Source organism: Rhodococcus sp. SGAir0479, assembly GCF_005484805.1.
Taxonomy (GTDB): domain Bacteria; phylum Actinomycetota; class Actinomycetes; order Mycobacteriales; family Mycobacteriaceae; genus Prescottella.
This window is the reverse complement of sequence record NZ_CP039432.1, coordinates 455,855-569,590: the sequence shown is the minus strand read 5'-3', so window position 1 is coordinate 569,590 and position 113,736 is coordinate 455,855. Positions and strand designations below refer to the sequence as shown.

Below are 113,736 nucleotides of genomic sequence, written 5' to 3'. Positions count from 1 at the left end.
GATCACCCGAGCGTGACCACGTTCGCATCGACGTCGCAGCCTGCGGAGTCTGCGGGACCGATCACGGCTTCGTGAGCGGCGGATTTCCCGGAATGTCGTGGCCGCTCACCCCGGGCCACGAAATTGCCGGCACCATCGCCGAAGTCGGTCCCGGTGTCGACGCGTTCGCGGTCGGCGACCGGGTTGCCGTCGGTTGGTTCGGCGGTCACTGCAACCAGTGTGTGCCCTGCCGGCAGGGCATCTTCATCCACTGCGAGCGGATGCAGGTGCCCAGCTGGCAGTATCCGGGTGGGTACGCCGAGTCGGTGACGGTCCCCGCCAACGCGCTCGCCAGGATTCCGGAGGGACTCTCGTTCACCGAGGCCGGGCCGCTGAGTTGTGCCGGCGTCACCACCTTCGACGCGCTGCGCAAGACCCGCGCGCGGCCCGGTGACCGCGTCGCGGTCCTCGGCGTGGGCGGACTCGGCCACCTCGGCGTCCAGTTCGCCCGGGCAATGGGTTTCGAGACGATCGCGATCGCGCGCGGCGCGGCCAAGGCCGACGACGCACACCGCTTCGGCGCCGACCATTACATCGACTCCACGGCGGGTGACGTGGCAACCGCGTTGCAGGCACTCGGCGGGGCGAGGGTGGTCCTGGCGACCGCCGCGAACTCGAAAGCCATGGCCGACACGGTCGGTGGGCTGACACCGAGGGGTGAACTCGTGATCGTGGGGGTCACGTCCGATCCGCTGCCGATCAGCCCACAACAACTGATCATGCCCGGACTGAGCGTGACCGGGCACCCGTCGGGCACCGCCCGCGACGTCGAGGAGACGATGCACTTCGCCGTCCAGTCCGGGGTTCGGGCGCAGATCCAGGAACGACCCCTCAGCCAGGCTGCCGACGCCTACGCGGCGATGGACGAGGGCCGCGCGCGATACCGCATGGTGCTCACGATGTGAGTCCCCGCGCGTCTCGGCGGGCCGTGGCTGTGGAGGGACAGGCGGGATCAGCCGCGCACGGCCGCCATGAGCGTGTCGAGCGATTCGGCTGCGGGCAGTCCCAACGCACCACGCGCGACGGCCCGCGCGGATTCCGGAGACAACCGGTCCTCCACATTGAGGTCGAACTTCATGATGAGTTCGTCGTCGGAGAGCGGATTCGCCGGACCGCCGCGATTGTGATCCACCCGAGCCTCGTGCCACGCACCGTCTCTCGTGCGCACTCGCAGCACCGCCGGGAACTGGTGCGGGTAAATCTCGTCGCACCGATCGTCGCTGTGACTGGTGACGAGCCTTGCGAGCTCGAGCGTCCGCGGGTCCTTCGCTGATTCGTCGGTGAAATCGGCGTGCCCGACCCCGAGCCCCGACCCACCGAGAAAGGCGCGCGCCACGGTGAACGGTCCTGAGAACGCTGCGTGGTATCCCGACTCGGGCGCCGCCTTCGCGGCCGGCGGCTCGGCGATGGTGCGCAACACGGGTTTCGGCACGCCGAGTTCGATCTTCACGATCTCCGCGGGATCGAGACCATCGCGCAACAGCATGCGCGCCGCGTCGATCCCGGCATGGGTGAAGTGATTGCACGGGTAGGGCTTGAAGAAGATACCCGGAAGTTCCCAGTGCTCACCCAACCGGTCGAGTACCTTCGCGGTGTCCGCCCGGTCGCCGCAGAAGGCGTGCAGAAAGCCGAAGCGACCCTCGATGACGGTGGGTGGGCCGGTAAGACCGGCCCGGGCGAATTCCGCTGCGGTGACACCGGAATGCGCCGCCCATCCGCAGTGCGCACGCTTGACCGTGCCGCCGGTCCGGTTGGCCTCCAACAACCCTGCGCCGAAGCTCGCGGCGATGCCCATCGCGTCCGCGATTCCCTCGGCGTCCAGGCCGTACAGCATCGCCGCGGCGGCGGCGGAACCGACCGCGCCGCAGATGGAGGTGGCGTGTTGGCCACGTTCGAAGAACTCCGAGTTGCCGAGTTCCTCGTCGTAGCCGCCCATCCCGAGACGAACCGCGATTTCGATACCCACACCCGCTGCGTCCAGTACCGCGGCTCCGGAGGCTCCGGTCGCCTCACCCACCGCGAGCGCGGCCGGAACTACCGACGCGGACGGATGCAGCACGGACGGCAGATGGGTGTCGTCGGAGTCCATCGAATGGGCGAGCGTGCCGTTGACCAGCGCGGCGGTGGCTGCCGGGAAGCGCTCCCCGGTTCCGATACCGCTCGCCGCGGCCGCGCCTGCCCAGCCGCGCGCCACCTCGGTGACCGCGCGGGCCGACGGCTGGTTCTGCGCGGCGAGGGAGTTGCCGAGCACGTCCAGCACCCGGCGAGCGACGTCTGTGCGCAGTTCCCCGGGCAAACCGCCCGCTCGGGTGTCCGCCGCGAGTGCGGCCAGCCGGCCGACAACCGTGCCGTGCAGGTCGTGACGGCTTTCGGTCCCGGTCACGCCGCGACCACCGCAACCGGGCGAACCGGAGAGCCCGTGCCGCCGGTGATGCGCAGGGGCGCCATGACGAAGGTGAACTCGGTGAGCCCGCGAGCACTCGCGGGCTCGAGGTTCAGATGTTCGATGATGTGAATCCCGTTCTCCACCAGCAGGACTCGGTGCACGGGCAGGACGCTGTGCCCCTTCCCCGGCGGAATGTGCTCGAAGGCGGTGGTATCGGCACCCGCGGCCACGATGCCTGCAGCGGCCAACCACTGCCCCGCGGCGACATCCGGTCCGGGAACACCGTCCTCCTGCCCGAGGTAACGCGCGGCATCGTCGAAATGACGGGCCCACCCGGTGCGGACCAACACGACGTCTCCGCGTCGGGGCGTCACGCCCGCGGCGTCGGCGGCGTCCCGCAGGTCCTGCTCGGTGACGGCCTGACCGGCCTCGAGCGCGTCCACACCGCGGACCCGAGCCACGTCCAGCAGCAGACCGCGGCGAAGCATGAAGGGGATGGTCTCGGCGCCGAGCTGCGAGAACCGCCCGCCCCGCTGCGCCTGCTCGGCATCCACGTCGCCGTACAGCTTGCCCTCGTGGCTGACGTGCGAGAGCGCGTCCACGTGCGTCCCGACATGCCCGCCGGTCACGATGATCTCGTTGGACGCCGATCCACCGTCCGGGCGGACCATGTCGCCGTGCCGACGGATCAGCGTCATCCGGAACCCGGGATGGTTCGGCGAACACGGCATACCCGTCGTGTGGGGATGCCCGAGTTCGACGACGTCGACGTCGGTGTCCATCACGGCGTTCAACAGTGCGTCGGAACTCGCGGTGATCGCTTGTTCGGTCATGCTTCCACTCCTCGTGCTGCTACGGCCTGAGCCCGGTCGAGGACGACGCGAGCGTTCGCGACGACGGCCGGATCGATGAATCTCCCGTTCTCGTCGAGAACTGCAGATTCCCCCGCCGCCAGGGACGCGGACGCGTCGTCCACGATCCGCTGTGCCCGCTCCTGCTCCTCCGCCGACGGCGTATAGGCCTCGTTGACAATGTCGATCTGATCGGGATGTATGACGGAGCGCCCGAAGAACCCCTGGATCCGGCCGGCGTGCGAGCTCGCCGCCAGCCCCGCCGGGTCGTCGACGGCGGTCCACACGCTCTGGACCGGCGACGACAGTCCGGCCGCCCGCGCGGCTGCGACGATCCAGCCGCGCGCCCAGGCAAGCCCTTCGGGCGCGGTACGCAGGTCGGCCGCGAGATCCGCTTCCCCGAGCGCGATCCCGGTGACCCGCGAATGGCATCGCGCGATCTGCGGCGCTGCAAGGAGACCCGCGGCGGATTCGACGATCGCGTGCACCGGGCACCCGAGGCGGTCGGTCGTCGCCGCCACCGTCTCCGGACTCTCCGCCTTCGGCAGCCGGACGCCGGCGGGCGCGCAATCGGCGCCGGACAGCACGTCGATCTCTCGGGCGAGCCACTGCGACCCGATCGCGTTGAGCCGCAACCAGATGGTGCGACCTGCCGGGGCGGACTGCAGGGCGGCGACCGCATGCTCGAGGGCCCTCTCCTTGGCGTCCACCGGAACCGCGTCCTCGAGGTCGATGACCACGGCGTCGGCGGCACTCGCGATCGCCTTGGGGATGCGCTCCGCGCGGTGCCCGGGTACGTACAGCCAAGACCGGGGGCTCACTGCGACTCCCCCACGGGTGCGCCGGTGGGCCGGTAGCCCAAGACGCGAGAAACCCGTTGCGCCGCTTCGACGACAGCGCCCTCGTACTCGTCACAGGCCTCGTCGGTCATTCGGTAGCTCGGTCCACAGACCGAGATCGAACCGACCACCGTGCCGTCGGCCCCGAACACGGGGGCGGCAACCGATGCCGCACCTTCCTGCCGCTCGCCGGTCGATCGGCAGGTACCGCGTGCACGCGCCTCCTGTAGCGCCGCGCGCAACGCGACCGGGTCGATCATGGTGGCCGGGGTCAACCGTGACAGCGGCCGGGAGAGCACATCTTCCTGCTCCGCCTCGGAGAGGTGCGCCAAGATGATCCGGCCGGACGAACCGCTGTAGAGCTCGAAACGGCGTCCCAGCTCGACGGTCATTTTGATCTCCTGCGTGCTCTCGACCTGGTCGAGATAGACGCGGCCGCCCGGCAAGCGACCGGTCACGGTCGCAGTCTCGCCCGTCGTCCGTTGCAGATCGACCAGCGCCTCGCGGGCCGCGCGGCGCAACGGTGAGACGTCGAGGGCCCGGGCGCCGAGTGTGGCGGCGGCCGGACCGAGCAGATAGCGACGGGTGGAGGGCTCGTAGAGCAGGAGCCCGCACTCGACGAAGGTCGTGAGTATGCGGTGGGTGACCGCCTTGGAGATCCCGGTCGAGCGGGCGATCTCCGAGACGCCCAGCCCGCTCGAGCCGCGGCCGAATTCGAGCAGCACCTCCGCTGCCCGCGCTGCGGCCGTGGTGCCGCCACTGGAGGGCTCCATCGTGGCTCCGTTCCTCGGGTCGGTGGGTTCACGGGGTAGCGACGATCCGACGGATGCGCCGCGCTGACGGCACGGCGATCGAAACCCCGATCTGTTTGTACCGCCTAGCGGAACGATTGTCCAGCGCGAATCTCACATCGGCTTCCACACCCTGGGCACCCACCACCATCGCAGCACTTGTGCATCACCAATGCGGGGTGCATAGTGCACTGGATCACTTTTGCACCGTTTCGCCTAGCGGAACAGATGAGGAGGAAGCGTGACCGCTCCTGATTTCGATCTCGTCGTTGCCGGTGGGGGCGGTGGACTGGTTGCTGCACTGCACGCCGCCGAATCGGGTGCGAACGTTCTGGTCGTCGAGGCCGACGAGCACTTCCAGCGCGGAAACAACACCTCGATGTGCACGGCGATGATTCCCGCCGCCGGTACCCGCTGGCAGCACGCCGCCGGCGTGCAGGACAGCCCCGACCGATTCCTCGGCGACATCACCCGCAAGACCGGGGGCACCGCGGATCAGCGGGTTGCGCGGGCGCTGACCGACGTGAGTGCCGCGCTGGTCAGCTGGCTGGCCGACGTCCAGGGCCTCGACCTCGAACTGGTCACCGACTTCCGCTACCCGGGCCACACCGCCGACCGCTGCCACACCATCCCGGGTCGGCACGGTTCACGCCTGCTGCGCCACCTCGTCGAGCGCGTGCGCGCGAACCCTCGAATCGAGCTGATCGCACCGATGGCGTTGCGAGAGGTCGACACTGCCGACGGCCGCGTGACGGGCGTCGAGATCGCCACGCCGGACGGCCGTCGCGAACACCTCACGGCAGCGGCGGTCCTCCTGGCGACGAACGGGTTCGGCGGTGACCGCGACCTGGTGCACCGTCACATGCCCGAAATTGCCGACGCCCACTACCACGGCGGCCAGTACAGTCGGGGTGACGCGCTGCGCATCGGTCGGCAACTGGGCGCCGACGCCGGCTTCCTCGACGCCTACCAGGGTCACGCCGCACTCTCCTCCCGCAGTCAGACGCTCGTCGGGTGGGCCACCGTCGTGCACGGCGGCGTCATCGTCGACGGCTCCGGCCGACGCTTCGCCCCGGAAACCACCGGGTACTCCGAGTTCGCAGCCCTGCTCGCAGCCCGGCCCGGGAGCGCCGGCTGGATCGTCATCGACGAGCACATCGAGGAGCTGTGCTCCACCTTCGACGATTTCCGCACCGTGGCCGAGAGCGGGTCGTTGATCCGGGCGGCCACGGCCACGGCGCTGGCCGAACGCATCGGAGTGCCCGCGGCAGCCCTCGAGGACGAACTCACCGCCGCTCACCGCGCCGCGACCGGGACGGAACCGGACCGGCAGGGGCGCACCGACACTCGGCACCCGCTCACCGCGCCGTACACAGCGATCGCCGTCAAGCCGGCGTTGTTCCACACCCAGAGCGGCCTCGTCGTCGACGAACACGCACGCGTACTCGCCGGCGGAACACCCATCCCCGGCCTGTACGCGGCGGGCGGGGCGGCGGTCGGCATCTCCGGCCACGGCGCCGGCGGATACCTGGCCGGCAACGGCCTGCTCTCCGCGCTCGGGCTGGCGTTCCTCGCCGCGGCGCACGTAAGCAGCGCCGTCACCGCCTGACACCACATCTGTCCAGTTACACCCCTCAGGAGAAGAAATGACCACCTACCTGATCAAGAACGGCACCGTCGTCCGCACCGACGACGCGGCTCCCGCCGAGGGTGAGATCGCCGATATCCTCGTCGTCGACGGCAAGATCGCCGAGATCGGCGTCGACCTCGATGCCGAGGGCGCCGAAATCGTCGATGCGACGGACAAATTGGTGCTTCCCGGTGTGGTCGATGCACACCAGCACTGGGGAATCTACAACCCCCTGCCCGACGACACGCAGACCGAATCCCGCGCCAGTGCCCAGGGCGGCGTCACCACGGCGCTGACCTACATGCGCACCGGCCAGTACTACCTCAACAAGGGCGGCGCGTATGCCGACTTCTTCCCCGAGGTGCTGGACTCCTCCGCGGGCCGCAGCTACATCGACTACGCCTTCCACCTCGCCCCGATGTCCAACGAACACATCGGCGAGATTCCCGATCTGGCGTCGGAGCAGGGCGTCACCTCGTTCAAGATCTTCATGTTCTACGGCAGCCACGGGCTGCACGGGCGTTCGACCTCGCAGAGCGACTTCTTGATGATCCCGGAGGACGAGCGCTACGACATCGCGCACTTCGAGTTCGTGATGCGCGGGGTCCAGAGGGCCCGGGAACAGTTCCCCGAACTCGCACCGCACATCTCGCTGTCCCTGCACTGCGAGACCGCCGAGATCATGAGTGCCTACACCAAGATCGTCGAGCAGGAGGGCAAGCTCAGCGGGCTCGCCGCCTACAGCGCTTCCCGTCCCCAGCACTCCGAGGGCCTGGCCGTGACCATCGCGTCCTTCCTGGCCGACGAGACCGGTCTGCCGAACATCAATCTGCTGCACCTCAGCTCCGCCAAGGCGTTGAAGGCAGCGATGAAGATGGCCGACGCTTTCCCGCACGTGAACTTCCGCCGCGAGGTCACCATCGGGCACCTGCTCACCGACATCGACAACGCCAACGGACTCGGGGCCAAGGTGAATCCGCCGATTCGCCCGCGCGAGGACGTCGAGGCGCTGTGGGAGCACCTGCTCGCGGGCAACATCGACTGGGTCGTCTCCGACCACGCCTGCTGCAAGGACGAGGTGAAGTTCGGCGAGGACCGCGACGACGTCTTCGCCGCCAAGTCCGGCTTCGGCGGCACGGAGTACCTGCTGCCCGGCCTCATCAGCGAGGGTCGCAAGCGCGGCCTGTCGTTGCGTCGGATCGCCCAGCTCCTCGCTTCCAACCCGGCCGACCGCTACGGCCTGCCCGGCAAGGGTCGACTGGCCGAGGGCGCCGACGCCGACATCGCGATCGTGGATCCACACCGCACCTGGACAGTGCACGCCGCAGATTCCGAATCGACTCAGGAGTACACACCCTTCGAGGGGTTCGAGCTGACTGCCGCAGTGACCGACACCTTCGTGCGCGGAAACCGGGTGCTGGCCGACGGCGTGGTGACCGGCGAGCCCCTCGGCCGCTACCTCTCGCGCCCGTACTGATGGGCCGGCACATGACGGACGAAAAGCAACCCTCGGGACCGCTGCGCGGCATCAAGGTTCTCGACGCCTCCACCATCCTGGCCGGACCTCTCGCCGCCCAGATCCTGGGGGACTTCGGTGCCGAGGTCATCAAGATCGAGCATCCGTCGAAACCGGACGGGATGCGCGGGCATGGGTTGGACAAGAACGGAATTCCACTGTGGTGGAAGATGATCAGCCGTAACAAGCAGACCGTCACCGTGAACCTGAACGAGCCGGACGGACAGGCAATCTTCCGCGACCTCGCCACCGAAGCCGACGTCGTGGTCGAGAACTTCCGGCCGGGCACCTTCGAACGCTGGGGCCTTTCCTACAGGGAATTGTCCGCACGCAATCCGGGGCTGATCATGCTGCGGGTCACCGGCTTCGGACAGCAGGGCCCCTATGCGAAACGCCCCGCCTTCGGCACGCTGGTGGAATCGATGAGCGGCTTCGCCCATCTCACCGGTCAACCGGACGGCCCGCCGACGCTGCCCGCGTTCGGTCTCGCCGATTCGATCGCCGGAGTCGCCGGGTCGTCGGCGGTCGCGATGGCACTGTTCGAGAGGGAACGCAACGGCGGCATCGGCCAGGAGGTGGACCTCGATCTCCTGACGCCGATCATGACAGCGGTCGGACCTGGCGTGATCTACGCCGACCAGTTGGGTATCGACCAGAACCGCACGGGCAACCGGTCCCAGAACAACGCGCCGCGCAACCTCTATCGCACCAAGGACGACCACTGGGTCGCGGTCTCCACCAGTGCGCAGGCCATCGCCGAACGGGTGCTGCGCCTGGTGGGGCATCCCGAGGTGGTCGAGGAAGAGTGGTTCGCCACCGGCCGTACCCGCGCCGAGCATGCGGATCTGCTCGACGGGTACGTGGGGGGCTGGATCGCCGAACGCACCCGCGACGAGGTCGTCAGTTCTTTCGAAGAGGCCGGTGCGGCCGTGTCACCGGTCTACCGACCCAGCGACCTACTGGCAGATCCACAGGTCGTCGCCACCGACATGGTCACCACCGTCGACGACGACGAACTCGGACCCATGCGCATGCAGAACGTCATGTGGCGCATGACCCGCTCTCCCGGTGCGATCCGCCACACCGGTCGACCCGCCGGTGCCGACACCGACCGGGTCCTCACCCAACTCGGGCGCAGCCCCGAGGACATCGACGATCTGCGGGCCCGCGGCGTCATCTGACCCGCGACTGCGTCATTCGAGGAGTTCGCTATGAAATCGCGTTGGTGGACAATCGCCATCATCCTGGGCCTGGTGGTCGTGAACTACATCGATCGCAGTGCCATCTCGTTCGCAGCTACCGACCTGCGGGCCGAGTTCGGAATCACGCCAGGGCAGTACGGCTTCATCAGTTCCGCATTTTCGGTCGGCTACATGCTGTTCGCCCTCTTGTCGGGGCCGTTGGTCGACCGATACGGTTCCCGGCGCGTTCTCATCGTCGGCATGTTCATCTGGGCCGCGGCCACAGCACTGACCCCGTTTGCGGGCGGGTTCATGGGCCTCATCTTGTTGCGGATCCTCCTCGGCGCCGGTGAAGCGCCCTGCTTCCCCGCGGCTACTCGACTCGTCAGCCGCTGGTTGCCGGCCCAGGAACGGGGCAAGGCGCTGGCGCTCATCGGCGGCGTCGCGGTGTCCGGCAGCCTTCTGGTCGGTGGCCCCATCATCACTCAGTTGATTGCGTTCACGGGGTGGAAGGCCATGTTCGGGGTGCTGGCTGCGGCCGGGATCGTCTGGGTGGTGGCGGCCTATCCCGTCCTGAAGAACTCGCCCAGCGAGGCGAAATTCGTGTCCCGGGAGGAACTGGCCTACATCCGGGCAGGCCAGCTGGACGGAGAGGACAGCAGTCACGAGTCCAGCACCGACTGGGGTGCGATCCTGCGCAACCGCAATCTGTGGCTGGTCGGTCTCGGATACTTCTCGTGGGGCTTCATGTTCTGGGCGTTCATGTACTGGCTTCCGCAGTACCTCGAGCACGAGTTCGGTCTTTCCATCAAGGAGGTCGGCGGTTTCTCCGTGGCTCCGTGGGCGGCCGGTGTGGTGGGCGCGCTGCTCGGCGGAATCTTGGTGGATCGCGTCTACAAGCGCACCCAGAGCATCCGGTCGCGGTTCGTCATCATCGGTGTGGCATTGCTACTGGCGGGTGCCTCCATCGCGCCGATCCTGTTCTTCCGCGGCAATCTCACCGTTGCTCTGATCTGCATCTCTGCGGGCGTGGGCTTCGGCTTCATCACGGGTGGAATCTGGTGGGTGGCGTCGATCGACGCTGCCCCCAGCCAGCCCGGTACGGCCGCCGGCTTCGCAGACGCATGTTTTGCGCTCTCCGGCATCATCGCGCCTTCGGTGATGGGGTTCATCGTCAGCCGCACCGGCACCTACAACGGCGGCTTCCTCGTCATGACGGCCCTGTGCCTCGTCGGCGCGGTCGCGATGCTGTTCTTCACCAAGGAGCCGGAACGCGAACGAGCGCGGCCGGAGAGGCGCACGGCGAGCTTCGGCCCGACGTAAGCCGACCGCGTCTCTGATCGGCCGCTCGGAACCGGCGGGCCGGCACAAAAGTGCCGGCCCGCCGCGGCGTGTTCATGGGCCGTCACAGCACGCGCGGGATCAGCCGTTTGGTCCGCCGCATGTACCGCCGGTACTCGTCCCCCAACCCGTCGGCGAGGACGCGTTCCTCGTGTGGGATACGCACGACGTAGGCTGCGGCGAGCACGAGCACCGTCGCCGGTGCGAGCCAATTGGTGTACGCGACGGTGAAGCCCAGGGCACACACCAGCGCTCCGGTGTAGGACGGGTGCCGGATGTTCCGGTAGAGCCCGGTGTCGACGACGTGCTGCCCCGAGGTGGTCTGCACCCGGAAGGTGAACGCCGCACCCAGTTCGTGGACCGCCCGCAGGCGCAGCGCCTGGCCGGCCGCAGCGACGACGAGACCGACCCCGAAGTACCACCAGACGCCGGTGGTGATCACGGTGGCCGAGGACAGGATGCTCAGCGCCGGACCGCCCAGGTACACCGCCGCCAAGCCGAGCCCCACCGCAGCACCCGTCCAGCCGTCCTGGGACGCGCCCCCGCCCGGATGGGTACGGCCGATCCGCATCTCGGACACCAGCACGCTCAGAAAGGCCACGACGAGCACGACGGTCGCGACCGGGTCTGCCGCGAACAGCGGGAGCGCGGAACCGGAGTCGCTCACGACGGAACGGGAGCGGTCCCCACGCCGATCGCGATCACCGGGTGGTGTGCCGGGCCCAGGGAACGGAGGAGCGTCACGAGCGTGTCCTCGTCCACCGCGACACAGCCGGCGGTGGGCTGACCGTTGGTGACGTGCAGGAAGATCGCCGATCCGGCGGCCGGAGTGCGGGCCGTGTTGTAACCGATCACTGCGGCGTAGTCGTAGACCGCGCCCTCGGCGTACAGGTTCTCGCTCAGCCCGCCGGGGCTGGCGGGCCGGCGGACGTGGGTGTTGTAGGTGGGTGAGAGCGGGTTCGAATCCCACCAGTCCTGCTCGTCGGTCCGGAAGTACGGCAGCGCCGTGCCGGGATCGGGCAGCCGGCCGAAGGACTCGGTCACGGGGAAGACCCCCGCCGGCGTGCGGGCCGAGAACTCGTCGGTCGCGCCGATGCCCTGGGCACCGACCCGTGCCGCGGCGGGTGCGGTGATCGGCTGCCACCGGCCGTCGTCCCCGCGTTCCCACGCCGCGAGCGCGGCGACGGTGGACTCCGTGTTCGGGGCGTAGACCGTGATCACCTGGTCGGCGGCGCCCGAGAAGATCGACGCGTCGACGGCGGCGTCGGACCGCGGCGCGGCCACCAGCCCGAAGGCCACCGCCAGTAGGCACATCATCGAGTAGGACAATGCCCGTCGCCAACGGGCCGTACCGGTCTCCGTCATGCCCCGAGTGTGCCTGCCGGCGCCGTGGGACGTGGTCGGAACCGGCGAGGCCGTCTCGGACGGGACCGCCGCCGGGTCGTCAGCGCGAGATCACGCCGGCCTCCACGGCCGCGGCCCGGTACATCTGCGCCAGCGAATCGACGGTGTCGTGCGCGTTGAGTCCGCTCGGATTGGGCACCACCCATAACTCCGCGCCCTCGAAGTCCTCCGGCTGCCGACCCTTGACCGCCTTCCGGACGCCGAACGCGGCCCGGTAGGCGGTGATCCCGGCGACTGCGACGACCCGGGGACGCACGTCGGCGACCACGCGGCGCAGCCGCTCTCCGCCCGTGCGCAATTCGCCGTCGGTGAGTTCGTCGGCGCGCGCGGTGGCCCGGTGTGCGAGGTTGGTGATTCCCACACCCCGGGACACCAACAGCTCGCGGTCCTCGTCGGACATCCCGGCGGCCGGGTCGATCGGCCGGTCGATGATCCCCGCCCGGTACAGCGCCGGATAGAACCGATTGCCGGGGCGCGCGAAGTGGGCACCGGTGGCCGCGGTCCACAGTCCCGGATTGATACCGACGAACAACAGTCGGCAGCCGGGCTCGATCAGGTCCGGTACCTCCGCATCGCGGAACGCTTCGAGCTCGGCACGCGTGAATCCCATGCGGACAGCGAACCGTACTCGGCCGGGCGGGGCAAAACCGTCAGGTGCCCTCGTACGCCTCCCGGATCGCGTCGATGTCGAGCTTGCGCATCCCCAGCATCGCCTGCATAGCGCGCTGCGCACCGTCCGGATCGGGACCCCCGATGTAGGACGCGAGCTGCTCGGGAATGATCTGCCACGACACCCCCCACCGGTCCTTCAGCCAGCCGCACTGGCTCTCCTTCCCGCCGTCGGCGGTCAACCGGGACCAGTAGTGGTCGACCTCCGCCTGGTCCGCGCAGCTCACCTGGAACGACACCGCCTCGTCGAACGTGAATTCCGGCCCACCGTTGAGCGCGGTGAACCTCTGCCCGTTCAGCTCGAACTCGACGGTCAGCGCCAGACCTTCCGGGCGGTGCATCCCGGGACCGTATCGGGAGACCTCCAGGATCCGCGAGTTCTCGAACACCGAGACGTAGTACTCGGCGGCCTCCTCGCCCTCGGTGTCGAACCACAGGCACGGGGTGATCTTCTGCATGGTGATCGGATCCTTCCGGTCGTCGCTTCGCCGAAACGTGTGCTCTGTCGGGACAGACCGCCGCGGCGCGCAGAACTCATCGCGCCGGTCGGTTCCGAGGAGATGACGAAGCCCGACGATCGCCGGTTCCGCGTCCGACCGAGCGGTAGATTGAGGGCGCATCGACCCCGTGCTGCGAACGGGAGGGTGGTCGGCGTGTATCAGGTTCCCGATCTGACAGACCGATACGTCGTCGTCACCGGCGCCGACAGCGGCACCGGCAAGGAGGCGACTCGGCGGATGGCCGCCGCGGGTGCCCACGTCGTGATGGCCTGCCGGACCCCGAGCAAGGCTGAGGCGGCGTGCGCGGAACTGCTGCACGAGGATCCGGGCGCCCGACTCGAGATCCGGCGCATCGATCTCGCCGATCTCGGCTCGGTCCGGGAGTTCGCCGCGGGTTTCCTCGACGACGGCCGCCCGATCGACATTCTGGTCAACAACGCCGGCGTCATGTCCCCGCAGGAACGGTTCGAGACGGTCGACGGCTTCGAACTGCAGTTCGGCAGCAACTTTCTCGGCCCCTTCGCCCTGACCAACCTGCTGCTCCCGCTGCTGCTGGGTGCGCCCGCGCCCCGCGTGACCACGATGACCAGCGCAACGGCGCACTACGGCCGGATCAACTTCCGGGATCTGCAGTCGAGGCACCGCTACAGCCCGGCGATGAGTTACGCGCAGTCCAAGCTCGCGGGCATGCTGATGGCCCAGCACCTGGCGCGGGTCGCCGAGGAGTGCGACTGGACTCTACTGAGTACCTACGCGCACCCGGCTACACCCGGACCAACCTGCAGACTGCCGGCGCCAATCTGGGCCGCGACCGGCCCCGGCACGGCGTGTTCTCCGGTAGCGAGCGGACGGTTCTGCCCTCGCAGGACGCCCGGCACGGTGTGGAACCGCTGCTCTTCGCGGCGACCAGCCCCGAGGCCGTGCAGGGCGGCTACTACGGCCCCGGCGGGCGCATGGGGCTGGTGGGACCGACCCGGCGGTGCGAACGACCCCGCACCTCGCGCGGCGTCGACCTCGCGCCGTCGCTGTGGGCGGTGGCCGAAAAACTCACCGGCACAACCCTTCCGTACTGAGCAGTCACCACTCCGCCGGAGCCGTTCCCGCAAAACGCCCTGTTCGGGGACCGTTCCGGGCTATATTTCGGTCGCATAACGCCCCGCCGGCCGGTCCCGCCCCGCGAAAGGTCACCGATGAACCTCAACCTCGTCTCGCTTCTCCCCGCACTCATCGGGACGATCGGAAACCTGATCAACCTCGGGAGCACGTTCGAGTTCAGCTGAGCCGGTCAGGTCCCCTTGACGTTGAGGACCTGCCGCAGGCGGTGCCGGATCTCCACGAGACCGCGGGCGTCGTCCATCACGACGTCGATGTCCTTGTAGGCGTCGGGAATCTCGTCGATCCACTCCGCCCCGTGCCGGTACTCAATGCCCTGCATCCGCTCCGCGAGATCGGCGACGGTGAACCGCTTCCGGGCCTGGGTGCGGGAGAACCGCCGCCCGGCCCCGTGCGGTGCCGACGACAACCCCCGGACATCGCCCTTACCTCGGACCACGTACGACCGGGTTCCCATGGAGCCTGGAATGACGGCGTCGACGCCCTCGTGCGCATCCACCGCGCCCTTCCGGGTGAGCCACACGGTTTCGCCGTAGTGCTCCTCCTGCTCGGTGTAGTTGTGGTGACAGTTGATCCGCTCCGCCTCGACCACCGTCTCACCGATCCACTCCCCCAGCACGGCACTGAAGCGGTCCATCATCTCGGCCCGGTTCAACAGCGCGAATCGCTGCGCCCACCGCAGTTCCCGGATGTACGCCCAGAACTCCGGCGCTCCCTCCGTGAGGTAGGCGAGGTCGCGGTTGGGCAGCTCGATGTGCCACGTCCGGCACAGCTTCTGGGCCACGCCGATGTGCTTCTGCGCGATCTTGTTTCCCACGCCTCGACTGCCGGAGTGCAGGAACATCCACACCCGCTCACTCTCGTCGAGGCACAGTTCGATGAAGTGGTTGCCGCCACCCAACGAGCCCAGCTGCTCCCGCCACTTCGGGGAGTGCGAGAGGTCGACGCCGTCGCGTGCCGCCTGCTCCTCGAGTTCGGCGATCTTCGCCTCCGCGAACCACTGCCCGAGGGATGCGGTGAGGTTGTAGTTTCCCGGGGACAGCGGGATCGCGTCCTCGATCCGCAGCCGCAGTGCGTGCAACGTCCGACCGTCCGTTGCCGCACGGTCCAGGTCGGCAGCCGTGAACTGTGTTCGGGCGGCGATCATTCCGCACCCGATGTCGACGCCCACCGCCGCCGGGATCACCGCGCCGCGGGTGGGGATCACCGTGCCCACCGCGGACCCCTTGCCGGTGTGCGCGTCGGGCATCAGCGCGACGTGCGGGTACACGAACGGCATGGACGCGGTTTCGCGCGCCTGTGCGAGGGTGACGTCGTCGATGTGGCTGGCAAAGTTCACGAGGTGGTGATCGTGCGTGGTCGGGGTCATGTCCTTCTCCGGTCGGGCCGGCCCACAGCGCACGGGTCGGCCCCTGTGTTGTTGTCACCACAACGCTACGGCCATTGCGCCGCAACGCAACCGATTAAGCCCCGAGCAGCGCCCCGTCAACTGTTCGCTCACCTTTCCGGCCGCGACGGCGAGCCGGGTGTAGTTCAATGGAACGACGATGCCACGACCCGGAAGGCCGGTGGACCGCAGATGGACGCTACGAGTGTCGGTTACTGGACCGACGAGAACGGCGCGGCGGCGTTGGACCGTCACGCCCCCGAGGTCGCCGCGGCCCTCGATCGACTGGTGGCCACCGTGCCGCCGGTCGGCGGCACACCACCGGCCGCGTCGGTCCGCGGGCTGTGTGCGCGGACCCTGGCACTGCCGGCCCTGCCCGCGCCCCCGGACGTCGGGACCGCCGAACCCGTCGGTCCGGCGGTCGAGTTCGCCGAACAGTTCACCGTCGACGTGTCGATGATCGACGACGCCATGCGCGCACGGCTGCACACGGCGCTCGGGGACGGGACCGGCGCCTTCGTGCAGTCCCTGTACGTCGCCGACTGGGTGCCCCGCGTCCGCGCGGGTCTGGACGCCCTCTTCCCGGGCGACGGGCCGGACTGGCCGGTCCCCGACGCGTGGGACACCGACCACCCTCCGTGGCCCCTGATCCAGCGCACCCTCGTCGAGGTCGCACGGGTACGCGTACTCGATCCGGTCACCACGGAGGTGGTGCGCCTGTACCAGGCCCGCCAGCACAACTGCCGGCTGTGCAAGTCGCTGCGCAACCGCACCGCGATGCTGGCCGGCGGCGACGAGGCGCTCTACGGCGCGATCGACGACTTCCGGGCCGGTGACCTGTCCGCGCGCCACCGGGCGGCGCTCGCACTGACCGACGCGCTCGTCTGGCAGCCCGGGCACCTCGATCCGCAGATGATCGCCGAGGTTCGCGCGCACTTCTCCCCTGCCGAGGCCGTCGAGCTGGTGATCGACATGATGCGCAACGCGTGCAACAAGATTGCGGTTGCGACCGGAACGGATCAGGCGAACGTCACCGACGGGATCGAGGTCTACGACGTCGACGCGGACGGATCAGTGGAATTCGGACTCGCCGTGCCCCACTGACCCGCGCGGGTTCACGCGTACAGCCGGTCGACGAACGCGTTGACGTTGTCGCGGACCCGCTCGGTCTTCTCCTCCGGGCTCAGATCCTCGCGGTACCGGCTGCCGAGCGCGGGCTTCTTCTTGCCGCGCGCGTAGAGCGGGCAGGCGAGGTCGATGCACATGTAGATGCCCACCGAGTTGCCCGCCCGGCCGGACTCGCCGATCTTGTTGGCCGTCATGAGCGCGATACCGCCGCGGGTGTGCGTGGTGAGGCAGATCGCGCACATCTGCGACTTGGCGGAGCCGTTCGGCTCGAACCGCATGGCGATGCCGACCGGCCCGTCCTCCCGCGGGACCACCAGGTACCCCCGGCCGGGGAACGACGGATCGGTCCAGCCCAGGAAATCCAGGTCGTCCCACGGCCGATCGCCGAGGTCCCGCGGCGCGGGCAGCCGTTTGGCGTCGCCCTTCGAACAGTTGACGAACGACGCCCGCAGGTCGCGTTCGGTGATCGGGTCCACGGGACCGACTCCTTCGATCGTTCGGGCGGCTAATCACCGTCACGATACGACCGGGGCCCGGCCGCGGACAACCGGTTTTCCGCGGCCGGACCCGTCGATCAGGCCGCCTGCAGCAGCCCCCGACGGGACAGGATCGGACGCACGCCCTCCGCGAACCAGTACGCCTCCTCGATGTGCGGCTGGCCCGAGAGCACGAAGTGTTCGACACCCACCGCGGCGTACTCCTGGATCAGGGCGGCGACCTCCTCGTGGCTGCCGACGAGGGCGGTGCCGGCGCCGCCGCGGACCAGCCCGAAGCCCGCCCACAGCCCCCGATACACCTCGAGGTTGCGCAGGTCCGCGCTCAGCCCCAGCTGTCGCCGCTGCCCCTCGGACTCACTCTGTGCCAGCCGGGTGCGGGCCAGCTCGATCTGGGCGGGGCTGATCCGCCCGACGAGCTTGTCTGCCTCCGCCCACGCCTCCTCGGACGTGTCCCGCGCGATCACGTGGGCGCGGATACCGAAGCTGAGCGTGCGCCCGTGCGCAGCGGCGCGGCGACGGACGTCGTCGATCAGCGCACCCACCTTCGCCGGCGGCTCGGTCCAGGTCAGGTAGGTGTCGACGTGCTGCGCCGCAACGTCCAGTGCGGGCTCGCTCGCCCCACCGAAGAAGACCCCCGGCGCCGGAGTGGGCGTGGGGAACGCCGCCGCACCCTCGACCGTGTAGTACTTGCCCGCGTAGTCGTAGGGTGCCGATCCCCACGCCCCGCGCACGATGTCGAGGAACTCCCCCGTCCGCTCGTACCGCTCCTGCTTGGTGAGGAAGTCACCAAAGCGGCGCTGCTCCTCGGCGTCACCGCCGGTCACGATGTTGAGGAGCAACCGGCCGTTCGACAACTGTTGGAAGGCGGCAGCCTGTTGCGCGGCCAGCGTCGGGGTGATCAGCCCCGGGCGGAAGGCCACCAGGAACTTCAGCGTGCGGGTCTCCCGAATGAGGGCGGCGGTGGTGATCCACGCGTCCGGGCACCACGACCCGGTGGGCGTGAGCACCGCCTCGAAGCCGAGTTGTTCCGCGGTCTTCGCGACCAGCGTCAGGTAATCGAGCGACGCCGGCCGGAACTCCGACGCCCGACCCGACGCGTCCCGCGACTCGAGCGCACCGATCACCTCCCGGCCGTCACCGGACGTGGGCAGGTACCAGTGGAAGTGCAGGGTCATGCTGGAATCCCTTCGAGAACACCGAGATGAGCGAGAACACGCGTGCGCAGATCGACGACGCCGTCGTCGGCCCGCGAGCGTGGGCGGGGCGCCGTGACCGCCACGTCGTGCGCGATGTGGCCACCGTCGAGCACGAGGACCCGGTCGGCGAGCAGCACCGCCTCCTCGACGTCGTGGGTGACGAGGAGGACCGCGAAGCCGTGGCGACGCCACAACCGGATCAGCAGGTCGTACGCCGTTATTCGGGTCAGCGCGTCGAGCGCGCCGAACGGCTCGTCCAGCAGCAGCAGGTCCGGCTCACGAACCAGCGCCCGCGCCAACGACACGCGTTGCGCCTCACCACCGGACAGGGTGAGCGGCCACGCGTCCACCCGGTGCCCGAGATTGACCTCCGCGAGAGCGTCGACGGCGCGCTGCTTGCCGTTCTCGCCGGACAACCCCAGCGAGACGTTGCGGTGCACCCGCTTCCACGGCAACAGCCGCGGTTCCTGGAAGGCGACCGCCACGGAACCGTCGAGGTCGATCCGTCCGCCGTGACCGCGGTCGAGCCCGGCGATCGTCCGCAGCAACGTGGACTTGCCCGACCCGCTGCGCCCCACCAGCGCCACGATCTCACCGCGGCGCAGCGTCAGATCGATCCCGTCGAGCACGACGTCGGATCCGAAGACCCGGCGCACACCGCGGGCGATGACGACTTCGTCGCTCACATCCCCTGGTACGTCTTGCGCCATGTCAGCAGCCTTCCTTCCAGGGCCCGCACCACCGCGTCGGTCGCGAGACCGAGGAACGCGTAGACGAGCAGACCGAAGATGACGATGTCGATGCGGAAATAGATGCGGGCGTTGTTGATCAGGTATCCGAGGCCGGCGTCCGCGTTGATCTGTTCGGCGACGATGAGGGCCAGCCACGCGACGCCCAGGGACATCCGCAGTCCCGTCAGCGCCTGCGGCAGCGCGCCGGGCAGGATGACGTGGAACGCGAGCTGGACCTTGCCGAGTCCGAGCGTCTCTGCAGCCTCGATCAGCTTCCCGTCGATGCTCCTGATCCCCGCAAAGAGGTTGAGGTACAGCGGGAACATCACACCGAGCGCGACGAGGAACACCTTGGGCTGTTCGCCGATCCCGAACCAGATGATGAACAGTGGGATGAGCCCGAGGAACGGTACGGTCCGCAGCATCTGGATCGGCGGATCGATGGCGAGTTCCACGATGCGCGAGAAACCGGCCAGCACGCCGAGGACCACCGCGAGCGCGACACCGAGGACGACGCCGAGCGCGACCCGCTGCACGGAGACGGCCAGCGCATCCTGCAGGCTCCCGTCGGACCACAGTTCGGACGCCGCCGACGCGACCTGGGCCGGTGACGCCAGCGTCTTGTCGGACACCAGGCCCGCGCTGCTGACCACCTGCCACAACACCAGGAGCAGCAGCGGCGAGACGAGACGCAGCAGCGGCTTCCACGAGCGTTTCGTGCGCGCGGTCCGCGCCGGGGCGGCGCTCCCGGGCGCGCCGGCCGCCGACACTTCCTTCGTCAGGACGGCGGTCATTTCGTCCCCGCCTCGATCCGGTCGTTGAACCTGGCGTCGAACCAGTCGGCCGCCACCGGGGCCTGCTTCAGCAGTCCCCCGGCGGCGAACAGGTCGATCAGCTTCTGCTGCTTCGCGATGCGGTCGCCGTCGATGGGCACATAGTGCCCCTTGGACGTGTCGAAGGATGCCTGCGCGACGTCCTCGGGCAGCTTGGTCAGCTTCGCGAAGATCGGCACCCACGCCTCGGGGTGCGTGTCCGCCCACACCTGGGCGCGCGACAACCGTCCGAAGAAGTCGGCCAGGGCCGCCGACTTCGCCGGATCGGCCAGTGCGTCCGACGCGGCGGAGAAGTACGTCTGCCCGGTGGTGACCTCGCTGCCGTCGGCGATCACCTTGGCGCCGGCGGTGTTCTGCCCGATGGTCGAGTACGGATTCCAGACCGCCCACGCGTCGACCTGGCCGGCCGTGAACGCACTCAGGGCGTCCGCGGGACCGAGGAACTGGAACTGGAAGTCCGAGACGGGAAGCCCGGCCTGTTCGAGCAGTCCCAGCACCAGTCCGTGCGAGCTCGAACCCTGTGTCACCGCGATCCTCTTGCCCTTCAGATCGGCGATGGACGACGCCGTCGAGTTCGCGGGCACCAGGAGGAAGTCGTTGGCACCGGTCCGCGCCTGGACCGCGACGATACGCCCGGAATTGCCGTTGGCCTGGGCGAACACGGGCGGCACGTCGCCGGTGCTGCCGGCATCGATCTTGTTGGCGCCCAGTGCTTCCAGCAACGGCGGGCCGGCCTCGAACGTGGACCACTCGATCCGGTAGTCGAGGTCGTCGAGCGCGCCGGCCGCCTCCAACAGCGACTGGGTGCCCTTCACCTGGTCCCCGATGCGCAGCGTGACGCTGGCCTGCGGGTTGCCGGCGGTGTCGGACGGTTCCGACGCGCCGGAACTGCTGCAGGCACCGACCGTCAGCGCAGACACGGCTGTCAGGGCCGCGAGAACGAAACGTGTTCGCGTCGAACGACGCATGGAAAACCTCCGATACGGAAAAGGTCGAGACGAGCGCCCGAGCCGCCTGCGGTGGTGGGCGGTGAGCGGGCCCGCGCAGCGCGGGACGGTGGATCAGAACGGACGCGGACAGCGGGCACACCGGCAGCAGGCCTCGAGGGCATGCCGGGGCGCGTGGGTGTCGGCGACAGTGGTCATGCCGAGAATCCTCGGATCGGGGGGCGGTCCGGTCAACGGTCCACATCACCGGAGACTGGACGCCGCACCGCCGCACGCTGGGCGTTCAAGACTTCGAATCACCCGAGTTCGATACTGTGGGGCCCGTGGAAGAAGTCGCACCGAACGTGTTTCGCGCGAGCGGGACCGATGTGAACGTCGTGATCCTGCGGGACGGCGGCGCGTTGACGCTGATCGACGGCGGCTATCCCGGCGACGTCGCGGCCGTGGAGGACGCGATCCGTCGCCTCGGCCGGCGTCCTCAGGACGTGGAGGCGATGCTGCTCACCCACGCGCACATCGACCACATGGGTGCCGTCGTCGCGTTCCACGAGCAGTACGGAATCCCGGTGCTCACGGACCCCGTCGAAGTCGCGCACGCGCGCCGCGACTACCTCGAGCAGGCGACGGGCAGGGACTTCGTCCCGATGCTCCACAAGCACGGCGTGCTGCCCTGGCTGCTGCGCATCGCGCGCGCGGGTGCCACACGACAGCTGTCCGTCGAGGCGGGCGGCTTCGCCCCCGGCGAGGCGCTGGACCTGCCGGGCGCTCCGGTGCCGGTGGCCACGCACGGCCACACGTCCGGGCACACCGCCTTCCACCTGCCCGGACCCGGTGTCGTCGTCACGGGGGACGCGCTCGTCACCGCCCACCCGCTGTCGAAACTGCGCGGACCGCAATTACTTCCGCAAGTCTTCGACCACGGCGGGCACCACACGCTGACCGCGCTCGACCAGCTCGCGGCGCTGGATGCGGACACCGTCGTTCCCGGGCACGGCCCCGCGGTGTTCATGCCCGTGGCCGCGGCGGTCGATCAGGCGCGTCGACGCGCCCGCTGACGTCGTCCCGAGAGGCCGCGCGTTCGATCGCGGCCGCCGCGCGCTGGACCGCGTCGATCATCCGTCGATCCGTCGTGATCCGCTCCACGGGGCCGCAGATCGAGATCGCCGCCGGCTCCGGAATCCCCGCCGTGACGGGGGCGCCGACGCACCCCAGTGACGGCGCGGCGATCCCACGGTCGAACGCGATGCCGTGAGAGCGGGTCTGTTCGAGTTCGGTCCGGAGCGCGGCGCGTCCGCCGGGCACACCGTGATCGAGATGATCGAACATCGGGTCGTCGATCGCTTCGGGGCGCAGTCGCGACAGGAGCGCCTTGCCCACCGCGGAACGGTGGGCGGGATAGCGGCTGCCGATGCGGGACGGCACGTTCGCACCGAACGCCCCGGACAGCTTCTCCCAGTAGACGCTGTCGATCCCGTCGAGATAGGCCAGGTGGACGACGGCGCCGGTGGAGCGGTGCAACTCCTGCATGATCGGCAGGCAGAGACTGTGGAACCAGTGATCGCGAATTGCGCGGGACCCCAACTCGAAGAGACGCACGCCCAACTCGTAGCGGGTGTCGATCCGCTTCAGCCAGCGCATCGCGACCATCTTCTCGAGCAGGCGGTGCGCCGTCGATCGCGGAATTCCGGTGAGCCGGGCGGCCTGGCTGTTGGTGAGATAGCCGTTGTCGTCGACGGCCTCGAGAATCAGCTCGACCCTGTCGAGCATCGACGGCACCGACGTCTCATCGCTGTTCGTGGCCACGCCCGCGCCTCCATCAGGTTTACGACATGTGTCTCGACCCCGAAATATAGGCGGACCCTCGACGTCGGGATCGTCAGGTGGCAGCGAAGCGGTCCGCACGGCCGACGCGTCGTACCGTGATGCGGCAGATGCGACCGTCGGCGGTGCGCAGGCGGACGGTCGCGAGGGGGTGCCCACCGGGCGCGATCACGTACACGCGCGCCCCGTCCACCCGCAGTGGACACGCCATTCGGATGCGGGCGAGGAACCGCGCCGTCTCGGTTGCCACCGCCTCGGCCCCCGTGACCACCGCCGCGACGCCCTCCGGGATCAGCGCGGCGTCGGCATCGCGGACACAGTCCGGCGCGAGGAGCCGGATCATGGCGCGGGTGTCCCCGCTCCGGGCGGCCAGCATGAATGCGTCGACCACCGATGAGTCCACGCGGCCGGCCGGTTCCGAGTCGACGACGGAACCGTCCAGGCGCTGCCGCGCCCGACTGGCGTGCTTCTTCGCTCCGGCCACCGTGCCGTCCAGAACGAGGGCGATGCGGTCGAACGGCACCGCGAACAGGTCGTGCAGGACGTACGCCACCCGCTGGGACGGGGTGAGCTGGTCGAGCAGGACCATCAGCGCCCGCGAGACGTTCTCGGCGCGGATGACGGCTTCGTCGGCGGACAGTTGCTCCGCGGGAACAGCATCGGCCGTCAGGGACAACTCGCGGCGTCGCCGCCGGGCACGCAGTTCGTCCAGGCACACCCGCGCCGTGACGGTGGTCAACCATCCCACCGGGTTCTCCACGACGACATCGCCGCGCGCGGTCGCGGCGCGCAGCCACGCCGACTGGACCGCGTCTTCCGCGTCCTGCGCGGACCCCAGCATGCGATGAGCCACCGAGAGCAGTTGCGGCCGGGCGGCCTCGAAGTCCTCGACCGTGATCGTCATGTGTCACCTTTCCGAGCTCGCGAACGTCGGGACGGTCGGATCAACCCGTTCGCACTCGACTCGAGAAGGAGAGAACGACCATGAGCCTACAGACGGTGCAATTCCGCACGGCCGCCGCCGACGCCGCGCAGGTGCGGTCGCAGCTGGAGAAGGTGTTCGACGCGCTGAACGCAGCCACACCCCGCGGCGTGACCTACACCGCGTACGCGAGTACGTCCGAGCCGGAGTTCCTGCTGATTCTCGATCTGGCCGACGGCATCGAGAACCCCCTGCTCACGCTGCCGGACGCGACCCGGCTCCGGGAGCTCATCAGTGAGGTGGCAGGCGGCCCGGTGCCGCCGCGCCTCTGCACGGTGGTGGGGAGGTACGACGCGCGACGCTGAAGCCGGCAACCTCGGGTGGTCTGATCGCACGGCACGGAACGCGGCTCAGGCACGTGCCGTGGTCCCCGTGCGGTCCAGGCCGCGCGCGACGACGACGTCGAGGACGGTGGCTCCGACGACGAAGGCGAGGCTCGACAGGGCGAAGGGATTGCCCGGCGATCGCCGGACGGCGACGGTGAGAGCGGTGAGGTCCGTCACATCTCCGCCGACGCGGTTCCACACCCCACCGGAGGCGTCGGGCCGAGCGAGGATCGTCGCACCTGCCGCAACCTCCCGCGCACCGAAGCCGCGCACCAGCCATTGCCGGCCCTCGATTCCGAGTTTTCGCGTTATCTGCTGCGCAGCAAGGATTTCGGCGGCGCCGAGCGCGAGACTGAACAGGCCCAGGGAGACGCCCGCCTTCCGGTATTTCGCCGCTCCGTTGTCATTCACTGTGAGCTCCTTCGGTGGTTTCGGATGCCTCCGCATACCCGGTCGGGACGACCGTGAATCGCCCTCTCGTCCGACGCTTTTCGCGTAGGTCCGCCCGTATGTCGCATTTGCGAGACGATTGCGCGGGTCGCCGCTCGGGTAGACGAAACCCGTAAGGCTTTTTCGGACTACAGAATCGGAGGACGCGGTGACTGACACGTCGACGCTCATCATGCAGTTGCGCACGCTTCTCGAACTGACGAACACCGAGATCCAGGTGGCCGAGACCCGTCGCGCCCAGGCCCGCACCGAGGCCGTGGCGACCGAGCTCGCCGAGAACGCGGACAACGCACGTGGGCGCGCGGAAGCCATCGAGCGCTCACTACGTGACCTGGGAGGGCTGCCCGCGCTCGTCGGACCGCTGCTCGGCCGGGCGGCCGCAGCCGTCAAGGCGCTGACCGAACAGGCGCAGCCGTTCGAGGAGGCCCTGCTCGGCGACCTCGCCCTCGAACACCAGTTGCTCGACCGGTCGCGGTACCTCAGGGCGCTCGCGACCGCGGACAAGCAACGCGACGTCGTGCGATTGGCCGACCAGCTCATCACGGCACACGAGGCCACCGTCGAATGGCTGACGACCGTTCTGGCCGAGGAGGCACTCGGCGGCCCGGCCGCACTGCGCCGGACGCCGGCCCAGGCCGCCGCCGGGGCGGCAGTGCGGTGGATGAACAGTCCGGTGTCCTGGTCCACGAGGAGCATCGACCGGGCGATGGACGCCGCTCGCTCCACGGGTCCGCGGCTCAGCCGCCTGCTCAGCCGCGGCGCCCACGCCGGCGACGTGGCAGCCAAGACGATCGTCGCCAGCCGCGACGCGGCTCTCGAACGCGCCGAACAGGTCACGCGTGACGAGGGTGCCGACTCGGTCGCCGACGCCCTGCGCGGCGTCCGCGGGAACTCGGGCGTCCTGGAACCGGACGAGCTTCCTATCGCCGACTACGACGAGCTGAACGTCTCCCGTGCGGTAGCAGCGGTCAAGGAACTGACCGAGCCGGCCGACGTCCGGGCGATCGTGGCCTACGAGGAGGCGAACAAGAACCGACAGGGTGTCGTCTCCGCCGCTCAGGCCCGCCTGGCGACCATCGCGCAGGAAGTTGCGCTGCCGAGCGTCTGACCCGTGGGGGTCCGGGCCCCCGGCACCGACGCACCGCGTCCGTGCCGGGTGCCCGGCGCGCCCGGGTCAGACGCGGACGGCGTGTTCCATGCGCCGTTCCAGTTCGGGGACACCCCGCATCTGGCCGCAGGACCGGATCAGCCCTTCCAACGAATCTCGGAGCGCGACCATCTGCCACACCGACGCGTTTCGCGACAGTTCGATGCTCTCGAATTCGCGACGGTAGTTCTCCACGAAGAACTGCGCCTTCTCCGCGACGGCGGCGGACTCGACTCTCGCCGCCGCGACGATGGCTTCCGCCGCACGCAGCGCTTCGTCCTCCTGCTCGCGAATCAGCGTCTCTGCCTGCTGCCGCTTGCGTTCCAGTTCCGACTGCAGGACGGCGTCCATGTGCTCACGCCGGAACTTCACCTCGGCATCGACTTCGTCCCGCACCTGTGCTGCCTCGGCCGCTATCCGACGCGCCTCTTCCCTGGCTTCGCCGACCAGCCGGGCTCCTACCGCTTCCGCCTCCTCGACCTTGCTGTTCGCTTTCGCCAGCTGGTCCGTAGCCGCCCTGACCAGCTCCCGCGATTCCTCGCTCGCCGCGGCGGCGATCTCGTCGGCAACCCTCTTCGCCTCGCGGACGACCGCTCGTGCCTCGTCCTCGGCCAGCGTGAGCATCTTCTGGATGCGCATACCCGGGGCCGACGTCGATCCTGCGGCCCGCTCGAGGGCACTCACTTCCTCGCTGAGCTGCGTGACGCGATTCTGCAGCGATTCGACCTGGTTCTCGCGCTCGCGGGACACGCGACATTCCCAATCGCGTTGGCGCAGGACGAGGGTCAGTTCGTGTTCGAGCTGGCGAATCCTCGACAGGTGGCCACTTTCCTGAGTTCTGATCTCCCGCAGATACTCGTCGACCTGCCGAGCCGAATATCCTCGGCGTTCTCTGTCGAAAAGTATTCCAGTGTCGGCAAACTCGCCGCCCATCCTCATCTCGTCCAGCTCCCAGTCACCCGATACTCCGAACATTTCGCGCGATCGATGAAATCGTGGCGCGCAGCCACGGTGCGTGTTCGGGCCGAAACGATTCGGCTCGCTTTCGATCGGAAATCCTGGACCGTCGTGCCGGCGGGATACGAGGGACTGCCCCCGCAGGTGGCGCCGGGGCCAGGCCGAGGAGCGCCGGCGAACGAACCACGACACAACTCTTCGAAACGGAAAAAGGTCCACGGCGGCACTCGCCGCGCACCGCCACGAAAAGTAGTGCCCCGGCGGACCGATTGTCGTGCCGCAGCAGGGTGAAGGACGGGGTGAATCGAGGGATCCGCCGCCATCTCGCCAGACAGCAATTTCACCCTCCTGTCGTCTCCGCCGCACGCCGTCGTTGAAAATTGCAGGACGATGCTTGACCACGGGCGATGCGGGGTGTACGACGATCGACGGCCACACCGTGACCGGAGGGTCCCGCCACCGCGGGTCGAGGGTGAAGTCGCCGTCGGCCGCGTCCGCGCCCGTCGGCGCAATTCACCCCATCCGTTCACCACGCCGCGAGGCGACATCCGGCGGCACAAGCCACTACTTTTCATCGGGGGAACGCCGGATCCGAACGCTCCGCACCCCGTCGGCCGACGGGTCCGGCTTCCCTGCGCCTGCGAGAAGGCACCTGCCGGCCGGCGAACAGCTGTCCGAATCGGTCAAGTAACCAACCGATCGACCCGTTTTCGACGGCGGACGCCATACTCGCCGAGTGAGTCCACGACCGCGACCCGGGGAACTCGTACGACGAGTTCCGATCGTCCTCCTCGCAACCACGACGTCCGTCTGCATGATCGCCGCGTTCTCGGCCGCTGCCGAGGGCCGTCGAGCCCTGGCGCTCGCCGCGGGGATCGGGGTGCTGCTCGCACTGGTGGTCGGCGCCCTGCAGGTTGCGTCGCGCGGGCGCGCGGCCGAGCACGAGCAGACGACAGAGAGGGAGTTCGAACATGGGTGAGCGGCATGGATAATCGGCACCGCCAGCCAGTACGCCGTCCGGGGCCGCAGGCTCCGCAGCCACGCAACGCCGCCTTCTGGGTGTTGATCGCGGTCGGTGTGCTCGCCGCCGCAGCGCTGTACACGGCCACCACCTACCGTGCTCAGCACGTGGAGCACGACTACGTCTCGCGCTACGTGCCCGCCGCGAACCTCACGGCACCGGCGGCGCCACCGTCGGCGGCAGTCGTGACGCCTTCGAAGACAGCCGGGGCGCCCTCGAAGGCGACCCCTTCCCGGGTGGCACAGCGTCCCGAGCCCTCCGGGCCGCGCGACCAGTAGCACCCCCGCCGCACAGGCGCGTGTTTCGTCCGGATGGGTCAGTGGGTAGTAGCGGTTCGGCCGGAGCTCAAGTCCGCGGACGCTCTTCGGCAAGGTGCCACTGCTTCACAGAACCCGAGGCAGTGGCACCGCCCTGTCACGAGGCCTGTGACGTGGGTTACCCCAGTCGGAACACCGCTGCTCAGTGCCTCTTCTCGTGCCCGACCCGCCCCTTTTCTGCCGACCGACGGGTCCGGAGGGCGTACGTTGGAGGTTTGCAGCCGTATTTCGGTTGTACAACGACCGGCGGACCAGGGATCCGCCACACACGCAGTTGAGCCCCGTCCAGTCCAGATCAGGCAGTTGTTTCGTCCTGTGGGCTCAGCTTCCAACCCGGGAACGACGAAAGCTACACAGTTCTCGGCGTACGGAAGGAGCGCCTTCTTGAGCGCATCGATCCCGCACACCGATCACGAACAGTTCGCCGACGCGGCCAACGCCATGATTCTCCTCACCGAACGGCCCACGCACGTGGTGGTCGTCGATCAACTCCGGGCCGTCCGCTCCGACTACGCTCTCGGCAGGCACATGCTCGCCACGTACTGCGCGCCCGGCTGGCCCGGCGAATCCTGGCTCGTGCAGTTCCGCACGGGTAAGTCTCGGGGCCAGGAAGAACGAACCCTCGCCGAGTCGTGCCATTTCTGGCTCGTCGACGCGTTCGACGCGACCGTCGCCCAGTTGGAGAGCGCGGAGCGCGGCGATGCTCCGTGTTCGACCAGCGCGTAACCGGGCGCCCGGCCGGCGCAGGCACGGGGCGACGCCCGTGAGGACTCGCGTGGGGCACGCGATGGGAGAATGACACGCGTGCCGATGCCCTCACCTCTTCCGGTCCGAAATGGCGTCGGACCGACGCGACTGCGCGTCCCGACGTCCGGCCCGTGGGCGACGATCGCCGAGTACGTCGTCGGGCGGTTCAGCCACCTGGATGCCGACGACCTCCACCGCCGGTTCGACGCCGGCGAGATCGTGGGCATCGACGGCAGTCCGATCGGCCGCGGCACCGCCCTGGGCGCACACCAGTTCGTCTGGTACTACCGGGACCTGCCGGTGGAGGAACCGGTGCCGTTCCGCGAGGAAATCCTGCACGTCGACGACGACCTCGTCGTGATCGACAAGCCGCACTTTCTGCCCACCACTCCCGGCGGGCGCTACCTGCGCGAGTCCGCGCTGGTCCGGCTGCGAACCCGCCTCGGCAACCCGGACCTGACGCCGATCCACCGCCTCGACCGGGCCACGGCGGGCCTGGTGATGTTCTCGGCCCGGCCGGCGTCGCGTGGCGCCTACCAGTCACTGTTCGAGAAGCGCCGCGTCACCAAGGTCTACGAGGCGGTCTCGGCGCTCCCGCCCGGGTGGGATCCCGACGCGCCGACCCTGGGTGGTCACTCGCTTCCCGTGTTGTACCGCAACCACATCGAGGCACGACGAGGTGAGTTGCGGGTGGTCGTCGACGACTCGCGCGCACCCAATTCCGAAACGCTGATCGAGGTGCACGGGACCGGGGTGAGCGCCGCCGGACGCGCCGTGCTGCACACGATGCTGCGTCCCCACACCGGTCGAATGCACCAGTTGCGGGTGCATCTGGCAGCGCTCGGGATCGGCATCCTCGGCGACACCTGGTATCCCGACCTGCTTCCCGAAGCGCTCGACGACCATTCCCTCCCCCTCCAACTGTTGGCGCGCGAACTCGAATTCACCGATCCGCTGTCCGGCGCGCCGCGGCGGTTCGTCACGAGTCGGACTTTGAGCGAAGCGCCCGCCCCGGAGCGGTGAAGGTCCGCCGGACGCGGCGGCCTCGCCGGACAGAGACACATACCGGTCACCCCGATCACGATTGATTCCGATCGTCCGGTTGGTTACTGTCGTGAGGTCGCTCGACCGTCGAATCTTTCGAGCGGCGCCTGTACCTGCGGGGGGATACAGGGGGTGGGGCGCCACGTCCAACTGACTGCGCGCCTCGATACGTCAGGACGCATCCGGGAGCCATGTCCTCCGGGGTGGGTCGACCAATGTCCACGACTCCCAACGAGGTGAGTACATACATGTCTTGCAAAGCATTCCGCGTCGGTTCCGCTGCGGCTGTCATCAGTGCCGCGGCGCTCGTCGCGCCGGCACTCGCCGGGGCTGCTCCGACCGGTTCTCTCGGCTCGAGCGACGCTTCCGGCGGGTTCACCTGCGCCGCGCTCTCGACCGAGGCGACGCCCGACGGCTGGGGCATCCCGTTCGACGACGAACGTGATCAGGTCGCGTACTACAGCGAGGACTCGGTCCTCGACGAGGACGGGTCGCTGCGGCTGGAGGTCGACGGTCCCGAGGACCGCTCCGTGAGCTACCACGCGGCCGGCGGGATCAAGCTGTCCGACGCGATCGCGCACGAGATCGGGTTCTCGGAGCGGGCAGCGCAGCCCACCGCCTCCTTCCAGCTGCGTCTCACCGGCACCACCGACAACGAGCGCTTCCCGGACAGCGGTTTCACGACCCTCGTGTGGGTGCCGGGCGCCGGAGCGGCCGACACCGAGGACGGTGGCACGCACGCCGACCTGCAGGACGGCCAGTGGTGGAGCACCTCCAACATCGCCGGCGCCCACGACCGCGCGCCCGTCCCGCTCGCCGACATCGCGGCGGCTAACCCCGACGCCGTCGTCGACCATTACGGAGTCAGCGTCGGAACGGGTTCGGCTCAGGCCTCCACACTCGTCGATCAGGTGAAGTTCAACGGCTGCACGACGAACTTCGCCAAGAACGATGCGGCGCCGACGGGCTCGCTCGGTTCGCTCGGTTCGCTCGACATCCTCGGCTCACTCAACGGCGATTCGTCGGGCTCCTGACGCAGTAGCGTGCAAGCCCGTCCCGTTCGGCTCTCGCCGGGCGGGACGGGCTGTGTCACACCGCCTCTCGCATCACACCGAAGTGGCGTGCCTTCCCGGAGAGCTCGGGCATCTCGCGCACCGGCGACCAGGTCCGCAGCCCGTCCGTGCTGTCGGAGTAGAGGTATCTTCCCTCGGTGTAGGCGTCGAGGTAGATCCGCCAGGCACCGTTCGGCAGCTCGACCACGGCGGGGCCCTCCCGAAAGGCGCCCCAATCTCCCGGCGGGACGAAGGCGTAGGGCCCCGACACCGACGACGCGACGGCATGTTCGACGACCTTCGTCGTCTCGTTCTTGGTGAACGCATGATAGGTCGAGCCGACCTTGACCACGGTGGTGTCGATGTGGTCGGCTCCGAGGCCGGCGATCGGAACAGGCAGACTCCACGACCGGAGCGACGGGTCCAGCGCCGTCATCACGTATGGCACGAATCCCCCACCGGTCGACATCGACAGGATGACGTGGACACGATTGCCGTCGACGAACCATTCGGGCGCCCAAGCTTTCGTGGTGAACGGCGACAGCGACGGCCCGTCGGCGGACCCGGCCGATCCGGACGAGCCCGGCGGGCTCGCCGACCCCGTGCCGTCTCCCGTCCCCGGCAGCAGGGCGCAGCAGAACGGGACCGGATAGTTCCCCATCGGCGTCCAGTTGACGCGGTCACTGCTGCGTGCGAAGCCGATACTTGCCCCGGTACCCGTCGTGTACGTGATGTAGTACAGCCCATCCGAATTCCGGAAGATGCTCGGGTCACGCACCAGCCCCGACGGCGGCCGGTACGCCGACGGTTGAATCAGTTGGAAAGCGGCGCCGTCTCCCGATTCGTAGACGTCCATGTCGCGTTCGCTGGTGTTGCTGAACGCCACCAGCGTGTAGCGCCACCCCGACGGCGCTGCCGCAGCGCTTCCCGAGGCCGCGGCCACCAGGCCCACGACACAGGACATCACTATCGATACGGCGGCGAAGCCTCGCTTGGCGTGCGTCACCTGTGCAGCATTCATGACGACAGGCGCGCTACGCGCAGTTTCGGTCCCAGGGGAAGCAGATCGTTACCGAGGCATCTGGACGCCGAACCGGCGAGCACCAGCACATACCGGGTATCTACGACATCCGTTCCACCGCAGTCTGTTCCGCGATACGCTGACTCCACAGCCGGGTCGGGACAGGTTCCACGTCGGAGGTTCACGTCGTGCGCTGTGTAGATGTCAATTTGAAGCGCTTTCGCCACCTACCAGGTTGCCATGTGCGGTGATCCAAACAATCTTGCCGCAGACATATTTCGCAGGTCTGACAGGCAGCCCCTCAGCATCGATTACATATGGGGTTCAGGTCGCCTCTTCGGAACCGCCTGCTAGCGTCCAGGCGTCCAATGATCGACGAATGAGGGGGACATGAACACACGCACCATCCGCCGCGGACTCACTGTGGCCGCGTTCGGGGCAGCAACAGTACTCGCAATGCCTGGGACAGCTTTTGCGGTAGAAGCTCCCGAAGTGCAGATCCAAACTGGCGTGAACACGGCGACGTTCACCATCACCGCACCGACCGGATCGGTTTCGTGCGTTGGGCCGTGGATTCACACGAAGGCAGACGCGGACAACATCCTTAAAAGCCCGACGCTCGATGTGGCTAACAACCCGCGGAACTTCTTCGTCGGGGCCCCCGTGTCCCCGGTCGGCGGCGGCGGGTCCGGATCAACCAACCGGAATCCCGACGGCTCAGAAAACTATGTGTTCCCCGCGAACGGTGACACCGCTACCGCGAAGATCCCCTACATCGCCGATGGAACGTACGTCGCCGGGGCACTCTGCCTCACCTCCGAGGAAGGGCAGCTCGTCTACGCACTGACCCAGGCACCGTTCACCATCGGCAACCCGGCGCCCGCAACCGGCGGCTGGAGAGGAAATTTCGGCTCGCTGTCGTTCGGGTCGTAGACAAAGGGTCGCCGACGGCGACCTGGCACAAGCCGTGACATCGGAATTAGACCCCGGGCCGCGGGCGTACCCCACTTGCGTTGACCTTGAAACCAAAGGCCCCCGTACCCTCATCCGGCGCGGGGGCCTTTCGGCATCTCAATGGCTGCTCTCATACCGCTAAGACCGTTCCACGCCGGCCCAGCAGATCATCGCAACTCAGCCCAGACTCAACGAACGACTTCGTCCATGACGGGATCGTGGACTCCCCAGCGTTCGGAAACCACAGGTCCTTGGTACCGCATTTCGTGAGAACCTTTGTCGCGGTTTCGACATCCTTCTCGGTGATCACGCGAGATCCTTCCTCGCCGCAGTGAGTCGAACCCATGCTGCCACGCGACGCCGAACCGACGACGAAGTCTGGAGCATCGGGGATGACTTCGCCTCGAGGAACTCAATGACAATCTCGGCGATCAACTTCTCCAGCTACGCGAGCAAAGTCCGCCAGCCGCCCCGACTGGGCCGGCTGTGACGTCGTGACCGCTCAACGCGCTCGGGCACGGCTCCGCGATCGGTCACCCTCAACACCTACAGCCACCTGTGGCCGGACGCGAACGACAGAACCCGCAGGGCTGCGGACGAGATATTCCGAGCCTCTGCGGGTTCGACCGCGGACAGAGAGCCGAAAAGAACACTCTGACCTGGTCTACTACACGTTAAAGCGGAACTCCACGACATCCCCGTCCTGCATGATGTAGTCCTTGCCTTCCATGCGCACCTTGCCGGCGGCCTTGGCGGCGTTCATGGAACCGGCCTCGACGAGGTCGTCGAAGGAGACGATCTCGGCCTTGATGAAGCCGCGCTCGAAGTCGGTGTGGATGACGCCGGCGGCCTGCGGGGCGGTGTCGCCCTTGTGGATGGTCCAGGCGCGCGCTTCCTTGGGGCCGGCCGTCAGGTAGGTCTGCAGGCCGAGGGTGTGGAAGCCGGTGCGGGCCAGCGCGTGCAGGCCCGGCTCGGACTGACCGATGGAGTCGAGCATCTCCTGGCGGTCCTCCTCGTCGAGCTCGAGGAGTTCCTGCTCCACCTTGGCGTCGAGGAACACCGCGTCGGCCGGCGCGACGGACGCGCGCAACTCGGCCACCTTCGCCTCGTCGGTGAGCACCGACTCGTCGGAATTGAAGACGTACAGGAACGGCTTGGTGGTGAGCAGGTGCAGCTCGCGCAGCAGCCCGAAGTCCAGCTTGTCCTTGGCGCTGAACAGGGTCTTGCCCTCGTCGAGCACTGCCTGCGCCTTGAGCGCCTCCTCGTGCAGCGGCTTGAGGTCCTTGTTCTTCTTCGCGTCCTTCTCGAGCCGCGGCAGCGCCTTCTCGAGGGTCTGCATGTCGGCGATCACGAGCTCGGTCTCGATGACCTCGATGTCGGACGCCGGATCGACGCGGCCGTCGACGTGCACCACGTCGTCGTCCGCGAACACGCGGACCACCTGGCAGATGGCGTCGGCCTCACGGATGTTGGCGAGGAACTTGTTGCCCAGACCCGCCCCCTCGGACGCGCCCTTGACGATGCCGGCGATGTCGACGAACGACACGGTCGCGGGCAGGATGCGCTCGGAACCGAAGATCTCGGCGAGCTTGTCCAGCCGCGGATCCGGCAGCTCGACCAGGCCGACGTTGGGCTCGATCGTGGCGAACGGATAGTTCGCCGCGAGCACGTCGTTCTTGGTCAGCGCGTTGAAAAGGGTCGACTTGCCGACGTTGGGAAGGCCGACGATTCCGAGGGTAAGGCTCACGGTATAGGGATTCTACGGCGTCACACCGCGGGTGCGGAGGTCGGCCGCATCTGCGCCCGACCCACCGCGTCCCGTCACCGGTAGTAGGTACTGCTGGAGCTGACGTCGTTCGCAGCGGCCACCAGGACGATGATCATGAAGATCACGTAGAGCACCAGCAGTCCGACGAAGAGCCACAGCGCGATCTTGCCGAGCGCCTTCACCCGCTCCGAGGCGTACTGCGCGCCCATGTAGTCGCCCATCGACCACTTGGGGAAGATCGAGTGCAGATGGTTGAACGCGGCGAACGCCAGCGGCCAGAAGAAGATGATCGTGGCCACGGCCCACCCGGCGTTCGACGGCGGCAGCGGCGCCTGTCCCCCGTACTGCGGCAGCGGGCCGGCCGGGTACTGCGGCGCATTCGCGTACGGCTGCGGCGCATACCCGGGCCCGGCGGCCCACGGCTCGTTCGGTGCACCCGTCGGCGCGGCGTTGAAGTTCGGATCGGTCATTCGGTCCCCCCATGTGGTCGACGGAAACAGTCGGCACAGAACGTAACCGAAACCGACGTGTCGGTCAGTTCCCGGGCTTCCGCGCGACGGTGACCGCCCAACCGGCGTCGTCGTGCCACGGGCGCAGATCCCAGGTCGAGAACCGGTGCTCGCGCACCAGCCCGACCGCGGCGAGATCGTCGTCGAACTGGTCGACCGTGTACTCGTAGTCGGTCGCGAATCCGGCCACGAGCAGGCCCCCGGGAACGAGGTGCGCCGCCAGCCGCGCCAGCACCTGCCGCTCGGAACCCCGCGCGACGAAGATCATCACGTTGCCGGCCGCGACCACCGCGTCGAACCGCTGCCCCGGTAGATCCAGCGTCGCGAGGTCGGCCTCGTGCACCGTGAGGTCGGGATGTTCGCGGGCCGCCGCCACCAGGACGGGATCGAGGTCGACGGCCGTGACCCGATGCCCGCGGCGGGCCAGTTCGCCGCCGAGCCGGCCGGTGCCGCACCCCGCGTCCAGCACCCGGGCGCCGCGCGGCAGCAGCGCGTCGACGGCCCGCGCCTCGCCGTGCAGATCGGTCCCCTCCGCTTCGAGACGCGCGAAGCGCGCGATGTAGTCGCGGGAGTCGGCCGCGGATCGTTCCTGCTGCCATCGGGTCTCGGTGTCGGCCATGCGTTCACGATAGGTGCAGACGACGAACGGGCCGGGCGGCCACCCTCAGGTGACCGCCCGGCCCGTCACACCGAGCGCGGAACTATCTGCGCGTCTTCTCCGACGGCTCGACCGGCATCGGATCGACCAACACCGGATCGCCCTGGACGATCTCGGCCAGCTCGGCGTCGATGTCGTCGCCGCTGGCTTCGGCCCGACGCTGCTCGTCGGCGCTGAAGGTGCGCAGCGCAACCTCCTTGATGAAGAAGATCGCGGCCAGGCTGAGCAGCGAGACGATGCCCGAGATCAGGAAGATCCGTGCGGTCGCGTCACCGTAGGCGCCGCGGACGATGTCCGCGATCGGGCCCGGCAGTTCCTTGAGGTTGGACAGACCGGCAGCCGATCCGCCCGCTTGGCTCATGTCCACCCCGGCCGCCGTCAGACCCTTGATCGTCAGGTCCGAGACGTGGCTCGAGAGGACCGCACCGAGGACGGAGACGCCGGCGGCGCCACCGAGCGAGCGGAAGAACGACACCACGGAGCTGGCCGAACCCAGATCGGACGGGCTGACGGTGTTCTGCACGGCCAGCACCAGGTTCTGCATCGTCAGACCCATACCGATGCCGAGGATGAACAGGAACACCCCGAGCACACCCATGTTGGTGGCGTGGTCGATGGTCGAGAGCAGGAAGAAGCCGACCGTCATCATGATCGCGCCGCCGAGGATGAAGCCCTTCCAGCGGCCGAACTTGGTGATCAGTGCGCCCGAGACCGCCGAGGACACCATCGATCCGATGACCATGGGCAGCGTCAGCAGTCCGGCCGCCGTCGGCGAGTAGCCGCGGGCGATCTGGAAGTACTGGCCCAGGAACACCGCGCCACCGAAGAGGGCGATGCCGACCGCGACGCTCGCGAGCGTCGCCAGTGCGGTGGTGCGGTCCTTGAACAGGCGCAGCGGGATGATCGGATCCTTGGCCTTGGTCTCGGTGAAGATCGCGAGCGCCAACAGCGCCACGCCGAGTGCGACGAGACCGAAGGAGACGCCCGACGCCCAGTCGAAGTTCTTGCCCGCCAGCGTCACCCAGATCAGCAGCGTGCTGACACCGGATGCGATGAACAGGGCGCCCATGTAGTCGATGCTCACGTTCTTGCGCACGACCGGAAGGTTGAGGGTGCGCTGGATGACGAACAGCGCGATCACCGCCAGCGGGACGCCGACGAAGAAGGTCCAGCGCCAGCCCAGCCAGCTGGTGTCGACGATGAGTCCGCCGATCAGCGGGCCCGCGACGGTGGCGATCGACATGACGCCGGCCATCGGGCCCTGGTAGCGGCCACGCTCACGCGGGCTGAACATCGTCGCGATGACGATGACGACCAGCGCCTGCAAACCACCGAGACCCAGGCCCTGGACGGCGCGAGCCCCGATGAGCATCGCGACCGACTGCGACAGGCCGGCGAGGACGGAACCGACCGTGAAGATCACCAACGCCAACTGGACGAGCAGCTTCTTGCTCACCAGGTCGGAGAACTTGCCCCAGATCGGGGTGGTCGCCGTCGAGGCCAGCAGTGTGGCCGTGACAACCCAGGTGTACTGGTCCTGCGTGCCGTGCAGATCGGTGATGATCGTGGGCAGCGCATTGGAGACGATCGTCGACGACAGGAACGCGACGAACATACCGAGTAGCAGACCCACGAGCGCCTGGATGCGCTGCGGATGGGTCATCGGCGCGTCCGTCGCCTGGTCAGGCTTCCCGGTGTCCCGGGTAACGGATGTGCTCATGCAGAAACCTCGCGAATTCTTCGAGTTGCCTCGAAAACAGTTGCGTAAAAAGGAAAGTGAAGTTGGCGCGTCAGAGCGCCGCGACCTTGGCCTGCGCCGACGACCGCAGCCGTGCCAGCCCGTCCACGAGCTGGCGCACCTCGTCGTCGGTCCAGTCCGAGATCGAATCGAGCAACCACTCCGTCTGCCGTGCGCGGTGGCGTCGCAGAGCCGCGGCTCCCTCGTCGGTCAACGCGGGCAGCGTGGCCCGGCGATCGGCGGGATCGGGAACCCGAGTGAGATAACCGAGTTCCTCCGCATGGGCGATGTGCCGACTCAACGTCGACGGAGTGATCCGCATGCGGTCGGCGAGCGCATTGCACCGTCCCCCAGCGGCAGTGGCCACGTACGACAGCAGCGCCCCGAGCGGCTCGGTGAGAATCTCCCCGTCCGACTCCCGGGCGAGCGTGGCCGAGACTTCACGACCGCGCCGAACGAGATCGCGCAGGTGATCGAGGAGCACCTCCGCGGTGTCCGGTGCGACCATGGAACCCTCCCGATTAGTTGAGTATTGCAACTTTAACTCAATTGGTTGCGCCACGCAACTATCGGTGTCCAGGTGTGTGCGCTCAGTTGGTCGAGTCCGCCAGCCGGCGCAGGAGCGTCGTCAACTGGCGCACGTCGGCCGGATCCCACCGCGACAGGCGCTCGTGCCAGTCCGCGATGGCCGCGGCCCGCTGCTCGGAGAGCTGGTCCCGGCCCGCGTCGGTGAGGGCGACCAGTCGCGCGCGGGCATCCTGCGGGTCGGGCAGGCGCTCGACCAGGCCCAGCCGGACGACCGCGTCGATCTGCCGGGTGAGCGTCGACTTCTCGACTCCCAGCTCGGCCAGGAGGGCCGACATGGGTACCGCGTCGTTGTCGCGGGTGAGGATCGCCAGCAGCGGGTAGCACGCCGGATCGAGCTTGGGGTGGATCGCGCGGGCCCGCTCGCGGGACTGGATCCGGCCGCGCCGCCACAGGTCGACCAGCTGAGCCTCGAGTTCGCCGACCGGATCCGTGCTCATCGTGGGGGTCGTCCCTTTCGCTTCGATCTACGCCGGTGACGACACCGACACGCAACGCCGACAGGGTACGACCCTCGCGAGCGCGGTATCTGCGCGGCCCGAGGGCGAGACAGAACGGCGGAGGACGCGGCTACTGCACGCGTCCTCCGCCGACCGGCCGGAAGCTTCTACTCCACAGCTTCTACTCCACAGCTTTTACCCCGCAGCTTTTACTCCACGATGGGGAAGATCGACTCGCCGTCCTCGGGGGCGCCGGAGATCTGACCGCGATCGACTCGGGAATCCTCGACGATCACGCCTTCGACGACGTCCGCCTGCTTGGCGTCACCCTCGGCACCGCCCGTCGTGTCGTCGTCCACGACCTCCTCGACGAGGTCCTCGGTCAGTTCCTCGTCCGGGGTGGCAGCGACCGGCGTCTCCGGCGGTTCCACCGGCTCGACGTCCGGTTCCTCCTGCTCGAGACGCTGGTCGAGTGACTCGCCTTCGCGCTCCTCGCGCTCGGTCGTTCCGAACTTGTCGGCGCCGCTCCACCCCTCGGGCGGGTCCACGACCTCGTCTCCGTCGTCGTTGCGTACTTCGTCGGGATCGAGCCCTTCGCTGGGGCTGAGGGTGTCGCCGGGACCGTCTTCGATGCTCATGTAGGGGACATACCCCAACCGCCGAGCCTGAAACCGCCGACCGCCGTTCGGTCCGGCAGCTCGACTCCCTGCGCTCAGGGGCAGGCCGGCTTGACCATCTGCAGAATGCGATCGGCCTGCTCGTCGGTGGGCTCGGTTCCGCCGTTGGCCGCGGTCTCCTTGACCTTGGCCACCTGCTCCTCGGCGCTCGCGCCCGAGTCGATGGCCGAGCACGTGTCCTTCACCACAGTCTCGATCGACTCGTCGTCGCGGTCGCTCGCGAGATTGGGATAGAAGGTCCGGAACGACGCGACGAACGTGGCCAACTTCGCGTTGTCCCACGCGCGGTCGAGACCCGACACCGCGCTCGAAGCGCTCTGTTGCAGTCCCGACACGACACTCGACGCCGAGGACTGCACCTCCTCCCCCGGCGACGGTTCCGTAGTCGATGTGACCGCGGAGCTGATCTTCTCCTTGGTCTCCTCCGACGTGCCACCGTCGTTGTTGCACGCGGCGAGCGCGACGACGAGGGCTGATGCGGCGACAATCGTTGCAGTCGTTCTCCCCTTATTTCTGCCCATGCGCGGGATCCTACGGACGCCGCGACGGCCGGATTGCCGCCTTTACCGGCTCGTGACCGGATCGATTGCTCCAGCCGTCCGCGCGAGAAATGCGTAGATTCATCCCAGACCGTCGTCTGCGAACCGGAAGGACCCGCGCCCTGTGAGCGTCAACAAGATCGTTCCGACCTCCCCACGCGCCCGACTGCGCGACCGCGGGGAAGTCATCGGCGCCGGCGGTCTCTGGCTCGCGAAGTGGTCGCTGTGCCTCGCCGCGATCGCGCTCGGTGCCGTCGTGGTCGGCTGGATCCTCGAAAAGCTCTGGGTGGTCGTGCTCCCGGTGCTGTTGGCGATCGTCGTCTCCACGGTGCTGTGGCCGCCCACCCGCGCGCTCACCAAGCGCGGTGTGCCCCCGGCCGGCGCGGCCTCGATCACCCTCTTCGTGGCACTCGCGCTGTTCGGCGGGGTGATCGCGCTCATCGTCCCGTCCGTCGTGGACCAGGCGCCGGAGTTGGCGAACAAGGCGACCGAGGGTATCCAACAGGTGCAGGACTGGCTCAAGGGCCCGCCGATCAACCTGCAGGACGACCAGATCGACACCGCGATCCACGCCCTCACCTCCAAGCTGCAGGAGAGCGGTACCGCGATCGCCTCCGGCGTCTTCAGCGGGGTCACCACCGCCGGCTCGATGATCGTCACGCTGGGCCTGGTGCTGGTGCTCGCGTTCTTCTTCATCAAGGACGGGCCGCGCTTCGTCCCGTGGATGCACGAGGTCGGCGGCGGTCGTGCCGGACGGCACCTCGAGGCAGTTCTGACCCGGATGTGGGAGACCCTCGGCGGCTTCATCCGCACCCAGGCACTCGTGAGCCTCATCGACGCCGTCTTCATCGGTGCGGGCCTGCTGATCCTGGGGGTCCCGCTCGCCCCGGTCCTGGCGATCATCACGTTCATCGGCGGCTTCGTGCCGATCGTCGGCGCGTTCGTCGCCGGCGCGCTGGCCGTCCTGGTGGCCCTGGTCGCAAACGGGCTCACCACCGCGCTGATCGTGCTGGCGATCATCATCGCGGTCCAGCAGATCGAGGGCAACGTGCTGCAGCCGGTGCTGCAGAGCAAGAGCATGAACCTGCACGCCGTCGTCGTGCTGCTCGCCGTCACCGCGGGCAGTTCCCTGTACGGCATCGTCGGCGCGTTCCTGGCCGTCCCCGTCGCCGCCGTGGCCGCGGTCGTCATCCGATACCTGGGCGAGCAGATCGACCACCGACTCGAACAGGACGCCGTGCTGGACGCTGCCGAGAGCGGCCATACGGGCATGGCCGCCGAGGGCGGCCCGGCCGACGGGCCCGCCACCAATTCGAGGGGGCCCGCGGCCGACCGCTAACCGGCGATCATCTCCAGCGTGGACCCGGTCCGGCCGCGTACCACGTGCAGCCGGCTCGGGATCCGCTGGCGCATCTCGTCGACGTGGCTGACGATCCCGACGACCCGGCCCCCCGCCCGCAGTTCGTCGAGGACACCCATCACGAGGTCCAGGGTGTCGGCGTCGAGCGTGCCGAAACCCTCGTCGATGAACATGGTGTCGAGCACCACCCCGCCCGACTCGGCCGCCACGACGTCGGCCAGGCCGAGCGCGAGTGCGAGCGACGCGAGGAACGACTCCCCACCGGACAGGGTCTTGGCCGAGCGGACCACGCCGGTGTAGTCGTCGCGAATGTCGAGGCCCAGCCCGCCGCGGCGTCCCCGCGCCCCGGCCTCGTCGGAGTGCACGAACTCGTAGCGTCCTGCGGACATGCGACGTAGCCGCACCGACGCCGAGACCGCGACCTCCTCGAGCCGCGACGCCAGCACGTACGACCGCAGCGACATCTTGCGGGAGTTCTGACCGCGCCCCTCCACGATGTCGGCCAGTCCGGCCAGCTCGTCGTGTTCGGCCAGCACCGGTCCGAGCCGCGCCATCGTCGCCTCGAGCTGCCCGGTGAGGCGCTCGATGTTGGTGCGGCGGGTGTCCGCCTCGGCCAGCGCGGTGGCCGCCGCCTCGACCGCCGACACGGCCTCCCGGGCCAGGGACTCGGCACCACTCGGGTCGACCGGTTCGATCCCGGCCACCGCTTCGACGTCCGGATCCGCCAGCACTGCCCGCGCACCGGCGATGCGCTCACGCGCCGCGGTGAGGGCGGCGTCGATCTCTTCGATGCGAGCGGCGGACCGCACCGCCTCGAGGGCCTCGGCGAGCGACGCGAACCCGGCATCGGCTGCGGCGGTCTGCGTGCGCTCGGCCAGTTCCCGCGCGGTCGCGGCCAGGGTCGCGGCCCGATCCCGGGCGTCGAGCAGCTCGAGAGCCCGGGTCGCAAGGGCGTCGAATCGTTCGCGGCGCGCGGGCACGCCCGGATCGTCCCCGGCCGCCTCCGCCATCCGCTCGCGCATGCGACGCACCTGTTCTTCGGCAGCGTCGATACGAGTCTCCAGCACCGCTCGCTCGTTACCGACGAGCCGCGACTGTTCTTCCAATTCGGCACCGCGAGCACGGACGTCGTCGACGGCCTGCGAGAGATCGGGGACACGAGCCGCCGCGGCTCGGGTCCGGTCCACCTCGGCCGACGCGGCCGTGTAAGCGTCGCGCAGCTCCGCGGGGTCCCCGTCACCGCCCCGCTGGACCAGAAGATCCACGGCCCGCTCGAGTTCGGTGACCCGCGCGGTCTCGGCGTCCAGGCGGGCGGCCGCCTTCTGTTCGGCAGTGCGTGCGGCGTCCTCGTCGGCCTTGGTGACCGACGACTCGCCCGCCCGCGCCGGCGCAGGGTGCTCGAGCGACCCGCACACCGCGCACTTCTCGCCGTCGAGCAGTCCGGCCGCCAGCTCGGCTGCCATCCCGGCGATGCGCCGCTCACGCAGGTCCAGCAGTAGCTCGCGGGCGTCCTGGTGCCGGCCTCGGGCCGACACCACCGCGCTTTGCTGCGCGTCCAGCGTCTTACGTGTGGTCCGCCACTCCTGCGCCGCCGCCGCAGCGTCGGCGGCCCGCGCGCATGCCTCCTCGGCGGCGGGCAGGCAGGCCTGCGCCTTCTCGGCTGCGCGCAGGGCCTCCTCGGCGTCGCGCACGGCCTGCGGCCACGCGGCGCGGGCCGTCTCCAGGTCCGCGGCCCGGGCCGACAGCTCCACGCCGCGCCGACGCATGTCCTCGACTTCGCGCGCCAGCGCATCCGTCGACGCGGCCTCGGCCACGAGGGCGTCGAGCCGGACGACCTCGGCCGTCCAGTCCCGCGCCCGCGCGCGGATCGCGTCCCGGTCCGCGTCGACCTGCGGCCACGACAGCGCCGCAACCAGGTCCGACGCCTCCGGCGAGGCCCGCAGATCCTCCGCCAGCGCCCCGGCCCGGTCGGTCGCCGACTCCGCCGCACGGGCCGCGGACGCCGCATCGGCGGCGGCGCCGCCGACCACATCGGCTCGGCGGGCCCGATCGGCCTCGGCGGCCAGGCGGTCACGTTCGGGTGCACCGGCCTCGAGCTGTTCCAGCTCGGCCAGCGCGCGCGCTCGCCGGACCTGCAGGTCCCGCCTGCGCTGCGCCTCGGCGGCCGCGGCCCGCGCCCGGGCCTCGACGTCACGCACGCGGGTGAGTTCCGTCGTCGCCGACTCCACCGTCTCGACGGCCTCGTCGAGGAGTCTGCGCGACCAGCTCAGCGGGTCCCCGTCCGTGCCCACCTCGATCCCGGCCGCCGTGGACACCCGGGCCAGGAGCAGATCCACCTGCTTGCGGTGGTCCTCGACCCGGGCCGCGCTGGCCCGCCGCCGCTCGACGAACCACTGCTCCACCGACTTGAAGCGCGTGGTGTCGAACAGTTTCTCGAGCAGCTTGCCGCGATCCTCGTTGTCGGCGCGCAGGAACTTGGCGAACTCTCCCTGCGGGAGCAGGACGACCTGGAAGAACTGGTCGGCGGTCATCCCGAGCAGCCGCTCCACCTCACGCGCGATGTCGGGGATGCGCGAGAGGTTCTCCCCAGTCCCGTCGAGCCACTCGAGCGTCGCCTTGGCGTTCTCGGTGAGCGTGCCCGTGCCACGTTTCTTGGGTCGCTGGTATTCGGGATTGCGGGTGATCCGCAGCGGCCGGCCGCCGATGGTCGCCCGCAGTGTCACCGTCGGCACCGATCCCGCGGGCGCGTGGTCGGACAGGAGTCGCTTGCCGTCCTTGCGGGCACCGGGCACGGTGCCGTAGAGCGCGAACGCGACCGCGTCGAGAATCGTGGTCTTGCCGGCCCCGGTCTGACCGTGCAGCAGGAACAGGCCGTCGGCGCCCAGTTCGTCGAAGTCGACGGTCACCGTCTGGGCGAACGGCCCGAACGACGTGACCTCGAGCGTGTGCAGCCTCATGCAGACGTCACCTCGGCGAGGCCGGCGGCCGCCACGGACTCGGCCGCCGTCGCGCTGCGCAGCGCGTCCTCGAGCAGTCGGATCTCTCCGGCACTCGCCTCGCTTCGGACGTCGGACAGAAAACTCTGCGCCACTTCCAGATCGGAACGACCGTGCACCCGCTCGCGGTAGCGCAGCTCCGGATTGCCCTCGGGTCGTTGCCATTCCATGTGGACGGCATGGGGGAACCGGCCCTGCAACGCGCGCATGGCGTCGACGGGACGCAGCGCATCGGTCAGGACGGCGGACACGTAGTGCTCCTCGGCGGCCGCGAACCCGGCGTCGTGCAGCAACTCGTCCAGCGTTCCGGTGAGCTGACTCAGGCCCCGCACCACGGGCAACTCGATGCGGTCGACTGCGGCGAGCCCGGCGGCGTCGAGGTCGATCAGCCACACGGCCTTGCGATGCGACCGCTCCCCGAACGAGTACGGCAGCGGCGACCCGCTGTACCGGACGTGTTCGGCCAGGGTCTGTGGGGAATGCAGGTGCCCGAGGGCCACGTAGTCGACGCCGTCGAACGACGACGCCGACACCGTCTCGACGCCGCCGACCGAGATCGAGCGTTCGGAGCCGGTGGCCTCACCGCCGACGACGAACGCGTGCGCCAGCAGCACCGACCGCAGGCCCGGAGCGGCCGCGCGGCGCGTGTCGAGGTCCGCACGGACCCGGGCCATCGCGACGTCGAGGATGTCGGCGTGCGAGCGCGCCTCGGGTGCACCGAGTTCGGCACGGGTGATCTCGGGTTCGAGGTACGGGATCCCGTAGAACGCGACGGGGCCGTGCGCGTCGTCCAGCACGATGGGCGCATCCAGTGCGCCCACCCGCGTCAACAGGTGGAGACCGCCGGCCGCCGCGAACGAGGCGCCGGCCCCGAGCCGCACCGGGGAATCGTGGTTGCCGGACGTGGCGACGATCACCGCACCGGCCGCGCGGATGGCCTCGAACCCTCTGTTGCACACCGCCACCGCGTCCGCGCTCGGAATGGAACGGTCGTACACGTCCCCCGGGACCACCACCACGTCGACCGACTGCTCGACGACCAGGGCCGCGATCGCGTCGAGCACCCGCGCCTGATCGGCCAGGAGGTCGACCCCGTGGAAGGTGCGACCGATGTGCCAGTCGGAGGTGTGGAGGATCCTCATGGCGACTGACGGTAGAGCACTCGACCGACAGCGCCGGAGCGGACATGTCGGTGCCGTCCGGCACAGTGGAGGCAGTGACCGGGACGTCCGCCGGCCGGACTCGGCACCCCACCCCGGGCAAGTCGGGCAGATCGGTCGATTCTCGGCGAATTCTCGGTCTCGGACGGTCCCGCCAACGAAGCAAGCCGACCGTCAGCGACTACTGTCGAGGTGTGTCCGCAACCCCACGTGCTCGTTCCGGGGTGCCGCTCGACCTCCGATCGGCCCTCCCCACCGTTCCCGGCATACCCGCTTGGGGGGCTGTCGCCGTCGCCGCTGGGTTGACCTTCGTCGGCTTCGCGTTCGCCGCCGCGTCGGGGAGCGAACTCACCTCCGTCTTCTCGGCGCTCTACTTCCTCGGGTGTCTGCTGGCGGTGCTCGCCGTGCGGCACCGTGGACTGTTCACCGCCGTCGTCCAACCGCCGCTGGTGCTGTTCGTCGCGGTGCCGATCGCTCAGCAGCTGCTGGCGGACAATCCCGGTACCGGCCTCAAGGACCTCGCCCTCAACGTGGCGTATCCGCTGGTCAATCGGTTTCCGTTGATGCTCGCGGCGACCGTCGTGGTGGCGTTGGTCGCGGGTGCGCGCGTGTTCCTGACGCAGCAGGGCCAGGCCGCTCCGACGCGGTCGCGGCCGCGCCGGTCCGACGCGCGCCCCACACGCACACCGGCGGCCGCCGAGCGGCGCGGACGCTCGGGACGGGCAGCGCAGTCGCGGGCGTCGCGGGCCACCCACGAGCAGGCCGAACCGGTGTCGACACACGCGCCCCGCGGGTACCGCGACTCGGCGCCGCGGGAGCCGATCCGTCACGACGCGCCGTATCGCGAGCCCGTCCGCCGGGAGCCGGTCCGCCGCGAACCGCCGCGCCGCGAGCCCGTGTACGGCGAACCCATCGCCCGCGACCGCCAGCCGATTCCGCGCGACCCCATCCCGGTGCGCACCCGCCCGCCGGCACCGGCCGCACCTTCCGCGGAGGTACCGCCGCACCCCGTCCCGCGCGTGCGCTACCGCGACCGCCGCGAGCCGCCCGTCGACCGGTAGGCCCGCCACCGACATCAGACCGACGAGAGCGCCCCGGAATCCGATACGGACTCCGGGGCGCTCTCGTCTGTTCGACCGTCAGGCGCGGGCGGCGCGCAGTTCCCTCGGCAGCGCGAAGACGAGCGTCTCGTTGGCGGTGGTCACCGACTGGACCTCCCCGAAACCGTGCTCGGCGAGCAGGTCGATCACCCCCCGCACCAGGATCTCGGGCACCGAGGCACCGGACGTGATGCCGACGGTCCGTACGCCCTCGAGCCACGCGACGTCGACCTCGCGGGCGTAGTCGACCAGGTGCGCGGCCCGCGCGCCGGCGCCCAGCGCGACCTCGACGAGCCGCACCGAGTTGGACGAGTTCCGCGAGCCCACCACGATCACCAGGTCGCACTCGGGCGCCATCGCCTTCACCGCCACCTGACGGTTCTGGGTGGCGTAGCAGATGTCGTCGCTCGGCGGATCCTCGAGCTGCGGGAACTTCTGCCGCAGCCGCTGGACGGTCTCCATGGTCTCGTCCACGGACAGCGTCGTCTGCGACAGCCAGACCACCTTCGCACCGTCCCGCACGGTGATGTGCTCGACGGCCTCCGGACCGTCCACCAGCTGGACGTGGTCGGGAGCCTCCCCTGCGGTGCCCTCGACCTCCTCGTGGCCCTCGTGCCCGATGAGCAGGATGTCGTAGTCGTCCCGCGCGAACCGCTTGGCCTCCTGATGGACCTTGGTCACGAGCGGGCAGGTGGCGTCGATCGTGTGCAGGTTCCGCTCGGCGGCCGCGGCGTGGACGGCCGGAGCGACACCGTGCGCCGAGAACACCAGCACCGAGCCGCCGGGCACCTCGTCGGTCTCGTCGACGAAGACCACCCCACGGTCGGCGAGGGTGTCGACGACGTGGCGGTTGTGCACGATCTCCTTGCGCACGTAGATCGGCGCACCGTGCTTCTCGAGCGCCTTCTCGACCGTCTCGACCGCACGATCGACGCCGGCGCAGTAGCCGCGCGGCTCGGCCAGGAGGACGCGCTTGCCGCCGCCGGACGCGTCGGTGCCGGCGGATCGGGCGATACCCAGATTGAGAGGAACTGCCGAAGACATGCCTCCAGCGTACGGGGCACGCCCGGAACTGCCCGCCGTGTGCACGCCACGGCGGGTGCCGCCGGGACTCGTCGGCTACCAAATAGCGCGATCGTCAGGCAGGCTGTTGGGCATGATCCGTCCCCCGTTCATCGCGCGTGTGGCCGCCGGAGTGGCGATCACGGCGTACGAAGAGGCGTTGAAACTGCCGTCCACCGCCGTGACGCTGCCGATGACGGCGATCAGTCAGGTCCTGCAGACGACGATGCGGGTCCAGCAGTCGGTGACGGCACTCGCCATCAAGGGTGACCAGGCCTTCTGTTTCCTGCATCGGTCCGAGGAGGAGCCGTCGTGGGCGGTGTTCGACGAGGACCGCGCCGACGGTGACGTGGACGTCGAGGCGCCGCGGGGGGACCCGGCCCCGGGCAGTGACCGTTCGGCGTCACCCGGCCGCTTCGCGCTGTACTCGATGACCCCCACCGAGGTCGCGGACGCGTCCGGTGACGGCACGCCCACCGATGCCGAGCCAGAGTCGACGGGGTCGGCGGGCTCGGCGGCCGGCGCGGCGCTCCCGCCGATCGCCGAGGAACTCGACTACCCGGCGCTGACGCTCGCGCAGCTGCGCACGCGACTGCCGTCGCTGTCGGTGGAGGACCTCACCGCGCTGCTCGAGTACGAGGAGCGCACGACGTCCCGGGCACCGTTCCGGACCATGCTCGCGAACCGCATCACCTCCGCCCGAGCCAAGTGACGTCCGCCCGCCCCGCTTCCAGCGGCCCGTCCCCCAGCACGCCCGAGCAGCCCTGGCCGGTGCGAACGGTCTCGGCCAAGGTCGCCCAGTGGATCGATCGCCTCGGGAGTGTGTGGGTCGAGGGGCAGATCACCCAGATCAACGCGCGGCCGGGGACGCGCACCGCGTTCCTGGTCCTGCGCGATCCGTCGGTCGACATGTCGCTGTCGGTGACGTGTTCGCCGCAGCTGCTCCGCGACGCACCGGTCCCGCTCACCGAGGGCAGCCGCGTCGTGATGTTCGGCAAGCTGTCGTTCTACACCGGTCGGGGCACGGTCTCGCTGCGGGTGACGGAGATCCGGGCCGTCGGGATCGGCGAGCTGCTGGCCCGCATCGAGCGGCTGCGCGCACTCCTCGCCGCCGAGGGGCTGTTCGATCCGCGCCTCAAGCGGCCGTTGCCGTTCCTGCCCCGCACCATCGGTTTGGTGACCGCCCGCGCGAGCGCCGCCGAGCGGGACGTACTCACGGTGGCGCAGCGGCGGTGGCCGGCCGTGCGTTTCGAGGTGCGTCACGCCACCGTCCAGGGCCCCACCGCCGTGCCGCAGCTCATCGCCGCGGTCGAGGAGTTGGACGCCCACCCCGGCGTCGACGTCATCATCCTGGCTCGCGGCGGCGGCAGCGTCGAGGATCTGCTGCCGTTCTCCGACGAGACGCTGTGCCGGGCGATCGTCGCCTGCACCACCCCCGTCGTCAGCGCGATCGGCCACGAACCCGACAGCCCCCTGAGCGATCACGTCGCGGACCTGCGGGCCGCCACCCCCACCGACGCCGCCAAGCGGGTGGTGCCCGACGCCGTCGCCGAACAGGCACTGGTCTCCGAGCTGCGCGGGCGCAGCGCCGCCGCGCTGCGGAACTGGGTGGAGCGCGAGGCCCACCGCCTCGATCAGCTGCGCAGCCGACCGGTGCTGGCGGACCCGCGGCAGGCGATCGACCGTCGAGCGGAGGAGGTGGCACGCCTGCGCGACGCCGCCCGCCGCGACGTCCACCGCGCGATCGCGTCCGAGTCGACCACCGTGGAACATCTGCGCGCGCGGCTGACGACGCTCGGGCCCGCCGCCACGCTCGCCCGCGGGTACGCCGTCGTGCAGAAGGTGCTCGGCGACACCGAGCCGGAGGTGCTGCGGTCCGTCGACGACGCACCGCCCGGCACACAGATACGGGTCAGGTTGGCCGACGGCGCGGTCCGCGCCGCCGTGATGGGAAGAGAGTCATGAGCAACGCAGATGTCGCCGAACTCGGATACGAGGCGGCGCGGGACGAACTGGTCGACGTGGTGAAGACCCTCGAGCAGGGTGGTCTGGACCTCGATGCGTCGCTCGCGCTGTGGGAGCGCGGCGAGGCCCTGGCGAAGCGCTGCGAGGAGCATCTCGCGGGCGCACGCCGCCGCGTCGAGCAGGCACTCGCCCACGCCGACGAGGACTCCGACTGACGGCCACATTCGTTTTCCGTCTCCACCCATCCGCTCGTCGTGTCACTCCGAATCCCTTCGGACGATGCGGCCGCAGCGCGCCGCCGGGACGGGAGGCGAGGACATGTGCAGGTACATGCCGGTGGACGCACCGAGAGGCCTCGGGTCATGAGCGGGCAGTCGGGCAACCACCCGCGCCCGGGCGGCGGGTCGGGGCGAGACGGTGTCGGGTTTCTGGAACTGTTCCTGGAGGCCAACCGGCTGGCCGAGCGGACCGCGCCCGGCCCCTCCGCGTCTCCTGCGTCGGCGTCTCCCGGTTCCGGGGTGGCGGAGCGCGACCCCGACCGGCGGCCGTCGTGACGGCGGAAGGCGCGGCGGCGTGAGGTCGGTGACCGGTCCCGTCCGGTCGGTGGTCGTGGTGGGAGCGGGCCTGGCCGGGCTCGCCGCGGCACTCCACCTCACCGGGGCCGGCAAACACGTCACCGTGCTCGAGCGGGAGTCGACGGTCGGTGGCCGGGTCGGCACGTACCCGGTCCGCGACGCCGCCGGGCGCCGGTTGTACGACATCGACAACGGTGCCAGCGTGCTCACCATGCCGACGCTGATCGCCGACGCCCTCGCCGCGGTCGGCGAGTCGTTCGACTCCACCGAACCTGCGCTCGCGCTGACGAAGCTCGCGCCGAGCTACCACGCCCGCTTTGCCGACGGCACCGCGCTCGACGTGTTCTCCGACCCGGCCGCGATGTCCGCGGAGATCGAAAGGGTGTGCGGCCCGGCCGAATCCCGCGGTTATCTCGCACTTCGGCGGTGGCTGGCGTCGATATTCGACACCGAGTTCGACCGGTTCATCGATTCCAATTTCGACTCCCCGCTCGATCTGGTGGCCACCCGTGCGGCCCGCGCCGACACGATGAAGCTGCTCCGGCTCGGCGGTTTCGGCCGCCTCGGCCCGCGGGTGGCGTCCTTCGTCGGCGACGACCGGCTGCGGCGGATCTTCACGTTCCAGGCGCTCTACGCCGGGATGTCGCCGGACAAGGCGCTCGGCGTGTACGGCGCCATCGCCCACATGGACACCTCGCTGGGGGTCTACTTCCCGACGGGCGGGATGTCCGCGATCGCCGCGGCGATGTCGGACGCCCTCACGCGCCACGGCGGGTCCGTACACACCGGTGCGGACGTCTCCGCCATCGACGTCGACGACGGGCGCGCCACCGGCGTCCGCACGGCGGACGGCCGGTACTTCCCGTGCGACGCAGTCGTCCTCACCGCCGATCTCCCGGTGGTGGACCGGCTGCTGGACCACGCCGGCGTCACTGCGAAGGGGCGCAAGCTGGGCTACTCGCGGGTGTCGCCGTCGGCCGTCGTGTTCCACGGCACGGTCCCCACCGCGGTCACGCAGGCGTGGCCGGCCCGGGCGCACCACACGATCGATTTCGGCGCCGAGTGGTCCGAGACGTTCGCCCGGATCACCGCACCCCGCGGGCGGGGCCGGCTGATGGCCGACCCGTCCCTGCTCGTCACCCGTCCGGCCGTCACCGACCCCGGCCTGCACGTGGTGCGCGACGGCGTACGCAGTGAACCGATCTCCGTCCTCGCGCCGTGTCCCAATCTCGTCAGCGCACCCCTGGACTGGGACCGGCTCGGCGTCCCGTACATGCGTGAGCTCCAGCAGGTGCTCGAGCAGCGGGGCTACCGGGAGTTGGCCGCGTCGATGGTGGTGGACCACCTCGACACCCCGAACACCTGGCGCGACAAAGGCATGCTCGCCGGCAGCCCGTTCTCGTCGGCGCACGTGTTCCGGCAGACCGGCCCGTTCCGACGCCCCAATCTGGTGCGCGGGCTCGCCAACGTCGTGCTGGCCGGCTCCGGGACCACCCCGGGCGTCGGGGTGCCGACGGTTCTCGTGTCGGGGCGGCTGGCCGCCGAACGCATCGTCGACCGCGACCTCGCGAGCTCCCGGCGTCCGGAGCCCACCCGAGAGGACGTGCGGCATGGGTGAACTCGACGGCATCGACCCGGCACTGCATCCCGCGTACCGGCTGTGCCGCGCACTCAACGCGGAGCACGGCAAGACGTACTTCCTCGCGACGCGGCTGCTCCCGGTCGCCAGACGTGCCGGCGTGCATGCGCTCTACGGCTTCGCGCGGATGGTCGACGACGTCGTCGACGTCGCCGCCGCCGACGACGACGACGGTCCGATCGGCAGCCGGCTGGACGCCCTCGAGGATCGTCTGCGCGCCGCGCTCGGCGGCGGCCCGACCGGGCACAGCGAGTCCGACCTGGTGCTCGCCGCCCTCGCCGACGCCACCGCGCGCTACGACATCCCGCACGAGTACTTCTACGCGTTCCTGCACTCCATGCGGATGGACGTGCCCGGTTCCCCGGTGTTCCGCTCGCGGTACCGGACGATGCCGGAGCTGGCGGAGTACATGTACGGCTCCGCGGCCGTGATCGGTCTGCAGATGCTTCCCATCCTCGGCACCACGTGTGCGATCGACGAGGCCGTCGGGCCCGCGTCGGCGCTCGGTGAGGCGTTCCAGCTGACCAACTTCATCCGCGACATGGGCGAGGATCTGGGCCGCGACCGGATCTATCTGCCGACGGACGAACTCGCGGCGTTCGGAGTGGACGAGGAACTGTTGCGGAACTGCCGCGCCACCGGCCGGGTCGATCCGCGGCTGCGGCGGGCCCTCGCCCATCTGATTGCGCACACCCGGGCGGTGTACCGCACTGCCGAGCCCGGCATCGACCTGCTCGACCCGGCCGTGCGGTCGGCGATGCGCACCGCCTCGGTGCTGTACGCCGACATTCTGCGCGAGGTCGAGGACAGCGACTACCGGGTGCTCGAGCGGCGAGCCCGCGTGTCGCGGCGGCGGCGCGTCGCGGTGGCGGCTCCGCGGCTCGCGACGGCCGGGTGGTCGTCACTGCGGGCTCGGCGCCACCCGGCGAGCCGGCCACCGCTGCCCGTCACCGACTGAACACCTCCACCCGCGACCGATCGGAGCGAGAAACGACATGGAACACGTAGTGCTGCTCGACGACGCGGGCCACGCCGTCGGAACGGAGCCGAAGGCGACCGTGCACACGCACGAGACCCCGCTGCACCTCGCGTTCTCGACGTACGTCTTCGACCCGTTCGGCAGGCTGCTGGTCACCCGGCGCGCGCTGCACAAGCCGACGTGGCCGGGCGTGTGGACCAACAGCTGCTGCGGGCACCCCGCGCCGGGCGAACCGCTGCATCTGGCGGTCCGGCGGCGGCTGCGGCAGGAACTCGGGATCGACGCGGCCGCGGTCGACGTCGTCCTCCCGGACTTCCGCTACCGCGCCACTATGGACACCGGGATCGTCGAGAACGAGATCTGTCCGGTCTTCCGGGTCCTCTACGACGGGCCGGAACCGGACCCGGATCCCGCCGAGGTGGACGGCACGGTGTGGGCCGAGTGGGAAGGCTTCGCGGGTAGCGTCGCGGCCGGCAGCCGCGCGGTGTCGCCGTGGTGCCGGGACCAGGTTCTGCGGCTGCGCGAACTCGGACCCGACCCCGGGAGCTGGCGGGTCGCACCGGCCACCGCGCTGCCGCCGGCGGGGCGGGGCGCCGGTCCCGAGCTCGGCACGCAGCGCTACTGAGCGGAGGCTGCGCTCATCGGAGGCCGTCCTGATCGGGGGCGTTGATCGAGTGCCGAACTCACCCTTGGCCGTTCACGGGTCTTGCCGTCGCCGGGGGGATGCCGATCTCGTCGATGCCGTGACCGCTGCAGGCAAGCTTGGTGGCACGGGCGTGCTCGATTCGGGACACGAGAAACCACCGGATGTCGCTGCGTAGGCGGCACCACCCGATCAGGTACCACTGCCCGTTCGTGGAGGCGAACAGCACCGGTTCGACGTCCCGGGTGGTCGTGTCGCCGTCACGCGCGGTGTAGCGGATACGCACCACCCGTTGCTCGGCCATCGCTTCCTCCAGCGCGGATTTGATCGCGCGCGGAGCGGGCGGTGCGTCGACCCAGACGCGACCGGCGAGCTCGTCGGCCTTCGCCCGGGTCGGTGGATCCAGTACGTCCATGATCTTCCGAACCCCCGCCAGGGCGAGATCGGCGTAGGGCGCGTCCGGCGCGGCAGAGACCGCGGCGAGCAGCGCCACTGCCTGCACCGGGGTCAGGCTGACCGGCGGCAGAGTGCCTCGGGCGACCAACCCGTAGCCACCGCCGGGGCCCGGGCGAGACCAGATCGGCGCGCCACTGTTCTCGAGTGCGGTGAGGTCTCGCTTGACCGTCCGCACGGACACGCCGAACTCTCGCGCCAGGCGCTCGGCAGTGCATCCACGCGGTCCACTGCGTCGCAACATCTCGGACAGCGCGTGCAGCCGCTCCGCCCTCTTCATGTCCCACCCCGCCTCATGTCCCACCGCGCCGGAAAATCATGCCGAAAATGGTGACATACCGTTGTCCGCGACGTGCGGGAGCATCGTGGTGTGACGAACAATGTGAGTAGCCCGACCATCCTCCTGATCGCCGGCCATTGGCTGGGGGCCTGGGCATGGGACGAGGTGCTGGAACACCTGACCGCTGCCGGCCACCAGGCCGTCCCGATGACACTTCCGGGCCTCGACGAGCGGGATCCCGAGCGGGCGTCCAGGACGCTCGACGACCAGGCGAGGGCGATCGAGCAAACCATGACCGAGGCCGGAGCTTCCGAGGACCGGCCGGTGGTCGTCGTGGCGCACAGCGGGGCCAACGCGCCGGTGAGCCTGGTACTCGATCGGCATCCCGAACTCGTCCGCCGCGTGGTGTGGGTCGACAGTGGGCCCGTGGCGCCCGGCAGTGCCTTCGCCCCGGACGCGCCCGAGGATCTGGTCGAATCTCCCCTACCGCCCTTCGACGCGCTCGGGCAGCAGGCCAGCCTCGAGGGCCTGAGCACCGAGGCTCTCGAGCGCTTTCGAGCCAGGGCTGTTCCGGAACCAGGGCCCGTGCTACGTCAGCAGGTCAAGCTCACCAACGATGCGCGTCGGGCGGTCCCGACCACCCTCGTGTGCTGTTCGATCCCGAGCGCACAGATAGTGGAGTTGGCCGACGCGGGTCATCCGATGTTCGCCGAGGTCTCGACACTCGAGCGTGTGGACCTCGTCGACCTGCCCACCGGGCACTGGCCCATGTGGAGCCGACCCGGCGATCTCGCACAGGTCCTCGCCGCGGCCGCGACCACCCCGGTGAACTGACCCTTCGGAGGCCGCCGGCGCCTGCCGGGTCAGCGTTGCAGCGGCTCGACGGCGCCGACGGCGGCCGCGAGCTTGGTGAACTCGTTCTGCGGCGCCGGCCCGGTGAGCAGGATGCGGGTGTCGCCGAAGTCGCTGACCCAGATGGCCTCGACGCCCTCGCCGCCGAAGACGTCCCACGTGCGGTTGCCCACCTGCTCGGTGCCCGTCGCGTAGCGAGGCTCGCCCGCCACGAACGGTACGAGCGTCTCCTCGGTGGCGTTGCTCTGCGTCAGCTGGATGTAGCGACCGGCCTCGGTGATGAAACCGATGTTGCTCGAGTCCCCGCCGCCGTCGCCGGTGACGATGCTGCGGCTGCCCGAGTTGGGCGTCCAGCCTTCCGGAATTTCCGGCTTGCGGATCGGGAACCCGAGCTCACGGGAGTCGTACTTGAAAGCTGCATCGGCGTCGAAGCTGGGGATCGGGCCGGCCTTGGGGCCGCCCGGACTGAACGAGCACTGGCTCGCGATCCCCGCGATGATCAGACACGCCACCACCAGCGGGATCAGCGACCACGCCATGTCTTGGCCGTTCTGGAGGATGCGGGGCTTCTTGTCGGGCACGTCGTCCAGTATTCCTGTTCCGCCGCGAGGGTGGCCCAGCAGCCCGGTCTTCGTGGGCGTTCTGAAAGAATCGGACTCGAGATTCGTCCACCGGATCGACGGTTCGACCGCACCGCGGTCGACCGCTCCCAGTGTCGGCCGTTACATCGCGCCGACCGTGACAGCAGCAGGAGGCACTGCCCATGACGGCCAGCACTTCATCGAGTCGCCGCGAGGCCCCGGACCGTAACCTCGCTCTCGAGCTGGTGCGAGTCACCGAGGCCGCCGCCATGGCTGCCGGCCGCTGGGTCGGGCGCGGTGACAAGGAGGGTGGCGACGGTGCCGCCGTCGACGCCATGCGCCACATGGTCAGCTCGGTCTCCATGCAGGGTGTCGTCGTCATCGGTGAGGGCGAGAAGGACGAGGCCCCGATGCTCTACAACGGCGAGGAGGTGGGCAACGGCGACGGCCCGCTGTGCGACGTCGCGGTCGACCCGATCGACGGCACGACGCTGATGAGCAAGGGCGCGCCGGGTTCGATCGCCGTGCTGGCGGTCGCCGAGCGCGGCGCGATGTTCGACCCGTCGGCGGTGTTCTACATGGACAAGATCGCCGTGGGCCCCGAGGCGGCCGACGTCATCGACCTGTCCGCCGGTGTCGCCGAGAACATCCGTCGGGTCGCGAAGGCCAAGAACCGCGCGGTCTCCGACACGACCGTGACGATCCTGGACCGTCCGCGCCACGCCGACATCATCCGCGAGATCCGCGAGACGGGTGCCCGTATCCGCCTGATCTCCGACGGCGACGTCGCCGGCGCGATCGCGACGGCCCGCCCCGAGTCCGGTGTCGACATGCTGCTGGGTATCGGCGGCACTCCTGAGGGCATCATCGCCGCGGCCGCTCTGCGGTGCATGGGCGGCGCGCTGCAGGGCAAGCTGGCGCCGAAGGACGAGGCCGAGCGCCAGAAGGCCCTCGACGCCGGCCACGACCTGGACCGCGTCCTGCGGACCGAGGAACTGGTCACCGGCGAGAACATCTTCTTCTGCGCCACCGGTGTCACCGACGGTGACCTGCTCAACGGCGTGCGCTACTACGGCGGCGGCGCGACGACGCAGTCGATCGTCATGCGCAGCAAGTCCGGCACCGTCCGCATGATCGAGGCGTACCACCGCCTCGAGAAGCTGCACGAGTTCTCGTCGATCAACTTCGACGGCGTCGAGGGCGCGCAGCCTCCGCTGCCCTGACAGGCGCTTCGTGCCTGTGCGCACTTCCGGTGGCTGCCGCTACCGAAAGTGCGCACAGGCGGCGCAGCCGCCTCGGTGGCAAGCTGGATCCATGAGCGACAGCAGCGATCCCCAGTTCCGTATCGAACACGACACGATGGGCGAGGTCCGGGTCCCGGTCGACGCGCTGTGGCGCGCACAGACCCAGCGCGCCGTCGAGAACTTCCCGATCTCCGGCCGTGGCCTCGAACGCGCACAGATCCGCGCGATGGGCCTCCTCAAAGCCGCGTGCGCACAGGTCAACAAGGATCTGGGGCTGCTCGCGCCGGACAAAGCCGACGCAATCATCGCCGCCGCGAACGAGATCGCGGACGGCCGCCACGACGACCAGTTCCCGATCGACGTGTTCCAGACCGGATCGGGCACCAGCTCCAACATGAACGCCAACGAGGTGATCGCGAGCCTCGCCGCAAGAGCCGGGGTGACGGTGCACCCCAACGACGACGTCAACATGTCGCAGTCGTCCAACGACACGTTCCCCACCGCCACCCACGTCGCGGCGACGGAAGCCGCCGTGAAGGATCTGGTGCCGGCCCTCGACCACCTGCGACTTGCCCTGTTCGACAAGGCCGCTCAGTGGCGCACGGTGGTCAAGTCGGGCCGCACCCACCTGATGGACGCCGTCCCGGTGACCCTGGGCCAGGAGTTCGGCGGCTACGCGCGCCAGATCGAGGCGGGCATGGAACGAGTGCTCGCGACGCTGCCCCGGCTGGGTGAGCTGCCGATCGGCGGCACCGCGGTGGGTACCGGACTCAACGCTCCCGACGACTTCGGTCCGCGCGTGGTCGCCGAGCTCGTCCGGACCACCGATCTCGACGCCCTCACCCCGGCCCGCAACCACTTCGAGGCCCAGGCTGCCCGGGACGGTCTGGTGGAGGCGTCCGGCGCGCTGCGGACGGTCGCGGTGTCGCTGACGAAGATCGCCAACGACATCCGGTGGATGGGGTCGGGACCGCTGACCGGTCTCGCCGAGATTCGCCTGCCGGACCTGCAGCCGGGCAGCTCCATCATGCCGGGGAAGGTCAATCCTGTTCTCCCCGAGGCGGTCACGCAGGTCGCAGCCCAGGTCGTCGGCAACGACGCGACCGTCGCGTGGGGTGGCGCCGCGGGCGCATTCGAACTCAACGTCTACATCCCGGTGATGGCGCGCAACCTCCTCGAGTCGTTCCGCCTGCTGGCCAACGTCTCCCGGCTCTTCGCCGACCGGTGCATCGCGGGACTCGAGGCCGACGAGGACCGCCTGCGCACGCTCGCGGAGTCGTCGCCGTCGATCGTCACGCCGCTGAACTCCGCCATCGGGTACGAGGAGGCCGCGGCCGTCGCGAAGCAGGCGTTGAAGGAGAAGAAGACGATTCGCCAGACGGTGATCGATCGCGGCCTGATCGGAGACGGGCTCTCCGAGGACGAACTGGACCGGCGTCTGGACGTGCTGGCGATGACGCAGGTCGAGCGGGACGACTGACAGGCGACACTTCGACCGGGAGGACACCATGGCTGCAGGATCCGACGGGCGGGTCGACTCCGTCCGGGTGGTGGAGGAGTTCTTCGCCGCGCTCACCGACATGGACGTCGAGCGGGCGGCCGCGCACCTGGCATCCGACGTCGTCTGGCAGAACACCGGTCTGCCCACGGTGCGGGGCCGGGCGAAGGTGGTGCGCGCGCTGCGGTTCGCGAACCGTCCGGGTTGCCGTTTCGACGCGGTGATGCACCACGTGGTGGGCGACGGCGACGCGGTCCTCACCGAACGCACCGACACCCTGTACGTCGGGCCCGTGCGATCCACGTTCTGGGTGTGCGGGACGTTCGAGATGCGCGGCGGCCGGATCGCGGTCTGGCGGGACCGGTACAGCTGGGGCAACGTCGCCGCGGGCACGGTCACAGCCACCGCCCGCGGACTCCGGGAGCGAGTGCGCCGCGGGTAGGCTGCCCTCGTGCGGTACCGGCGAGATGTGCCGCTGACTCCCACAGGAAGCCGACGGCGATGACCGAGCACGAGAACACCTCCCCCGCATTCCAGGCCGGACTCGACGTCCGCACCGAGGTGATGGGTGCGGACTTCGTCGAACGGGCCTTCGAACGCACCCGCGGCACGGACTCCGAGGACATCCAGGAGTTCGTCACCGAGCACGTGTGGGGGTCGGTGTGGACGCGTCCGGGCCTCGACCGCCGCAGCCGCAGTCTGCTCAACCTCGGCATGCTGATCGCCCTGCGTGCCGAGAACGAACTGCGCGGTCACGTGCGCGGGGCACTGCGCAACGGGCTCACGCGCACCGAGATCGTCGAGGCCGTCATCCACGCGGGCGCCTACTGCGGCGCCCCGGCCGGGCTCGCGGCGATGCGCGTCGTACAGGAGGTTCTGGAAGCTGAGCTGGGCCCGCGCACGGCCGACTGACCGGGCCCTCGGCGCCCGCCGAGGGTGAAAAACCGGATGAACCGAGAATTTCACCCCCGTTCGAATTGCCGACTGCGGCTCGGGGGTTTAGCGTCACAGGCGCTGCTTCTCCTCTGTCGCAGCACACGAGCGCTCGCCCTACCCCGACGCGGGCGAGCGCTCAGCCGTCGGGCGGTGGTTTCGGTCACGCCGGTTGAAGCCACCGCCCGGCACTCCTCCCCTCGGAGGCCGGGCGGCGGCCGTCACCACGCTGTTCCCACCGTCCGACGGCGCTCGTTCAGGCGTTGGGCCCGAACTCTTCGAGCATCTCGGTCACGAGCGCGGCGATGGGTGAGCGTTCGCTTCGGGTCAACGTGATGTGCGCGAACAGCGGATGTCCCTTGAGCTTCTCGATGACCGCGGCGACGCCGTCGTGCCGGCCCACCCGCAGGTTGTCCCGCTGCGCGACGTCGTGGGTGAGCACCACCCGCGACCCGGTGCCCAGCCGTGACAGCACGGTGAGCAGGACGTTGCGTTCGAGGGACTGCGCCTCGTCGACGATCACGAACGAGTCGTGCAGCGACCGGCCGCGAATGTGCGTGAGCGGCAACACCTCCAGCATGCCCCGGCTCATCACCTCGTCCATCACCTCGGGACTGGCGAGCCCGTCGAGGGTGTCGAAGACGGCCTGCGCCCACGGCCCCATCTTCTCGCTCTCGCTGCCGGGCAGGTATCCCAGCTCCTGACCGCCCACCGCGTACAGCGGCCGGAAGACGACGACCTTGCGGTGGCTGCGCCGCTCGAGCACCGCCTCCAGGCCGGCGGTCAACGCCAGGGCGGACTTGCCGGTACCGGCCTTGCCGCCGAGCGAGACGATCCCGACGCTCTCGTCGAGCAGCAGGTCCAACGCCACCCGCTGCTCGGCGGACCGGCCGTGCAGACCGAACGCCTCCCGCTCGCCGCGCACCAACTGGACCCGTTTGTCCGGGGTGACGCGGCCCAGCGCGCTGGACGACTCACCGAGCAGCCGAAGACCGGTGTGACACGGCAGATCCCGCGCCTCGTCGAGGTCGACGGAGCCGTCCGTGAAGAGCTGGTCGATCACCGACGACGCGACGTCGAGCTCGGTCATGCCGGTCCAGCCGGACGGCACGATGTCGTGCGCCCGGAACTCGTCGGCGGGCAGGCCCACCGCGCCGGCCTTCACTCGCAGCGGGATGTCCTTGCTGACGAGCACCACGTCCCGGCCCTCGGCGGCGAGGTTGAGCGCGCACGCCAGGATCCTGGAATCGTTGCTGCCCGTGCGGAACCCGACGGGGAGTACGGACGGATCGGTGTGGTTGAGCTCCACTCGGAGAGTGCCGTTCTCGGAGCCGATCGGAACCGGCCGGTCGAGGCGACCGAACTCGAGACGGAGGTCGTCGAGCATCCGCAGTGCTTCGCGGGCGAACCATCCCAGCTCGTGATGGTGTCGTTTGTCCTCGAGTTCGCTGATGACGACGAGCGGCAGGACCACCTCGTGTTCGGCGAAGCGGGTGACGGCCCACGGATCCGAGAGCAGGACCGAGGTGTCGAGGACATAGGTGCGGACGGAGCTGATTGCGGTCACGTGAGGCTCCTCGTGTCTGTGCGGCACCCGCACGAACGTCTTCGCTGGACCGGTCCGAACCCGATGTGTCAATCGACACGAGGGCCGGGTGCCGGCCCTCTCGCACTGAACAGATCAGCCACGATCAGGACCTCCCGTACAGTCAGCTTCCCCTGCTGCCTGTTACCCGGCGACGCTACGCCTGCGGAACGTTCCCGCAGCGCACGCGCCCGGCGTGTCGAGCGAACGCCCCGTGAACGGCCCGTGCGCCGACGGGGCCGCGCGCCACTGCCAGACTGGGGCGGTGACCGCCCGATGACCGTCTTCCGCCCCGTCACCCCGGACGCACTCGTAGCACTGGTCGCCGACCGCGCAGCTGCCGAGCCCGGCGTCCGGGTGGTCGCGGTGTCGGGCGCCGACGCGACGGCACCGGAGGAGTTCGCCGAGCGGGTCGCGGCGTACCTGCGTCTGTCCGGCCGGCCCGCCGCGGTGGTGTCGCTGCACGACTACGTGCGGCCCGCCTCGCTCCGGCTCGAGCACGGCCACCGCGACGAGCACAGCTACCGGACCGGCTGGTTCGACTACCCCGCGCTGCAGCGGGAAGTCGTGACGGCGCTGCGTGAGCGAGGCCAGTGGCTACCGCGGCTGTGGGACGAGTCCGCCGACCGCTCGGCGCGGGCCGCGGTCGTCGACGCGGATCCCGCGCAGGTGGTGCTCGTCGCCGGCCCGATGCTGCACGGCCGTGCGCCGGCCCTCGACGTCCTCGTCCGGCTGACGCTCTCCCGCGGCGCCCTCGAACGCCGCACGCCACCCGCCGATCGGTGGACGATCGAGCCACTCCTCGCGTACGACGCCGACAGCGCGGGCGCCGCGGACCCCGCCGCCATCGTGGTCCGTTACGACCACCCCGATCGCCCCGCCGTGTCGGACGACGCCTCGCACTGAGACGCCGACGGCCCGCACCCTGGAGGGCGCGGGCCGTCGTGGACCGGGAGATCAGGCCTTGGGCAGCAGACCCCAGTTCTCCAGGCCGTCGTAGAGCGGGAAGTCCTGCGCCAGCTTGGACACGCGGGCGCGCAGGGCCGGCACGTCGGCGTCGGCGCCCTGGGCGAGGGCGGTCGCGATGATGTCGGCGACCTCCGTGAACTGCTCGTCACCGAAACCGCGGGTCGCGAGCGCCGGGGTGCCGATGCGCAGGCCCGACGGGTTCATCGGCGGGCGCGGGTCGAACGGCACCGCGTTGCGGTTGACCGTGATGCCGATCTCGTGCAGCAGATCCTCGCCCTGCTGGCCGTCGAGCTGCGAGTGGCGCAGGTCGACCAGCACCAGGTGGACGTCGGTGCCACCGGTGAGAACCGAGATGCCGTTGCCGGCGACGTCGGCGCCACCGAGACGCTCGGCCAGGATCTTGGAACCGGCCAGGGTGCGCTCCTGGCGGGCCTTGAACTCCGGAGTGCCGGCGATCTTCATCGCGACGGCCTTCGCGGCGATCGCGTGCATGAGCGGGCCGCCCTGCTGGCCGGGGAACACCGAGGAGTTGAGCTTCTTCGCCCACTCCTTCTTCGCCAGGATCATGCCGGAGCGGGGGCCACCGAGGGTCTTGTGGACGGTGGTGGAGACGACGTCCGCGTGCGGAACCGGCGACGGGTGCAGACCCGCGGCGACCAGACCGGCGAAGTGCGCCATGTCGACCCACAGCTTGGCGCCGATCTCGTCGGCGATCGAGCGGAACGCCGCGAAGTCGAGGTGACGCGGGTAGGCGGACCAGCCGGCGATCAGCACCTGCGGCTTCTCGCGCAGCGCGGTCTCGCGGACCTGGTCCATGTCGACCACGTGGGTGTCCTCACGGACGCCGTAGGACGCGACCTCGTACAGCTTGCCGGAGAAGTTCAGCTTCATGCCGTGGGTGAGGTGACCGCCGTGGGCGAGGTCCATGCCCATCAGCTTCTCGCCCGGGTTCATCAGCGCCATCAGCACCGCGGCGTTGGCCTGCGCGCCGGCATGCGGCTGGACGTTCGCAAACTCCGCGCCGAAGACCTCCTTTGCGCGACCGCGGGCCAGATCCTCGACGACGTCGACGAACTCGCAACCGCCGTAGTAGCGGCGACCCGGGTAGCCCTCGGCGTACTTGTTGGTCAGCACGCTGCCCTGGGCCTCGAGGACTGCGCGGGGAACGAAGTTCTCCGACGCGATCATCTCGAGGGTGTCACGCTGACGCGACAGCTCACCCGCCATCGCGGTGGCGACCTCGGGGTCCAGTTCGGCGAGGGACGCGGTGTTCACGTCGGTGGCAGGCACAGCAGTCATCAGCGGATCTCCAGGCTGGATTGCGGAAGGTGGAGGCAACAGCCTTCAGTTTAGGGAACCGGCCCTTCAGCTCCCCAACGCGGCTCCGCCACCGCTCGTGACCTCGTCGCGCAGCGCTCCCGGAGTGAGGGGGTCGTCGAGCAGTCGACGGAACCGGGCGGACCGCTGCGGGCCGACCGGCGCCTGCGCCAGCCACCCTCCGAGCAGCCGGTAACCCTCGACGTAGGTGCTGATGTAGGCGCGCCACAGCGGCGACGACAGGAACCGCAGGCTCTGCTTGGCGCGCTCGGGGCTCGACAGCGTCCAGCGCTGCAGGAACGCCTCGACGGCGTCGGCGCTAGCCCCACGGTCGTGCAGCATGAGCGCGGCGTCCTGGCGCACCGAGAGCAGTCCGCTGGAGGCCGCCGAGAGTTCCTCGGCGCGGGCGCCGTCGAACCGCAGCCCCAGATCGGCGTAGATCTCCTGCGCCCAGCTTCCCCACCCCGGACCCGAGGCACCGCTCGCCGTGGTCCCGACGATCGACTCGAGCGCGAGGTCGGCCAGTCCCTCCGCCATGAGGCACTGCGGGGTGTTGACGACGAAGAGCGTCTGCTCGAGCTGCCCCGCCCCCACCAGCCCGGCCTCCTTGCGGCAGTGCTCGGTGTGGTGCCCCGGGTAGGACTCGTGCGCGATCAGCCGCGGCAGATTCGACATGTGCTGGTCCAGGTCCGAGTTGATCGCGACCGTGGATCGATAGTCGCCGAGGTAGTAGTTGAAGCCCGACCACGGCTTGTCGCCCACCACCTCGTAGTCGACGCGCTCGGTGTCCGGCAGCGTGTACTCGGCGCGCACGCGGTCCCGCAGCGCGCTGTTGAACGCCTCCACGCAGTCGCGCAGCCGCTCGGGCGGGATGCGATCGGCGGCGCGGTGCGCCTCCATGCGCTCGGTGAGGGTGCCCGGTCCGGGCAGCACGGCGTCCATCCGCCGGTGCGCCTCGCGGTACACGTCCTCGTCGCCGGGTTCGATGCGTACGTCGAAGTAGGCGGCGACCTCGTCGACGAAGCCGATGTCGTCGCCCGCGAACTTGCGGGCCGAGCATTCGAGCGCGGTCAGATGCGCGTCGAGGAAGCGAGTGCGTTCCTCCGAGAGCCCGCCGCCGGCGAGGTCGGCGCGCAGCGCCCGGGCGTCACCGGCCAGTCGTCGCGGGTCCGGACGCGGCTCGTTCTCCACCTGGCGGCGCAGCGCCGGGTCTCCGGTGTACGCATCGACGAACCCCTCCTCGAGGCGATCGAATCGCAGGCCCAGCAGGAGGTAGTCGCGTACCAGTGCGTCCGGTTCCATGCTCGGGACACTAGTCCTCCACCTGTGGTTTCCGCCGAGAGGCGGACCCGCCGCAGCGAGCGCGTGTGGCTGCGAGCACAATTTGCATCATGCACCTGCCTTCCCCCAGCACGCGCATGCACCGATCGCGGTCGACGCCGCTCTCACGAGAGGTGCAGCGATGGCACGGGTGAGCGAATCCAGCCCCTACGTCGAGTTCGACCGCAAGCAGTGGCGCAAGCTCCGCAAGGCGACGCCGCTGGTCCTCACCGAGGAAGAACTCGTCGGGCTCCGGGGCCTCGGCGAACAGATCGATCTCGACGAGGTCGCCGAGGTCTATCTGCCGCTCGCTCGTCTGATCCATCTGCAGGTTGCCGCCCGCCAGCGGCTGTTCGCCGCGACCGCAACCTTCCTCGGGGACAAGCACCCCGACCGACAGGTGCCGTTCGTCATCGGTGTCGCCGGTAGCGTCGCGGTGGGCAAGTCGACCACGGCCCGCGTGCTGCAGGCGCTGCTCGCTCGCTGGGAGCACCACCCGCGCGTCGACCTCGTCACCACCGACGGATTCCTCTACCCCACCGCCGAGCTGACCCGCCGCGGCATCATGCACCGCAAGGGTTTTCCGGAGAGCTACGACCGTCGCAAGCTGCTGCGGTTCGTGACCGAGGTCAAATCGGGAGCCGAAGAGGTTGCGGCCCCGGTGTATTCACACACGTCCTACGACGTGATCCCCGGCCAGTACCACCTCGTCCGTCAGCCCGACATCCTCATCATCGAGGGGCTGAACGTGCTGCAGACCGGGCCGCGGCTGATGGTCTCGGACCTGTTCGACTTCTCGATCTACGTCGACGCGCGCATCGAGGACATCGAGGCGTGGTACATCAAACGCTTTCTCGCGCTGCGCAAGACGTCGTTCGCGGATCCGGACGCGCATTTCCACCACTACGCGGCGCTGTCCGACGAACACGCGACCCTCGCGGCCGAGGACATCTGGAACTCCATCAACCGGCCGAATCTGGTCGAGAACATCCTCCCGACCCGTCCACGCGCAACGTTGGTGCTGCGCAAGGACGCCGATCACACCATCAACCGGCTGCGGCTGCGCAAGCTCTGATCTGGTGCGGGTGTTCTTTGCGTCCCCCTCCAGACGCAAAGAACACCCGGGTCTACAGACCCGCGTACGCCTGTGCGACGTAGGCGTCGGTGCGCGGTGCACCGACGAGCTGCGGGTTCATCTTGTTCATGACGTAGGCGAACGTCATGCGGCGGTCGAGGTCGTTGACGACGATCGAGCCGCCGTAGCCGGTCCACCAACACACCCGACCCTCGGGGATCGACGGGTGGACGGCCGGGGCCGGCAACGCGTAGCCGAGTCCGAAACGCAGTGCCACCCCGAGTACCCGGTCGGTACCGTCGGCCTGGACGTCGAAGATCCGTTCGACGGTCTCCGGCCGCAGCAACTGCGCACCCGTCGGCGTCCGGCCGGCGTGCGAGACGACGGATTGGACGAGCGCCACCGAGCGGGCGTTGCCGTGGCCGTTCGCTCCCCCGATGTCGGCGCCGCGCCACATGCGGCTCGACGTCTCGGGGACCGGGATCACGGGATTGGTCATCGTCTTGACGAAGACCCCGTCCGGCGGCAGCGCCGCGTAGTCGAACCCGGTGGGCGGCGGCGCGATCAGCGGTGCGACCCGCGGGTCGACGTCGGCGGGTGTGCCGATGAAGTAGTCGGCCCCGCACGCCTCCGCGACCTCGGTGGCGAAGAACTCGCCCAGACCGACCCCGGTGATGCGGCGGACCATGCCGCCGACGAGGTGCCCGAAGTTGGTGGCGTGGTAACCCGACGCCGTTCCCGGCTCCCACCACGGCGCCTGCTCGGCGAGCAGGTCCTCGGCGCGGGGTGCGTCGCAGACGTCGGCGAGCGTCACCCGCTGCTCCCAGCCGCTGACACCGGACGTGTGTCCGAGCACGTGCCGAACGAGTATCCCGCTCTTGCCGTTCGAGGCGAATTCCGGCCAGTAGCGCGCGACCGGCGCGTCGAGGTCGAGGCGGCCCCGGTCGACGAGAACCAGGGCCGCGAGCGTCGTCATGGTCTTCGTCAGCGAGTACGTGTTGACGATCGTGTCCTTGACCCAGCGCGCACCGGTGTCGACGTCGGCGGTCCCGCCCCACAGGTCCACCACCTGCTCCCCGTCCGCCACGACGGCCACGGACGCACCGACGTCGGTACCGTCGGACAGATTGCGCTGCAACAACTCTCGCAGACCGTCGAACGCGGGGTCGGCGAATCCCTCGACGGCTGTCACCGCGCGCCCACCGGCGTGCGCTGCGCGCGCTTCTCGCCCGCGGCGATCTCCTTCTTCAAGTCGCGCACGTAACGCGCGAAGTCGACCTGGATCGTGTGCCGTGGGGTCTGGTAGTACTGCGCCAGGCTGGCCGCGTCGTCGACCTCGATGATCCGGCGCATCTCGTCGTCGGACGGCGGTGCGTACGTCCCGGTGAGGACACCGGCGACGAGTTTGCTCTGCTGCTCGGCCAGATTGACGATCGTGGGTGAGGCCTGCGCGAGTCCCATGAAGAAGAGGTTGTCGACCCCGGGCTGCATGATCCGCTTGAACAGCGGGAAGCGGTGCTGCTCGTCGGGCTGCAGTGACGGGTCGTCGAAGAACGGAAAGCTCATGTTGTAGCCGGTGGCGCACACGATGACGTCGGCCGGGATCCGTCGGCCGTCCACCAGTCGGACGTGGTCGCCGTCGAGCGAGGCGATCGCCGGCACGCACGTGAGGTCTCCCGAGCCGGCCTTGGCCAGGAAGTCGATGCTCACCGACGGGTGTGCGCCCAGCGGCTCGTGGTCCGGCTCCGGCAGCCCGTAGTCCTGCATCCGCCCCAGGGACTTCTTGATCTTGCGCCGTGCGATCGCCAGCCCGAGCTTGCGCGGCATCCACGGCGGCATCATCATCTTGTCGGCCGGCTTGCCGTCACGGTACTTCGTCAGCACCCACACCCCGCGCCGCGCCGACACCCAGACGTGCCGGGCGATCGACCGGTGCGAGAGTTCGGAGGCGATGTCCAGCGCGGAGTTGCCCATGCCGACCACGACGATGTTCTTGCCGCGCATGTCGATCGGATCGAACGCGTTGAGGTAGTCGTGGCTGTGGATGATCTGTCCGTCGAAGCTGCCGGGGTACTCCGGCATCCGCGGATCCCAGTGGTGGCCGTTCGCGACGACGAGCGCGTCGTAGGTGCGGGTCTGCCCGGTGTCGAGCGTGACCGCCCAGCGGCCGTCGGCGAGACGCTCGGCCCGCACCACCTTGGTGCCGAAGGTGATGGTCTCCCGCAACCCGAACTTCTCCACGTAGTCCCGGAAGTAGCCGTGCATGAGCGAATGGTGCGGAAAGTGCGGCCAGTCGTCGGGGACCGGGAAGTCTTCGAACTGCAGTCGCGTGGAGGACGTGTCGATGTGCAGGCTCTCGTAGCACGACGACATGCCGGTGGGGTTCTTGTAGTACCAGTTGCCGCCGACGTCGTCGGAAGCCTCGAAGCAGTCGTACGGGATCCCGTGGTCCTTGAGCCGCTTGGCCGTGGTGAACCCGGAACAACCGGCACCGATGATGCACACCGTGGGCAGCTGTGGCATCGAAGTTCCTTTCGCGCAAACATATTGCAGCGGGCGACACGTCCGACGTGACGTACGTCATGGAACCGGATTCGCTGACACACTGTCAAGCGAGTGTCCGCCGACCGGACGCGGGAGCGTCCGTACGATGTGACCGGAGGTGCGCGGTGGACGAGATCGAAGCGGTGCGGGACAGGAAGCCGACACAGCGGGACGAGCAGAAACGGCTCACCCGGCGCCGGCTCCTCGAGTGCGCGCGGGACCTCTTCGCGGCACACGGCTACGCCGCGGTGAAGATCGACGACATCGCGTCCGCGGCGGGCTGCAGCCGCGCCACGTTCTATCTGCACTTCACGGGCAAGACCGACGTCCTGCGCAAGATCGGCTCCGAATCCATGGATCCGCGCGCCGCCTCGGTGTACGCCGATCTCGACGAGGTACTCGGCACCGGCTCCCGCGCGGAGTTCACCCGGTGGATCGAGCGCGCCATCGACTGGTTCGACCGCAACCGCGCCATCCTGCCCGCGTGGGACGAGGCCCTGGTGCTCGAACCCGACTTCCGGGAACCGGCGCGGGCGGCCATCGCGGCGCTCCCGGACGCGATGCCGGCCTACCTCGCCCGCTGGGGCGACGAACGCCGGCGCGAGGCGCGGGTGCGCATCGAGCTCCTCGTCACCCAACTGGAGCGGTTCTTCACGCGCTGGGCGGTGCAGGGCACGATCGAGATTCCCCGCCGGCAGGCCGCGGAGGTGCTCACCGACATCTGGTTCCCGGCGCTCACGCCACCGCAGGCCTGACTACGTACCGAACCGCCGGTGCCGCGCGGCGTAGTCGCGCAGGGCGCGCAGGAAATCGACGCGGCGAAACTCCGGCCAGTAGGCCTCCGTGAACCAGATCTCGGAGTACGCGCTCTGCCACAACAGGAAGCCCGAGAGCCTCTGCTCCCCCGACGTCCGGATGACGAGGTCCGGGTCCGGCTGCCCCGACGTGTAAAGGTGGCTGTCGATGCCCTCCACACTCATCGCCTTGACGAGGTCGTCGCCCGTGAGCCCCTCGGCCATCTTGGCCCGCAACAGCGCCTGCACGGCGTCGGCGATCTCCTGGCGACCGCCGTAACCGACGGCGACGTTGACGTGGGTGCCGGTGCGTCCGCGTGTGCCCTCGGCGGCCTCCCGCAGACGCCGGGCCTGATCCTCGGGCAGCAGGTCCAGCGTGCCGACGATCTTCACGCTCCAGTTCTTGCCAGGACCGGAGATCTCCTCGACGACCTCCGTGATGATCTCGAGGAGGGTGTCGAGCTCCTCGGGATCGCGCCGGAGATTCTCGGTGGACAGGAGGTAGATCGTGGCCATCTCGATGCCGGCGGCGTCGCACCAGCGCAGCAGTTCGGCGATCTTGCGGGCACCCATCCGGTGCCCGTGACTCACGTCGGTGAAGCCGTTCTCCCGCGCCCAGCGCCGGTTTCCGTCACACATCACCGCTACATGTCGCGGATGCTGTAAACCGTCGAGACGGCTCAGGAGCCGTCGCTCGTAGATGCTGTACAGCAGGCCGCGCATCTTCACCTGGACATCACCACGGGATCAAAGACTACGCCGCGGGACCGGCGCCCCCGCGCCCCGAGTGTCGTGCACACCTCAGGGCCGCGCCCTACCGTACCTACGGAACCGTAGGTTACTGTTCCGTAAGTTGGGTGTGGCGCCCACTTGGAATCGACGACAGGGGACACCATGACGTCTCTCGGGCTCGACGACCTCGCGTCGGCGTTACCCGTCAAACCGCGGATGCGCGGGTGGATCCACGTGTGGTCGCTCGTGGTGGCTGCGCTGGCGAGCATCGCGCTGGTGGTGCTGGCGTTCACGCTGGCATCACCGCGTGCCGGGGTGGCCACCGTCGTCTACGGGTCGACGGTGTGCGGGCTGTTCGCGGTGAGCGCCACGTACCACCGCGTCCACTGGCGCACGGTCCGCGCCCGGACCTGGATGAAACGCGCCGACCACTCGATGATCTTCGTGTTCATCGCCGGTAGCTACACCCCGTTCGGCCTGCTGGCGCTGCCTCCCGAGACGGGGAGGACCCTTCTCGCCGTCGTCTGGTTCGGCGCCCTCGCCGGAGTGGCCCTGAAGATGCTGTGGCCCACCGCCCCTCGCTGGGTGGGTGTCCCGCTGTACCTGCTGCTGGGCTGGGCCATCGTCCCGGTGGCGGGCGAACTCGTCCACGAGGCAGGGGTCGCACCGATGGTCCTGTTGGCCGTCGGCGGGGTCCTGTACAGCGTCGGGGCGATCCTCTATGCCGCGAAGTGGCCCGATCCGTGGCCCGCCACTTTCGGACACCACGAGTTCTTCCATGCGGCAACGGCAGTCGCTGCCCTGTGCCACTTCGTCGCGGTCTGCCTGGTGGTGTTCGGGTAGCGCCGGGCGCGAACCGACCCGCAGGGAAACGGCACGAAACGGTCGCGGGTGCACCTAACCTGATCGAGTCTGCCGGACCCGCAGAAGGAGCACCGTGACCACCACCCCCGAGCGCACCGGCCGCGGAGTAGTCCGACTGGCCCCGCAGGACGCGGAATTCGTCTACCGCGAGGGCGAGCGGCACATCTCGAACGCGACCGGGATCTACATGTTCGACACCACCGCCGAGGCCGCACCGATCACCGGACGTGAGGCCGTCGAGTGGATGCGGGCGCGGCTCGGCTGCAGCGCCGTCTTCACCCGCACACTCCGGCGACTGCCCTGGGAACTGGACTATCCGTTCTGGGTACCCGACCCCACACTCGACCTCACGCAGCACGTGTTCGTCGAACCCGTGGACGGGCCGGGGTGGGATGCCTTCCGGGGCCACGTCTCCCGGATCGCGGGCCGCCCGCTCGATCTGACCCGCCCTCCGTGGGAACTGCACTTCCTGACCGGCGTCACCGGGATCGCGGGGCTTCCCGAACGAATGACCGTGGCCGTCCTCCGCTGCCACCACAGCGCCGGTGACGGCATCGCCGCTCGCGACCTGGGCCTGCAGATCTTCGGCCGCGACGCGGCGCACCCGCCCGTGCCGTCGACGCCGGACGCGTGGTCGCTCCCGGCGGAACTGGTCGGCGCCGTGCGGCGGCTACCGGCCGGGTGGCGCGCGTTTCGCACCGGCCTCGCGACGACCGGCGCCGTGTCGAAGCGCGTCGCCGCCGAGGTCGCGGCCGGACGGATCGCGCCGCCCGCGCCCCGCAGGCCCGCGACGCGGTTCAACAACCGGATCACCCCGGATCTGACGTTCGACACCGTGCGGTTCTCACCGACGGACATCCGCGCCGTGCAGGCCGTCGTCGACGGCGTGACCTTCAACGACGTACTGCTGACCACCGTTTCCGGCGGTCTCGCCGCCTACCTCGCAGAGAAGGGGGAAACCCCGGCCGGCTCGCTGGCGGCGATGGTCCCGATGTCGCTGCGCGGCACGCGACCGGGCGTCGCGCAGGAATCCGGGGGCGACCGCGCGAACCACCTCGCGCTGATGTCCGTCGACCTGCACACCGACATCGACGATCCGATCGAGCGGCTTCGCGCGGTCACCGCGTCGGTGCGCGCGGAGAAGCACCGGCACCGCCATCCGGACGTCCAGGCCGCCGCGAGGCGTGTCGAGTCGTCCCCCGCGTGGTTCCTCGCGGGCACGACCCGACTCCTGCGGTTCCGGCGGCCACCCGAGGGAACCGTCGACGCGTTCAACACCATGATCAGCAACATTCCGTGGACGGGTGACGACCTGGTGCTCCGAAACGCGCCGCTGGTCCGAAGTTTCGGCCTGCTCGGAATCGTCGACGGCGTCGGGCTGCGGCACCTCGTCGTGTCACACCACGGCGACGAGATAGAGATATCGTTCTGCGCCGATACCGCGATGATGCCGGACACCGAACGTTACGGCGAGTTGCTCCGCGGCGCGTTCCGCGCGTTGGTCGAGCGCGCGAATCGGCAGTAGGGCAACGCTTTCTCCGCGTTTTCTCCGATTCGAGGTTTTTTCGCGAAACCGACCCCTGGCTGTTCGTTCGATTGTTACCTTTCGGTACGTGCCGGACGCCCAGTCCGTGACACGAACGCCCGGTAACGCACCGCGTGGCAGCGTTTCCGGACTCTCACCGGACAACTACACGAGGTCTGCAGGAGGCAAGTATGGGTTCTCTCGAAGGAATTCTGGGCGCACTGCTCGAGGGCGGAATCGGCTCTCTGGGCGCCGACGGACTGCTCGACGCGTTCCTCGGCTCGGCCCAGGGCATCCTCCAGGGCGCGCTCGACAATGCCGGCGATCTGATCGACATCGCGTTCGGCTCGATCGACAGCTTCTCGGCCACCACCCCGCCGGCGTAAGCACACCCACCGACCGAGCGACAACCGCGACCGCCGGGCGGCGACGGACAGCATTGCACGCCTAGACAGTTCGCGGACCGCCTCGACCGACACACCAGAGGAGAATCATGGGATCCGTCTACGACGCCATCGGAGTCGTCACCGGCAGCGCCGGCCCGCTGATCACCCGGGTCGTCAACTCACTCTTCACGCTGAGCGGTGGCACCCCGCCCAAGTAGGAGCGACCGGCGCCGGCCATCTCCGGCACGCAATTGGGGCACGCGATTTCCGCGCGTGCCCCAATTGGCAGTTCGATAGCGGAATCACGTATTCCGCCGGCCCAGAAGAGATATCGAGAATCATGAACCGCGGCAGAATTCCTCGTTTCGTCAGGCGCGCGCCTGCGTCCCGCACCTGGCCCGTGGTCGCGATCGCCGCGACGCTCACGGCACTCACGCTCGCCGCCGCCCCGTCGGTGCCCGCCGCGGTCCCCGACGCCCCGCCGGCATCGCAGGCCGGTACGGCCGCCATCGTCAAGGCCACTGCCGTCACCGATCGTCTGGTCCTACTCAGTGTCGCGTCACCGGCGATGGGCCGCGAGGTGCCCGTGTACGTGCTCACCCCCGCCGATCCCGGCGCCGCCCGGGGTGTCCTGTATCTGCTCGACGGCAACTCGGGCACCCCCGAGCGCACCAACTGGCTCGATCCGGCCAAGGGCAACGCGCAGGGGTTCTACGCCGACAAGAACGTCAACGTCGTGATGCCCGTCGGTGGCACCGGCAGCCTCTACCAGGACTGGCAGCAGGACAACCCGAAGTTCGGCCGCGTCCGCTGGGAGACGTTCCTGGCGGAGGAACTTCCGCCGCTCGTCGACGACCACTTCCGCACCAACGGCCGCAACGTGATCGGTGGAATCTCGTCGGGTGCGCAGGGCGCGTTGATGCTCGCGGCCCGCTATCCCGAGCTGTACGACGGTGCCGTCGGCTACAGCGGTTGCTATCTCACCGATGGACCGGTGGGCAAGGCGCTCACCGACCTGATCGTGCTGAACGGCAACGGGAACGCCGAGCTGATGTGGGGTCCGCAGGGCGGTGCGGCATGGACCGACCACGACCTGTTCGCCAATGCCCACCGCCTCGCCGGGAAGAAGATCTACCTCTCGTCCGGGACCGGATCGGCGGGGCCGCACGAGACTCTCGACCGCCCGGATCTGGCCAATCTGCTCGTCGTCGGGGGCGCGCTCGAGGCCGGTTCCAACATGTGCACCGAGCAACTGGCCGGAGCCCTGCGCGACGCGGGCGCGGACGTCACCCGCAGCGCGCAACCGGTGGGCGTCCACGCCTGGACGTACTGGCGTGACGAGGTGGCCCGGTCGTGGCCGACCGTGGAGGCCGCGCTCGCCTGAGCGGGAAACGGTCCGCCCGGCCGGTCAGTCCGCGACGAGTTGCTCCCGCAACTCCTCGGGGTCGGTGACCGGTCGATCGCACACGAATCCCCGGCACACGTACGCGGTGGGCGCGCCGCCGTGCTGCGGTCGATCCGCCAGCAGGGGTGTCGAATCCGCCGCTCCGGCAACCACGATCGCACCACCCGGCGCCAAACGTCGGGCCTGCCGGGCCAGCTCGGACGGCTCGTTCTCGGACACCGCGATCTGCAGGGGCCCGCGCACCGACGCCTCGGCCACCGCGAGCCAGTTCCCCGCGGACCGGGGGGCGCGTTGCAGAGCCAGCGCCGCCCGCGCCATCGAATCCGCTGCGGCCGCCGCGTACCTCGCGGAGTGGTCGGCGTCCACCAGCGACGCCGCCGTCGACAGCGCCTCCGTGATCGACGACGCCCCCGACGGTGTGACCCCGTCCAGAGGATCACGCGGGCGCGCCACCAGGGTCTCGGCGTCGTCGGCGGTGTCGAACCAGCTGCCCGCCTCGTCCGGGTCGGGAAAGTGCGCGAGCGCGGTGTCCAGCAGCCCGGTGGCCGCATCCAGCCACTCGCGCGCACCGGTCACCTGGTGGAGCGTGAGCAGACCGGTCGCCAGCGCGCCGTAGTCCTCGAGGATGCCCGCGGGCTCGCCCACCACTCCCGCCAGCGATGCCCGGCGCAGCCGCCCGTCCACCAGATGCGTGGTGAGCAGCACCCGGGCGCACTCCTGCGCCGCCCACACCCACTCCGGCCGGCCCAACGCGCCACCGGCCTCGGCGAGCGCGGTGATCGCCAACCCGTTCCACGCGGTGACCACCTTGTCGTCGCGCGCCGGCTGCGGTCGCCGCTCCCGCGCCGCGAACAACCGCGCCCGCACGGCGGCGAACCGGTGGTCGTCGGACGGGTCGGCGAGGAGTTGCAGGACCGAGGCGCCGCGTTCGAACGTCCCGTCCGGCGTCACCGAGAAGGTGTCGGCGGCCCACGCCCCGTCCTCGGTCCCGAGGACGTCCGTCAGCTCCTGCGGGGTCCACACATACGTCAGCCCCTCCTCACCGTCGGTGTCGGCGTCCAGCGCCGACGCGAAGGCGCCCGCGCCGGTACGCAGGTCGCGCAGCAGGAACTCCGCCGTCTCCGCGGTGACCCGGTGCGCGAGCGGCGAACCGGTGCGCCGCGCGAGGTGCGCGTAGAACCGCAGTAGCAACGCGTTGTCGTAGAGCATCTTCTCGAAGTGCGGCACCACCCATCCGGCGTCCACCGAGTAGCGGGCGAAGCCGCCGCCGAGCTGGTCGTGGATGCCGCCGCGCGCCATGGCCTCGGCGGTCCGTTCGACGGTCCGCAGCACCGGTTCGGCACCCGTCCGTTCGTACGACCGCAGCAGCCCTTCGAGGAGCATGGACGGCGGGAACTTGGGTGCCCCGCCGAACCCGCCCCGGTCCCGGTCCTCGTCGCGGAGCACGCTCGCGACCGCACCGGACAGCAGCGGGATGTCGACGGGCGGTCCCCCGGCCGGCAGCGCCCCACCGCTGCGGCGCAGCTCGGCGACCACCGACGCGGCCGCGTCGTCCACCTCGCCGCGACGGTTGCGCCACGTGTCGGTGACGGCGTGCAGCAACTGCGTGAACGACGGCATCCCGCCCCGCGGCTGGGGCGGGTAGTAGGTGCCGCAGTAGAACGGCGCACCGTCGGGAGTGAGGAAGCACGTCATGGGCCAGCCGCCCTGGCCCGTCATCGCGACCGTCGCGTTCATGTAGACGGCGTCGAGGTCGGGGCGCTCCTCGCGGTCGACCTTGATGCACACGAAGTGCTCGTTCATCACCGCGGCCGTCGCGGCGTCCTCGAACGACTCGTGTGCCATGACATGGCACCAGTGACACGCCGCGTACCCGATCGACAGCAGGATCGGAACGTTGCGCTCACGCGCCCATTCGAGCGCCTCCGGTCCCCACTGCTGCCAGTGGACCGGGTTGTCGGCGTGCTGCCGTAGGTACGGGCTGGTCGCGCCGCCCAGGTTGTTCCGTTCGAGCGACACGGTCCTCCCCCGGTTCGTGGTGTCAGTTCGTGGGTGCGGCCGGCGGGTCGTGCGGGGCCGGCGAGCCCGCGGTCTTCCGTTCCGGTTCGACGACCTCCACCACGGCAGCGCCGCGGTCGGTGCCCTCGTCGGCCGCCTGATCGGGCTCCGGATGCTCCGGCTGGAAGGTGTCGGGCAGCTTGCGCAGCTGCTTGTTCATCGACCGGATCAGCAGGACCGTGCCGGCGAGCAGGGCCACGATGAGCACGAGACCGAGCGGCGATGCCTTGCCGAACTCGGGGCCCTGTGGGCTGCTGGGGGTGCTGGTCCCCTGAGCGAGGAGCTCCCACGCCAACGTCGTCATCACTACTTCTCATCCTCCGAAATACCCGCGAAGAGGTCGTCCTCCGGGATGGCCGTGTGCACACGGGTCTTGGCCAGCTCGTACTCCTCGGTCGGCCAGATCTTCTGCTGGATGTCCAGCGGAACCGCGAAGAACGAGCCGTTCGGGTCGATCTGCGTCGCGTGGGCACGCAGCGCGTCGTCCCGCTGCGGGAAGTAGTCCCCGCACTGGATCTGCGTCGTCACCCGCGCCATCAGATCGCCCTGTTCAGTCTTCCACTTGGCCAACCACTCGGCCATGGGAAATTCCTCGCCGCGGCGCTCGTACTCGTCCTGGAACTGCACCAGGCGCTTGCGGATGAATCCGTGCGAGTAGTAGAGCTTGCGCACCGCCCAGGGCTCTCCCGCGTCCGGGAACTGTTCCGGGTCCGCGGCAGCCTCGTAGGCCGCCACCGACACCTCGTGGCACTTGATGTGATCGGGATGCGGGTAGCCGCCGTTCTCGTCGTACGTGGTCATCACGTGCGGCCGGAACTCCCGGATCACCTTCACCAGCGCCTCGGTCGGCACCTCGAGCGGCTCGAGCGCGAAGCACCCCTCCGGCAGCGGCGGCTTGGGGTCGCCTTCGGGCAGGCCGGAGTCGACGAACCCCAGCCACGTCTGCTGCACCCCGAGGATGCGGGCCGCCTCGGCCATCTCCTCGCGGCGCACCTCGGGCATCCGCTCCCGGATGCCCGGTACGTCCATCGCGGGGTTCAGGATGTCGCCACGCTCACCACCGGTGAGAGTCACCACGAGCACCTCGTTGCCCTCCGCGGCGTAACGAGCCATCGTCGCGGCGCCCTTGCTCGACTCGTCGTCGGGATGGGCATGAACGGCCATGAGTCGGAATCCGCTCACGTGTGTCTTCACCTCAGCTTCGCGTGTCACCGTCGTGGCGTGTCACCTGCAGTGGTCGACCGCTACCGCGCACGGTGCGCAGTCGTCCTTCCCCTATAGTTCCACCTGACACATACGACCGTCTGTCGTACCCCCGCTACGCGCGGTGTTCGATCGCCCGACGGCGCACGGAGACCACACGAACCGGCTCGAGAGCGAAGTGATGAGCACTACACCACCGGCCGACCGATACGGGTCCGCACCCCGGACGAACCGCCCGAAGAACTGGGCCAAGCTGGTGCTCACGGGGCTCGTGGTGGTGGCCGGCATCGGGATCGCCTACCTCGGCTACACCAAATTCTCGGTCAAGGACGTCGAAGGCAAGCAGGTCGCGTTCGACATCGTCGACAACCACACCATGGACATCCGGTTCACCGTGACGCGCGACGACCCCTCGCAGGCAGCGGTGTGCATCATCCGGACCCGGTCGCGGGACGGCTCCGAGACCGGCCGCCGCGAGGTCTACGTCGCGCCGTCGTCGTCGCAGACGGTGGAGATCACCGCCCCCGTCCGCGCCTCCATGCCGCCCGCGATGGGCGATCTGTACGGATGCAGCCTCGACGTTCCGGACTATCTTCGCGCGGGCTGAGCGCCCCTCCCCTCCGCCGGTCCGGCGGCCTGCCGCCGGGTCGCGATCTCGGGGTCGCAGGCCGCCACCGTGCTAAAATGAGTTGATACACGGTTCCACTCCGGAGCCGTGTATTGCTGCATTGACGGCAGGACGAGTGCGCTCACGACGTGGGCTTACCGGGGGAACAGCCACCGCGAAGCAACCTGCCCGTCGATCGTTGCTGTTCGCAACGATTTGCCGAGGGAGTCCTACGGACTTCGACTACAAGGGAGTGATCGACAATGACCGAGACCCAGGTGACCTGGCTTACTCAGGAGTCTCACGACAGGCTCAAGGCTGAGCTCGACCAGCTCATCGCCAATCGTCCGGTCATTGCCGCCGAGATCAACGAGCGTCGCGAAGAGGGCGACCTCAAGGAGAACGGCGGCTACCACGCTGCGCGCGAGGAGCAGGGCCAGCAGGAGGCGCGTATCCGCCAGCTGCAGGACCTGCTGAACAGCGCCAAGGTCGGCGAGGCGCCCACGCAGTCCGGCGTCGCGCTGCCCGGTTCGGTCGTCAAGGTCTACTACGACGGTGACGAGTCCGACACCGAGACGTTCCTCATCGCCACCCGCGAGGAGGGCGCCCGCAACGACAAGCTCGAGGTCTACTCGCCCGGCTCGCCGCTGGGCGGCGCGCTCATCGACGCAAAGGTCGGCGAGACCCGCGAGTACACCCTTCCCAACGGCAGCCTGATGAAGGTCACCCTCGTCAGCGCCGAGCCGTACCACGGCTGACACCGGCCTCCGAAACGACCGAACCCCGGCCCGGGCATCTGCCCGGGCCGGGGTTCCGGCTTGTAGCGACCGTGCTCAGAGCACGCGGCGCGCCTTCATGTCCGCGAAGACGGGCCCGATCTTGACGACGTCACCGAACGTCGGCGCGTGCACCATCAGCCCGTTGCCCATGTAGATGCCCACGTGGCCGGGTCCGCCGGCCTGCCAGTTGCCGAAGACCAGATCGCCGGGCTGCGCCGCGGCCATCGGAATCTCGGTGCCGACCCCCCACTGCGTCTCCGACGTGCGCGGCAGCACGACCCTGCCGCCGCTGGCCGCGAACACTGCGGCCGACGTCAGACCCGAGCAGTCGAAGCCGCCCATCGTCGGTCCGCTGATGTCGCCGCCGCCCCACACGTACGGCAGACCCAGGAACCGCATTGCCAGCTGCACGGCCGCACCGCCCAGACCGGTGGTGGGCACGCGGATGTCGAAATCGACGTTTCCGGGGGCGACATTTCCGGGGGCGGCGCCCGCGAACGGCGAGAGCAGCTGGTCGAACTGGGCCTCCGACCCGCGGATCTTCTGCACGTACGGCCCGCTCTGACCGGCAGCGTCGTCGATCCCGGAGGGCACCCCACCGGCCTTGCGCACCGCGCGCGTACCGGCGTTGAACGCGGCGAGAGCGAGATCGAGAGTGTCCCCCTGGACCAGGCCCTCCTGCTTCCAGGCGTCCATCTGCGCGTAGTTGTCGCACAGCATGTGCCCGGCCGCCATGACCGAGTCGGCCACTCCGAGGATGTCTGCGGTGCCGTCGCCGTCCGCATCCTTGCCGTACTTGGCCCATTCGCTGGCCATGAACTTGGCCGGGCCGCGGCCACCGGCCAGCGACACCGGAGCCGTGGGGCCGTACCGGAAGTCGTTCTCCACCGAGAACAGCGCCGCGAGCGTGGGCGCCTTGACGCCGTCGCAGAGCTCCCCGGCTTTGCGCAACCACGGCGCGAAGACGGCCACCGAACCGACCTGTCCCAGCATGGTGTCGGGCGGCAGCACGGCCGGCAGGGCCGGCAACGTCAGGCTCCCCACGCCGGGGAGCGTGACCGCGGGAGCTGCGGCGGCCCCGACGGTCGGAGCGGCCGCGAGCGGAGCCGGAGCGGCGGGCAGCGGGGCGGCGGGCGGGGCCGGCGCGGGCGTCTCCGGCGCCGGGGCGGTCGGTGGCAGCGCGTCGGCGGGCCTCGGGGCCTCGAGCGCCGGGATGGCCCGCACGAGATCGGCCGTCGCCTGCTCCCGCATCTCGGGCGGCAACAGGGCGACGATGCTGCTGACCGGCTCGACGAGTTGGGGTGCGGGCGCCTCCGGTGCAGCGGGTGGTCCCGTGACGGGTGGTTGCGGCGCTCCGGGAGCCGGGTCGGGTGCTGCTTGCGCTACCGCGGGGAAGGCCACACCTGTAATTGCTGCTACAGCCACGATTGCGGCTGCCGGCTCCCATGTCATACACCGCTCCTGGGGTCGTGCTTGCTTCCGAGGACTCACGGTAACGGGCAAACCGACGGCGGCGGGTGGCTTTCAGGAAACGCTCAGCGTTTCGCGCACTTGTCGTCGGCGGGAAGCACCCGACGCGACGACAAGTGCACGAAACGCGAGTTCAGGACGCGATCAGCCGAGTGCCTGCTCGACGTCGGCGAGCAGGTCGGCTGCGTCCTCGATGCCGACGGACAAACGCACCAGATCCTCCGGGACCTCGAGCGCGGAACCGGCGGTGGAGGCGTGCGTCATGGCCCCGGGATGCTCGATGAGCGACTCGACACCGCCGAGCGACTCGGCGAGCGTGAAGATCCGTGTGCGAGCACAGAAGTCGAGCGCCGCCTGCCGCCCGCCCTTCAGCCGCACCGACACCATGCCGCCGAAGCGGCGCATCTGCTTGGCCGCCACCGCGTGCCCCGGATGCGACTCGAGGCCCGGGTAGATGACCTGCGCGACCGCCGAGTGCCCGGTGAGCAGTTCGACGATCTTCTCCGCGTTGTCGCTGTGCCGCTCCATCCGCAGCGCGAGCGTCTTGATGCCGCGCATCGTGAGGAACGCGTCGAACGGACCCGGCACGGCACCGGCGCCGTTCTGCAGGAACGCGAACTTCGCGTCGAGCTCCTCCTCGTTGGTCACCAGCGCGCCGCCCACGACGTCGGAGTGTCCCCCGATGTACTTGGTGGTGGAGTGCAGCGCGATGTCGGCCCCCAACGTCAGCGGCTGCTGCAGGTACGGCGAGGCAAAGGTGTTGTCCACCACCAGCTTCGCGTCGGCGGCGTGGGCCACCTCGGAGATCGCGGCGATGTCGCCGACGTTCAGCAGCGGGTTGGTGGGCGTCTCGACCCACACCAGCTTGGTGTTCGGCCGGATGGCCTCACGGACCGCGTCGACGTCCGACACCGCGGCAGGCGTGTACTCGATGCCCCAGTGCGAGAACACCTTGTCGATGAGCCGGAACGTGCCGCCGTAGGCGTCGTTGGGGATCACCAGGTGGTCGCCGGGCCGCAGCACCGACCGCAGCACGCAGTCCGTCGCCGCCATGCCCGACCCGAACGCCCGCCCGAACGTGCCGGACTCGAGCGCCGCCAGGTTCGCTTCGAGCGGGCGACGCGTCGGGTTGCCGGTGCGGGCGTACTCGAATCCGTTCCGCATCCCGCCGACGCCGTCCTGCGCGAACGTCGAACTCGCGTAGATCGGCACGTTGACCGCACCGGTCTGCGGGTCCGGCTCGTAACCGGCGTGGATGGCCCTCGTGGAAAATCCCTGCTCACTCATGGCGACCAGCCTAGCGACCGCGAACCAGGTGGTCGCGATTCAGGATCCGGCGCTGAGGAAGCCGAGCAGGTCGTGGCGGGTGATGACGCCGACCGGCTTGCCGTCGTCCACCACCATGAGCGCGTCGGTGTCGCCCAGCGCCTTGGTGGCGGCCGAGACGGGCTCGTGCGCACCGATCAGCGGGAACGGCTCGCTCATGTGCTTCTCCACCGAATCCGCCAGCGCGGCCCGGCCCTCGAACACCGCGCTCAGCAGGTCGCGCTCGGACACGCTGCCCGCGACCTCGCCGGCCATGACGGGGGGCTCGGCGCCGACGACCGGCATCTGGGAGACGCCGTACTCGCGCAGGATCTCGATCGCGTCGCGCAGCGTCTCGCTGGGATGCGTGTGGACCAGATCGGGCAGCTCCCCCGACTTGCCGCGCAGCACGTCGCCGACGGTCCGCTCGCTGGCGTCACCGTCGAGGCGCGTGCGCAGGAAGCCGTAGGACGCCATCCACTCGTCGTTGAAGATCTTCGACAGGTAACCGCGGCCACCGTCGGGCAGCAGGACGACGACGACGGCGTCGGGGCCCTCACGCTCGGCCACCTGCAGCGCGGCGACGACGGCCATGCCGCACGAACCACCGACGAGCAGGCCCTCCTCGCGGGCGAGGCGGCGGGTCATCTCGAACGAGTCGGCGTCGGAGACCGCGATGATCTCGTCGGGCACGGCGGGGTCGTAGGCGCTGGGCCAGAAGTCCTCCCCGACACCCTCGACGAGGTACGGACGGCCGGTGCCGCCGGAGTACACCGAGCCCTCGGGGTCGGCGCCGATGACCTTGACCTTGCCGCCCGAGACCTCCTTGAGGTAACGACCGGTGCCGGTGATGGTGCCGCCGGTGCCGACGCCGGCGACGAAGTGCGTCACCTTGCCCTCGGTGTCCCGCCAGATCTCCGGGCCGGTGGTCTCGTAGTGGCTCTCGGGGCCACCCGGATTGGAGTACTGATTGGGCTTCCACGCACCGGGGATCTCCCGCACGAGCCGATCCGAGACGCTGTAGTAGCTGTCCGGATGATCGGGGGCCACCGCGGTGGGGCACACCACGACCTCGGCGCCGTACGCGCGCAGGACGTTGCGCTTGTCCTCGCTGACCTTGTCCGGGCACACGAACACACACTTGTAGCCGCGCTTCTGCGCGACCAGGGCCAGGCCGACGCCGGTGTTGCCGGACGTGGGCTCGACGATGGTGCCACCCGGCTGAAGCTCCCCCGACGCCTCGGCGGCGTCGATCATCTTGACCGCGATGCGGTCCTTGGAGCTGCCGCCCGGATTGAGGTACTCGACCTTCGCGGCCACCAGCCCGGAGCCCTCGCCCACCACAGAGGACAGCTTGACGAGAGGGGTGTTGCCGATGAGGTCGACGACGTGATCCGCGATGCGCATGACCCCATGTTTCCAGATCGGAAACGGACACGGCCACCCACACGCCACGAGTCCGTCACCACACCGGCGGCTCCTCTCGCTCAGTGGGACGGGGATACGTCACTGTTCGCCGTGGAACACGTTGCAGGCTCGCGGGTGTTCATAGAGGTAGGAGGCCATACGAGCCGCCCCGGAAGGGCCGACGTCCCGCTTTTCGCCCCGCAGGGGAGGCAGCGGGATGGAGATAGTGGGACGGCAACGTAAGTTCATGGTCGAAGAGACCAACCCTAGAAGGAGTTTCCATGCCTGAGGCAGTCATTGTCTCCGTTGCTCGTTCGCCCATCGGCCGTGCCGTCAAGGGCTCGCTGGCAAGCATGCGTCCGGACGATCTGGCCGCGCAGATGATCGCCGCCGCGATCGCCAAGGTTCCGGAGCTCGATCCCACCGACATCGACGATCTGATGCTCGGCTGTGGTCTGCCCGGCGGCAAGGCCGGTTTCAACATGGGCCGCATCGTCGCCATCAAGCTCGGGTACGACACCCTGCCCGGCACCACGATCACCCGCTACTGCTCGTCGTCGCTGCAGACCACCCGCATGGCGCTGCACGCGATCAAGGCCGGCGAGGGTGACGTGTTCATCTCCGCCGGTGTCGAGTCGGTGTCGAGCTTCGCGGCCGGCAACTCGGACTCGCTGCCGGACACGAAGAACCCGTTCTTCGCCGAGGCCATGGAGCGCACCGCCATCGCCGCCCAGGGTGGCGTGCAGTGGAGCGACCCGCGCGAGAACGGCATCGTCCCCGACGCGTACATCGCGATGGGCCAGACCGCCGAGAACGTCGCACAGCTGACCGGCATCAGCCGCGAGGACCAGGACCACTGGGGCGTCCGTTCGCAGAACCGCGCCGAGGAAGCCATCAAGTCCGGCTTCTTCGAGCGGGAGATCACGCCGGTCACCCTGGCCGACGGCACCGTCGTCACCAAGGACGACGGCCCGCGCGCCGGCGTCACCTACGACGCCGTCAGCCAGCTCAAGCCGGTCTTCCGTCCGGACGGCACCATCACCGCCGGCAACTGCTGCCCGCTCAACGACGGCGCCGCCGCGCTCGTCATCATGAGCGACACGAAGGCCAAGGAGCTGGGCCTGACCCCGCTCGCGCGCGTCGTGTCCACCGCGGTCTCCGGCCTGTCCCCCGAGATCATGGGCCTCGGTCCGATCGAGGCCACCAAGAAGGCTCTCAAGCTCGCCGGCAAGTCGATCAGCGACATCGACCTGTTCGAGATCAACGAGGCCTTCGCGGTGCAGGTGCTGGGTTCGGCTCGCGAACTGGGCATCGACGAGGACAAGCTGAACGTCTCCGGCGGCTCGATCGCCGTCGGCCACCCGTTCGGTATGACCGGCGCCCGCATCACCGCGACGCTGCTCAACAACCTGCAGACGCAGGACAAGCAGTTCGGCGTCGAGACCATGTGTGTCGGCGGCGGCCAGGGCATGGCGATGGTGCTCGAGCGCCTGAGCTAGTCCTCTGCTGATCCGCGAAGGGGCGGTTACCGCGCACGGCTTCGGCCGCTGTCGCAGTAACCGCCCCTTCGTCGTCCTCGCCCCGGCCCGAGCCCTGAACGGTCCTCGCCCCGGCGCCGAGGCCTGAACGGGAGTTCACGGCACACTTTGCGGTCGAAAGTGTGCCGTGAACTCCCGTTCAGCGGTTCCGGGACGGGTGTGGCGGGGGCGTCGGACGAAACGAAGGGCGGCCGTCGCGTGTGCGACGGCCGCCCTTCGTGTGGCGCTGTGGGACTAGTCGTTGTTGAAGTAGCTCAGCAGGCGCAGGATCTCGACGTACAGCCACACCAGCGTGACCGTGAGGCCGAGGGCGACGCCCCAGGCGGCCTTCTCGGGCGCCTGCGCACGGATCAGCTCGTCGGCGGCGTCGAAGTCCAGCAGGAAGCTGAACGCGGCGAGCGCGATGCACACCAGGCTGAAGATGATCGCGACGGTGCCGCCGTCACGCAGGCCGAAGCCGCCGTCGGTGAAGAAGCTGGCGATCAGGTTGCCGATCATGAGCACGACGACGCCGATGAGGCCACCGATGATCATGCGGGTCAGGCGCGGGGTGACGCGGATGGCGCCGGTCTTGTAGACGACCAGCATGCCGAAGAACACGCCGAACGTGCCGAGCACGGCCTGGCCGATCAGCACCGACGCTTCAGCGCCCTGGATGATTCGGTTCGTGAAGAGAAACGAGAAAGCACCGAGGAAGACGCCCTCACATGCCGCGTAGGCGAGGACGATCGCCGGGTTGTCCATCTTGCGGCCGAACGAGGCGATCATCACCAGCACGAAGCCGATGAGGCCGCCGCCGATGACGAACGGGGCGGCCAGCGCCTCGTTGCTGTCGACGAGGAAGTACGAGATGACGGCGGCCACGGTGAGCACACCGAGCGTGATCGCGGTCTTGGTGACGACGTCGTCGATCGTCATGGAGCGCTGCGGCGTCTGGTACTGCTCGGGCGCCGGACGCTGGCCGTAGCCGTATTCCTGTGCCACCTGCGCGGCACCTGCCTGCGCAGATCCGAAAGTGGCGTATCCGCCCTCCTGCTTGGGCAGGTTGCGGAACACCGGGTTGCTGGTGGTGCGCACCGTGCACATCCCTTCTCGTGGTCGTCGGTCGCGCCCTCGCGGGGCCCGAGTCGGCCGGGGCAATCCGGCATCGCTGTCCGTACAACGTCCCGCACGGAGGGGAAAGTTCCCACAGCACGCGATCGAGTTGGACAATTCGGACTCTACCGGTCGGTCCCTCGCGAATGCCATACGAGGACCCACAGGAACCGTATCGCCTGGGGCGTCTCGCCAACGCGAAAACGCTGTCCGGTCGACGCCGTCCGGCCGACAATGGGGGCATGGGCATCGAAGAGGGACCGGACGACACCCTGGACGTCAGCGAGAGCCTCGACTCCGACGAGGTCCGCAACGAGGACGGCGACGACGTCGTCGACCCGCCGGACCACTGGAGCGAGGCGAACCGTTTCGGCACCACGCTGCGTGAGGCCGAGGAGGGCGAGAGCCTCGACCAGCGCCTCGCCGAGGAGGAACCGGACGTTCCCCCGACCGGCGAGGAGAGCGAGGACGACGACGAGCTGCAGGGCGCCGAGATCATCGACGGCGTCATCGTCGAGGACGTCGGCCTGCACCGCGGCCAGGTCGACGGCGACGCGTCCGGCGGCGGTCCGGTGGAGTGACGGACGTCTAGCGTGCGCGCACGGATCGGGTGACGGTGAACTTCGCGTTCCGGCCGATCACCTCGGTCGGCCCGACCGCGCGCCGCAACGCGTCCCGGTAGCCGAGGTGGGTGTTGTAGACGGTCCACAGTTCCCCGCCCGACCGCAGGACGCGGCCGGCTGCGGCGAACATCTTGCCGGCGCCGCCCGTGTGCACGGCGGCCCCGACGTGGAACGGCGGGTTGCACACGATCAGGTCGACACCGGCCTCCGGCAGTGAGGCGACGGCGTCGTCGCGCAGCACCCGGACGCGGTCCCCGACGCCGTTGGCTTCCGCGGTAGCCGCGGCGGACGCGACGGCAGCGGCCGACTGGTCGCTCGCCGTCACGTGCACCGAGGGCTGTGCCTGCGCGAGACCGACCGCCAGGATGCCGGTCCCGCAGCCGAGGTCGACGGCGGTGTCGGCATCGCGCATCCGGGGCAGGAACTCCAGCAGGAACCGTGTGCCGATGTCGAGCCGGGGGCCGGCGAACACCGCGCCGTGGGCGACGACGTCGAGTCCGAGTTCCCCGAGATGGTCGACCACCGGGAACGGCGGCGTCGCCGGAACCTCCCGCGGGGTGTCGGCGACGAGCACCCGCGACTTCTGCCGGCCGAGCGTGGCCCGGACGTTCACGAACGAGCGCCGCAGCACGTCGTTCATGGCGGAGGTGATGTGTTTGTTCCGTCCGCCCGCGTAGACGACGACGTCGGGGTGGGCGTACCGGGCGATCGCGTCGGCGATCTCGTCCAGTTCGTCGAGGCTGCGCGGCAACTGCAACAGCACCACCCGCGCTCCCCCGAGCAGCTCCGCATCCAGCGCGTACGCCCGGTAGACGTCGGACAACCCGGCCGCGTCCGCGTTGTTCGCCAGCGCGAGCTCCCCGGTCAAAGGATCCTGGTGCACCCGGATGTCGTTGGCGCCGAAGCGGACTGCGGCGCCCAGGGTGAGGGCGCCGTAGTGGTCGCCGATCACGACGAGCGACCCGGTGGGCGCGGCCGCGAGCGCGTCCGCCGCCTCGTCGAGGATCAGCCGATCCGCCGCGTCGACGGCGAACAGATTGGGCGCCTCGACGTCGGGATGGCGCCGCAGGCGGCTGAAGAGGTCGTCGACGGAGAGCATGACGACAAGTGTCCTCGAAGCCCGGACGGGCGCGTCCGGCGGGCGTCACACTGGACGGTGCGGGGGCGTCCGACGAGAGAGGACCACCATGAACCGACTGGACGGCAAGAGGGTCGTCATCACCGGCGCCGCGAGCGGAATCGGGCGGGCGGCGGCGGGCCTGATGGCCGGCGAGGGCGCCCGCGTGCTGATCGCGGACCTGGACGCCGACGCCGCCGGTGAGGCGGCCGAACAGATCGGACTCGAGGGCGGCCGGGCCGTCGGGATCGGCGTGGACGTGATGGACGAGTCGTCGGTGGCGGCGATGATCGAACGGGCGGTCGAGGAGTTCGACGGCATCGACGTGCTGTGCAATCACGTCGGCGGCAGCAATCCGCGCACCGACCTCGACCTGCTGCGCATGGACCTGGCCGAATGGGATCGGGCGATGGCACTCAACGCGCGCAGCACCGTCGTCGCCTCGCGGCTGGCACTGCCGCACATGATCTCGGCGGGCGGCGGCTCGATCGTGAACACGGTGTCGGTGGCCGGCCTGGTCGGCGACGTACTGCAGTGTGCGTACGGCGCGTCCAAGGCCGCGGTGATCCGGCTGACCCAGTACGTGGCCACCCAGTACGGCCGGCACAACGTGCGCTGCAACGCGATCGCCCCGGGCGCGATCATGACCCCGGCGCTGCGCGACAACGTGCCCGGGGACGTCATCGCCGACATCCAGCGGCACAACGCGCTCGACATGATCGGCGATCCGGACGACATCGGTTGGGCGATGGTGTATCTGGCGTCCGAGGAGTCGCGGTACATGAGCGGCCAGACGCTGGTGCTCGACGGCGGGTTGACCGCGCAGAGCGCGATCGCCGCCAGCCGCCGGGTGCTGCTCGAGGACTGACCGTCAGTCCCCCGCGCGCTCGCTCAGGAACGCATCGATCCGGCGCCACGTGGTGTCCTTCGCGCCCGGCCCGGCCAGCAGCCCCAGGTGACTGCCCGGGACGGTCTCGAATCGCACCTCCGGGGACCCGGTGAGCACGTCGACGATCGCGCCGACGGAGTCCGCGGTGGCGATGACGTCGTCCGCACCACCGACCGCGAGCACCGGAACCCGGAGTTCGGCGAGTTTGATCGTCTTGCCGCCCAACGTGACCCGACCCTCGAACAACCCGTTGCCCAGGACCAGTTCCTCGGCCATCTGGTAGAACACCCGCGCCGGTAGCCGGGCATCCGCCCCATGAAGCGGTCGATGGCCTCCATCCGGGCGAGCGTCTCGGTGTCGTCGAGGTGGCGTACGACGAACCACGGTTTGAGCAGCTCGCGCTGCGGCGCGGTCGCCCGGTAGGCGAGCTGGACCAGCGGCGCGGGCACGCCTCCCAGCAGCCGGGTCACCTCGGTGACGGGCCGGTGACCGGTGACGCGCGCGACGGCGCGGGCCGCCGCCATGGTGGGGATCGCGGAGTAGTCGATCGGGGTACCGAGCGCGGTGATCGACGCGATCGGCAGGTCCGGATGCGCGGACGCGGTGAGCAGTGACAGCGTTCCGCCGAGACTCCAGCCGACGACGTCGACGGGGGCGCCGCCGTGCAACCCGCTGACCCGGCGCAGGGCACCCGGGACGATGTCGTCGATCCACTCCTCGAAGCCGAGGCCGCGGTCGCCGTAGCCCATCGTCCCGTAGTCGACGACGTACGGTGTCCGCCCGCTCCCGAGCAGGTGCGCCACGAGACTCTGCCCGGGCCGCAGGTCGTAGCAGTGCATCGGCACCGCGAGCGGCGGGACGAGCAGCACGGGGCGCCGGCCGCCGGGACCGTACCGGTACAGATCCCGGTGGTGTTCGCGATGAACCGACGTCGACGGGGTTCGCCGGTCGGGTGCGACCCCGTCCCCGAAGGTCAGTCCCCACGCGTTGCGCAGCGACACGTTCGCCCGCGCCCACCAGTTCGCTTGCAGCACGACCACTCCCCTGTCGACGATGCCTCTCCAGCGGGGATCTTACTGGCGAGTCAGTTACGGTGTCTGCCGGGCCAGCAATTCCTCGAACGGCACCGAGTTCTCGAACGGGTCCGCGCGCTCGGTCCGCTCGCGCCCCGCCACCGCGGCGGCCAGCTCGTCTCCGGCCCGGGCGATCCGCTGCGCGAGTCCTCCATCCCGATCGTCCGCGCCGGCCCAGTCCTCCGACGCCGCGTAGACGGCGGTCGGCACCGGCGCCGCACGCAGGTACGCGAACATCGGACGGACGGCGTGCTCGAGCGCGAGCGAGTGCCGCGCGGTACCGCCGGTCGCGCCCAGCAGCACCGGCGCGCCGTCGAGCGTGCCCGGCTCGAGGACGTCGAAGAACTCCTTGAACAGCCCGCTGTAGGAGGCGTTGAAGATCGGGGTCACCGCGATCAGGCCGTCGGACGCGGCGACCCGCTCCGTCACCGTCCGCAGTGCGCCACCGGGAAACCCGGTGAGCAGGTTGTCGGTGATCGCGTGGGCGTGGTCGCGCAGTTCGACGATCTCGACGTCGGCGACCAGCCCCCGATCGGCGAGCGCGTCGGTGGTCGCGGCCGAGAGCCGGTCGGCCAGCAGGCGGCTCGACGACGGCTGCGTCAGCCCCGCCGAGACCACCGTCAGGGTCCGGGTGTTCGTCTCGCTCACGACAGCACCTCCTCGTTGCGACGGGCCAGCAGCGACGCGTGGGTCGGCGCGTCCGGCACGTGGGCGGGACGCCGCGCGGCCATCTCGCGTCGGAGCACCGGCACGACCTCCTCGCCCAGCAGATCCAGCTGCTCGAGCACGGTCTTCAGGGGCAAGCCGGCGTGGTCCATGAGGAACAGCTGGCGCTGGTAGTCCCCGAAGCTCTCGCGGAAAGTCAGGGTCTTGTCGATGACCTCCTGCGGGCTGCCGACCGTGAGCGGGGTCTCCTCGGTGAACTCCTCGAGCGACGGGCCGTGCCCGTAGACGGGGGCGTTGTCGAAGTACGGCCGGAACTCGCGGACGGCGTCCTGGGAGTTCTTGCGCATGAACACCTGGCCGCCCAGCCCGACGATCGCCTGGTCCGCCGAGCCGTGGCCGTAGTGCTCGTAGCGCCGCCGGTAGAGGTTGATCAGCTGGATGAAGTGCTCCTTGGGCCAGAAGATGTTGTTCGCGAAGAAGCCGTCGCCGTAGTAGGCGGCCTGTTCCGCGATCTCGGGGCTGCGGATCGAGCCGTGCCACACGAACGGCGGGACGTCGTCGAGCGGACGCGGCGTCGAGGTGAACGACTGCAGCGGCGTCCGGAACCGGCCCTGCCAGTTCACGACGTCCTCGCGCCACAGCTTGTGCAGCAGCGCGTAGTTCTCGATCGCCAGCGGGATGCCCTCGCGAATGTCCTTGCCGAACCACGGGTACACCGGACCGGTGTTGCCGCGGCCGAGCATGAGGTCGACGCGACCGTCGGCCAGGTGCTGGAGCATGGCGAAGTCCTCGGCGATCTTCACCGGGTCGTTGGTGGTGATGAGCGTGGTCGAGGTCGACAGCACGATCCGCTCGGTGCGCGCCGCGATGTAGCCCAGCATGGTGGTCGGCGAGGACGGCACGAACGGCGGGTTGTGGTGCTCGCCGGTCGCGAAGACGTCGAGCCCCACCTCCTCGGCCTTCTGCGCGATCGCGACCATGGCCTTGATGCGCTCCGCCTCGGTCGGGGTCCGCCCGGTGGTGGGGTCCGTGGTCACGTCACCGACCGTGAAGATTCCGAACTGCATACCTGCCTCCCAAGTATTTCAAGTTTCAACTATATGCGACGAACCCCGTCCGGACCGCGGTTATTCCGTCGCCGCGCGTCGCGGGTGCTTGACGAGCCACCCCATCCGGCATTGACTGCACTCGAGGGTCACCGGCACCAGGGGGTCGCATGAGGGTCACGCACGAGGTCACCAACCAGGTTCCGCCGCTGATCGACCACGACGCGGCCGCCTACCCGCCGATCCTCGAGGCGCTGCAGCGCGAGGGTGCCCACGATGCGCTCGACGAGGTGCACCGGGTGGGGCGGCTGGCCGGCAGCGCCGACGCGCAGACCCTGGGCGACCTCGCGGAAGCCCACCCGCCGGCGCTGCGCACGCACGATCGCTACGGCCACCGCATCGACGAGGTGGACTACGACCCGGCCTATCACCAGCTGATGGACACCGCGGTCGAACTGGGCCTGCACGGCGCCCCGTGGGCGGATCCGAGCCCGCACGCGCACCTCGTCCGCGCCGCCAAGATGGCGGTGTGGGGTCAGGTCGATGCCGGCCACGGGTGCCCGATCTCGATGACCTACGCCGCGGTTCCGGCGCTGCGCCACGAGCCCGAACTGGCGCTGCAGTACGAACCGCTACTCACGGCCCGCGTCTACGACCCGGAACTGCGCGCGCCACTCACCAAGCCCGGGTTGATCGCGGGCATGTCGATGACCGAGAAGCAGGGCGGTTCGGACGTCCGGGCGGGAACCACCCGCGCGGTCCCCCAGTCCGACGGCTCCTATCTGCTCACCGGGCACAAGTGGTTCACCTCCGCCCCGATGTCGGACATCTTCCTGGTGCTGGCGCAGGCGCCCGAGGGCCTGACGTGCTTCCTGCTGCCGCGGGTGCTGCCGGACGGCACCCGCAACGCGATGCACCTGCAGCGGCTCAAGGACAAGCTCGGCAATCACTCCAACGCGAGCAGCGAGGTGGAGTACGACGAGGCCGTCGCGTGGCGCGTCGGGCCCGGGGGCCGCGGCGTCCGGACCATCATCGAGATGGTGAACATGACGCGGCTCGACTGCACGATCGGGACCGCGACCGGCATGCGCGTCGGCGTGACGCAGGCCGCGCACCACGCGATGCACCGCAGCGCATTCGGTGCACACCTGATCGACCAGCCGCTGATGCGCAACGTCCTCGCCGACCTGGCCGTCGAGTCGGAGGCCGCGACCACGGTCGCGCTGTGGCTGGCCGGGCTCAACGACCGCGCCGACAACGGTGACCCGCAGGCGTCGATCCTGCGCCGCGTCGCGCTCGCGGTGAGCAAGTACTACGTGTGCAAACGCGGCCCCGTGCACGCGGCCGAGGCCCTGGAGTGCTTGGGCGGCAACGGCTATGTCGAGGAGTCGCGGATGCCGCGGCTGTACCGGGAGGCACCGTTGCTGTCGGTGTGGGAGGGATCGGGCAACGTCGCGGCGCTCGACGTCCTGCGCGCGATGGCCCGCCAGCCCGAGACGGTCGAGGCCTTCTTCGACGAGCTCGACGACAGCGCGGGCGCCGACGCGCGCCTCGACGCCGCCGTCGAACGGCTGAAGGCCTCGTTCACCGACTTCGACACCCTGCAGCTGCGGGCCCGCCGGGTGGTGGGCGACATGGCGCTGGCGCTGCAGGGCGCACTCCTGGTCCGGCACGGTCACCCCGCGGTGTCCGACGCCTTCTGCGCGACGCGTCTGGACGGCGACTGGGGCAGCGTGTTCGGCACGCTGCCCGCGGGACTCGATCTGGCTCCGATCATCGACCGCGCCACCCCCAAGGTGGGGTCCTGACGCCGGGGGCGGACTCGCCCCGTCCGGCCGGCGGCGTCATAGTGGAAACATGACCGACGAACTCGACGCACAACCCGAGGTCCACGCCGACACCCGGCGCTACGAAATCCGTGTCGGCGACACACGGGCCGGTTTCACCGAATTCGTCGACAGCGGCGACCAGCGGATCTTCTTCCACACCGAGATCGACGAGCGCTTCTCCGGCCGCGGACTCGCCAGCACGCTGATCCGCGCGGCCCTCGAGGACACCGTCGCCCACGCGAAGCGGATCGTGCCGATCTGCCCGTTCGTGGCCGGGTTCGTCGAGAAGCACCACGACTTCGACGACTCCCTCGACCCGGTGACCCCGGAGGCACAGCAGACGGTGCGCGAGTCCCGGAGCTGATCGCGACACTCCGCGAGCGCGGGGTACCGCGCATCGGTGGGCCTGACGCGCGGTGCCCCGTCCGGCCTCAGTTGCAGGCGCTCATCTCCGCCGGGGTGTCGGCCCGGTCGATGCACTCGGTGTAGCTGTCGAGGTCGTTGGAGATGTCGTTGAGGTCGTCCCCCAACTGATCGACGGCAGTGAAGACGATGACGATGCCGATGATCCCACCGACGACGGCGAGCACACTGAGCACGACGCCCGACACCGCAGTCTTCTTGTTGCTGGCCTGCCCCTTTCGTACCCGACTCAGGCCGGCAAGACCGAGCGCCAGACCCGTCACCCCGAGGATCAGCCCGATGAAACCGGTCAACGGGACGAGGCAGAACAGCAGGCCGACAATGCCGAGAATGAGCGCCGCCAAGCCCAGCCCGTTGCGCTCCGGACCGGGCATCGGGGCATAGCCCGGTGACGCCGGCGCGTAGCCGGGGGGCATCTGCGCGTAACCGGGCGGCGTCTGCTCGTAGTTCGGCTGCGTCGGTCCGTCCTGGCGGCCGGTACTTCCCGGATGTGTCGGCACACTTCGAACGGGAATCGGCCGTATTCGTCCGTTCGGCGGTGCACATAACGACTCAACGCGACGAAAGGGACAGTCCGCGTGGGCAACTGCGGCCGGCACCACCGCCGGGGCGCGTCGACCGCGTCTCTCACGGCACAGGTCCCGCCCACCGGAAAGGCGGTGGACGGGACCTGTGAAGCCGTGAGCCGTCGGTGGACGGGACGTGGTGCCCCCACTGGGACTCGAACCCAGACTCGGCGGATTTTAAGTCCGCTGCCTCTGCCAATTGGGCTATGGGGGCCCACCACCGGCCCGACTCCGGTGGCCCACCACAGTGGGAACTCTGAACAGTGTAAGCGGCTCAAACAGTGAGCTAATTCACGACCCATCCACCGGGATCGACATTGCAATCCCGTCCAGGATGTCGTGCTCGCTCACGACCAGTTCACCGATTCCGGCCCGGCGCGCGAGCTCGTCCGCCAGTACAGCGGTGACGATGGCGCCGCCGCCGATGACGTCCACCCGACCCGGGTGCATGGGGCCGAGGGCGGCGCGCTGGTCGTGGGTCATGTCGACCAGGCGGTGCGCCACCTCGTGCACCTGGTCGAGGCTCAGCCTCGACAGGTGGACGCGCTCGGCGTCGTACTCGGGCAGGTCCTGCGCCACCGCGGAGAGCGTCGTCATCGTGCCGGCGACGCCGACCCAGGTGCGCGCCTGCTCGACCGGCACCCGCGCAAACGCCTCGGCAAGACGCTCGGACGCGAATTCGCGTGCCGCAGAAACCTGTTCGCCGGTCGGCGGGTCGTCGTGCAGGCAACGCTCGGTGATTCGGACGCAGCCGATGTCGGCGGAGAACGCGGCGTGGACGCCGGCGCTGTCGCCGAGCACCACCTCGGTGGATCCACCGCCGAGGTCGACCACGACGAACGGGCCCTCGGCGGCGTCGAGCTCGCCGACCGCGCCCGCGAACGACAGGCGGGCCTCCTCGTCGCCGGTGATGACCTCGGCCTCGGCGCCGGGCACCACGGCACCGAGCACCTCGCGGGTCATCGCGAAGAAGTCCTCGCGGTTGGCCGCGTCCCGGGTGGCCGACGTCGCGACCATCCGCACCGCCGTGGCCCCGGTGTCGCGAATGATGTCGGCGTACTCGGTGAGCGCCACTCGCGTCCGCTCGATGGCCTCGGGAGCGAACGCGCCGTTGGCGTCCACACCCTGGCCCAGCCGCACGATCCGCATCAGTCGGGTCACGTCGGTGAGCCGGCCACTGCTGTCGGCGTCCGCGACGAGGAGACGGATCGAGTTGGTACCGCAGTCGATCGCCGCGACCCGGGTCACTCGGAGGCCTCCTCGCTGAACGGGCCCGTGTACTCGGGCCAGTCCGCGGGAATCGCGGTGCCGCGCAGGCGTCCGTGCGCGGCCAGCGACACCGCTTCGTCGCCGAGCGGGTTGACTCCCGGTCCCTTCGCGAGCGAGTGGGCGATGAGCACGTGCAGGCACTTCACCCGCTCCGGCATCCCGCCACCCGTGAAATCCGTTCCCAGGGAATCGATCTCGTCACGCTCCGCCAGGTAGGACTCGTGGGCCCGCCGGTACGCGGCGGCGAGCTCGGCGTCGGAGCCGAGCCGTTCGGTCATCTCCCGCATCACGCCGGCGGACTCGAGGCGACTCGCCTCCGCCGTCAGCCGGGGATCGGTGAGGTAGTAGAGGGTCGGGAAGGGGGTGCCGTCGGGCAGACGCGGGGCGGTCTTGACGACGCCGGGCTGCCCGTCCGGGCACCGGTAGGCGATCGCGAGCACTCCGCGCGGGGCCCGGCCCAGCTGGGCCTCCACCGCGTCGAGGTCTTCCTGGGGGACGGACGGTTGGCTCACCCGGTGGGTACTCCTGGTTCTTCTGGTGCGGGGGCCGGCACCGCGGGGGCCACCGGCGCATTGTCTGCTTCTGGTTCGACGGTGGGCAGCGGCCCGGTGAGCTTCTGCCACAGGTCGCTGTGCCATGCCCCGGTGGACGGCGGCGGAGGCGGCGCGTCCTTGACCGGCGGTTTGTAGTCGCCCGGCAACTGGACCTTGTACGGCGTCTCCCCCGGCCGCACCAGTCCCAGCCGTTCACGGCCCTGCGACTCGATCCACGCGGGATCGTCGATCTGTTCCTTCTGTCGCTGCAGCTCGTCGAGCTGCTGCTCGAGCTCCACCTGTTCGGTCGCCAGCCGGTCGGCCTCGGACCGCTGCGAGAGGTATGTCCGCAGCGGCACCGCGAGCGTCAGCGCCAACGCGCAGACGACCACGGCGAGCACGACGGCGCGGCCGGTGGAGAGCCCGAAGAAGGTGCGCTCGGATCTCGCCGAGGGCGCCGATCGCCCCGTCCGGCGGGCGGTCCGGGCACGCGGCGGCGCTGCCCCGGCGGCCGGATCGGCGGAACCCGATCCGGCCGCGGAGTGATGATCCACCGGCGCGGCAGAAGACGCGGTGCGGATCCGGCGGGACCGGCTGGGCCCCTGGTCCGCACCGGCACCGCGGCGTGCGGGGCGCCCACCCGGAGAGGGGCGACCCGACCGCGACCTGCCGCGCTGAGTCATCAGTTGGCGGCACCCTCGAACACGAAGCGCGGGAAGGCCGTCTCGCCCGCGTAGCGGGCGGCGTCGCCGAGGAGCTCCTCGATACGCAGCAGCTGGTTGTACTTCGCGACGCGCTCGCTGCGGGCCGGGGCACCGGTCTTGATCTGACCGCTGCCGACGGCGACGGCCAGATCGGCGATCGTGGTGTCCTCGGTCTCGCCCGAGCGGTGGCTCATCATGGTCTTGTAGCCGTTGCGGTGTGCGAGGTCGACGGCGTCGAGCGTCTCGGTCAGGGTGCCGATCTGGTTGACCTTGACGAGCAGCGCGTTGGCAGCGCCCTTGGCGATGCCCTCCTCGAGACGCTCGGGGTTGGTGACGAACAGGTCGTCGCCGACGAGCTGGATCTTGTTGCCGATCTGCTCGGTGAGCGCGACCCAGCCGTCCCAGTCGTCCTCGCTCAGCGGATCCTCGATCGAGACCAGCGGGTACTGGCCGAGCAGCTCGGCGTAGAACGCGCCCATCTCCTCGGCGGTGCGGATCTTGCCCTCGAACTTGTAGCCGGTGCCGTCGGTGTAGAACTCGGTGGCCGCGACGTCGAGCGCCAGCGTGACGTCCGAGCCCAGCTTGAGGCCGGTCTTCGCGATGGCCTCGCTGATCAGGTCCAGCGCCTCGCGGGTGCCGGCGACGTCGGGCGCGAAGCCACCCTCGTCACCGAGGCCCGTCGACAGACCCTTCTGCTTGAGCACGGCCTTGAGCGAGTGGTACACCTCGGCGCCCCAGCGCAGCGACTCCTTGAAGGTGGCCGCACCGATGGGCGCGACCATGAACTCCTGGACGTCGACGCCGGTGTCGGCGTGCGCGCCACCGTTGAGGATGTTCATCATCGGCACGGGCAGGACGTGGGCGTTGGGTCCACCGACGTAGCGGAACAGGTCCAGGCCGGAGGTCTCCGCACCGGCGCGGGCGACGGCCAGCGACGCACCGAGCAACGCGTTGGCGCCCAACCGCGACTTGTCCGGGGTGCCGTCCGTGTCGAGCAGCGCCTGATCGACGGTGCGCTGCTCGGTGGCGTCCAGACCGATGATGGCCGGCGCGATCTCGCCGAGGACGGCCTCGACGGCCTTCTCGACACCCTTGCCCAGGTAGCGGTCGCCGCCGTCACGCAGCTCGACGGCCTCGTGCTCGCCGGTGGAAGCGCCGGACGGAACAGCAGCGCGAGCGAAGCTGCCGTCCTCGAGCAGCACCTCGACCTCCACCGTGGGGTTGCCACGGGAATCGAGGATCTCGCGAGCTCCGACCTGCTCAATGATGGCCACGAATGGTTCTCCTTCGGCGGCTTCGTACGGCTGCCCCGGACGGCGGATCGAGCCGGTCCGGTGAGGCAGCGTCTGGGTTGTCTACGGGCAGGCGACCACGGTCGGTCGCCGGATGCATAATGCCAGGTCTGAGCCTAACCGGAGTAACCGACTCCCGCCCCCGAGGCACGCCCGCCGTACAGGTCACCTTCGGACTCCCACCGAGTATGCCGCCGCCCGCTCGCGGACGTCGAGCAGATACTCCCCGGACAGGTTGTAGGCCATCAGCGCCGTACGCCAGCCGTCCTCGGTGGTCAGATCGCCACCCCGTGCGCAGAGGTACCGCGCGGCGGTGAGCGCCGCGTCGTCGATGTTGTCGGGATCGGCGATCCCGTCACCGTTCGCGTCCACGCCCCACCGTTTCCACGTCTCGGGAATGAACTGCAGCGGGCCCATGGCCCGGTCGTGGGTGGCGTCGCCGTCCATCGTTCCGCCGTCGGTGTCCGGGATCTCCTCCACACCCGGCGCGCCGTCGAGCGGAATGCCCCGGATCGGCGGGCTGACGAGACCGTCGTCGGCCACGCTCGCGCCGCGGTAGGTGCCGTGCTTGCTCTCGACCGAGGCGATGCCGGCGAGGGTCGTCCAGCCGATGCCGCACTCCGGCCGGGACTGCGCCATCACGGCGGCGGCGTACCCGTACGCCTCGAGCGCGGTGGGCGAGACGGCCACCGCTTCCGACAGCGGCGCTGCCCAGTCCCGCAGCTGGGTCGCGCTGCGGCCGGGTGCGTTCACGTCGATCGGCGGCAGCGGGGCGCCCGGCCCGGGCGGGATCCCGTCGGGGATCTCGATCCGCGGCGCGCGCTGGTCGAACTCGTCGAGCCGCGACGCGACGGTGACGACCGCGATGCCCACCAGCACCGAGGAGGTCGCGACCAGGAACGTCCGGAACCGGCGTCGTGGGCGGGGCGGTCGCGGGGTCGGCAGCGGCGCCGGGCGGTAGCCCGGGGGCGCCTCGTCGGTGGTCGCGGATCGTCTCGTCACGGCGTCCATCATCCAGACCGCGTGGTCGTGACGCTCACCGGAATCAGGACCAAAGCCCCATTCTGGACAAAAAGCCCCAGGTCGGGGGTGGTTTCCGCGGGACTTCGGGGGGTGCTACTTTCAGCGCGGCTATTCCAGGTTTGCCTTGCCTACGTTCGGGCCGAGGCCGCCGGGCCATCCGACTCGCTTCAGGAGCACATGCAGTGTCAGTCCTCGCCGCCGGCGCGACCGCGCCGTCCATCGCGACACAGCTGTTCGGCAGCGGGCTGATCGGTGTCCGCGAGGGCCTCGAGACGGGCATCGTCGTGATGATCCTCGTGGCGTTCCTCGTGAAGGCGGGCCGTCGCGACGCGCTCAAGTGGGTCTGGACCGGCGTCGGCGCCGCGGTGGCGATGGTCGCGGTGATCTTCGGCGTCATCCACTTCGGCACCTCGACGGTGACGGGGATGGCGGCCGAGCTGATCAGCGGACTGGCGTCCCTCGTCGCCGTCGCGATCGTCACCGCCATGGTGCTGTGGATGCGTACCGCCGCCTCCTCCATCTCCGGGCAACTGCGGGCCGGGCTGGACCGAGCGCTGGCCGTCGGCCCCGCCGCCGTCGCCGCAATGGCCTTCTTCGCGGTGGGCCGCGAGGGTGTCGAGACCGCACTGCTGCTGGTGGGCTACGCCGAGAACGCGGCCGGCAGCGCGTGGCCGCTCGTCGGGCTGCTCCTGGGCATCGTCGTCGCCGCCGTCGTCACCGTGCTGCTGTACGTGGGTGCGGTGCGGATCGATTTCGCGCGCTTCTTCCGCTACACCGGCGTCTTCCTCGTCGTCGTCGCGGCGGGCATCCTGGCGTACGGCGTGCGCGCCCTGCAGATCGCCGGGTGGTTACCGGGCGGATCGACGATGGCGTTCGACATCTCGTCCGTCTTCGACACCTCCAGCTGGTACGGCACGGTGCTGCAGGGCATCTTCAACTTCCGCCCCGACCCCACCGTCCTCCAGGTGGTCGCCTGGGTGGCGTACCTGGTGGTCGTGCTGCCGCTGTTCCTCCGTCCGGTCCGGCCCCGGTCCGCCGCGGCACGGTCCGCGTCGGACCCCACCGACACGTCCGTCGTCCCGTCCTGAGCACCGTTTCCCGAAAGGTTCCGCCCGTGCGTCGTACGACCTCCGCGCTCGCCCTGCTCGCGATCGCTCCCCTCGCCCTCGCGGCCTGCACGTCGAAGTCGGCCGCCGACGACGAGGCGATCACGGTGACCGCCACCGACAGCACGTGCGAGGTGTCGGCGGACAGCGGCGCGACGGGCAACACCACGTTCTCGATCACCAACAACGGCTCCAAGGTCACCGAGTTCTACGTGTACGGCGACGGCGACCGGGTGATGGGCGAGGTCGAGAACGTGGGACCGGGGCTGACCCGTCAGCTGATCGTCAACCTCGCCGAGGCCGGGACTTACCACACCGCGTGCAAGCCCGGCATGGTCGGCGACGGTCTCCGCACCGACTTCGTCGTCACGGGCGACTCGGTGGCCGCCACCGACGACGACGGCCGGCTCGCCGAGGCCGCCGACGGCTACAAGCGGTACGTCGACAGCCAGCTGTCCGCGCTGCAGGAGACCGCGGCTGCGTTCGTGGCCGCGGTCAAGTCCGGCGATCTCGCGGCGGCGAAGGCGCAGTACCCGCTCACCCGGACGTACTACGAGCGCATCGAGCCGATCGCCGAGAGCTTCCCCGACGACCTCGACCCGCGCATCGACCTGCGCGAGGTGGACGTCGAGCCGGGCTGGCACTGGACCGGCTTCCACCGCCTCGAGAAGGATCTGTGGGTGCAGGGACCGCAGCCCGACACCGCCGCGATCGCCGACCAGCTCCTCACCGACATCCAGGAGCTCGCCGACGGCATCGCGGCGCCCGACTTCGCGGTCGACCCCATCCAGGTCGCCGGCGGCGCGCAGACGCTGCTCGACGAGATCGCGCGCACCAAGATCACCGGTGAGGAGGACATCTTCTCGCACACCGACCTGTACGACTTCCAGGCCAACGCGGACGGCTCGCAGGCCGCGATCGCGTCGTTGCGCCCGATCCTCGACGAGCGCAGCCCCGAGCTGGGCGCCCGGATCGACCAGCGGTTCGCCGACCTGGACAGCGAGCTCGCGCAGTACCGCCAGGGCGACGGCTTCGTCTCCTACGAGACCGTCACCGAGCCGCAGCGACAGGCCCTGTCGCAGAAGATCGACGCGTTGTCCGCGGAAGTGAGCCAGGTGCAGGGTGTCGTCGCCGGACAGTGACCAGCAGCCCCCCACGGACCGGACGCAATCGCGGCCGGGCCTGTCCCGACGTCGCCTGTTCGGCGCCGTCGGGGCGGGGGCCGTGCTCGCGGGAGCGGGTGTCGCGGCCGGAAGGCTGACGGCGCCCGAGACGTCGGGCGCGGGGTCGGCCGCCGAAGTCGTGCCGTTCCGCGGCGCGCACCAGGCCGGCATCGTCACGCCCGCGCAGGACCGAATGCATTTCGTCGCGTTCGACGTCGTCACCGACTCGCGAGACGAGCTGGTGGCGATGCTGAAGAAGTGGACCGAGATGGCGGCGCGGATGACCGCCGGCGAGGAGGCCGCCGAGGACGGCGCGATCGGTGCCGGCGAGTACAGCCCGCCGACGGACACCGGCGAGGCTCTCGACCTGCACGCGTCGAAGCTGACGCTGACCATCGGCTTCGGTCCGTCGCTGTTCGACACCAACGGCGAGGACCGGTTCGGGATCGCGGACAAACGCCCCGCCGCGTTGGCGGATCTGCCCAAGTTCACCGGCGACGCACTCGAACCGGCGCGCTCGGGCGGCGACATCGCGATCCAGGCGTGCGCCGACGACCCGCAGGTGGCCGTCCACGCGGTGCGCAACCTCGCCCGGGTGGGATTCGGTGTGGTGGCGGTGCGGTGGTCGCAGCTCGGGTTCGGACGCACCTCCTCCACCTCGACGAGCCAGAAGACGCCCCGGAACCTGTTCGGGTTCAAGGACGGAACCCGCAACATCAAGGCCGAGGACCCGGCCACGCTGGCGGAGCACGTGTGGGTGGACCCGCAGGACGACCAGGCGTGGATGGCCGGCGGCTCCTACCTCGTCGCCCGACGGATCCGGATGCTCATCGAACCCTGGGATCGCACCACCCTCCACGAGCAGGAGCGGGTGTTCGGGCGCAGCAAGGGCAGCGGTGCGCCACTGGGCCGCAAGGACGAGTTCGACGACCTCCAGCTCGACGCCAAGGGCGCCGGCGGCAGGCCGGTGATCGACAGGGACGCGCACGTGCGGCTCGCGTCCGCGGAGGAGCTCGGCGGAATCCAGATTCTGCGACGTGGCTACAACTTCACCGACGGCACGGACGGTTTCGGCCACCTCGACGCCGGGCTGTTCTTCATCGCGTACTGCCGCGACCCGCAGAAGCAGTTCGTGCCGATGCAGCAGAACCTCGCCCGCAACGACGCGTTGAACGAGTACATCAAGCACGTCGGGTCCGCGGTGTTCGCCGTGCCGCCGGGCCTCGGCGACGGCGACTTCTGGGGTTCGACGCTGTTCGGTGCCTGATAGAGTGCCCGCCATGGATATCGAGGTCGACAGAATCTAGCCACCGGACTGCCGGTGGCTCTCGCCGAATCCGCGCCCCGCGTGCCTCGGCGATCGACCCTGCCCTTCGCCAGTCCGCGTCGCACCGATCTCGTTCCGTGTTCGCAGTACCGGCTCCGCGTCTGCTCGACCGCGCTCGTGATCGGTTCCCCCACTGTCGCCAGACCGGCCGCGCGCTCCCGAGCGCGCGAAGGAGAACCTCAGCATGTCCAACACTTCCGCGATCACCCTCCGAGACCTCACTTTCGAATGGCCCGACGGCACCGTCGCGCTCGACCGGGTGAGCGGCACGTTCACGACCGGACGCACCGGACTGGTCGGGCGCAACGGCGCCGGAAAGTCCACGCTACTGCGACTGGTCGCCGGGCTGCTACAGCCGACGGCGGGCCGGATCGACACCGTCGGCGAGGTCGGCTACCTCCCCCAGACCCTGACGCTGGGAAAGCACTCGACGGTGGCAGAGCTGCTCGGTATCGACGCCGTCATGCGCGCCCTCCGGGCGATCGAATCCGGTGACGTCGCCCCGCAGCACTTCGACACGGTCGGCGACGACTGGGACATCGAGGCCCGTGCCGACGAGGCGCTGCACGACATCGGGTTCTCCGCCGCCGACCTCGACCGCCGGGTCGACACGCTCTCCGGCGGCGAGGCGATGCTCGTCGCGATCACCGGTCTGCAGGTCCGCCGCACCCCCGTCACGTTGCTCGACGAGCCCACGAACAACCTCGATCGCCCCACCCGCGCGCGCCTGGCCGAGATGGTCGACGCGTGGTCCGGCACGCTCGTCGTCGTCAGCCACGACCTGGAACTGCTCGAGCACATGGAACACACCGCGGAGCTGCACGACAGCCGACTCGAGGTCTTCGGCGGCCCGTACAGCGAGTGGAAGCAGCACCTCGAGCAGGAGCAGGCGGCGGCTACCCAGGCGGCGCGGTCGGCCCAGCAGGCGCTCAAAGTGGAACAGCGCCAGCGCATCGAGGCCGAGACCAAACTGGCCCGCCGCGAACGCACCGCGAAGAAGACCCAGAAGGACGGCGGTATCCCGAAGATCCTCGCGGGAAACCGGGCCAGCCGCGCCCAGGCGTCCGCGGGGACGATGCGCTCGACGCTCGACGACAAGGTCGACACCGCCCGGGCCGCCGTCGACGCCGCGACCCGGCGGATACGCGACGAGGAACACATCCACCTGGTGCTCCCGGACCCGGACGTGCCGCGCAGCCGGCGTCTCGCCGAACTCCGGGACGGCGAACGCACCGTGGTGGTGCAGGGCCCCGAACGTGTCGCGCTCGTCGGCCCCAACGGCGCCGGCAAGTCGACCCTCGTCGAGCACCTCGTCCACGGCACCACCGGCGACCCGGACCGCGTCGGCGGGGTCCTGCTCACCGACCGCGTCGGCTACCTGCCGCAGCGGCTCGACAACCTCGACGACGCGGCGAGTGCTCTCGCGAACGTGCAGGCGGTCGCGTCCGGTACACCCGCCGCCGGGATCCGAAACCAGTTGGCGCGCCTGCTGATCCGGGGCAACGCCGCCGACCGGCCCGTGGCCACCCTGTCCGGGGGCGAACGTTTTCGCGTCTCACTCGCCAAGCTGCTGCTGGCCGATCCCCCGGCGCAACTGCTGATCCTCGACGAGCCGACCAACAACCTCGACGTCACCAGCGTCGAGCAGCTCGCCGAGGCGCTCGACGGCTACCGCGGCGCGCTGCTGATCGTCAGTCACGACTACGAGTTCCTCAGCAAGGTCGGGATCGACGTCACCGTGGAACTCGACGACGCGGGGCGGATCGCGAAGCACGGCGACGGCTCCCCGAGCTGACGCCCGGTCACGGCCGCCAGTAGGCCCGCCAGCACTCCGCCCCGAGTCCGCCCCACGGGACCCCGTCCGCGTGCGCGGCGGACTCGGCTGCGCGGATCCGGGCGACGAATCGCAGTGTCGCCTTGCGTAGTTCGTCCTCGGCGCTGGTGGCGCCGCCCAGCCGCACCACCCGCAGTTCGTCGGGCACCAACTCGTCGGGCAGTCCCGCCTTGCGTGCCCGCGAGATCACCTTCTCGGCGAGCGCCAGGGCGGGCTGCTGCAGTGCGATGCCGTCGATGCAGGATTCGCGCGCCTTCTCGGCCGCCTTCCGGATCTCCCACGCCCGCTCCTGTTCGGCGATGTCCACCGGACCGACGATGTCGTCGGCCAGGTGCGGGCTGCGGTGCGCCAGCTTGGTCACCAGCGTGGCCGCGACGTCGTCGACGGTGAACTCGCCCGCCGCCTGCGCGATCCGCGAGTGGAAGAGGACCTGCAGCAACAGGTCGCCGAGTTCCTCCCGAATCGAGACCGGGTCGCCGCTCTGGATCGCGTCGAGCAGCTCGTACGTCTCCTCGAGCAGGTACGGACGCAGCGAATCGTGAGTCTGCGTCACCTCCCAGCCGCCGAAGCTCCACAACCTGTCCATGACCAGGGCCGCCTCGATCAGCGCGTCCCCGGCGCGCCACTCGTCGGCGCGCGCATCCTCCCGACCCATCAGACCCCGGCCTGCACACCGGTCCCGGTGCGGACGTCGACCGAACCGGCGGCCTTGCCGTCCATCGCGAGCAGGAAGTCCGCGATGTACTGCAGCAGTTCCACGTCGCGCACCCGTTCGGCGCCGACCCCCCCGGAACCGGTGCGCGGCAACGGCATCTGCACCATGCCGGTGGTCGCCCGGTACTGCGCGCTCGGGTAGATCCGCTTGAGCCGCAACTGCTTGGAGTCCGGCAGCTGCATGGGCGAGATCTTCAACTGGGTGCCGGCGACCGCGACCTCCTCGATCCCGTACTCGCGACACAGCAGGCGGAGCTTGGCGACCGACACCAGCCGGCCCACCTCCTCCGGCAGCGGGCCGTACCGGTCCACGAGTTCCTCGACCACGCCCGCGATCGCGTCGGTGTCGGTGGCCGCCGCCAGCTTGCGGTAGCCCTCGAGACGCAGCCGGTCGCTGGTGACGTAGTCGGGCGGGATGTGCGCGTCGACCGGCAGGTCGATCCGCACCTCCTTGGTCTCCGGTTCGGTCGTGACCGGACGCCCGTCGGCGACCGCCCGGTACGCCTCCACGGCCTCGCCCACCAGGCGCACGTACAGATCGAAGCCGACGCCCGCGACGTGGCCCGACTGCTCCGCACCCAGCACGTTGCCCGCGCCGCGGATCTCGAGGTCCTTCATCGCCACCGCCATGCCGGCGCCCAGGTCGGAATTCTGCGAGATGGTCGCCAGCCGGTCGTACGCGGTCTCGGTGAGCGGCTTCTCGGCCGGGTACAGGAAGTACGCGTAGCCCCGCTCACGGCTGCGCCCCACGCGACCACGCAGCTGGTGCAGCTGCGACAGGCCGAGCGAATCGGCTCGCTCGACGATCAGGGTGTTGGCGTTGGAGATGTCGAGGCCGGTCTCGATGATCGTGGTGCACACCAGCACGTCGAACTCGCGCTGCCAGAACCCCTGCACGGTCTTCTCGAGCGTCTCCTCGTTCATCTGCCCGTGCGCGACGACGACGCGCGCCTCGGGCACGAGGTCCCGGATTCGTTTGGCCGCCTTGTCGATCGAGCTGACCCGATTGTGGACGTAGAAGACCTGCCCGTCGCGCAGGAGCTCGCGCCGGATGGCGGCGGCCACCTGCTTGTCGTCGTACGCACCCACGTACGTGAGGATCGGGTGCCGCTCCTCGGGCGGGGTCAGGATGGTCGACATCTCGCGAATGCCCGCCATGCTCATCTCGAGCGTGCGCGGGATGGGTGTGGCCGACATGGTGAGCACGTCGACGTGGGTGCGCAGCGCCTTGATGTGCTCCTTGTGCTCGACACCGAAGCGCTGCTCCTCGTCGACGATCACCAGACCCAGGTCCTTCCACCGGACCCCGGTCTGCAGCAGCCGGTGGGTGCCGACGACGATGTCGATCTCGCCCTCGGCCAGCTGCGCGATGATCTCCTTGGACTCGGCCGCGTCGGTGAAGCGGGACAACCCGCGCACCTTGACCGGGAACGACGCCATCCGCTCGGCGAACGTCTGCAGGTGCTGCTGTGCCAGCAGCGTCGTGGGCACCAACACCGCGACCTGCTTGCCGTCCTGGACCGCCTTGAACGCGGCCCGGACCGCGACCTCGGTCTTGCCGTAGCCCACGTCACCGATGACGACCCGGTCCATCGGGACGGGCTTCTCCATGTCGGCCTTGACCTCGTCGATGACGGTGAGCTGGTCGTGCGTCTCGGTGAACGCGAACGCGTCCTCCATCTCCTTCTGCCACGGTGTGTCCGGGCCGAAGGCGTGTCCGGGCGCCGCCTGCCGCGCCGCGTACAGCTGCACGAGCTCGCCGGCGATCTCCCGAACGGCCTTGCGCGCCTTGCGCTTGGTGTTCTGCCAGTCCGAGCCGCCGAGCTTGGACAGCGCCGGCATCTCACCGCCGACGTAGCGGGAGAGCTGATCGAGGGACTCCATCGGGACGAACAGCCGATCGCCCGGGTGACCGCGCTTGCTGGCGGCGTACTCGATGACCAGGTACTCACGCCGCGCCCCGCCCACGGTGCGCTCGACCATCTCCACGAACCGGCCGATGCCGTGCTGGTCGTGGACGACCATGTCGCCCGCGGTGAGCGCCAGTGGATCGACCTGGTTGCGCCGCTTGGCCGGCATCTTCTTGCCGTCACCGGCGGCCGCGACCCGGTTACCGGTCAGGTCGGCCTCGGTGACGATCACCAATCCCGGAATCCCGGCGGCACCGTCGCCGGGCAGCACCAGACCCTCGTGCAGCGATCCGCACAGCACCCCGACCAACCCGCGTCCCGGCTGTGCGCCGGGGGCGAGTTCGGCGGCCGGGACGTCGGCCTCGCGCAGCCGCTCGAGTACGCGCTGCGCGGTGCCGGAGCCCGCGACGACGACCACGGCGCGTCCGCCCGTGGTGACGTGCGCCCGCAGGTTGACGAACAGCATCGACAGCAGCTCGTCCGACCCCCGGACCTCCGGCGCGGACTGCACCGGCAGCACCATCTCCTCCTCGCGACCGGACGCGAGCGGGCTGATCGTCCACCACGGTCGGCCCTGCGCCTCCGCGGTCTCCCGGACCTGGCGCAGCGACCGGTAGGCCGACGCACCGAGGTCGAGGCCGCCGCCGCCCAGCGCCGACGTGTCGATCGGGGCGGCGCCGCCGATCGACGCCGCCGTCCACGAGGCCTCGAGGAATTCCTGCCCGGTCCGAACGAGATCGGTTGCGCGGGTGCGGATCTTCTCCGGATCGCACAGCAGCACATGGGCGTCGCGCGGCAGCACCTCGGTGAGGAGCTGCAGCTCGCCGGGCTGCAGCAGCGGCAGCAGCGCCTCCATCCCCTCGACGGGAATGCCGGCCGAGAGCTTGTCGAGCATCTCGACCAGCGCCGCGTCGGCCACGTTGTCGCCCGCGAGCTGCGCCGCCCGGTCGCGCACCGACTCGGTGAGCAGGAGCTCCCGGCACGGCGGAGCGATGACGGTGGCGAGTTCCAGTTCCGGAATCGACCGCTGGTCGGCCACCGAGAATGCGCGCAGCTCGGTCACCTCGTCGCCCCAGAACTCGACGCGCACCGGGTGGTCCGCGGTGGGCGGGAAGATGTCGAGGATGCCGCCGCGGACCGCGAATTCGCCGCGCTTGCCGACCATGTCGACGCGCGTGTACGCGAGCTCCACCAACCGCGAGATCAGCGAGTCGAAGTCGTGTTCGGATCCGACGCGGAGGATGACCGGCTCGATCTCGCCGAGCCCCGGCGCCATCGGCTGCACGAGCGAACGCACCGTCGTCACCACCACACGCAACGGCGGCCCGTAGTCGGGATCGTCGGGCCGGGCGAGACGGCGCAGGACCTGCAGGCGCCGGCCCACCGTGTCGGCGCTCGGCGACAGCCGCTCGTGCGGGAGCGTCTCCCACGACGGGAACTGTGCGACCGCATCACCGATCGTCTCGCGCAACTCCGCGGTGAGGTCGTCCGCCTCGCGGCCGGTCGCGGTCACCAGCAGCAACTGCGTCCGCTCCGCGACCGCGGCCGCGACGAACGACCGCGCCGGGTTCGGTGCCACGATGTCGAGCTCGGCCCGCCCGACCTCGGCGGCCACCCGGCCGATCGCGTCGTCGGTGAGGGCCGTCCGGACGAGCCCGGCGAGCGGGGTGGCCGCTCCGGCGGGCGCCTCGGACGGAGCGGAAGAGGACACGGAAGACAACGAGAGCGCTCCTGATGTCGTGAAATGCAGACCGTTCGATTCTAGGCGCGCGCGCCGACACGGGCGGCGCGACCGGTCAGCCCCCGAACTGCGGATCCGCCTCGAGGTTGGTCAGACCGTTCCAGCACAGGTTCACCAGGTGCGCGGCGACGACCTCCTTCGAGGGCGTGCGCTCGTCGAGCCACCACGTGGCGGTGGTGGCCACCATCCCCACGAGGGCCTGCGCATAGAGAGGAGCGAGCTCGGGATCGAGGCCGCGCCGCGCGAAGTCGCCCGCGAGGATGTGGCCGACCTGACGGACCGCCTCGTTGAGCAGACTCGAGTACGTGCCCTCGGCCGCGGCCACCGGCGAGTCGCGCACCAGGATGCGGAATCCGTCGGTGCGCTCCTCGACGTACGTGAGCAGTGCCAGCGCCACTCGTTCGACGCGGATCCGGGAGCGGTTCTGCGTGAGAGACGACGTGATCATCTCCAGCAGCTTGGACATCTCGCGGTCGACGACGACGGCGTAGAGCCCTTCCTTGCCGCCGAAGTGCTCGTACACGACCGGCTTGGAGACCTGGGCGCGCGCGGCGATCTCCTCGATCGACGCGGCCTCGTATCCGCGCTCGGCGAACACCGTCCGCCCGATCTCGATCAACTGCTCCCGCCGCTGCGTCCCCGTCATGCGGGTACGGGGGGCCCGTTCGGGGGCCGAGGACTCCCGTGATGGTCGCGACACTCGAGGTAACCGTCCTTTCCGACACGCCGCAGGCGAATTTCTCGAGCAGTTCGACGCGCGGCGCGTCGGCGTGCGAGGATCGTTCCCGCGCCCGCGACCGACGGTTCGTCGGCGCGGCAATCCGCCGTAGTGTAATGGCAGCACCTCTGATTTTGGTTCAGATAGTTCAGGTTCGAGTCCTGGCGGCGGAGCACCTCCCCGATGCGCCGTCCCGGCGAGCCCGATGCGCCGGCCCCGGCCAGCCCGAGGCACGGTCCCGGCAAGCTGTGATTCCAGCCACGGAACCTCTCCGGCGTGGTCGATTCCCGTTATCTCTCCGTTAACCCGAGTCCCGGGCGGCGGAACCGTGATGCCCCGGGGTGGCGGCGAGCCGCCGCGCACACCGCTAGTCTCGGGCGCGTTGTCTTCACGGCAGCGAGTCGCGATATTCTTTTCCGGAACGTGCGCGACGAGTCCGACGCCCCAGCGGCAATTCTGGATCGACTTCGAGGGAGCTTCATGCCACCGCAGACCGCCGTCATCGTCCTCGCAGCCGGTGCCGGGACGCGAATGCGGTCCAAGACTCCGAAGGTTCTGCACACCCTGGCAGGCCGCTCGATGCTCTCCCACTCCCTGCACGCCGCCGCGGCCGTCGAGCCCACCGAACTCGTGACCGTCATCGGCCACGACCGGGAGGCGGTCGGTGCCGCGGTCGACGAGGTCGCCAAGGAGCTCGGACGCGCCGTCGTCACCGCTGTCCAGCACGAGCAGAACGGCACCGGGCACGCGGTGAGCTGCGGGCTGACCGCCCTGCCCGTCGACTTCGACGGCACCGTGCTGGTCACCGCCGCCGACGTGCCGCTCCTCGACGCCGACACGCTGCGCGCGCTGATCGACGCCCACACCACCGCCCCGGCCGCAGCCGTCACGGTCCTGACCTCGACCGCGCCCGACCCCACGGGATACGGACGAATCCTGCGCACGACGGACGGGGAGGTCGCCGCCATCGTCGAGCAGGCCGACGCCACCGAGTCGCAGCGCGCGATCACCGAGGTCAACTCCGGGGTGTACGCCTTCGACGCCGCCACGCTCCGCGGCGCCCTGACGTCGCTGAGCGCCGACAACGCGCAGGGCGAGCTGTATCTGACCGATGTCATCGCGATCGCGCGGCAGGCGGGGAAAGTCGTTCGGGCGCAGCACATCGCCGACACCCATCTGGTGGCGGGCGCGAACGACCGCGTCCAGCTGGCCGCGCTGGCGGGTGAACTGAACCGCCGCATCCTCGAGCGCCACATGCGCGCCGGCGTCACCGTCGAGGACCCGTCGAGCACGTGGATCGACGTCGACGTCACGATCGAGCGCGACGTCGTCCTCCGGCCGGGAGTGCAATTGCGCGGTTCGACGAGCATCGGCGAGGACGCCGTGATCGGCCCCGACACCACGCTCACCGACGTCTCCGTCGGCACCGGGGCGTCGGTGATCCGCACGCACGGCGACGACGCCGTCATCGGCCCCGACGCGAACGTCGGCCCTTTCACGTACCTGCGGCCCGGCACCGCGCTGGGCGCCTGCGGCAAGCTCGGCGCATTCGTCGAGACCAAGAACGCCGACATCGGCGCGCACTCCAAGGTGCCGCACCTGACCTACGTCGGAGACGCCACGGTCGGCGAACACAGCAACATCGGGGCATCCAGTGTCTTCGTCAACTACGACGGCGTGAACAAGAGCCGAACCGTCGTCGGTTCGCATGTGCGCACCGGATCCGACACGATGTTCGTCGCCCCGGTGCGGGTCGGGGACGGCGCCTACACGGGCGCAGGTACCGTCCTGCGGGGCGACGTTCCTCCGGGGGCGCTCGCCGTCTCGGGTGGCAAGCAACGCAACATCGAGGGTTGGGTCCAGCGCAACAGGCCCGGCACTCCCGCTGCCGACGCAGCGGAACGAGCACTCCAGCAAGAAACCGACCGGCAAGAACCGAAGGATGGCGAAGACCAGTGAGCGCGATATCCAGCGACGTGCAGAAGAACTTGATGCTCTTCTCCGGCCGCGCACACCCCGAACTCGCGGAGCAGGTGGCCAAGGAACTGGACATCAAGATCACGCCGCAGACCGCTCGTGACTTCGCCAACGGCGAGATCTTCGTCCGCTTCGAGGAATCAGTGCGTGGCTCGGACGCGTTCGTACTGCAGAGCTTCCCGGCGCCGCTCAACCAGTGGCTCATGGAACAGCTGATCATGATCGACGCGCTCAAGCGCGGCTCGGCCAAGCGCATCACGGCGATCCTGCCGTTCTACCCGTACGCGCGCCAGGACAAGAAGCACCGCGGCCGCGAGCCCATCTCCGCTCGCCTCATCGCCGACCTGCTCAAGACCGCCGGCGCCGACCGCATCATCACGGTCGACCTGCACACCGACCAGATCCAGGGCTTCTTCGACGGACCGGTCGACCACATGCACGCCCTCGGTCAGCTCGCCGACTACGTGCGCGACAACTACGGCACCGAGAACATCTGCGTCGTCTCCCCCGACGCCGGTCGCGTGAAGGTCGCCGAGAAGTGGGCCGACGCGCTCGACGGCGCCCCGCTGGCGTTCGTCCACAAGACCCGTGACCCGCTGGTCCCGAACCAGGTCAAGTCCAACCGCGTGGTCGGTGACGTGAGCGGCCGCACCTGCGTGCTGATCGACGACATGATCGACACCGGCGGCACGATCGCCGGTGCGGTCGACGTCCTCAAGAACGCCGGCGCCGGCGACGTCATCATCGCCACCACGCACGGCGTGTTCTCCGATCCGGCCGCCCAGCGCCTCGCGAGTTGCGGCGCGCGGGAGGTCATCGCGACCAACACGCTGCCGATCCCCGAGGAGAAGCGCTTCCCGACGCTGACGGTGCTGTCGATCGCGCCGCTGCTGGCCCGCACCATCCAGGAAGTCTTCGAGAACGGCTCGGTGACGTCGCTCTTCAACGGCATCGCCTGATCGCTCTCCCGCCCGTGCCCGGTCCGTTCCTGGTGGACCGGGCACGGGCGTAGTGTCTCCGGTGTGTTCTCCGGCTTCCCGACCACAGCGCTGGACTTCTACGAGGACCTCGAGGTCGACAACAGCAAGACGTTCTGGACGTCCCACCGGTCGGTCTACGACACCGACGTGCGGGCCCCGATGGTGGAGTTGCTGGCCGAACTGGAGTCCGAGTTCGGCCCCGGCAAGGTCTTTCGCCCCTATCGCGACGTCCGGTTCTCGAAGGACAAGTCCCCGTACAAGACTCATCAGGGCGGATTCGTCGAGTCGTGCCCGGGTGTCGGCTTCTACGTACAGGTGGACGCCTCCGGCCTGTTCCTCGCCGGCGGCTACTACTCCCACACCCCCGAGCAACTGGCGCGCTATCGCGCCGCGGTCGACGACGAACGCCGCGGCCGGGCCCTGCAGCGGGTCGTGAGAAAGCTCGAATCGTCGGGATTCGAGATCGGCGGCGACCGTCTGGCGACCCGGCCGCGGGGCGTGGCGGCCGATCATCCGCGCATCGAACTGCTCCGGCACCGATCGCTCACGGCCGGTGTGAACCTGGGCTGCCCCGAGTGGCTGGGGACACACGATGCGGTGGATCACGTGCAGCAGTCCTGGCGCGCGATGCGTCCCCTCGTCGAGTGGTTCACCGACGTTCTCGCGTGACGGTCGCCGACACTCCGGGGAGCGGAGAACGCGTGTGGCACAAGACTTTGCCGGGACCGGTCCCGCACGGGCATGAGCTTGGTCACCCCCGGCAGAAAAATTGGACCTCGGTGTAGCCGGACGCTCGGCAGTGCCCTACTCTGGCTCGTCGTGATCGACGCGCAGACCCTGGAAACCCCAGCCGCTGGCCCTGAAATCTCCAACCCCCGAACGGTCCGCCGATGGACTCCCGGGTCGTGTGTGTGGTGCGGTAGCGACGATTCGATCGAAGAGTTCCGCAACGAGCCGCGATGCGGCACGTGCCGCGAGCACGAGAGCGTCATCGACGAGGCCCGCAAGTTCATGGGCATGTACGGCCTGCGTCCGATCGGCGGAACCCTGCAGTCCGACGACGAGGAAGAGCGTGAGTGGCGAGTGGCCGCGCGCGACGCCCGCGCCGCGCTCAACCAGATCCGGCTGGCCGAGCCGCCGGACCCGGCAGTCGTCCGCAAGTCGCTGCGCCCCAAGGCTGCTCGCATCGTGACCGCGATCGAGGCCGAGTCGGCTCCGGCCCGCAAGGCGCCGGCGCGTCCCCGGAGCGCCACGTCCGCGCCGACGCCGACGCCGACCGCGGCCGTCGCACCGGCCAAGAAGATCGACGTCGCCGCGCTCGAGGAGCGGGTCACCGGGCTGCTCGACCAGCTCACCAAGGTCGACGCCCAGATCCAGCTCGCCGAGGCCGGCCAGGGCCTGGCCGCCCGCGCGCGCCTCAACGACCTGGGCAGCCAGAAGGCGACCATCCTGCGCACCCTGGCGGCGCTCGAGAAGGCCCGCCGCAGCGCCGGCGCGTAGGACCAGCGCACCATGCACGTCCGTGACGCCGTCCTGGGCGATCTCCCCGGGATCCTCGAGATCCACAACGAGGCGATCGCCCATTCGACGGCGATCTGGGACGAGACCCTCGCCGACCTCGACGAGAGGCGGCGCTGGTTCGACGACCGCCATGCGCAGGGCTTCCCGATCCTCGTGGCCGACATCGACGGCCGCGTCGCCGGGTACGCCTCGTACGGGGTGTGGCGCGCCAAGAGCGGCTACCGGCACACCGTCGAGAACTCCGTCTACGTGCACGCCGACTTCCACCGCCGCGGTGTCGCGACGGCACTGATGACGGCACTGATCGACCGGGCGCGCGTCGCCGGCGTGCACGTGATCGTCGCGAGCATCGAGTCCACCAACACCACCTCGATCGCGCTGCACGAGCGGTTCGGCTTCCGTCTCGTGGCGCAGATGCCCGAGGTGGGTCGCAAGTTCGGCCGTTGGATGGACATGTCGTTCCTGCAGCTCACGCTGCCCGATCCGTACGCGTCCTAGTCAGGACCGGCACGCGCACACGAGGGCGAATCGCTCGTCCGGATCGCTCCAGGTCTGCACGCCGTCGAACCCCGCGGCCGCGAGTTCGGCCCGGATCCCGGACTGTCGGAACTTCGCGGAGATCTCGGTCCGGAGCTGTTCGCCCTTCCCGAACGGGACGACCA

111 protein-coding genes, 2 tRNA genes and 3 pseudogenes (2 of these 116 only partly in view) are annotated in these 113,736 nt (G+C 69.7%); 56 read left to right on the top strand and 60 right to left on the bottom strand.

Annotated elements, in window-relative coordinates; genetic code table 11:
* On the top strand, positions 1-944 hold the 3' portion of the coding sequence (locus E7742_RS02755) for an alcohol dehydrogenase catalytic domain-containing protein (RefSeq protein WP_137797532.1). Its footprint begins 70 nt before the window's first position; 944 of the gene's 1,014 nt are visible here — the last part of the coding sequence; its start codon lies beyond the left edge, outside the window; the stop codon is at positions 942-944.
* Positions 945-991: 47 nt separating this feature from the next.
* Here E7742_RS02755 and E7742_RS02750 read toward each other — a convergent pair whose 3' ends face one another.
* The 4 genes from E7742_RS02750 to E7742_RS02735 are packed head-to-tail and all read right to left on the bottom strand — an operon-like array spanning position 992 to position 4,888.
* Entirely contained in the window at positions 992-2,422 is a 1,431-nt protein-coding gene (locus tag E7742_RS02750; RefSeq protein ID WP_137797531.1) for an MmgE/PrpD family protein, read from the bottom strand.
* A complete protein-coding gene (locus tag E7742_RS02745; RefSeq protein ID WP_137797530.1) occupies positions 2,419-3,258 on the bottom strand; it encodes a cyclase family protein in 840 nt (279 codons plus the stop codon). The genes E7742_RS02750 and E7742_RS02745 overlap by 4 nt, the downstream gene beginning before the upstream one ends.
* Positions 3,255-4,097 carry an HpcH/HpaI aldolase/citrate lyase family protein gene (locus E7742_RS02740; RefSeq protein WP_137797529.1) on the bottom strand — a complete coding sequence of 281 codons (843 nt, stop codon included), beginning with the start codon at positions 4,095-4,097 and terminating at the stop codon, positions 3,255-3,257. Before E7742_RS02740 ends, E7742_RS02745 begins: the two co-directional genes overlap by 4 nt.
* Positions 4,094-4,888, bottom strand: coding sequence for an IclR family transcriptional regulator (locus tag E7742_RS02735; protein WP_137797528.1), 795 nt, complete (start codon positions 4,886-4,888; stop codon positions 4,094-4,096). Before E7742_RS02735 ends, E7742_RS02740 begins: the two co-directional genes overlap by 4 nt.
* Positions 4,889-5,147: 259 nt before the next feature.
* Here E7742_RS02735 and E7742_RS02730 point away from each other — a divergent pair, with 259 nt between their 5' ends.
* From E7742_RS02730 to E7742_RS02715, 4 genes are read left to right on the top strand one after another with little or no spacing between them, the layout of a single operon-like run.
* Positions 5,148-6,515 (top strand): FAD-dependent oxidoreductase, encoded by a 1,368-nt coding sequence (locus E7742_RS02730; protein ID WP_137797527.1) that lies wholly within the window; start codon positions 5,148-5,150, stop codon positions 6,513-6,515.
* 37 nt (positions 6,516-6,552) lie between these two features.
* Complete coding sequence (locus E7742_RS02725; RefSeq protein WP_137797526.1) at positions 6,553-8,013, top strand: dihydroorotase; 1,461 nt, start codon at positions 6,553-6,555, stop codon at positions 8,011-8,013.
* An 11-nt stretch (positions 8,014-8,024) separates the two neighbouring features.
* A complete protein-coding gene (locus E7742_RS02720) occupies positions 8,025-9,233 on the top strand; it encodes a CaiB/BaiF CoA transferase family protein (RefSeq protein ID WP_137797525.1) in 1,209 nt (402 codons plus the stop codon).
* Between the two features lie 30 nt (positions 9,234-9,263).
* On the top strand, positions 9,264-10,556 hold the full coding sequence (locus E7742_RS02715; RefSeq protein ID WP_137797524.1) for an MFS transporter: 1,293 nt from the start codon (positions 9,264-9,266) through the stop codon (positions 10,554-10,556).
* A gap of 82 nt (positions 10,557-10,638) precedes the next feature.
* Here E7742_RS02715 and E7742_RS02710 read toward each other — a convergent pair whose 3' ends face one another.
* The 4 genes from E7742_RS02710 to E7742_RS02695 all read right to left on the bottom strand — a co-directional run bounded on the left by E7742_RS02710 (position 10,639) and on the right by E7742_RS02695 (position 13,105).
* A complete protein-coding gene (locus E7742_RS02710) occupies positions 10,639-11,241 on the bottom strand; it encodes a methyltransferase family protein (protein ID WP_137797523.1) in 603 nt (200 codons plus the stop codon).
* The gene (locus E7742_RS02705) at positions 11,238-11,939 is read right to left on the bottom strand and encodes a L,D-transpeptidase family protein (protein WP_254699144.1); all 702 of its coding nucleotides are present in this window, start codon (positions 11,937-11,939) and stop codon (positions 11,238-11,240) included. The genes E7742_RS02710 and E7742_RS02705 overlap by 4 nt, the downstream gene beginning before the upstream one ends.
* A 79-nt stretch (positions 11,940-12,018) precedes the next feature.
* On the bottom strand, positions 12,019-12,588 hold the full coding sequence (locus E7742_RS02700) for a mismatch-specific DNA-glycosylase (RefSeq protein ID WP_137797522.1): 570 nt from the start codon (positions 12,586-12,588) through the stop codon (positions 12,019-12,021).
* Between the two features lie 40 nt (positions 12,589-12,628).
* On the bottom strand, positions 12,629-13,105 hold the full coding sequence (locus E7742_RS02695; RefSeq protein WP_137797521.1) for a VOC family protein: 477 nt from the start codon (positions 13,103-13,105) through the stop codon (positions 12,629-12,631).
* 102 nt (positions 13,106-13,207) lie between these two features.
* Between E7742_RS02695 and E7742_RS23695 the strand changes: the two are divergent.
* Together E7742_RS23695 and E7742_RS23410 are read left to right on the top strand one after the other, a co-directional pair.
* A pseudogene (locus tag E7742_RS23695) lies at positions 13,208-13,807 on the top strand (SDR family NAD(P)-dependent oxidoreductase); the annotation flags it as partial.
* A gap of 65 nt (positions 13,808-13,872) precedes the next feature.
* Entirely contained in the window at positions 13,873-14,220 is a 348-nt protein-coding gene (locus tag E7742_RS23410; protein WP_254699365.1) for a hypothetical protein, read from the top strand.
* 212 nt (positions 14,221-14,432) lie between these two features.
* Here the strand turns inward: E7742_RS23410 and E7742_RS02685 are convergent, their stop codons facing one another.
* Positions 14,433-15,629 (bottom strand): RtcB family protein, encoded by a 1,197-nt coding sequence (locus E7742_RS02685; RefSeq protein ID WP_137797520.1) that lies wholly within the window; start codon positions 15,627-15,629, stop codon positions 14,433-14,435.
* Between the two features lie 210 nt (positions 15,630-15,839).
* On the opposite strand from E7742_RS02685, the gene E7742_RS02680 reads away from it, so the two are divergent.
* The gene (locus E7742_RS02680) at positions 15,840-16,751 is read left to right on the top strand and encodes a carboxymuconolactone decarboxylase family protein (protein WP_137797519.1); all 912 of its coding nucleotides are present in this window, start codon (positions 15,840-15,842) and stop codon (positions 16,749-16,751) included.
* Between the two features lie 11 nt (positions 16,752-16,762).
* On the opposite strand, the gene E7742_RS02675 is transcribed toward E7742_RS02680, so the two are convergent.
* From E7742_RS02675 to E7742_RS02655, 5 genes are all read right to left on the bottom strand, one after another.
* Entirely contained in the window at positions 16,763-17,251 is a 489-nt protein-coding gene (locus E7742_RS02675) for an FBP domain-containing protein (protein WP_137797518.1), read from the bottom strand.
* Positions 17,252-17,349: 98 nt separating this feature from the next.
* Positions 17,350-18,447, bottom strand: coding sequence for an LLM class flavin-dependent oxidoreductase (locus E7742_RS02670; protein ID WP_137797517.1), 1,098 nt, complete (start codon positions 18,445-18,447; stop codon positions 17,350-17,352).
* Positions 18,444-19,178 (bottom strand): ABC transporter ATP-binding protein, encoded by a 735-nt coding sequence (locus E7742_RS02665; protein ID WP_137797516.1) that lies wholly within the window; start codon positions 19,176-19,178, stop codon positions 18,444-18,446. Before E7742_RS02665 ends, E7742_RS02670 begins: the two co-directional genes overlap by 4 nt.
* On the bottom strand, positions 19,151-19,993 hold the full coding sequence (locus E7742_RS02660) for an ABC transporter permease (RefSeq protein ID WP_137797515.1): 843 nt from the start codon (positions 19,991-19,993) through the stop codon (positions 19,151-19,153). Before E7742_RS02660 ends, E7742_RS02665 begins: the two co-directional genes overlap by 28 nt.
* A complete protein-coding gene (locus E7742_RS02655) occupies positions 19,990-20,952 on the bottom strand; it encodes an ABC transporter substrate-binding protein (protein WP_254699143.1) in 963 nt (320 codons plus the stop codon). The genes E7742_RS02660 and E7742_RS02655 overlap by 4 nt, the downstream gene beginning before the upstream one ends.
* 350 nt (positions 20,953-21,302) lie before the next feature.
* Between E7742_RS02655 and E7742_RS02650 the strand changes: the two genes are divergently transcribed.
* Positions 21,303-22,034, top strand: a complete 732-nt coding sequence (locus E7742_RS02650) for an MBL fold metallo-hydrolase (RefSeq protein ID WP_254699142.1) — start codon at positions 21,303-21,305, stop codon at positions 22,032-22,034.
* Here the strand turns inward: E7742_RS02650 and E7742_RS02645 are convergent.
* A complete protein-coding gene (locus E7742_RS02645) occupies positions 21,985-22,782 on the bottom strand; it encodes an IclR family transcriptional regulator (RefSeq protein ID WP_254699141.1) in 798 nt (265 codons plus the stop codon). The genes E7742_RS02650 and E7742_RS02645 overlap by 50 nt on opposite strands.
* A 73-nt stretch (positions 22,783-22,855) precedes the next feature.
* A complete protein-coding gene (locus E7742_RS02640) occupies positions 22,856-23,704 on the bottom strand; it encodes a sigma-70 family RNA polymerase sigma factor (RefSeq protein ID WP_137797512.1) in 849 nt (282 codons plus the stop codon).
* Positions 23,705-23,784: 80 nt separating this feature from the next.
* Between E7742_RS02640 and E7742_RS02635 the strand changes: the two genes are divergently transcribed.
* Positions 23,785-24,087 carry a hypothetical protein gene (locus E7742_RS02635; RefSeq protein ID WP_137797511.1) on the top strand — a complete coding sequence of 101 codons (303 nt, stop codon included), beginning with the start codon at positions 23,785-23,787 and terminating at the stop codon, positions 24,085-24,087.
* Positions 24,088-24,132: 45 nt separating this feature from the next.
* Here the strand turns inward: E7742_RS02635 and E7742_RS02630 are convergent, their stop codons facing one another.
* Positions 24,133-24,519, bottom strand: coding sequence for a hypothetical protein (locus tag E7742_RS02630; protein WP_217497520.1), 387 nt, complete (start codon positions 24,517-24,519; stop codon positions 24,133-24,135).
* A gap of 211 nt (positions 24,520-24,730) precedes the next feature.
* On the opposite strand from E7742_RS02630, the gene E7742_RS02625 reads away from it, so the two are divergent.
* Positions 24,731-25,666, top strand: a complete 936-nt coding sequence (locus E7742_RS02625) for a ferritin-like domain-containing protein (RefSeq protein WP_137801013.1) — start codon at positions 24,731-24,733, stop codon at positions 25,664-25,666.
* A 66-nt stretch (positions 25,667-25,732) separates the two neighbouring features.
* Here the strand turns inward: E7742_RS02625 and E7742_RS02620 are convergent, their stop codons facing one another.
* On the bottom strand, positions 25,733-26,638 hold the full coding sequence (locus tag E7742_RS02620; protein WP_137797510.1) for a hypothetical protein: 906 nt from the start codon (positions 26,636-26,638) through the stop codon (positions 25,733-25,735).
* Between the two features lie 760 nt (positions 26,639-27,398).
* On the opposite strand from E7742_RS02620, the gene E7742_RS02615 reads away from it, so the two are divergent.
* The 5 genes from E7742_RS02615 (at position 27,399) to E7742_RS02595 (ending at position 30,825) form a co-directional block, all read left to right on the top strand.
* Complete coding sequence (locus tag E7742_RS02615; RefSeq protein WP_137797509.1) at positions 27,399-27,641, top strand: hypothetical protein; 243 nt, start codon at positions 27,399-27,401, stop codon at positions 27,639-27,641.
* Positions 27,638-27,961 carry a hypothetical protein gene (locus tag E7742_RS02610; RefSeq protein WP_137797508.1) on the top strand — a complete coding sequence of 108 codons (324 nt, stop codon included), beginning with the start codon at positions 27,638-27,640 and terminating at the stop codon, positions 27,959-27,961. Before E7742_RS02615 ends, E7742_RS02610 begins: the two co-directional genes overlap by 4 nt.
* 423 nt (positions 27,962-28,384) lie before the next feature.
* Positions 28,385-28,726, top strand: a complete 342-nt coding sequence (locus E7742_RS02605) for a hypothetical protein (RefSeq protein ID WP_137797507.1) — start codon at positions 28,385-28,387, stop codon at positions 28,724-28,726.
* A 69-nt stretch (positions 28,727-28,795) separates the two neighbouring features.
* Entirely contained in the window at positions 28,796-29,770 is a 975-nt protein-coding gene (locus tag E7742_RS02600; protein ID WP_137797506.1) for a pseudouridine synthase, read from the top strand.
* A gap of 269 nt (positions 29,771-30,039) precedes the next feature.
* On the top strand, positions 30,040-30,825 hold the full coding sequence (locus tag E7742_RS02595; protein WP_137797505.1) for a hypothetical protein: 786 nt from the start codon (positions 30,040-30,042) through the stop codon (positions 30,823-30,825).
* 55 nt (positions 30,826-30,880) lie between these two features.
* On the opposite strand, the gene E7742_RS02590 is transcribed toward E7742_RS02595, so the two are convergent.
* Complete coding sequence (locus E7742_RS02590) at positions 30,881-31,864, bottom strand: arabinofuranosidase (RefSeq protein WP_137797504.1); 984 nt, start codon at positions 31,862-31,864, stop codon at positions 30,881-30,883.
* A gap of 390 nt (positions 31,865-32,254) precedes the next feature.
* Between E7742_RS02590 and E7742_RS02585 the strand changes: the two genes are divergently transcribed.
* Complete coding sequence (locus E7742_RS02585) at positions 32,255-32,797, top strand: hypothetical protein (RefSeq protein ID WP_137797503.1); 543 nt, start codon at positions 32,255-32,257, stop codon at positions 32,795-32,797.
* A gap of 688 nt (positions 32,798-33,485) precedes the next feature.
* Here the strand turns inward: E7742_RS02585 and ychF are convergent.
* The 8 genes from ychF to E7742_RS02540 form a co-directional block, all read right to left on the bottom strand.
* A complete protein-coding gene (gene ychF, locus E7742_RS02575) occupies positions 33,486-34,565 on the bottom strand; it encodes a redox-regulated ATPase YchF (protein WP_137797502.1) in 1,080 nt (359 codons plus the stop codon).
* A 74-nt stretch (positions 34,566-34,639) separates the two neighbouring features.
* Positions 34,640-35,056, bottom strand: coding sequence for a CD225/dispanin family protein (locus E7742_RS02570; protein WP_137797501.1), 417 nt, complete (start codon positions 35,054-35,056; stop codon positions 34,640-34,642).
* A 64-nt stretch (positions 35,057-35,120) separates the two neighbouring features.
* Positions 35,121-35,714 (bottom strand): class I SAM-dependent methyltransferase, encoded by a 594-nt coding sequence (locus E7742_RS02565; RefSeq protein ID WP_137797500.1) that lies wholly within the window; start codon positions 35,712-35,714, stop codon positions 35,121-35,123.
* An 82-nt stretch (positions 35,715-35,796) separates the two neighbouring features.
* The gene (locus E7742_RS02560; RefSeq protein ID WP_137797499.1) at positions 35,797-37,473 is read right to left on the bottom strand and encodes an MDR family MFS transporter; all 1,677 of its coding nucleotides are present in this window, start codon (positions 37,471-37,473) and stop codon (positions 35,797-35,799) included.
* Between the two features lie 70 nt (positions 37,474-37,543).
* Complete coding sequence (locus tag E7742_RS02555; RefSeq protein ID WP_137797498.1) at positions 37,544-37,999, bottom strand: MarR family winged helix-turn-helix transcriptional regulator; 456 nt, start codon at positions 37,997-37,999, stop codon at positions 37,544-37,546.
* Between the two features lie 82 nt (positions 38,000-38,081).
* Positions 38,082-38,516, bottom strand: a complete 435-nt coding sequence (locus E7742_RS02550) for a MarR family winged helix-turn-helix transcriptional regulator (protein WP_137797497.1) — start codon at positions 38,514-38,516, stop codon at positions 38,082-38,084.
* A 209-nt stretch (positions 38,517-38,725) separates the two neighbouring features.
* A complete protein-coding gene (locus tag E7742_RS02545) occupies positions 38,726-39,154 on the bottom strand; it encodes a hypothetical protein (RefSeq protein WP_137797496.1) in 429 nt (142 codons plus the stop codon).
* A gap of 74 nt (positions 39,155-39,228) precedes the next feature.
* The gene (locus E7742_RS02540) at positions 39,229-39,714 is read right to left on the bottom strand and encodes a hypothetical protein (RefSeq protein WP_137797495.1); all 486 of its coding nucleotides are present in this window, start codon (positions 39,712-39,714) and stop codon (positions 39,229-39,231) included.
* 142 nt (positions 39,715-39,856) lie between these two features.
* Here E7742_RS02540 and E7742_RS02535 point away from each other — a divergent pair, with 142 nt between their 5' ends.
* On the top strand, positions 39,857-41,071 hold the full coding sequence (locus E7742_RS02535; RefSeq protein WP_137797494.1) for an AI-2E family transporter: 1,215 nt from the start codon (positions 39,857-39,859) through the stop codon (positions 41,069-41,071).
* Here E7742_RS02535 and E7742_RS02530 read toward each other — a convergent pair.
* Together E7742_RS02530 and E7742_RS02525 are read right to left on the bottom strand one after the other, a co-directional pair.
* Positions 41,068-44,049 (bottom strand): AAA family ATPase, encoded by a 2,982-nt coding sequence (locus E7742_RS02530; RefSeq protein ID WP_137797493.1) that lies wholly within the window; start codon positions 44,047-44,049, stop codon positions 41,068-41,070. The genes E7742_RS02535 and E7742_RS02530 overlap by 4 nt on opposite strands.
* Positions 44,046-45,230, bottom strand: a complete 1,185-nt coding sequence (locus E7742_RS02525) for a metallophosphoesterase family protein (protein ID WP_137797492.1) — start codon at positions 45,228-45,230, stop codon at positions 44,046-44,048. Before E7742_RS02525 ends, E7742_RS02530 begins: the two co-directional genes overlap by 4 nt.
* Before the next feature lie 212 nt (positions 45,231-45,442).
* On the opposite strand from E7742_RS02525, the gene E7742_RS02520 reads away from it, so the two are divergent.
* Positions 45,443-46,309 (top strand): DUF6542 domain-containing protein, encoded by an 867-nt coding sequence (locus E7742_RS02520; protein ID WP_137797491.1) that lies wholly within the window; start codon positions 45,443-45,445, stop codon positions 46,307-46,309.
* Positions 46,310-46,387: 78 nt separating this feature from the next.
* Here the strand turns inward: E7742_RS02520 and E7742_RS02515 are convergent, their stop codons facing one another.
* Positions 46,388-47,392 carry a 4-hydroxy-3-methylbut-2-enyl diphosphate reductase gene (locus E7742_RS02515; protein ID WP_137797490.1) on the bottom strand — a complete coding sequence of 335 codons (1,005 nt, stop codon included), beginning with the start codon at positions 47,390-47,392 and terminating at the stop codon, positions 46,388-46,390.
* A 112-nt stretch (positions 47,393-47,504) separates the two neighbouring features.
* Here E7742_RS02515 and E7742_RS02510 point away from each other — a divergent pair, with 112 nt between their 5' ends.
* The 7 genes from E7742_RS02510 to idi all read left to right on the top strand — a co-directional run bounded on the left by E7742_RS02510 (position 47,505) and on the right by idi (position 53,193).
* Positions 47,505-48,122: a lipid droplet-associated protein gene (locus E7742_RS02510; RefSeq protein WP_137797489.1), complete on the top strand. Its 618-nt coding sequence runs from the start codon at positions 47,505-47,507 to the stop codon at positions 48,120-48,122.
* A complete protein-coding gene (gene xseA / locus E7742_RS02505; RefSeq protein ID WP_137797488.1) occupies positions 48,119-49,375 on the top strand; it encodes an exodeoxyribonuclease VII large subunit in 1,257 nt (418 codons plus the stop codon). The genes E7742_RS02510 and xseA overlap by 4 nt, the downstream gene beginning before the upstream one ends.
* Entirely contained in the window at positions 49,372-49,590 is a 219-nt protein-coding gene (locus tag E7742_RS02500) for an exodeoxyribonuclease VII small subunit (RefSeq protein WP_137797487.1), read from the top strand. The genes xseA and E7742_RS02500 overlap by 4 nt, the downstream gene beginning before the upstream one ends.
* Before the next feature lie 147 nt (positions 49,591-49,737).
* Positions 49,738-49,929 (top strand): hypothetical protein, encoded by a 192-nt coding sequence (locus E7742_RS02495; RefSeq protein WP_137797486.1) that lies wholly within the window; start codon positions 49,738-49,740, stop codon positions 49,927-49,929.
* A gap of 19 nt (positions 49,930-49,948) precedes the next feature.
* A complete protein-coding gene (gene crtI / locus E7742_RS02490; protein ID WP_137797485.1) occupies positions 49,949-51,568 on the top strand; it encodes a phytoene desaturase family protein in 1,620 nt (539 codons plus the stop codon).
* Positions 51,561-52,547, top strand: a complete 987-nt coding sequence (locus tag E7742_RS02485) for a phytoene/squalene synthase family protein (RefSeq protein WP_137797484.1) — start codon at positions 51,561-51,563, stop codon at positions 52,545-52,547. Before crtI ends, E7742_RS02485 begins: the two co-directional genes overlap by 8 nt.
* A gap of 37 nt (positions 52,548-52,584) precedes the next feature.
* Complete coding sequence (idi, locus tag E7742_RS02480; RefSeq protein ID WP_137797483.1) at positions 52,585-53,193, top strand: isopentenyl-diphosphate Delta-isomerase; 609 nt, start codon at positions 52,585-52,587, stop codon at positions 53,191-53,193.
* Positions 53,194-53,251: 58 nt separating this feature from the next.
* On the opposite strand, the gene E7742_RS02475 is transcribed toward idi, so the two are convergent.
* Positions 53,252-53,944 carry a helix-turn-helix transcriptional regulator gene (locus E7742_RS02475; protein ID WP_137797482.1) on the bottom strand — a complete coding sequence of 231 codons (693 nt, stop codon included), beginning with the start codon at positions 53,942-53,944 and terminating at the stop codon, positions 53,252-53,254.
* A gap of 90 nt (positions 53,945-54,034) precedes the next feature.
* Between E7742_RS02475 and E7742_RS02470 the strand changes: the two genes are divergently transcribed.
* The gene (locus E7742_RS02470; protein ID WP_137797481.1) at positions 54,035-54,778 is read left to right on the top strand and encodes an alpha/beta fold hydrolase; all 744 of its coding nucleotides are present in this window, start codon (positions 54,035-54,037) and stop codon (positions 54,776-54,778) included.
* Between the two features lie 29 nt (positions 54,779-54,807).
* Here E7742_RS02470 and E7742_RS02465 read toward each other — a convergent pair whose 3' ends face one another.
* Positions 54,808-55,377, bottom strand: a complete 570-nt coding sequence (locus E7742_RS02465) for a DUF4245 domain-containing protein (protein WP_137797480.1) — start codon at positions 55,375-55,377, stop codon at positions 54,808-54,810.
* A gap of 182 nt (positions 55,378-55,559) precedes the next feature.
* Here E7742_RS02465 and glpX point away from each other — a divergent pair, with 182 nt between their 5' ends.
* The 4 genes from glpX (at position 55,560) to E7742_RS02445 (ending at position 59,031) form a co-directional block, all read left to right on the top strand.
* The gene (gene glpX, locus E7742_RS02460) at positions 55,560-56,600 is read left to right on the top strand and encodes a class II fructose-bisphosphatase (protein ID WP_137797479.1); all 1,041 of its coding nucleotides are present in this window, start codon (positions 55,560-55,562) and stop codon (positions 56,598-56,600) included.
* Between the two features lie 91 nt (positions 56,601-56,691).
* Positions 56,692-58,101, top strand: coding sequence for a class II fumarate hydratase (locus tag E7742_RS02455; RefSeq protein WP_137797478.1), 1,410 nt, complete (start codon positions 56,692-56,694; stop codon positions 58,099-58,101).
* Between the two features lie 28 nt (positions 58,102-58,129).
* A complete protein-coding gene (locus tag E7742_RS02450) occupies positions 58,130-58,561 on the top strand; it encodes a limonene-1,2-epoxide hydrolase family protein (RefSeq protein ID WP_137797477.1) in 432 nt (143 codons plus the stop codon).
* Positions 58,562-58,620: 59 nt separating this feature from the next.
* Positions 58,621-59,031, top strand: coding sequence for a carboxymuconolactone decarboxylase family protein (locus E7742_RS02445; protein WP_137797476.1), 411 nt, complete (start codon positions 58,621-58,623; stop codon positions 59,029-59,031).
* A gap of 277 nt (positions 59,032-59,308) precedes the next feature.
* Here the strand turns inward: E7742_RS02445 and E7742_RS02440 are convergent, their stop codons facing one another.
* Positions 59,309-60,619: a PhoH family protein gene (locus E7742_RS02440; RefSeq protein ID WP_137797475.1), complete on the bottom strand. Its 1,311-nt coding sequence runs from the start codon at positions 60,617-60,619 to the stop codon at positions 59,309-59,311.
* A 294-nt stretch (positions 60,620-60,913) separates the two neighbouring features.
* Between E7742_RS02440 and E7742_RS02435 the strand changes: the two genes are divergently transcribed.
* Positions 60,914-61,543: a hypothetical protein gene (locus tag E7742_RS02435; protein WP_137797474.1), complete on the top strand. Its 630-nt coding sequence runs from the start codon at positions 60,914-60,916 to the stop codon at positions 61,541-61,543.
* A 51-nt stretch (positions 61,544-61,594) separates the two neighbouring features.
* Here E7742_RS02435 and glyA read toward each other — a convergent pair whose 3' ends face one another.
* Together glyA and E7742_RS02425 are read right to left on the bottom strand one after the other, a co-directional pair.
* A complete protein-coding gene (gene glyA / locus E7742_RS02430) occupies positions 61,595-62,905 on the bottom strand; it encodes a serine hydroxymethyltransferase (RefSeq protein WP_137797473.1) in 1,311 nt (436 codons plus the stop codon).
* Positions 62,906-62,971: 66 nt separating this feature from the next.
* Positions 62,972-64,225, bottom strand: coding sequence for a DUF885 domain-containing protein (locus tag E7742_RS02425; protein ID WP_137797472.1), 1,254 nt, complete (start codon positions 64,223-64,225; stop codon positions 62,972-62,974).
* 160 nt (positions 64,226-64,385) lie between these two features.
* Here E7742_RS02425 and coaA point away from each other — a divergent pair, with 160 nt between their 5' ends.
* A complete protein-coding gene (coaA, locus tag E7742_RS02420) occupies positions 64,386-65,318 on the top strand; it encodes a type I pantothenate kinase (RefSeq protein WP_137797471.1) in 933 nt (310 codons plus the stop codon).
* A 52-nt stretch (positions 65,319-65,370) separates the two neighbouring features.
* On the opposite strand, the gene E7742_RS02415 is transcribed toward coaA, so the two are convergent.
* The gene (locus E7742_RS02415) at positions 65,371-66,510 is read right to left on the bottom strand and encodes a serine hydrolase domain-containing protein (RefSeq protein WP_137797470.1); all 1,140 of its coding nucleotides are present in this window, start codon (positions 66,508-66,510) and stop codon (positions 65,371-65,373) included.
* Positions 66,507-67,841 carry a flavin-containing monooxygenase gene (locus E7742_RS02410; RefSeq protein ID WP_137797469.1) on the bottom strand — a complete coding sequence of 445 codons (1,335 nt, stop codon included), beginning with the start codon at positions 67,839-67,841 and terminating at the stop codon, positions 66,507-66,509. Before E7742_RS02410 ends, E7742_RS02415 begins: the two co-directional genes overlap by 4 nt.
* Positions 67,842-67,987: 146 nt before the next feature.
* On the opposite strand from E7742_RS02410, the gene E7742_RS02405 reads away from it, so the two are divergent.
* Positions 67,988-68,617 carry a TetR/AcrR family transcriptional regulator gene (locus E7742_RS02405; RefSeq protein ID WP_137797468.1) on the top strand — a complete coding sequence of 210 codons (630 nt, stop codon included), beginning with the start codon at positions 67,988-67,990 and terminating at the stop codon, positions 68,615-68,617.
* Here the strand turns inward: E7742_RS02405 and E7742_RS02400 are convergent, their stop codons facing one another.
* Positions 68,618-69,385: an isoprenyl transferase gene (locus E7742_RS02400; protein WP_137797467.1), complete on the bottom strand. Its 768-nt coding sequence runs from the start codon at positions 69,383-69,385 to the stop codon at positions 68,618-68,620. It abuts the gene before it with no gap.
* Between the two features lie 165 nt (positions 69,386-69,550).
* Here E7742_RS02400 and trhA point away from each other — a divergent pair, with 165 nt between their 5' ends.
* From trhA to E7742_RS02380, 4 genes are all read left to right on the top strand, one after another.
* Positions 69,551-70,231 (top strand): PAQR family membrane homeostasis protein TrhA, encoded by a 681-nt coding sequence (gene trhA / locus E7742_RS02395; protein WP_137797466.1) that lies wholly within the window; start codon positions 69,551-69,553, stop codon positions 70,229-70,231.
* 94 nt (positions 70,232-70,325) lie between these two features.
* Positions 70,326-71,777, top strand: coding sequence for a wax ester/triacylglycerol synthase domain-containing protein (locus E7742_RS02390; RefSeq protein WP_254699140.1), 1,452 nt, complete (start codon positions 70,326-70,328; stop codon positions 71,775-71,777).
* Positions 71,778-71,968: 191 nt separating this feature from the next.
* On the top strand, positions 71,969-72,163 hold the full coding sequence (locus E7742_RS02385) for a hypothetical protein (protein ID WP_137797465.1): 195 nt from the start codon (positions 71,969-71,971) through the stop codon (positions 72,161-72,163).
* Between the two features lie 400 nt (positions 72,164-72,563).
* Positions 72,564-73,547 carry an alpha/beta hydrolase gene (locus E7742_RS02380; RefSeq protein WP_254699139.1) on the top strand — a complete coding sequence of 328 codons (984 nt, stop codon included), beginning with the start codon at positions 72,564-72,566 and terminating at the stop codon, positions 73,545-73,547.
* Between the two features lie 24 nt (positions 73,548-73,571).
* Here the strand turns inward: E7742_RS02380 and E7742_RS02375 are convergent, their stop codons facing one another.
* Genes E7742_RS02375 through mca form a run of 3 tightly spaced genes read right to left on the bottom strand, consistent with a single transcriptional unit; the run spans position 73,572 to position 76,808 of the window.
* Entirely contained in the window at positions 73,572-75,587 is a 2,016-nt protein-coding gene (locus E7742_RS02375) for a thioredoxin domain-containing protein (protein WP_137797463.1), read from the bottom strand.
* Positions 75,588-75,609: 22 nt separating this feature from the next.
* Entirely contained in the window at positions 75,610-75,930 is a 321-nt protein-coding gene (locus tag E7742_RS02370) for a hypothetical protein (protein WP_137797462.1), read from the bottom strand.
* Between the two features lie 2 nt (positions 75,931-75,932).
* Positions 75,933-76,808, bottom strand: coding sequence for a mycothiol conjugate amidase Mca (mca, locus tag E7742_RS02365; RefSeq protein ID WP_137797461.1), 876 nt, complete (start codon positions 76,806-76,808; stop codon positions 75,933-75,935).
* Between the two features lie 202 nt (positions 76,809-77,010).
* On the opposite strand from mca, the gene E7742_RS02360 reads away from it, so the two are divergent.
* Complete coding sequence (locus E7742_RS02360; RefSeq protein ID WP_137797460.1) at positions 77,011-77,436, top strand: DUF4307 domain-containing protein; 426 nt, start codon at positions 77,011-77,013, stop codon at positions 77,434-77,436.
* 263 nt (positions 77,437-77,699) lie between these two features.
* A complete protein-coding gene (gene greA / locus E7742_RS02355; protein WP_137797459.1) occupies positions 77,700-78,194 on the top strand; it encodes a transcription elongation factor GreA in 495 nt (164 codons plus the stop codon).
* Between the two features lie 75 nt (positions 78,195-78,269).
* Here the strand turns inward: greA and E7742_RS02350 are convergent, their stop codons facing one another.
* The 3 genes from E7742_RS02350 to E7742_RS02340 all read right to left on the bottom strand — a co-directional run bounded on the left by E7742_RS02350 (position 78,270) and on the right by E7742_RS02340 (position 82,397).
* A complete protein-coding gene (locus tag E7742_RS02350) occupies positions 78,270-79,667 on the bottom strand; it encodes a C40 family peptidase (protein ID WP_137797458.1) in 1,398 nt (465 codons plus the stop codon).
* A gap of 162 nt (positions 79,668-79,829) precedes the next feature.
* Positions 79,830-80,972: a cystathionine gamma-synthase gene (locus tag E7742_RS02345; protein WP_137797457.1), complete on the bottom strand. Its 1,143-nt coding sequence runs from the start codon at positions 80,970-80,972 to the stop codon at positions 79,830-79,832.
* A 39-nt stretch (positions 80,973-81,011) separates the two neighbouring features.
* Positions 81,012-82,397 (bottom strand): cystathionine beta-synthase, encoded by a 1,386-nt coding sequence (locus tag E7742_RS02340; protein WP_137797456.1) that lies wholly within the window; start codon positions 82,395-82,397, stop codon positions 81,012-81,014.
* A 281-nt stretch (positions 82,398-82,678) separates the two neighbouring features.
* Between E7742_RS02340 and E7742_RS02335 the strand changes: the two genes are divergently transcribed.
* The gene (locus E7742_RS02335; protein ID WP_137797455.1) at positions 82,679-83,896 is read left to right on the top strand and encodes an acetyl-CoA C-acetyltransferase; all 1,218 of its coding nucleotides are present in this window, start codon (positions 82,679-82,681) and stop codon (positions 83,894-83,896) included.
* A gap of 273 nt (positions 83,897-84,169) precedes the next feature.
* Here the strand turns inward: E7742_RS02335 and E7742_RS02330 are convergent, their stop codons facing one another.
* A complete protein-coding gene (locus tag E7742_RS02330) occupies positions 84,170-85,012 on the bottom strand; it encodes a Bax inhibitor-1/YccA family protein (RefSeq protein WP_175420388.1) in 843 nt (280 codons plus the stop codon).
* A gap of 260 nt (positions 85,013-85,272) precedes the next feature.
* On the opposite strand from E7742_RS02330, the gene E7742_RS02325 reads away from it, so the two are divergent.
* Positions 85,273-85,611 carry a hypothetical protein gene (locus E7742_RS02325; RefSeq protein ID WP_137797453.1) on the top strand — a complete coding sequence of 113 codons (339 nt, stop codon included), beginning with the start codon at positions 85,273-85,275 and terminating at the stop codon, positions 85,609-85,611.
* Between the two features lie 7 nt (positions 85,612-85,618).
* Here the strand turns inward: E7742_RS02325 and E7742_RS02320 are convergent, their stop codons facing one another.
* Entirely contained in the window at positions 85,619-86,752 is a 1,134-nt protein-coding gene (locus tag E7742_RS02320) for a class I SAM-dependent methyltransferase (RefSeq protein ID WP_137797452.1), read from the bottom strand.
* 88 nt (positions 86,753-86,840) lie between these two features.
* Here E7742_RS02320 and E7742_RS02315 point away from each other — a divergent pair, with 88 nt between their 5' ends.
* The gene (locus E7742_RS02315; protein WP_137797451.1) at positions 86,841-87,638 is read left to right on the top strand and encodes an SDR family NAD(P)-dependent oxidoreductase; all 798 of its coding nucleotides are present in this window, start codon (positions 86,841-86,843) and stop codon (positions 87,636-87,638) included.
* A gap of 3 nt (positions 87,639-87,641) precedes the next feature.
* Here E7742_RS02315 and E7742_RS02310 read toward each other — a convergent pair.
* From E7742_RS02310 to E7742_RS02300, 3 genes and pseudogenes are all read right to left on the bottom strand, one after another.
* Positions 87,642-88,693 (bottom strand): annotated as a pseudogene (locus E7742_RS02310) (alpha/beta fold hydrolase).
* A 54-nt stretch (positions 88,694-88,747) separates the two neighbouring features.
* On the bottom strand, positions 88,748-89,380 hold the full coding sequence (locus E7742_RS02305; protein ID WP_137797450.1) for an FMN reductase: 633 nt from the start codon (positions 89,378-89,380) through the stop codon (positions 88,748-88,750).
* Positions 89,377-90,465: an LLM class flavin-dependent oxidoreductase gene (locus E7742_RS02300; protein ID WP_137797449.1), complete on the bottom strand. Its 1,089-nt coding sequence runs from the start codon at positions 90,463-90,465 to the stop codon at positions 89,377-89,379. Before E7742_RS02300 ends, E7742_RS02305 begins: the two co-directional genes overlap by 4 nt.
* A 149-nt stretch (positions 90,466-90,614) precedes the next feature.
* On the opposite strand from E7742_RS02300, the gene E7742_RS02295 reads away from it, so the two are divergent.
* The gene (locus E7742_RS02295) at positions 90,615-92,252 is read left to right on the top strand and encodes an acyl-CoA dehydrogenase family protein (protein ID WP_137797448.1); all 1,638 of its coding nucleotides are present in this window, start codon (positions 90,615-90,617) and stop codon (positions 92,250-92,252) included.
* 49 nt (positions 92,253-92,301) lie between these two features.
* Positions 92,302-92,637: a GNAT family N-acetyltransferase gene (locus tag E7742_RS02290; RefSeq protein ID WP_137797447.1), complete on the top strand. Its 336-nt coding sequence runs from the start codon at positions 92,302-92,304 to the stop codon at positions 92,635-92,637.
* 67 nt (positions 92,638-92,704) lie between these two features.
* Here the strand turns inward: E7742_RS02290 and E7742_RS02285 are convergent, their stop codons facing one another.
* From E7742_RS02285 to E7742_RS02255, 7 genes are all read right to left on the bottom strand, one after another.
* Positions 92,705-93,196: a DUF4190 domain-containing protein gene (locus E7742_RS02285; RefSeq protein ID WP_254699138.1), complete on the bottom strand. Its 492-nt coding sequence runs from the start codon at positions 93,194-93,196 to the stop codon at positions 92,705-92,707.
* A 203-nt stretch (positions 93,197-93,399) separates the two neighbouring features.
* Positions 93,400-93,476 (bottom strand) — tRNA-Leu (locus E7742_RS02280).
* A 77-nt stretch (positions 93,477-93,553) separates the two neighbouring features.
* Positions 93,554-94,510, bottom strand: a complete 957-nt coding sequence (locus E7742_RS02275) for a Ppx/GppA phosphatase family protein (RefSeq protein WP_137797446.1) — start codon at positions 94,508-94,510, stop codon at positions 93,554-93,556.
* Positions 94,507-95,043 carry a DUF501 domain-containing protein gene (locus E7742_RS02270; RefSeq protein ID WP_137797445.1) on the bottom strand — a complete coding sequence of 179 codons (537 nt, stop codon included), beginning with the start codon at positions 95,041-95,043 and terminating at the stop codon, positions 94,507-94,509. The genes E7742_RS02275 and E7742_RS02270 overlap by 4 nt, the downstream gene beginning before the upstream one ends.
* Complete coding sequence (locus E7742_RS02265) at positions 95,040-95,618, bottom strand: FtsB family cell division protein (protein WP_254699137.1); 579 nt, start codon at positions 95,616-95,618, stop codon at positions 95,040-95,042. Before E7742_RS02265 ends, E7742_RS02270 begins: the two co-directional genes overlap by 4 nt.
* A 128-nt stretch (positions 95,619-95,746) precedes the next feature.
* Positions 95,747-97,042 carry a phosphopyruvate hydratase gene (gene eno / locus E7742_RS02260; RefSeq protein WP_137797443.1) on the bottom strand — a complete coding sequence of 432 codons (1,296 nt, stop codon included), beginning with the start codon at positions 97,040-97,042 and terminating at the stop codon, positions 95,747-95,749.
* A gap of 183 nt (positions 97,043-97,225) precedes the next feature.
* Positions 97,226-98,071 carry a lytic transglycosylase domain-containing protein gene (locus tag E7742_RS02255; RefSeq protein WP_254699136.1) on the bottom strand — a complete coding sequence of 282 codons (846 nt, stop codon included), beginning with the start codon at positions 98,069-98,071 and terminating at the stop codon, positions 97,226-97,228.
* A 194-nt stretch (positions 98,072-98,265) separates the two neighbouring features.
* Between E7742_RS02255 and efeU the strand changes: the two genes are divergently transcribed.
* From efeU to E7742_RS02235, 5 genes and pseudogenes are all read left to right on the top strand, one after another.
* A complete protein-coding gene (gene efeU / locus E7742_RS02250) occupies positions 98,266-99,171 on the top strand; it encodes an iron uptake transporter permease EfeU (RefSeq protein WP_137797441.1) in 906 nt (301 codons plus the stop codon).
* A gap of 26 nt (positions 99,172-99,197) precedes the next feature.
* A complete protein-coding gene (gene efeO / locus E7742_RS02245; RefSeq protein ID WP_137797440.1) occupies positions 99,198-100,331 on the top strand; it encodes an iron uptake system protein EfeO in 1,134 nt (377 codons plus the stop codon).
* A complete protein-coding gene (efeB, locus tag E7742_RS02240; protein ID WP_137797439.1) occupies positions 100,312-101,619 on the top strand; it encodes an iron uptake transporter deferrochelatase/peroxidase subunit in 1,308 nt (435 codons plus the stop codon). The genes efeO and efeB overlap by 20 nt, the downstream gene beginning before the upstream one ends.
* A gap of 244 nt (positions 101,620-101,863) precedes the next feature.
* A pseudogene (locus E7742_RS23850) lies at positions 101,864-102,367 on the top strand (ATP-binding cassette domain-containing protein); the annotation flags it as partial.
* Positions 102,368-102,415: 48 nt separating this feature from the next.
* Complete coding sequence (locus E7742_RS02235; protein WP_441346904.1) at positions 102,416-103,474, top strand: ATP-binding cassette domain-containing protein; 1,059 nt, start codon at positions 102,416-102,418, stop codon at positions 103,472-103,474.
* Between the two features lie 7 nt (positions 103,475-103,481).
* On the opposite strand, the gene E7742_RS02230 is transcribed toward E7742_RS02235, so the two are convergent.
* The 3 genes from E7742_RS02230 to E7742_RS02220 form a co-directional block, all read right to left on the bottom strand.
* Complete coding sequence (locus tag E7742_RS02230; RefSeq protein WP_137797437.1) at positions 103,482-104,168, bottom strand: MazG family protein; 687 nt, start codon at positions 104,166-104,168, stop codon at positions 103,482-103,484.
* The gene (gene mfd / locus E7742_RS02225) at positions 104,168-107,848 is read right to left on the bottom strand and encodes a transcription-repair coupling factor (protein ID WP_137797436.1); all 3,681 of its coding nucleotides are present in this window, start codon (positions 107,846-107,848) and stop codon (positions 104,168-104,170) included. Before mfd ends, E7742_RS02230 begins: the two co-directional genes overlap by 1 nt.
* A gap of 85 nt (positions 107,849-107,933) precedes the next feature.
* Entirely contained in the window at positions 107,934-108,524 is a 591-nt protein-coding gene (locus E7742_RS02220; RefSeq protein ID WP_137797435.1) for a TetR/AcrR family transcriptional regulator, read from the bottom strand.
* Positions 108,525-108,698: 174 nt separating this feature from the next.
* On the opposite strand from E7742_RS02220, the gene E7742_RS02215 reads away from it, so the two are divergent.
* The 6 genes from E7742_RS02215 (at position 108,699) to E7742_RS02190 (ending at position 113,572) form a co-directional block, all read left to right on the top strand.
* Positions 108,699-108,769, top strand: a tRNA-Gln gene (locus E7742_RS02215).
* A gap of 307 nt (positions 108,770-109,076) precedes the next feature.
* Positions 109,077-110,555, top strand: a complete 1,479-nt coding sequence (gene glmU, locus E7742_RS02210; RefSeq protein WP_137797434.1) for a bifunctional UDP-N-acetylglucosamine diphosphorylase/glucosamine-1-phosphate N-acetyltransferase GlmU — start codon at positions 109,077-109,079, stop codon at positions 110,553-110,555.
* The gene (locus E7742_RS02205; RefSeq protein ID WP_137797433.1) at positions 110,552-111,532 is read left to right on the top strand and encodes a ribose-phosphate diphosphokinase; all 981 of its coding nucleotides are present in this window, start codon (positions 110,552-110,554) and stop codon (positions 111,530-111,532) included. The genes glmU and E7742_RS02205 overlap by 4 nt, the downstream gene beginning before the upstream one ends.
* Before the next feature lie 63 nt (positions 111,533-111,595).
* On the top strand, positions 111,596-112,222 hold the full coding sequence (locus E7742_RS02200; protein WP_137797432.1) for a DUF2461 domain-containing protein: 627 nt from the start codon (positions 111,596-111,598) through the stop codon (positions 112,220-112,222).
* Positions 112,223-112,372: 150 nt separating this feature from the next.
* Positions 112,373-113,053, top strand: coding sequence for a hypothetical protein (locus E7742_RS02195; RefSeq protein WP_137797431.1), 681 nt, complete (start codon positions 112,373-112,375; stop codon positions 113,051-113,053).
* 12 nt (positions 113,054-113,065) lie between these two features.
* On the top strand, positions 113,066-113,572 hold the full coding sequence (locus E7742_RS02190; RefSeq protein ID WP_137797430.1) for a GNAT family N-acetyltransferase: 507 nt from the start codon (positions 113,066-113,068) through the stop codon (positions 113,570-113,572).
* Here E7742_RS02190 and egtD read toward each other — a convergent pair whose 3' ends face one another.
* Positions 113,573-113,736 carry the 3' end of an L-histidine N(alpha)-methyltransferase gene (gene egtD, locus E7742_RS02185; protein ID WP_137797429.1) on the bottom strand. It continues 808 nt past the right edge of the window, so only the last 164 of its 972 coding nucleotides appear in the window; the start codon falls outside the window, past its right edge; it ends in the stop codon at positions 113,573-113,575.

Coding starts and splice junctions, on each gene's coding strand:
- E7742_RS02745 (WP_137797530.1), bottom strand. CDS start 3,258: ATGACCGAACAAGCGATCACCGCGAGTTCCGACGCACTGTTGAACGCC.
- E7742_RS02735 (WP_137797528.1), bottom strand. CDS start 4,888: ATGGAGCCCTCCAGTGGCGGCACCACGGCCGCAGCGCGGGCAGCGGAG.
- E7742_RS02725 (WP_137797526.1), top strand. CDS start 6,553: ATGACCACCTACCTGATCAAGAACGGCACCGTCGTCCGCACCGACGAC.
- E7742_RS02720 (WP_137797525.1), top strand. CDS start 8,025: ATGACGGACGAAAAGCAACCCTCGGGACCGCTGCGCGGCATCAAGGTT.
- E7742_RS02715 (WP_137797524.1), top strand. CDS start 9,264: ATGAAATCGCGTTGGTGGACAATCGCCATCATCCTGGGCCTGGTGGTC.
- E7742_RS02705 (WP_254699144.1), bottom strand. CDS start 11,939: ATGACGGAGACCGGTACGGCCCGTTGGCGACGGGCATTGTCCTACTCG.
- E7742_RS02700 (WP_137797522.1), bottom strand. CDS start 12,588: ATGGGATTCACGCGTGCCGAGCTCGAAGCGTTCCGCGATGCGGAGGTA.
- E7742_RS02695 (WP_137797521.1), bottom strand. CDS start 13,105: ATGCAGAAGATCACCCCGTGCCTGTGGTTCGACACCGAGGGCGAGGAG.
- E7742_RS02685 (WP_137797520.1), bottom strand. CDS start 15,629: ATGACCCCGACCACGCACGATCACCACCTCGTGAACTTTGCCAGCCAC.
- E7742_RS02680 (WP_137797519.1), top strand. CDS start 15,840: ATGGACGCTACGAGTGTCGGTTACTGGACCGACGAGAACGGCGCGGCG.
- E7742_RS02670 (WP_137797517.1), bottom strand. CDS start 18,447: ATGACCCTGCACTTCCACTGGTACCTGCCCACGTCCGGTGACGGCCGG.
- E7742_RS02665 (WP_137797516.1), bottom strand. CDS start 19,178: ATGGCGCAAGACGTACCAGGGGATGTGAGCGACGAAGTCGTCATCGCC.
- E7742_RS02660 (WP_137797515.1), bottom strand. CDS start 19,993: ATGACCGCCGTCCTGACGAAGGAAGTGTCGGCGGCCGGCGCGCCCGGG.
- E7742_RS02640 (WP_137797512.1), bottom strand. CDS start 23,704: ATGACGATCACGGTCGAGGACTTCGAGGCCGCCCGGCCGCAACTGCTC.
- E7742_RS02635 (WP_137797511.1), top strand. CDS start 23,785: ATGAGCCTACAGACGGTGCAATTCCGCACGGCCGCCGCCGACGCCGCG.
- E7742_RS02625 (WP_137801013.1), top strand. CDS start 24,731: ATGCAGTTGCGCACGCTTCTCGAACTGACGAACACCGAGATCCAGGTG.
- E7742_RS02620 (WP_137797510.1), bottom strand. CDS start 26,638: ATGGGCGGCGAGTTTGCCGACACTGGAATACTTTTCGACAGAGAACGC.
- E7742_RS02600 (WP_137797506.1), top strand. CDS start 28,796: ATGACACGCGTGCCGATGCCCTCACCTCTTCCGGTCCGAAATGGCGTC.
- E7742_RS02595 (WP_137797505.1), top strand. CDS start 30,040: ATGTCTTGCAAAGCATTCCGCGTCGGTTCCGCTGCGGCTGTCATCAGT.
- E7742_RS02590 (WP_137797504.1), bottom strand. CDS start 31,864: ATGAATGCTGCACAGGTGACGCACGCCAAGCGAGGCTTCGCCGCCGTA.
- E7742_RS02585 (WP_137797503.1), top strand. CDS start 32,255: ATGAACACACGCACCATCCGCCGCGGACTCACTGTGGCCGCGTTCGGG.
- E7742_RS02570 (WP_137797501.1), bottom strand. CDS start 35,056: ATGACCGATCCGAACTTCAACGCCGCGCCGACGGGTGCACCGAACGAG.
- E7742_RS02565 (WP_137797500.1), bottom strand. CDS start 35,714: ATGGCCGACACCGAGACCCGATGGCAGCAGGAACGATCCGCGGCCGAC.
- E7742_RS02560 (WP_137797499.1), bottom strand. CDS start 37,473: ATGAGCACATCCGTTACCCGGGACACCGGGAAGCCTGACCAGGCGACG.
- E7742_RS02555 (WP_137797498.1), bottom strand. CDS start 37,999: ATGGTCGCACCGGACACCGCGGAGGTGCTCCTCGATCACCTGCGCGAT.
- E7742_RS02550 (WP_137797497.1), bottom strand. CDS start 38,516: ATGAGCACGGATCCGGTCGGCGAACTCGAGGCTCAGCTGGTCGACCTG.
- E7742_RS02545 (WP_137797496.1), bottom strand. CDS start 39,154: ATGAGCATCGAAGACGGTCCCGGCGACACCCTCAGCCCCAGCGAAGGG.
- E7742_RS02540 (WP_137797495.1), bottom strand. CDS start 39,714: ATGGGCAGAAATAAGGGGAGAACGACTGCAACGATTGTCGCCGCATCA.
- E7742_RS02530 (WP_137797493.1), bottom strand. CDS start 44,049: ATGAGGCTGCACACGCTCGAGGTCACGTCGTTCGGGCCGTTCGCCCAG.
- E7742_RS02525 (WP_137797492.1), bottom strand. CDS start 45,230: ATGAGGATCCTCCACACCTCCGACTGGCACATCGGTCGCACCTTCCAC.
- E7742_RS02515 (WP_137797490.1), bottom strand. CDS start 47,392: ATGTCTTCGGCAGTTCCTCTCAATCTGGGTATCGCCCGATCCGCCGGC.
- E7742_RS02510 (WP_137797489.1), top strand. CDS start 47,505: ATGATCCGTCCCCCGTTCATCGCGCGTGTGGCCGCCGGAGTGGCGATC.
- E7742_RS02500 (WP_137797487.1), top strand. CDS start 49,372: ATGAGCAACGCAGATGTCGCCGAACTCGGATACGAGGCGGCGCGGGAC.
- E7742_RS02495 (WP_137797486.1), top strand. CDS start 49,738: ATGAGCGGGCAGTCGGGCAACCACCCGCGCCCGGGCGGCGGGTCGGGG.
- E7742_RS02485 (WP_137797484.1), top strand. CDS start 51,561: ATGGGTGAACTCGACGGCATCGACCCGGCACTGCATCCCGCGTACCGG.
- idi (WP_137797483.1), top strand. CDS start 52,585: ATGGAACACGTAGTGCTGCTCGACGACGCGGGCCACGCCGTCGGAACG.
- E7742_RS02475 (WP_137797482.1), bottom strand. CDS start 53,944: ATGAAGAGGGCGGAGCGGCTGCACGCGCTGTCCGAGATGTTGCGACGC.
- glpX (WP_137797479.1), top strand. CDS start 55,560: ATGACGGCCAGCACTTCATCGAGTCGCCGCGAGGCCCCGGACCGTAAC.
- E7742_RS02455 (WP_137797478.1), top strand. CDS start 56,692: ATGAGCGACAGCAGCGATCCCCAGTTCCGTATCGAACACGACACGATG.
- E7742_RS02450 (WP_137797477.1), top strand. CDS start 58,130: ATGGCTGCAGGATCCGACGGGCGGGTCGACTCCGTCCGGGTGGTGGAG.
- E7742_RS02445 (WP_137797476.1), top strand. CDS start 58,621: ATGACCGAGCACGAGAACACCTCCCCCGCATTCCAGGCCGGACTCGAC.
- E7742_RS02435 (WP_137797474.1), top strand. CDS start 60,914: ATGACCGTCTTCCGCCCCGTCACCCCGGACGCACTCGTAGCACTGGTC.
- glyA (WP_137797473.1), bottom strand. CDS start 62,905: ATGACTGCTGTGCCTGCCACCGACGTGAACACCGCGTCCCTCGCCGAA.
- E7742_RS02425 (WP_137797472.1), bottom strand. CDS start 64,225: ATGGAACCGGACGCACTGGTACGCGACTACCTCCTGCTGGGCCTGCGA.
- coaA (WP_137797471.1), top strand. CDS start 64,386: ATGGCACGGGTGAGCGAATCCAGCCCCTACGTCGAGTTCGACCGCAAG.
- E7742_RS02410 (WP_137797469.1), bottom strand. CDS start 67,841: ATGCCACAGCTGCCCACGGTGTGCATCATCGGTGCCGGTTGTTCCGGG.
- trhA (WP_137797466.1), top strand. CDS start 69,551: ATGACGTCTCTCGGGCTCGACGACCTCGCGTCGGCGTTACCCGTCAAA.
- E7742_RS02385 (WP_137797465.1), top strand. CDS start 71,969: ATGGGTTCTCTCGAAGGAATTCTGGGCGCACTGCTCGAGGGCGGAATC.
- E7742_RS02370 (WP_137797462.1), bottom strand. CDS start 75,930: ATGACGACGTTGGCGTGGGAGCTCCTCGCTCAGGGGACCAGCACCCCC.
- E7742_RS02360 (WP_137797460.1), top strand. CDS start 77,011: ATGAGCACTACACCACCGGCCGACCGATACGGGTCCGCACCCCGGACG.
- greA (WP_137797459.1), top strand. CDS start 77,700: ATGACCGAGACCCAGGTGACCTGGCTTACTCAGGAGTCTCACGACAGG.
- E7742_RS02350 (WP_137797458.1), bottom strand. CDS start 79,667: ATGACATGGGAGCCGGCAGCCGCAATCGTGGCTGTAGCAGCAATTACA.
- E7742_RS02345 (WP_137797457.1), bottom strand. CDS start 80,972: ATGAGTGAGCAGGGATTTTCCACGAGGGCCATCCACGCCGGTTACGAG.
- E7742_RS02340 (WP_137797456.1), bottom strand. CDS start 82,397: ATGCGCATCGCGGATCACGTCGTCGACCTCATCGGCAACACCCCTCTC.
- E7742_RS02335 (WP_137797455.1), top strand. CDS start 82,679: ATGCCTGAGGCAGTCATTGTCTCCGTTGCTCGTTCGCCCATCGGCCGT.
- E7742_RS02325 (WP_137797453.1), top strand. CDS start 85,273: ATGGGCATCGAAGAGGGACCGGACGACACCCTGGACGTCAGCGAGAGC.
- E7742_RS02320 (WP_137797452.1), bottom strand. CDS start 86,752: ATGCTCTCCGTCGACGACCTCTTCAGCCGCCTGCGGCGCCATCCCGAC.
- E7742_RS02315 (WP_137797451.1), top strand. CDS start 86,841: ATGAACCGACTGGACGGCAAGAGGGTCGTCATCACCGGCGCCGCGAGC.
- E7742_RS02300 (WP_137797449.1), bottom strand. CDS start 90,465: ATGCAGTTCGGAATCTTCACGGTCGGTGACGTGACCACGGACCCCACC.
- E7742_RS02295 (WP_137797448.1), top strand. CDS start 90,615: ATGAGGGTCACGCACGAGGTCACCAACCAGGTTCCGCCGCTGATCGAC.
- E7742_RS02290 (WP_137797447.1), top strand. CDS start 92,302: ATGACCGACGAACTCGACGCACAACCCGAGGTCCACGCCGACACCCGG.
- E7742_RS02255 (WP_254699136.1), bottom strand. CDS start 98,071: ATGGACGCCGTGACGAGACGATCCGCGACCACCGACGAGGCGCCCCCG.
- E7742_RS02235 (WP_441346904.1), top strand. CDS start 102,416: ATGGTCGACGCGTGGTCCGGCACGCTCGTCGTCGTCAGCCACGACCTG.
- E7742_RS02230 (WP_137797437.1), bottom strand. CDS start 104,168: ATGGGTCGGGAGGATGCGCGCGCCGACGAGTGGCGCGCCGGGGACGCG.
- E7742_RS02220 (WP_137797435.1), bottom strand. CDS start 108,524: ATGACGGGGACGCAGCGGCGGGAGCAGTTGATCGAGATCGGGCGGACG.
- glmU (WP_137797434.1), top strand. CDS start 109,077: ATGCCACCGCAGACCGCCGTCATCGTCCTCGCAGCCGGTGCCGGGACG.
- E7742_RS02190 (WP_137797430.1), top strand. CDS start 113,066: ATGCACGTCCGTGACGCCGTCCTGGGCGATCTCCCCGGGATCCTCGAG.